Annotated in this window: 107 protein-coding genes, 1 other RNA gene and 1 pseudogene (2 of these 109 cut by a window edge); 65 read left to right on the top strand and 44 right to left on the bottom strand. The window is 63.2% G+C overall.

Annotated features, from left to right (window positions below):
* The 10 genes from aqpZ to AC070A_RS02570 all read left to right on the top strand — a co-directional run.
* On the top strand, positions 1–204 hold the 3' portion of the coding sequence (gene aqpZ, locus AC070A_RS02615; protein ID WP_057253478.1) for an aquaporin Z. It extends 483 nt beyond the left edge of the window; 204 of the gene's 687 nt are visible here — the last part of the coding sequence; its start codon lies off the left edge, out of view; its stop codon occupies positions 202–204.
* Positions 205–511: 307 nt separating this feature from the next.
* A complete protein-coding gene (locus AC070A_RS02610) occupies positions 512–1,438 on the top strand; it encodes a D-alanine--D-alanine ligase (RefSeq protein WP_057253480.1) in 927 nt (308 codons plus the stop codon).
* Complete coding sequence (gene ftsQ / locus AC070A_RS02605; protein WP_057253483.1) at positions 1,426–2,376, top strand: cell division protein FtsQ; 951 nt, start codon at positions 1,426–1,428, stop codon at positions 2,374–2,376. The genes AC070A_RS02610 and ftsQ overlap by 13 nt, the downstream gene beginning before the upstream one ends.
* On the top strand, positions 2,373–3,704 hold the full coding sequence (gene ftsA, locus AC070A_RS02600) for a cell division protein FtsA (protein WP_057253485.1): 1,332 nt from the start codon (positions 2,373–2,375) through the stop codon (positions 3,702–3,704). The genes ftsQ and ftsA overlap by 4 nt, the downstream gene beginning before the upstream one ends.
* Before the next feature lie 106 nt (positions 3,705–3,810).
* A complete protein-coding gene (gene ftsZ, locus AC070A_RS02595; protein ID WP_057253487.1) occupies positions 3,811–5,601 on the top strand; it encodes a cell division protein FtsZ in 1,791 nt (596 codons plus the stop codon).
* A gap of 334 nt (positions 5,602–5,935) precedes the next feature.
* Positions 5,936–6,889 (top strand): UDP-3-O-acyl-N-acetylglucosamine deacetylase, encoded by a 954-nt coding sequence (gene lpxC, locus AC070A_RS02590; RefSeq protein ID WP_113737691.1) that lies wholly within the window; start codon positions 5,936–5,938, stop codon positions 6,887–6,889.
* 174 nt (positions 6,890–7,063) lie between these two features.
* On the top strand, positions 7,064–7,930 hold the full coding sequence (locus AC070A_RS02585; RefSeq protein ID WP_057253491.1) for an outer membrane protein assembly factor BamD: 867 nt from the start codon (positions 7,064–7,066) through the stop codon (positions 7,928–7,930).
* Between the two features lie 37 nt (positions 7,931–7,967).
* Positions 7,968–9,641 carry a DNA repair protein RecN gene (gene recN, locus AC070A_RS02580; RefSeq protein ID WP_057253493.1) on the top strand — a complete coding sequence of 558 codons (1,674 nt, stop codon included), beginning with the start codon at positions 7,968–7,970 and terminating at the stop codon, positions 9,639–9,641.
* A 65-nt stretch (positions 9,642–9,706) separates the two neighbouring features.
* Positions 9,707–11,860: an NAD-dependent DNA ligase LigA gene (ligA, locus tag AC070A_RS02575; RefSeq protein ID WP_057253495.1), complete on the top strand. Its 2,154-nt coding sequence runs from the start codon at positions 9,707–9,709 to the stop codon at positions 11,858–11,860.
* Positions 11,861–11,894: 34 nt separating this feature from the next.
* Complete coding sequence (locus AC070A_RS02570; protein WP_113737692.1) at positions 11,895–12,263, top strand: hypothetical protein; 369 nt, start codon at positions 11,895–11,897, stop codon at positions 12,261–12,263.
* A gap of 93 nt (positions 12,264–12,356) precedes the next feature.
* Here the strand turns inward: AC070A_RS02570 and AC070A_RS02565 are convergent, their stop codons facing one another.
* Together AC070A_RS02565 and AC070A_RS02560 are read right to left on the bottom strand one after the other, a co-directional pair.
* On the bottom strand, positions 12,357–12,764 hold the full coding sequence (locus AC070A_RS02565; protein ID WP_057253499.1) for a VOC family protein: 408 nt from the start codon (positions 12,762–12,764) through the stop codon (positions 12,357–12,359).
* 165 nt (positions 12,765–12,929) lie between these two features.
* Positions 12,930–13,823: a LysR family transcriptional regulator gene (locus AC070A_RS02560; protein WP_057253500.1), complete on the bottom strand. Its 894-nt coding sequence runs from the start codon at positions 13,821–13,823 to the stop codon at positions 12,930–12,932.
* 124 nt (positions 13,824–13,947) lie between these two features.
* Between AC070A_RS02560 and AC070A_RS02555 the strand changes: the two genes are divergently transcribed.
* From AC070A_RS02555 to AC070A_RS02540, 4 genes are all read left to right on the top strand, one after another.
* Positions 13,948–14,355, top strand: a complete 408-nt coding sequence (locus AC070A_RS02555) for a (R)-mandelonitrile lyase (RefSeq protein WP_113737693.1) — start codon at positions 13,948–13,950, stop codon at positions 14,353–14,355.
* A gap of 23 nt (positions 14,356–14,378) precedes the next feature.
* Positions 14,379–15,836: an MFS transporter gene (locus AC070A_RS02550; RefSeq protein ID WP_218372996.1), complete on the top strand. Its 1,458-nt coding sequence runs from the start codon at positions 14,379–14,381 to the stop codon at positions 15,834–15,836.
* Between the two features lie 15 nt (positions 15,837–15,851).
* Positions 15,852–16,829, top strand: coding sequence for an aldo/keto reductase (locus AC070A_RS02545; protein WP_057253505.1), 978 nt, complete (start codon positions 15,852–15,854; stop codon positions 16,827–16,829).
* Positions 16,830–17,047: 218 nt separating this feature from the next.
* A complete protein-coding gene (locus tag AC070A_RS02540) occupies positions 17,048–17,419 on the top strand; it encodes a VOC family protein (RefSeq protein ID WP_057253507.1) in 372 nt (123 codons plus the stop codon).
* Positions 17,420–17,472: 53 nt separating this feature from the next.
* Here AC070A_RS02540 and AC070A_RS02535 read toward each other — a convergent pair whose 3' ends face one another.
* Positions 17,473–17,772: a hypothetical protein gene (locus tag AC070A_RS02535; protein WP_200964198.1), complete on the bottom strand. Its 300-nt coding sequence runs from the start codon at positions 17,770–17,772 to the stop codon at positions 17,473–17,475.
* A 249-nt stretch (positions 17,773–18,021) separates the two neighbouring features.
* Between AC070A_RS02535 and panC the strand changes: the two genes are divergently transcribed.
* From panC to AC070A_RS02510, 5 genes are all read left to right on the top strand, one after another.
* On the top strand, positions 18,022–18,897 hold the full coding sequence (gene panC, locus AC070A_RS02530) for a pantoate--beta-alanine ligase (protein ID WP_057253509.1): 876 nt from the start codon (positions 18,022–18,024) through the stop codon (positions 18,895–18,897).
* A gap of 1 nt (position 18,898) precedes the next feature.
* On the top strand, positions 18,899–19,720 hold the full coding sequence (gene panB, locus AC070A_RS02525) for a 3-methyl-2-oxobutanoate hydroxymethyltransferase (protein ID WP_057253510.1): 822 nt from the start codon (positions 18,899–18,901) through the stop codon (positions 19,718–19,720).
* A 211-nt stretch (positions 19,721–19,931) separates the two neighbouring features.
* The gene (locus AC070A_RS02520; protein WP_057253512.1) at positions 19,932–20,648 is read left to right on the top strand and encodes an AzlC family ABC transporter permease; all 717 of its coding nucleotides are present in this window, start codon (positions 19,932–19,934) and stop codon (positions 20,646–20,648) included.
* Between the two features lie 2 nt (positions 20,649–20,650).
* The gene (locus AC070A_RS02515) at positions 20,651–20,965 is read left to right on the top strand and encodes an AzlD family protein (RefSeq protein WP_057253515.1); all 315 of its coding nucleotides are present in this window, start codon (positions 20,651–20,653) and stop codon (positions 20,963–20,965) included.
* A 146-nt stretch (positions 20,966–21,111) separates the two neighbouring features.
* Positions 21,112–21,351 (top strand): PA2433 domain-containing protein, encoded by a 240-nt coding sequence (locus tag AC070A_RS02510; protein WP_057253516.1) that lies wholly within the window; start codon positions 21,112–21,114, stop codon positions 21,349–21,351.
* 122 nt (positions 21,352–21,473) lie between these two features.
* On the opposite strand, the gene AC070A_RS02505 is transcribed toward AC070A_RS02510, so the two are convergent.
* From AC070A_RS02505 to AC070A_RS02490, 4 genes are all read right to left on the bottom strand, one after another.
* Positions 21,474–23,309, bottom strand: a complete 1,836-nt coding sequence (locus AC070A_RS02505; protein WP_113737695.1) for an aminopeptidase P family protein — start codon at positions 23,307–23,309, stop codon at positions 21,474–21,476.
* A gap of 808 nt (positions 23,310–24,117) precedes the next feature.
* Positions 24,118–24,993, bottom strand: coding sequence for a 50S ribosomal protein L11 methyltransferase (locus AC070A_RS02500; protein ID WP_057253521.1), 876 nt, complete (start codon positions 24,991–24,993; stop codon positions 24,118–24,120).
* Positions 24,994–25,151: 158 nt separating this feature from the next.
* On the bottom strand, positions 25,152–25,751 hold the full coding sequence (locus AC070A_RS02495; protein WP_057253523.1) for an SCO family protein: 600 nt from the start codon (positions 25,749–25,751) through the stop codon (positions 25,152–25,154).
* A gap of 329 nt (positions 25,752–26,080) precedes the next feature.
* On the bottom strand, positions 26,081–26,239 hold the full coding sequence (locus AC070A_RS02490) for a hypothetical protein (protein WP_197417268.1): 159 nt from the start codon (positions 26,237–26,239) through the stop codon (positions 26,081–26,083).
* Positions 26,240–26,607: 368 nt separating this feature from the next.
* Here AC070A_RS02490 and AC070A_RS02485 point away from each other — a divergent pair, with 368 nt between their 5' ends.
* The 3 genes from AC070A_RS02485 (at position 26,608) to AC070A_RS02475 (ending at position 29,720) form a co-directional block, all read left to right on the top strand.
* Positions 26,608–28,710: a methyl-accepting chemotaxis protein gene (locus tag AC070A_RS02485; RefSeq protein ID WP_218372995.1), complete on the top strand. Its 2,103-nt coding sequence runs from the start codon at positions 26,608–26,610 to the stop codon at positions 28,708–28,710.
* 2 nt (positions 28,711–28,712) lie between these two features.
* A complete protein-coding gene (locus tag AC070A_RS02480; RefSeq protein WP_057253527.1) occupies positions 28,713–29,177 on the top strand; it encodes a chemotaxis protein CheW in 465 nt (154 codons plus the stop codon).
* 240 nt (positions 29,178–29,417) lie between these two features.
* Positions 29,418–29,720, top strand: coding sequence for a hypothetical protein (locus AC070A_RS02475; protein ID WP_082616023.1), 303 nt, complete (start codon positions 29,418–29,420; stop codon positions 29,718–29,720).
* A gap of 143 nt (positions 29,721–29,863) precedes the next feature.
* Here the strand turns inward: AC070A_RS02475 and AC070A_RS02470 are convergent, their stop codons facing one another.
* On the bottom strand, positions 29,864–30,361 hold the full coding sequence (locus AC070A_RS02470; protein WP_057253531.1) for a CreA family protein: 498 nt from the start codon (positions 30,359–30,361) through the stop codon (positions 29,864–29,866).
* Between the two features lie 164 nt (positions 30,362–30,525).
* Positions 30,526–31,770, bottom strand: coding sequence for a GGDEF domain-containing protein (locus AC070A_RS02465; RefSeq protein ID WP_255571042.1), 1,245 nt, complete (start codon positions 31,768–31,770; stop codon positions 30,526–30,528).
* Between the two features lie 403 nt (positions 31,771–32,173).
* On the opposite strand from AC070A_RS02465, the gene AC070A_RS02460 reads away from it, so the two are divergent.
* The 3 genes and pseudogenes from AC070A_RS02460 (at position 32,174) to AC070A_RS02450 (ending at position 34,171) form a co-directional block, all read left to right on the top strand.
* Complete coding sequence (locus AC070A_RS02460; protein ID WP_112994804.1) at positions 32,174–32,842, top strand: phosphoribosyltransferase; 669 nt, start codon at positions 32,174–32,176, stop codon at positions 32,840–32,842.
* Positions 32,843–33,006: 164 nt separating this feature from the next.
* The gene (locus tag AC070A_RS02455) at positions 33,007–33,645 is read left to right on the top strand and encodes a cysteine hydrolase family protein (RefSeq protein WP_113737444.1); all 639 of its coding nucleotides are present in this window, start codon (positions 33,007–33,009) and stop codon (positions 33,643–33,645) included.
* A gap of 65 nt (positions 33,646–33,710) precedes the next feature.
* Positions 33,711–34,171, top strand: a pseudogene (locus AC070A_RS02450) (GNAT family N-acetyltransferase).
* A gap of 84 nt (positions 34,172–34,255) precedes the next feature.
* On the opposite strand, the gene AC070A_RS02445 reads toward AC070A_RS02450, so the two are convergent.
* From AC070A_RS02445 to AC070A_RS02430, 4 genes are all read right to left on the bottom strand, one after another.
* Positions 34,256–35,506: an adenylate/guanylate cyclase domain-containing protein gene (locus AC070A_RS02445; protein WP_113737443.1), complete on the bottom strand. Its 1,251-nt coding sequence runs from the start codon at positions 35,504–35,506 to the stop codon at positions 34,256–34,258.
* Positions 35,507–35,662: 156 nt separating this feature from the next.
* Positions 35,663–38,242, bottom strand: coding sequence for an ATP-dependent helicase (locus tag AC070A_RS02440; protein WP_057253539.1), 2,580 nt, complete (start codon positions 38,240–38,242; stop codon positions 35,663–35,665).
* A gap of 188 nt (positions 38,243–38,430) precedes the next feature.
* Positions 38,431–38,838, bottom strand: coding sequence for a carboxymuconolactone decarboxylase family protein (locus tag AC070A_RS02435; RefSeq protein ID WP_093233690.1), 408 nt, complete (start codon positions 38,836–38,838; stop codon positions 38,431–38,433).
* 58 nt (positions 38,839–38,896) lie between these two features.
* Positions 38,897–39,718 (bottom strand): cyclase family protein, encoded by an 822-nt coding sequence (locus AC070A_RS02430; protein ID WP_113737442.1) that lies wholly within the window; start codon positions 39,716–39,718, stop codon positions 38,897–38,899.
* A gap of 318 nt (positions 39,719–40,036) precedes the next feature.
* Between AC070A_RS02430 and AC070A_RS02425 the strand changes: the two genes are divergently transcribed.
* Together AC070A_RS02425 and AC070A_RS02420 are read left to right on the top strand one after the other, a co-directional pair.
* Positions 40,037–41,221, top strand: coding sequence for an efflux RND transporter periplasmic adaptor subunit (locus AC070A_RS02425; RefSeq protein WP_112994809.1), 1,185 nt, complete (start codon positions 40,037–40,039; stop codon positions 41,219–41,221).
* Positions 41,218–44,355 carry an efflux RND transporter permease subunit gene (locus tag AC070A_RS02420; RefSeq protein ID WP_057253545.1) on the top strand — a complete coding sequence of 1,046 codons (3,138 nt, stop codon included), beginning with the start codon at positions 41,218–41,220 and terminating at the stop codon, positions 44,353–44,355. The genes AC070A_RS02425 and AC070A_RS02420 overlap by 4 nt, the downstream gene beginning before the upstream one ends.
* Positions 44,356–44,381: 26 nt before the next feature.
* On the opposite strand, the gene AC070A_RS02415 is transcribed toward AC070A_RS02420, so the two are convergent.
* Positions 44,382–44,816 (bottom strand): anthrone oxygenase family protein, encoded by a 435-nt coding sequence (locus AC070A_RS02415; RefSeq protein ID WP_057253547.1) that lies wholly within the window; start codon positions 44,814–44,816, stop codon positions 44,382–44,384.
* A 324-nt stretch (positions 44,817–45,140) separates the two neighbouring features.
* Here AC070A_RS02415 and AC070A_RS02410 point away from each other — a divergent pair, with 324 nt between their 5' ends.
* Complete coding sequence (locus tag AC070A_RS02410; protein WP_057253550.1) at positions 45,141–46,547, top strand: FAD-binding oxidoreductase; 1,407 nt, start codon at positions 45,141–45,143, stop codon at positions 46,545–46,547.
* 243 nt (positions 46,548–46,790) lie between these two features.
* A complete protein-coding gene (locus AC070A_RS02405; protein WP_244495709.1) occupies positions 46,791–50,528 on the top strand; it encodes an AsmA family protein in 3,738 nt (1,245 codons plus the stop codon).
* 223 nt (positions 50,529–50,751) lie between these two features.
* On the opposite strand, the gene AC070A_RS02400 is transcribed toward AC070A_RS02405, so the two are convergent.
* Positions 50,752–51,333 (bottom strand): cation efflux transmembrane domain-containing protein, encoded by a 582-nt coding sequence (locus AC070A_RS02400; protein ID WP_057253552.1) that lies wholly within the window; start codon positions 51,331–51,333, stop codon positions 50,752–50,754.
* A gap of 102 nt (positions 51,334–51,435) precedes the next feature.
* Between AC070A_RS02400 and AC070A_RS02395 the strand changes: the two genes are divergently transcribed.
* Positions 51,436–52,248 carry a sulfite exporter TauE/SafE family protein gene (locus tag AC070A_RS02395; RefSeq protein ID WP_113737441.1) on the top strand — a complete coding sequence of 271 codons (813 nt, stop codon included), beginning with the start codon at positions 51,436–51,438 and terminating at the stop codon, positions 52,246–52,248.
* 287 nt (positions 52,249–52,535) lie between these two features.
* The gene (locus AC070A_RS02390) at positions 52,536–53,870 is read left to right on the top strand and encodes a TadE/TadG family type IV pilus assembly protein (RefSeq protein ID WP_057253554.1); all 1,335 of its coding nucleotides are present in this window, start codon (positions 52,536–52,538) and stop codon (positions 53,868–53,870) included.
* A gap of 114 nt (positions 53,871–53,984) precedes the next feature.
* Here AC070A_RS02390 and AC070A_RS02385 read toward each other — a convergent pair whose 3' ends face one another.
* From AC070A_RS02385 to ssrA, 5 genes are all read right to left on the bottom strand, one after another.
* Positions 53,985–54,773, bottom strand: coding sequence for a hypothetical protein (locus AC070A_RS02385; RefSeq protein ID WP_057253556.1), 789 nt, complete (start codon positions 54,771–54,773; stop codon positions 53,985–53,987).
* Between the two features lie 288 nt (positions 54,774–55,061).
* Positions 55,062–55,298, bottom strand: a complete 237-nt coding sequence (locus AC070A_RS02380) for a ribbon-helix-helix domain-containing protein (protein ID WP_057253558.1) — start codon at positions 55,296–55,298, stop codon at positions 55,062–55,064.
* Between the two features lie 193 nt (positions 55,299–55,491).
* Complete coding sequence (locus AC070A_RS02375; RefSeq protein WP_057253560.1) at positions 55,492–55,704, bottom strand: DUF4169 family protein; 213 nt, start codon at positions 55,702–55,704, stop codon at positions 55,492–55,494.
* Positions 55,705–55,828: 124 nt separating this feature from the next.
* Positions 55,829–56,341, bottom strand: coding sequence for an SspB family protein (locus AC070A_RS02370; protein ID WP_113737440.1), 513 nt, complete (start codon positions 56,339–56,341; stop codon positions 55,829–55,831).
* Between the two features lie 132 nt (positions 56,342–56,473).
* Positions 56,474–56,833: a transfer-messenger RNA gene (ssrA, locus tag AC070A_RS02365) on the bottom strand.
* Positions 56,834–56,979: 146 nt separating this feature from the next.
* Between ssrA and AC070A_RS02360 the strand changes: the two genes are divergently transcribed.
* The 11 genes from AC070A_RS02360 to AC070A_RS02310 all read left to right on the top strand — a co-directional run bounded on the left by AC070A_RS02360 (position 56,980) and on the right by AC070A_RS02310 (position 66,417).
* Complete coding sequence (locus tag AC070A_RS02360; protein ID WP_057253564.1) at positions 56,980–57,288, top strand: DUF2853 family protein; 309 nt, start codon at positions 56,980–56,982, stop codon at positions 57,286–57,288.
* Between the two features lie 203 nt (positions 57,289–57,491).
* A complete protein-coding gene (locus tag AC070A_RS02355; protein ID WP_113737439.1) occupies positions 57,492–58,286 on the top strand; it encodes a thymidylate synthase in 795 nt (264 codons plus the stop codon).
* A 161-nt stretch (positions 58,287–58,447) separates the two neighbouring features.
* Positions 58,448–59,053: a glutathione S-transferase gene (locus tag AC070A_RS02350; RefSeq protein ID WP_113737447.1), complete on the top strand. Its 606-nt coding sequence runs from the start codon at positions 58,448–58,450 to the stop codon at positions 59,051–59,053.
* Positions 59,046–59,582, top strand: a complete 537-nt coding sequence (locus AC070A_RS02345) for a dihydrofolate reductase (RefSeq protein ID WP_057253568.1) — start codon at positions 59,046–59,048, stop codon at positions 59,580–59,582. Before AC070A_RS02350 ends, AC070A_RS02345 begins: the two co-directional genes overlap by 8 nt.
* Before the next feature lie 155 nt (positions 59,583–59,737).
* A complete protein-coding gene (gene hflK / locus AC070A_RS02340) occupies positions 59,738–60,847 on the top strand; it encodes an FtsH protease activity modulator HflK (RefSeq protein ID WP_058321274.1) in 1,110 nt (369 codons plus the stop codon).
* Positions 60,844–61,767, top strand: coding sequence for a protease modulator HflC (hflC, locus tag AC070A_RS02335; RefSeq protein WP_057253572.1), 924 nt, complete (start codon positions 60,844–60,846; stop codon positions 61,765–61,767). Before hflK ends, hflC begins: the two co-directional genes overlap by 4 nt.
* A gap of 7 nt (positions 61,768–61,774) precedes the next feature.
* On the top strand, positions 61,775–61,960 hold the full coding sequence (locus tag AC070A_RS02330) for a DUF2065 domain-containing protein (RefSeq protein ID WP_057253574.1): 186 nt from the start codon (positions 61,775–61,777) through the stop codon (positions 61,958–61,960).
* Positions 61,961–61,966: 6 nt separating this feature from the next.
* Complete coding sequence (locus tag AC070A_RS02325; protein ID WP_057253576.1) at positions 61,967–62,353, top strand: ACT domain-containing protein; 387 nt, start codon at positions 61,967–61,969, stop codon at positions 62,351–62,353.
* A 350-nt stretch (positions 62,354–62,703) separates the two neighbouring features.
* Positions 62,704–64,185: a DegQ family serine endoprotease gene (locus AC070A_RS02320; RefSeq protein ID WP_113737438.1), complete on the top strand. Its 1,482-nt coding sequence runs from the start codon at positions 62,704–62,706 to the stop codon at positions 64,183–64,185.
* A 335-nt stretch (positions 64,186–64,520) separates the two neighbouring features.
* Positions 64,521–65,300, top strand: a complete 780-nt coding sequence (locus tag AC070A_RS02315) for an RDD family protein (protein ID WP_057253580.1) — start codon at positions 64,521–64,523, stop codon at positions 65,298–65,300.
* Between the two features lie 214 nt (positions 65,301–65,514).
* The gene (locus tag AC070A_RS02310) at positions 65,515–66,417 is read left to right on the top strand and encodes a LysR substrate-binding domain-containing protein (protein ID WP_057253582.1); all 903 of its coding nucleotides are present in this window, start codon (positions 65,515–65,517) and stop codon (positions 66,415–66,417) included.
* Positions 66,418–66,503: 86 nt separating this feature from the next.
* Here AC070A_RS02310 and AC070A_RS02305 read toward each other — a convergent pair whose 3' ends face one another.
* The gene (locus AC070A_RS02305; protein ID WP_057253584.1) at positions 66,504–67,070 is read right to left on the bottom strand and encodes a GNAT family N-acetyltransferase; all 567 of its coding nucleotides are present in this window, start codon (positions 67,068–67,070) and stop codon (positions 66,504–66,506) included.
* Complete coding sequence (gene serB / locus AC070A_RS02300) at positions 67,067–67,954, bottom strand: phosphoserine phosphatase SerB (protein WP_057253586.1); 888 nt, start codon at positions 67,952–67,954, stop codon at positions 67,067–67,069. Before serB ends, AC070A_RS02305 begins: the two co-directional genes overlap by 4 nt.
* Between serB and miaA the strand changes: the two genes are divergently transcribed.
* Positions 67,953–68,891 (top strand): tRNA (adenosine(37)-N6)-dimethylallyltransferase MiaA, encoded by a 939-nt coding sequence (gene miaA / locus AC070A_RS02295; RefSeq protein WP_057253588.1) that lies wholly within the window; start codon positions 67,953–67,955, stop codon positions 68,889–68,891. The genes serB and miaA overlap by 2 nt on opposite strands.
* Positions 68,888–69,175, top strand: a complete 288-nt coding sequence (locus AC070A_RS02290) for a hypothetical protein (protein ID WP_057253590.1) — start codon at positions 68,888–68,890, stop codon at positions 69,173–69,175. Before miaA ends, AC070A_RS02290 begins: the two co-directional genes overlap by 4 nt.
* A gap of 29 nt (positions 69,176–69,204) precedes the next feature.
* Here the strand turns inward: AC070A_RS02290 and AC070A_RS02285 are convergent, their stop codons facing one another.
* From AC070A_RS02285 to AC070A_RS02275, 3 genes are all read right to left on the bottom strand, one after another.
* Complete coding sequence (locus AC070A_RS02285) at positions 69,205–69,606, bottom strand: VOC family protein (protein WP_057253593.1); 402 nt, start codon at positions 69,604–69,606, stop codon at positions 69,205–69,207.
* Positions 69,607–69,842: 236 nt separating this feature from the next.
* Positions 69,843–71,918: an ATP-binding protein gene (locus AC070A_RS02280; RefSeq protein WP_113398934.1), complete on the bottom strand. Its 2,076-nt coding sequence runs from the start codon at positions 71,916–71,918 to the stop codon at positions 69,843–69,845.
* Between the two features lie 48 nt (positions 71,919–71,966).
* The gene (locus AC070A_RS02275) at positions 71,967–72,101 is read right to left on the bottom strand and encodes a hypothetical protein (protein ID WP_255571041.1); all 135 of its coding nucleotides are present in this window, start codon (positions 72,099–72,101) and stop codon (positions 71,967–71,969) included.
* 101 nt (positions 72,102–72,202) lie between these two features.
* Here AC070A_RS02275 and cax point away from each other — a divergent pair, with 101 nt between their 5' ends.
* On the top strand, positions 72,203–73,300 hold the full coding sequence (gene cax / locus AC070A_RS02270; RefSeq protein ID WP_057253595.1) for a calcium/proton exchanger: 1,098 nt from the start codon (positions 72,203–72,205) through the stop codon (positions 73,298–73,300).
* Positions 73,301–73,710: 410 nt separating this feature from the next.
* Positions 73,711–74,079, top strand: a complete 369-nt coding sequence (locus tag AC070A_RS02265) for a hypothetical protein (protein ID WP_112946552.1) — start codon at positions 73,711–73,713, stop codon at positions 74,077–74,079.
* 48 nt (positions 74,080–74,127) lie between these two features.
* Here the strand turns inward: AC070A_RS02265 and AC070A_RS02260 are convergent, their stop codons facing one another.
* On the bottom strand, positions 74,128–75,861 hold the full coding sequence (locus AC070A_RS02260; RefSeq protein ID WP_113737437.1) for an adenylate/guanylate cyclase domain-containing protein: 1,734 nt from the start codon (positions 75,859–75,861) through the stop codon (positions 74,128–74,130).
* Positions 75,862–76,031: 170 nt separating this feature from the next.
* Complete coding sequence (locus AC070A_RS02255; RefSeq protein ID WP_113737436.1) at positions 76,032–76,910, bottom strand: LysR family transcriptional regulator; 879 nt, start codon at positions 76,908–76,910, stop codon at positions 76,032–76,034.
* A 109-nt stretch (positions 76,911–77,019) separates the two neighbouring features.
* On the opposite strand from AC070A_RS02255, the gene AC070A_RS02250 reads away from it, so the two are divergent.
* Positions 77,020–78,087, top strand: coding sequence for an alkene reductase (locus tag AC070A_RS02250; protein WP_113737435.1), 1,068 nt, complete (start codon positions 77,020–77,022; stop codon positions 78,085–78,087).
* A gap of 117 nt (positions 78,088–78,204) precedes the next feature.
* On the opposite strand, the gene AC070A_RS02245 is transcribed toward AC070A_RS02250, so the two are convergent.
* Complete coding sequence (locus tag AC070A_RS02245; protein ID WP_113737434.1) at positions 78,205–78,417, bottom strand: hypothetical protein; 213 nt, start codon at positions 78,415–78,417, stop codon at positions 78,205–78,207.
* On the bottom strand, positions 78,414–79,223 hold the full coding sequence (locus AC070A_RS02240; RefSeq protein ID WP_113737433.1) for a DUF2092 domain-containing protein: 810 nt from the start codon (positions 79,221–79,223) through the stop codon (positions 78,414–78,416). The genes AC070A_RS02245 and AC070A_RS02240 overlap by 4 nt, the downstream gene beginning before the upstream one ends.
* A 583-nt stretch (positions 79,224–79,806) precedes the next feature.
* Between AC070A_RS02240 and AC070A_RS02235 the strand changes: the two genes are divergently transcribed.
* The 3 genes from AC070A_RS02235 to AC070A_RS02225 all read left to right on the top strand — a co-directional run bounded on the left by AC070A_RS02235 (position 79,807) and on the right by AC070A_RS02225 (position 83,592).
* Positions 79,807–81,585 carry an acetolactate synthase 3 large subunit gene (locus AC070A_RS02235; RefSeq protein ID WP_110878477.1) on the top strand — a complete coding sequence of 593 codons (1,779 nt, stop codon included), beginning with the start codon at positions 79,807–79,809 and terminating at the stop codon, positions 81,583–81,585.
* A 23-nt stretch (positions 81,586–81,608) separates the two neighbouring features.
* Positions 81,609–82,181: an acetolactate synthase small subunit gene (gene ilvN, locus AC070A_RS02230; RefSeq protein WP_034792687.1), complete on the top strand. Its 573-nt coding sequence runs from the start codon at positions 81,609–81,611 to the stop codon at positions 82,179–82,181.
* Positions 82,182–82,575: 394 nt separating this feature from the next.
* Positions 82,576–83,592 (top strand): NADP-dependent oxidoreductase, encoded by a 1,017-nt coding sequence (locus AC070A_RS02225; protein WP_057254393.1) that lies wholly within the window; start codon positions 82,576–82,578, stop codon positions 83,590–83,592.
* 275 nt (positions 83,593–83,867) lie between these two features.
* On the opposite strand, the gene AC070A_RS02220 is transcribed toward AC070A_RS02225, so the two are convergent.
* Positions 83,868–84,212 (bottom strand): metalloregulator ArsR/SmtB family transcription factor, encoded by a 345-nt coding sequence (locus AC070A_RS02220; protein WP_057253609.1) that lies wholly within the window; start codon positions 84,210–84,212, stop codon positions 83,868–83,870.
* A gap of 179 nt (positions 84,213–84,391) precedes the next feature.
* Here AC070A_RS02220 and AC070A_RS02215 point away from each other — a divergent pair, with 179 nt between their 5' ends.
* The gene (locus AC070A_RS02215; protein ID WP_492384655.1) at positions 84,392–85,354 is read left to right on the top strand and encodes an acyl-CoA desaturase; all 963 of its coding nucleotides are present in this window, start codon (positions 84,392–84,394) and stop codon (positions 85,352–85,354) included.
* A 20-nt stretch (positions 85,355–85,374) separates the two neighbouring features.
* Here AC070A_RS02215 and AC070A_RS02210 read toward each other — a convergent pair whose 3' ends face one another.
* Positions 85,375–86,220 carry an aldo/keto reductase gene (locus AC070A_RS02210; protein ID WP_057253614.1) on the bottom strand — a complete coding sequence of 282 codons (846 nt, stop codon included), beginning with the start codon at positions 86,218–86,220 and terminating at the stop codon, positions 85,375–85,377.
* Between the two features lie 239 nt (positions 86,221–86,459).
* On the opposite strand from AC070A_RS02210, the gene AC070A_RS02205 reads away from it, so the two are divergent.
* Positions 86,460–87,053, top strand: a complete 594-nt coding sequence (locus AC070A_RS02205) for a LysE family translocator (protein ID WP_057253616.1) — start codon at positions 86,460–86,462, stop codon at positions 87,051–87,053.
* Here the strand turns inward: AC070A_RS02205 and AC070A_RS02200 are convergent.
* From AC070A_RS02200 to AC070A_RS02190, 3 genes are all read right to left on the bottom strand, one after another.
* The gene (locus AC070A_RS02200; RefSeq protein ID WP_057254395.1) at positions 87,045–87,521 is read right to left on the bottom strand and encodes a DUF2269 family protein; all 477 of its coding nucleotides are present in this window, start codon (positions 87,519–87,521) and stop codon (positions 87,045–87,047) included. The two genes, AC070A_RS02205 and AC070A_RS02200, sit on opposite strands and share 9 nt — an antisense overlap.
* Before the next feature lie 2 nt (positions 87,522–87,523).
* Complete coding sequence (locus tag AC070A_RS02195; RefSeq protein WP_112994832.1) at positions 87,524–88,819, bottom strand: SDR family oxidoreductase; 1,296 nt, start codon at positions 88,817–88,819, stop codon at positions 87,524–87,526.
* Positions 88,820–89,143: 324 nt separating this feature from the next.
* The gene (locus tag AC070A_RS02190; RefSeq protein ID WP_197423424.1) at positions 89,144–90,778 is read right to left on the bottom strand and encodes a DUF1254 domain-containing protein; all 1,635 of its coding nucleotides are present in this window, start codon (positions 90,776–90,778) and stop codon (positions 89,144–89,146) included.
* A 458-nt stretch (positions 90,779–91,236) separates the two neighbouring features.
* Here AC070A_RS02190 and nthA point away from each other — a divergent pair, with 458 nt between their 5' ends.
* The 5 genes from nthA to AC070A_RS02165 all read left to right on the top strand — a co-directional run bounded on the left by nthA (position 91,237) and on the right by AC070A_RS02165 (position 94,905).
* On the top strand, positions 91,237–91,875 hold the full coding sequence (nthA, locus tag AC070A_RS02185; protein ID WP_113737432.1) for a nitrile hydratase subunit alpha: 639 nt from the start codon (positions 91,237–91,239) through the stop codon (positions 91,873–91,875).
* Positions 91,872–92,531: a nitrile hydratase subunit beta gene (nthB, locus tag AC070A_RS02180; RefSeq protein WP_057253623.1), complete on the top strand. Its 660-nt coding sequence runs from the start codon at positions 91,872–91,874 to the stop codon at positions 92,529–92,531. Before nthA ends, nthB begins: the two co-directional genes overlap by 4 nt.
* Positions 92,518–92,892 (top strand): nitrile hydratase accessory protein, encoded by a 375-nt coding sequence (locus tag AC070A_RS02175; protein ID WP_057253624.1) that lies wholly within the window; start codon positions 92,518–92,520, stop codon positions 92,890–92,892. The genes nthB and AC070A_RS02175 overlap by 14 nt, the downstream gene beginning before the upstream one ends.
* Positions 92,893–93,125: 233 nt before the next feature.
* The gene (locus tag AC070A_RS02170) at positions 93,126–94,028 is read left to right on the top strand and encodes a glycosyltransferase family 2 protein (protein ID WP_375374104.1); all 903 of its coding nucleotides are present in this window, start codon (positions 93,126–93,128) and stop codon (positions 94,026–94,028) included.
* Positions 94,029–94,059: 31 nt separating this feature from the next.
* Positions 94,060–94,905, top strand: a complete 846-nt coding sequence (locus AC070A_RS02165; RefSeq protein WP_112994819.1) for a glycosyltransferase family 2 protein — start codon at positions 94,060–94,062, stop codon at positions 94,903–94,905.
* Between the two features lie 37 nt (positions 94,906–94,942).
* Here AC070A_RS02165 and AC070A_RS02160 read toward each other — a convergent pair whose 3' ends face one another.
* The 4 genes from AC070A_RS02160 to AC070A_RS02145 all read right to left on the bottom strand — a co-directional run bounded on the left by AC070A_RS02160 (position 94,943) and on the right by AC070A_RS02145 (position 97,925).
* Positions 94,943–95,776 carry an anti-sigma factor family protein gene (locus AC070A_RS02160; RefSeq protein ID WP_492384654.1) on the bottom strand — a complete coding sequence of 278 codons (834 nt, stop codon included), beginning with the start codon at positions 95,774–95,776 and terminating at the stop codon, positions 94,943–94,945.
* Positions 95,773–96,327, bottom strand: a complete 555-nt coding sequence (locus tag AC070A_RS02155) for an RNA polymerase sigma factor (RefSeq protein WP_057253630.1) — start codon at positions 96,325–96,327, stop codon at positions 95,773–95,775. The genes AC070A_RS02160 and AC070A_RS02155 overlap by 4 nt, the downstream gene beginning before the upstream one ends.
* Entirely contained in the window at positions 96,311–96,685 is a 375-nt protein-coding gene (locus AC070A_RS02150) for a COG4315 family predicted lipoprotein (RefSeq protein ID WP_057253632.1), read from the bottom strand. Before AC070A_RS02150 ends, AC070A_RS02155 begins: the two co-directional genes overlap by 17 nt.
* A 256-nt stretch (positions 96,686–96,941) precedes the next feature.
* Positions 96,942–97,925: a quinone oxidoreductase family protein gene (locus AC070A_RS02145; protein WP_112994821.1), complete on the bottom strand. Its 984-nt coding sequence runs from the start codon at positions 97,923–97,925 to the stop codon at positions 96,942–96,944.
* Positions 97,926–98,021: 96 nt separating this feature from the next.
* Here AC070A_RS02145 and AC070A_RS02140 point away from each other — a divergent pair, with 96 nt between their 5' ends.
* Positions 98,022–98,906 carry a LysR family transcriptional regulator gene (locus tag AC070A_RS02140; protein ID WP_112994822.1) on the top strand — a complete coding sequence of 295 codons (885 nt, stop codon included), beginning with the start codon at positions 98,022–98,024 and terminating at the stop codon, positions 98,904–98,906.
* A 12-nt stretch (positions 98,907–98,918) separates the two neighbouring features.
* Here the strand turns inward: AC070A_RS02140 and AC070A_RS02135 are convergent, their stop codons facing one another.
* Positions 98,919–100,007: an AbrB family transcriptional regulator gene (locus AC070A_RS02135; protein ID WP_244495689.1), complete on the bottom strand. Its 1,089-nt coding sequence runs from the start codon at positions 100,005–100,007 to the stop codon at positions 98,919–98,921.
* Between the two features lie 539 nt (positions 100,008–100,546).
* On the opposite strand from AC070A_RS02135, the gene AC070A_RS02130 reads away from it, so the two are divergent.
* Together AC070A_RS02130 and AC070A_RS02125 are read left to right on the top strand one after the other, a co-directional pair.
* Positions 100,547–101,674, top strand: a complete 1,128-nt coding sequence (locus tag AC070A_RS02130) for an ATP-dependent DNA helicase (protein WP_057253637.1) — start codon at positions 100,547–100,549, stop codon at positions 101,672–101,674.
* Between the two features lie 325 nt (positions 101,675–101,999).
* Complete coding sequence (locus AC070A_RS02125) at positions 102,000–102,224, top strand: hypothetical protein (protein WP_162727998.1); 225 nt, start codon at positions 102,000–102,002, stop codon at positions 102,222–102,224.
* Positions 102,225–102,391: 167 nt separating this feature from the next.
* Here the strand turns inward: AC070A_RS02125 and AC070A_RS02120 are convergent, their stop codons facing one another.
* From AC070A_RS02120 to AC070A_RS02110, 3 genes are all read right to left on the bottom strand, one after another.
* Positions 102,392–103,066 (bottom strand): spermine/spermidine synthase domain-containing protein, encoded by a 675-nt coding sequence (locus tag AC070A_RS02120; RefSeq protein WP_113737431.1) that lies wholly within the window; start codon positions 103,064–103,066, stop codon positions 102,392–102,394.
* 308 nt (positions 103,067–103,374) lie between these two features.
* The gene (locus tag AC070A_RS02115) at positions 103,375–104,052 is read right to left on the bottom strand and encodes a MerR family transcriptional regulator (protein ID WP_057253643.1); all 678 of its coding nucleotides are present in this window, start codon (positions 104,050–104,052) and stop codon (positions 103,375–103,377) included.
* Positions 104,053–104,642: 590 nt separating this feature from the next.
* Positions 104,643–105,755 (bottom strand): hypothetical protein, encoded by a 1,113-nt coding sequence (locus AC070A_RS02110; protein WP_058321296.1) that lies wholly within the window; start codon positions 105,753–105,755, stop codon positions 104,643–104,645.
* Between the two features lie 450 nt (positions 105,756–106,205).
* Here AC070A_RS02110 and AC070A_RS02105 point away from each other — a divergent pair, with 450 nt between their 5' ends.
* The 3 genes from AC070A_RS02105 to AC070A_RS02095 all read left to right on the top strand — a co-directional run bounded on the left by AC070A_RS02105 (position 106,206) and on the right by AC070A_RS02095 (position 108,986).
* Positions 106,206–106,958, top strand: a complete 753-nt coding sequence (locus AC070A_RS02105; protein ID WP_057253646.1) for a pyridoxine 5'-phosphate synthase — start codon at positions 106,206–106,208, stop codon at positions 106,956–106,958.
* A gap of 62 nt (positions 106,959–107,020) precedes the next feature.
* Positions 107,021–107,644, top strand: coding sequence for a histidine phosphatase family protein (locus AC070A_RS02100; RefSeq protein ID WP_112994514.1), 624 nt, complete (start codon positions 107,021–107,023; stop codon positions 107,642–107,644).
* Between the two features lie 127 nt (positions 107,645–107,771).
* On the top strand, positions 107,772–108,986 hold the full coding sequence (locus AC070A_RS02095) for a multidrug effflux MFS transporter (protein WP_112994513.1): 1,215 nt from the start codon (positions 107,772–107,774) through the stop codon (positions 108,984–108,986).
* Between the two features lie 168 nt (positions 108,987–109,154).
* On the opposite strand, the gene AC070A_RS02090 is transcribed toward AC070A_RS02095, so the two are convergent.
* Entirely contained in the window at positions 109,155–109,538 is a 384-nt protein-coding gene (locus AC070A_RS02090) for a VOC family protein (RefSeq protein ID WP_112994512.1), read from the bottom strand.
* A 197-nt stretch (positions 109,539–109,735) separates the two neighbouring features.
* Positions 109,736–110,620 (bottom strand): NmrA family NAD(P)-binding protein, encoded by an 885-nt coding sequence (locus AC070A_RS02085; RefSeq protein WP_112994511.1) that lies wholly within the window; start codon positions 110,618–110,620, stop codon positions 109,736–109,738.
* Positions 110,621–110,820: 200 nt separating this feature from the next.
* Between AC070A_RS02085 and AC070A_RS02080 the strand changes: the two genes are divergently transcribed.
* Positions 110,821–111,225, top strand: a complete 405-nt coding sequence (locus AC070A_RS02080) for a winged helix-turn-helix transcriptional regulator (RefSeq protein WP_058321302.1) — start codon at positions 110,821–110,823, stop codon at positions 111,223–111,225.
* A gap of 370 nt (positions 111,226–111,595) precedes the next feature.
* Positions 111,596–112,192, top strand: partial view of an FAD-dependent oxidoreductase gene (locus AC070A_RS02075; protein ID WP_113479406.1) — the 5' end (the start) only. 684 nt of this gene lie beyond the right edge of the window; 597 of the gene's 1,281 nt are visible here — the first part of the coding sequence; the start codon lies at positions 111,596–111,598; the stop codon falls past the right edge of the window.

Below are 112,192 nucleotides of genomic sequence, written 5' to 3'. Positions count from 1 at the left end.
ATCGCCATCGGCCTGGCGCTCACCCTTATTCACCTGGTCTCGATCCCGGTGACGAACACTTCGGTCAACCCGGCCCGCTCGACGGGGCAGGCGCTCTTCGTCGGCGATTGGGCGCTGGCACAGCTATGGCTGTTCTGGGTGGCGCCGATCGTCGGCGCGGCAATCGCCGGCATCGTCTGGAAGATCGTCGGCGACGACGACTAATCCCTCATCGCATCGTCAGATTGGAGCCCGCCGCCTCGTTTGCGGCGGGTTTTTCATTTTTTTCGCTTGTTACGCATTCGATTCAGGATTGCTCCGCAACCCTTTGATCTCCCGCCAAAATGCCTTGTCGACTACGCGCGTGCACGCACGGCGCGTGTTTCGTTTCCCGACTAAGGTTAACGAAAGTAAACGGTTCGTTAACCATAATGCCGTTCTAGTGACCCAATGGCACCGGTGACTCGCGGGGACCGGAATCAGCCAGACGCAAGGAAACCTTGCGATAGTGGCGTATTGTTTGGGGGTTTGAATGAGCGGCAAGCATGTGGCTGTCCTGATGGGCGGATTTTCTTCGGAGCGACCGGTTAGCCTGTCGTCCGGGGCTGCCTGCGCGGATGCCCTTGAGGCTGCCGGCTACCGCGTCACCCGAATCGACGTCGATCGCAACGTTGCCGAGGTGCTCGCGGCACTCCGGCCGGACGTCGCCTTCAATGCTCTTCACGGTCCGTTCGGCGAGGACGGCACGATCCAGGGCATCCTCGAATATCTGGAAATTCCCTACACCCATTCCGGCGTACTCGCCTCGGCGCTCGCCATGGACAAGGCGCAGGCCAAGCACGTTGCGGCCGCCTCCGGCATTCCGGTTGCGGACGCGCAGGTGATGGATCGCCATGCCTTCGGTCCGAAGCACCCGATGAAGCCGCCCTATGTCGTCAAGCCGGTCCGCGAGGGCTCGAGCTTCGGCGTCGTCATCGTCAAGGAAGATCAGTCGCATCCGCCGCAGGTGGTGACCTCGAGCGAATGGCGCTACGGCGACCGAATCATGGTCGAGCGTTATGTCGCTGGCCGCGAATTGACCTGTGGCGTCATGGGCGACAAGGCCCTTGGCGTGACCGAAATCATCCCGCAGGGCCATGCCTTCTACGATTATGACTCCAAGTACGTAAAAGGTGGTTCTCGCCACGTCATTCCGGCACAGATTTCACCAAATATTTACCAAAAAATACAAACACTCGCTCTGAAGGCGCATCAGGCAATCGGTTGCCGGGGCGTCAGCCGATCCGACTTTCGTTTCGATGACAGTTCCTCCGGTGAGGGCGAGCTGATCTGGCTGGAAATCAACACCCAGCCCGGCATGACGCCAACCTCCCTGGTGCCCGAGATGGCCGCGCATGCCGGCTATAGTTTCGGTGAGTTTTTGAGTTGGATGGTGGAGGAAGCGTCGTGTTTGCGTTGAGGGGCAGAAGGGGCAAGAGGGTTCGTCACCTCGATGGCGCTGCAGCCGTCGATGTGGATGGCGGCCGTGTGCTGCCGCGTCCGCTCCGTCGTGTCGTGCGCTTCTTCGTCAGTCTTGGTGCCGGCCGCGTTCGCTTTCCGGCCCATACCGGCACGATCTCGGCGCTCGCCTTTTTTGCTGCGACGGGCTTCTACGGCATGTCGCTCGGCGGTCATACGCAGAACTTCGCGCAAGCTTCGACCACCGCCGCGGGATTTGCGATCGAAGACGTCAAGGTTTCCGGCAACGACCAGACCTCGGAGATCGATATCCTCCAGCAGCTCGGCCTGGACGGCACGACGTCGCTGGTGGCGCTCGATATCGCCGAGGCCCGCAAGCTGATCGCGGAAATGCCCTGGGTTCAGGGCGTGACGGTGCGCAAGGTCTATCCCGGCACGATCGAGGTCAACCTTACCGAGCGCAAGGCCTTTGGCATCTGGCAGCACGGCTCCGATCTTTCGCTGATCGAAAGAAGCGGCAGCGTGATTGCGCCGCTGCGCGACAACAAGTTTGCGGCGCTGCCGCTGTTCGTTGGCCGCGATGCCGAAACGGCGGCCGCCGATTTCTACGACGAGTTTTCCCGCTGGCCGGAGATCCGCTCGCGGGTGAGGGCCTTCGTTCGCGTCGCCGGTCGCCGTTGGGACCTGCGCCTCGATAACGGCATCATCGTCAAGTTGCCGGAGCACGACGTCGCCCAGGCGATGCAAGTGCTCTCCGACATGGAAAGCCAGCACCAGCTCCTGGAGCGCGACATCGCGGCCGTGGATCTGAGGCTGCAGGATCGAACCACAGTTCAGTTGACTCCGGGTGCAGTCACCCGGCGCGAAGTTGCCTTGAAGGCGAGGGACAAAATGCTGAAGGCGCAGGAGACCGAAAAGAAGAAAGAGGGGCGGATATGAGTTTGTTCGGTTCCTCCAGCTTTGGCTTGCCGCGCCTGAAGCCGCTTTCTTCGAAGCGGTCTCACGTTGTCTCGGTGCTGGATATCGGTTCGACCAAGGTGGTCTGCATGATCGGCCGGCTGACGCCGCGCGCCGAGAGCCAGATCCTGCCGAACCGCACCCACAACGTCGAAATCATCGGCATCGGCCATCAGAAGTCGCGGGGCGTCAAGAACGGCGTCGTCGCCGATCTCGATGCGGTCGAAAGCGTCGTGCGGCTCGCGGTCGACGCGGCCGAGCGTATGGCCGGGCTTACCATCGACAGCATGATCGTCAACGTTTCGGCCGGCCGGCTGCAGAGCGACGTCTACACCGCGACGATCGATCTCGGCGGCCAGGAAGTCGACGCCAACGATCTGCGCAAGGTTCTGTCGGCCGCCGGCCAGCAGTCGCTGCGCTCCGACCGCGCCATCCTACACTCGCTGCCCACGGGCTTCTCGCTCGATGGTGAGCGCGGCATCCGTGATCCGCTCGCCATGTTCGGCGACGTTCTCGGCGTCGACATGCATGTGCTGACGGCCGAGCGTGCAGCGCTCAAGAATCTGGAACTCTGCGTCAACCGCGCTCACCTCTCGGTCGAGGGCATGGTGGCGACCCCCTATGCTAGCGGTCTTGCAGCGCTCGTCGACGACGAAGTCGAGCTCGGCTGTGCCGCGATCGACATGGGCGGCGGCACGACGACGATCTCGGTCTTTGCCGAAGGCAAGCTCGTTCATGCGGACGCTGTCAGCCTCGGCGGCCACCACGTGACGACGGACCTGGCGCGCGGTCTTTCGACCCGCATCGAAGACGCCGAGCGGCTGAAGGTCGTGCACGGTTCGGCACTGCCCAACAGCGCCGACGAACGCGACATCGTCTCGGTTCCGCCGATCGGCGAGGACGACCGCGATCAGCCGACGCATGTGCCGCGCGCGCTCGTCTCGCGCATCGTGCGCGCCCGCATCGAAGAGACGCTCGAATTGATCCGCGACCGCATCCAGCGCTCGGGCTTCAGCCCGATCGTCGGCAAGCGCATCGTTCTGACGGGCGGCGCAAGCCAGCTCACAGGCCTGCCGGAAGCGGCGCGCCGCATCCTCGCCCGCAATGTTCGCATCGGCCGTCCGCTCGGAGTTTCCGGGCTGCCCGCGGCTGCCAAGGGGCCGGCCTTCTCCACGGCGGTCGGCCTGATGATCTATCCGCAGGTCGCCGACCTCGAGACCCATGCCGCCCACGGCGGCATGTTCTCGGCGCTCGGCGCCGGCAACGGTCGCATCGCCCGAATGGGGCAGTGGCTGAAAGAGAGCTTTTGAGTGACGTTCGGCGCCGACAGGGACGGCGTCGGATGAAGGAAATGTTGGACTTTGAGAGATTTGGCCGGCTCGGCAAGGCGGCCAGAAAACAGAAGGAACGGGTACAATGACTATCAACTTGCAGAAGCCGGATATCACGGAGCTGAAGCCGCGCATCACCGTCTTTGGCGTGGGTGGTGGCGGTGGCAACGCCGTCAACAACATGATCACTGCAGGCCTCCAGGGCGTCGATTTCGTCGTCGCCAACACCGATGCCCAGGCACTGACCATGACCAAGGCCGAGCGCATCATCCAGATGGGCGTCGCCGTCACCGAAGGTCTCGGCGCCGGTTCGCAGCCGGAAGTCGGCCGCGCGGCCGCCGAAGAGTGCATCGATGAGATCATCGACCACCTGAACGGCACCCACATGTGCTTCGTCACCGCCGGCATGGGCGGCGGCACCGGCACGGGTGCAGCCCCGATCGTTGCCCAGGCCGCCCGCAACAAGGGCATCCTGACGGTCGGCGTCGTCACCAAGCCGTTCCATTTCGAAGGCGCGCGCCGCATGCGCCTCGCTGACCAGGGCATTGCCGAACTGCAGAAGTCGGTCGACACCCTGATCGTCATCCCGAACCAGAACCTCTTCCGCATCGCCAACGACCGCACCACCTTTGCGGACGCCTTCGCGATGGCCGACCAGGTTCTCTATTCGGGCGTTGCCTGCATCACAGACCTCATGGTCAAGGAAGGCCTCATCAACCTCGACTTCGCCGACGTCCGCTCGGTGATGCGTGAAATGGGCCGCGCCATGATGGGTACCGGCGAAGCTTCGGGCGAAGGCCGCGCACTGGCCGCTGCCGAAGCCGCGATCGCCAACCCGCTGCTCGACGAGACCTCGATGAAGGGCGCCCAGGGCCTCCTGATCTCGATCACCGGTGGCCGCGACCTGACGCTGTTCGAACTCGACGAAGCTGCAACCCGTATTCGCGAAGAAGTCGACCCGGATGCCAACATCATCCTCGGCGCGACGTTCGACGAAGAACTCGAAGGCCTGATCCGCGTCTCGGTCGTCGCCACCGGCATCGACCGCACGGCCGCGGAGGTAGCGGGTCGTTCCGCTGACTTTCGTCCGGTAGCAGCCAAGCCGGTCGTCCGTCCCTCGGCCGCCATTCCTGCCCAGCAGTCGCAGCCGGTCGCCCAGCACCAGCCGGCCCCGGTTCACCAGCCGGTGATGCAGCAGCCGGTCGCCCAGCCGGTGCAGCAGCCGGTCCAGCAGCAGCCGTCTGTCGATCACATCGCGGCTGCGATCCGCGAAGCCGAAATGGAGCGCGAGCTCGATATCGCGACCCGCACCGCCCAGGCACAGGTCCAGGCTCCGGCTCAGCCGGCGCATGACGAGAACTTCCGTCCCCAGAGCAAGCTTTTCGCCGGTGCAGCACCGGTAGAGGCCGCTCCGGTGATGCGCCAGCCGCAGCCGCAGATGCAGCCGGTTCAGGCCCAGCCTCAGCCGCAGCCGGTCATGCGCCAGGAGCCCGTTGCTCCGGTCATGCGCCAGCAGCCGGAACAGGTTCGCATGCCGAAGGTCGAAGACTTTCCGCCAGTTGTGAAGGCCGAGATGGACCGCCGCGCCCAGCCGGCAGCCCCGATCGCGGAAGAGCGTGGCCCGATGGGTCTCCTCAACCGCATCACCAGCTCGCTTGGCCTGCGTGAGCGCGAACAGACCCCAGCGGCCGCCGACATGACGGCTTCCGCACCGACCGCTGCTTCCCAGCAGCGCCGGCCGCTCTCGCCGGAAGCGAGCCTCTATGCGCCGCGTCGCGGCCAGCTTGACGATCACGGTCGCGTTTCGCAGCAGACGCGCCCGCAAGAAGATGATCAGCTCGAAATCCCGGCGTTCCTGCGCCGTCAGTCGAACTGATTGGAAGGCCCGTTCCTTCACCTTGCCGAATGCCCGGGCAACTGCCCGGGCATTTTTGCATTTTCTTCATCATTTCAGATGTTTGATTCGATGTTGCGGACCGTCGCAAATACGTAACAAAGCGAAACGAACAGTGATTTGGAATGGTGCCTCCAAACTCCTATTTTCAGACTCGGAATTGGGGACGCATGCGATTCGATCAAGCGCTGTCTGTTCGAAACGCAGAGGATCGGATTTTGCTCCGAGACTCTCGGGCGCCTTGTTTGTGCCCTGAAGTTCGCTGCGTCCGCCAGCAGGTTTTGGCCATCGGCCACAGGTATTGAAAGTGACGAGAATGGGAATCGAATTGCTCGGGTTTCAGACGACGATTGCAAACCCGGTAACGCTGAAGGGAAATGGCGTTCACTCGGGTGTAGAAGTGTCGATCACCTTCCATCCGGCGGAAGCCGATGCGGGCATCGTTTTCCAGCGCGTTCTCGCCAATGGCCGGATCAGCGAATACAAGGCGGTTTCCTCGCAGGTCGGCAACACCGATCTCTGCACCGTTCTCGGCATGTCGCCGGCGACGTCGATTGCCACGATCGAACATGTGATGGCCGCGATCTATGCGCTCGGCCTCGACAACCTGACGGTCGAAGTTCACGGCGCCGAAATGCCGATCATGGACGGCAGCTCCGAACCCTTCATCGACGCGATCGAGCAGGTGGGCGTTCGCGCCCTTGCGGTCAAGCGTCGCTACATCCGCATCGTCAAGCCGGTGCGCATCGAATCGGGCGCGTCCTGGTCGGAGTTCACGCCCTATGACGGCATGCGCTTCGAGGTCGAGATCGACTTCGATTGCCCGCTGATCGGTCGCCAGTCCTGGAAGGGCGACATGACGCCGTCCGTCTTCAAGCGCGAACTGTCGCGCGCCCGCACCTTCGGCTTCATGCGTGATGTCGAGCGGCTCTGGGCTGCCGGCTTTGCGCTCGGCTCCTCGCTCGAAAACTCGGTCGTCATCTCCGACGACAACACCGTCATCAACGTCGAGGGCCTGCGCTACACGGACGAGTTCGTTCGTCACAAGACGCTCGATGCGGTCGGCGATCTCTCGCTCGCCGGCGCGCCGTTCATCGGCTGCTACCGTTCCTACCGCGGCGGTCACAAGATGAACGCCAACGCACTGAAGGCGCTTCTCAGCGATCCGACGGCCTACGAAGTCGTCGAAACGGCGACCCCGCGTCAGCGCACCCGCGCCCGCGACATGGTTGCAGTTGCAGTTCCGGGCTTTGCGCCCTGGTCCGCATAAACAAAAAAAGTCATCATCTCCTCCAGTCGCCGGCCGAAAGGCCGGCATTTTCATGATAGGGCCGCCACAAATTTGCATGAATCACCGATCATGACGTTGCGGTCTCAAGGTAACTTGCTCTAAAAGCGCATGTCTGGCGGGGTCCAAGCCCGCAGCGTGGAACGGGAATATCCGATGGTTCTTGCAGTTTCTGTTGATCTGAGAAAGTCAGCGCGCGTCGCCGCCGTGATCGTCGCGGCCATTGCCGGCAGCGCCCTGATTACCGCCTGCCAGAACGATCCCGATATCGACATCACCAAGTTGACGGCGGAGACGGATCCGCCGGAAGTGCTCTACAATCAGGGCCTTGCCAACCTCAACGCCGGCAAGACGACGGAAGCGTCGCGCAAGTTCGAAGCGCTCGACCGCCAGCATCCGTTCTCGGAATATGCCCGCAAGGCGCTGGTGATGAACGCCTTCGTTTCCTACCGAAACGGGCAGTACCAGGAGGCGATCAACGCCACCGGTCGTTACCTCAATCTCTATCCGCAGTCGGAAGACGCGGCCTATGCGCAGTACATCCAGGGGCTGGCCTATACCAAGCAGATCCCCGCGGTGACGCAGGACCAGAAGCCGGCGATGAGAGCGATCGAGGCCATGCAGGCCGTCGTCGATCGCTATCCGGACTCCGAATATGTCGACGACGCCAAGTCGAAGATCCGCTTTGCCCGCGACCAACTCGCCGGCAAGGAAATGCAGGTCGGTCGCTACTATCTCGAGCGCAAGGAATATCTCGCGGCCGTATCGCGCTTCCGCGTCGTCATCGAGCAGTATCCGAACACCAACCAGGTGGAGGAAGCGCTGGCGCGCCTCACCGAGGCCTATTACGCGATGGGCGTGACCCAGGAGGCGCAGACCGCTGCTGCCGTTCTCGGCCACAACTATCCGGACAGCCAGTGGTACTCCGATTCCTTCAAGCTGCTGCAGTCTGGCGGCCTGGAGCCGCGTGAAAGCGGCAACTCCTGGATATCGCGCGCTGCCAAGAACCTCATCGGCGCCTGATCCTTATCAGCGCCCGTCAAGGAAGATACGAACCCGGATGCTCGCCCAGCTTTCGATCCGCGATATCGTCCTGATTGAACGGCTTGATCTGGCTTTCGACGCCGGGCTCTCGGTGCTGACCGGTGAAACCGGCGCCGGTAAGTCCATCCTGCTCGACAGCCTGTCGCTGGCCCTTGGCGGCCGTGGCGACGGCTCGCTGGTGCGCCATGGCTCCGACAAGGGGCAGGTGACAGCGGTCTTCGACGTGCCCGTCGGTCATTCGGCGCGGCTGATGCTGCACGAAAACGGCATCGACGATGATGGCGACCTGATCTTCCGCCGCGTGCAATCCGCTGACGGCCGCACCAAGGCCTATGTCAACGACCAGCCGATCAGCGTCCAGCTGATGCGCCAGCTCGGACAGACGCTCGTCGAGATCCACGGACAGCACGACGATCGCGCGCTTGTCGACATCGACGCGCACCGCACCTTGCTCGATGCCTTCGGCGGCACCTCCGACGAGGCGCAACATGTCGGCAATCTCTATCGCGCCTGGAAGGACGCCGAGCGCGGTCTGAAGAAGCATCGCGAACGCGTCGAAGCTGCCGCGCGTGAGGCGGATTTCCTGCGTTCTTCGGTCGAGGAACTGGAAAAGCTCAGCCCGCGCGACGGCGAAGAGGACGAGCTAGCCGAGAAGCGGGCGCGAATGATGAAGTCCGAGCGCATCGCCGGCGACATCAACGAAGCCTCCGAATTCTTGAATGGCAATGGTTCGCCGGTTCCGCTGATCGCCTCGCTTGTGCGCCGGCTCGAGCGCAAGAGCCATGAGGCGCCGGGTCTGCTGGAGGAAACCGTCGAGCTTCTCGACGGGGCGCTGAACCAGCTCTCGGACGCGCAGATGGCGGTCGAGCGGGCGCTGCGCAACACCGAGTTCGACCCGAAGGAGCTGGAGCGGGTGGAAGAACGGCTGTTTGCGCTTCGTGGTGCCAGCCGCAAATATTCCGTCCCGGTCGCCGAGCTTCCGGCGCTCGCCGTGCGCATGATCTCCGATCTTGCCGATCTCGATGCCGGCGAGGAAAGACTGAAGCAGCTCGAAGGCCAGGTCGGTGTTGCCAAGGCAGCCTTCGACGCGTCGGCGCGCTCGCTCTCGGAAAAGCGGCAGCGCACGGCGTCGGCACTCTCCGCCGCCGTCATGGACGAATTGCCAGCGCTGAAGCTCGAACGTGCACGCTTCATGGTGGAAGTTCAAAGCGATGCGACGCAGGCGACGGCCGACGGCATCGATCTCGTCGAATTTCATGTCCAGACCAATCCCGGCACGCGGCCGGGGCCGATCATGAAGGTCGCCTCGGGCGGCGAGCTCTCGCGCTTTCTCTTGGCGCTGAAGGTGGCGCTTGCTGATCGCGGCTCGGCGCCGACGCTCGTCTTCGACGAAATCGACACCGGTGTCGGTGGTGCCGTGGCGGATGCCATCGGCCAGCGGCTGAAGCGGCTTTCCGGCACCGTCCAGGTGCTTTCCGTCACGCACGCGCCGCAGGTGGCGGCGCGGGCCGCAACGCATCTCCTGATCTCCAAGGGTCCCTCGGCCGAGAAGGCCGAGACGATCGCAACCCGCGTCGCCCGCATGGACGACAAGGCGCGCACCGAGGAAATCGCCCGCATGCTCGCCGGCGCCTCGATCACCGAAGAGGCGAGGGCGGCAGCGGCACGGTTGCTGGCGGGTAACGGCTAGCCACAGGCTCTTTTCTTTCGCGATGGTTGCTCTACAAAACGACTCCGAATCCGGAGTCGTCGCGCATGTCCAATGAATTGAAACCCGTCGAGAATCTCAACGAAACGGAAGCGGCCGCGGAGCTGGCCTTTCTCGCCGCCGAGCTTGCCCGTCACGATTCGCTCTATCACGGCCAGGACGCGCCGGAGATTTCGGATGCGGACTATGACGCGCTGAAACGGCGCAACGACGCGATCGAGGCGCAGTTTCCGGCGCTCATCCGCGAGGACAGCCCGTCGAGGAAGGTTGGGGCGGCACCCTCCGTCACCTTCCAGCCGGTCGTCCACGCCCGGCCGATGCTGTCGCTCGACAACACATTCTCAGACGAAGACGCCCGCGATTTCGTCGCATCGGTCTATCGCTTCCTCGGGCAGCTTCCGGACAATTCGATCGCGTTCACGGCGGAGCCGAAGATCGACGGTCTGTCGATGTCGCTGCGCTACGAGAACCGCCGTCTGGTGACGGCTGCCACGCGCGGCGACGGCACGACCGGCGAAAACGTCACTGCCAACATCCGCACTATCGGCATGATCCCGCAGACGCTGCCGGCGGGCGCGCCCGATGTGGTCGAGGTGCGCGGCGAAATCTACATGGCGAAATCGGACTTTACCGCGCTCAACGCCGAAATGGCGGCGCAGGGCAAGCCGCTCTACGTCAACCCGCGCAACACCGCTTCCGGCTCGCTGCGGCAGCTCGATGCCAAGGTGACGGCCAGCCGCAAGCTGCGCTTCTTCGCCTATGCCTGGGGCGAGATTTCGGAAATGCCGGCCGAGACGCAGATGGGCATGGTCGAGGTGTTCAAGTCCTGGGGCTTCCCGGTCAACCCGCTGATGCAGCGGCTGATCTCGGCCGACGCGCTGCTCGAACACTACCATCACATCGAGCGCGAGCGGCCGGATCTCGACTACGATATCGACGGCGTCGTCTACAAGGTTGACCGGCTCGACCTGCAGGCCCGCCTCGGCTTCCGCTCGCGTTCGCCGCGCTGGGCAACTGCGCACAAGTTCCCGGCCGAGCAGGCGTTTACGCGGCTGACGGCGATCGACATCCAGGTGGGCCGCACCGGTGCGCTGACGCCGGTGGCGCGGCTGGAGCCGATCACCGTCGGCGGCGTCGTCGTCACCAACGCGACGCTGCACAACGAGGACTACATCAAGGGGCTCGGCAATTCAGGCGAGCCGATCCGCGAGGGCCGCGATATCCGCATCGGCGACATGGTGATCGTGCAGCGCGCCGGCGACGTCATTCCGCAGATCGTCGACGTCGTCATGGACGAACGCAAGGAAGGCGCCGAGCCCTATCGCTTCCCGACCACATGCCCGGTCTGCGGCAGCCATGCGGTGCGTGACATCAACGAGAAGACCGGCAAGGTGGATGCGGTGCGCCGCTGCACCGGCGGTTTCGTCTGCCGCGCCCAGGCCGTCGAGCACTTGAAGCATTTCGTCTCGCGCAACGCCTACGACATCGAAGGCCTCGGCTCCAAGCAGATCGAGTTCTTCTTCGAAAGCGAAGACCCGACGCTCATGATCCGCACGGCGCCCGATATCTTCACGCTGGAAAAGCGCCAGGAGACGTCGCTGACCAAGCTCGAAAATATCGACGGCTTCGGCAAGGTCAGCGTGCGCAAGCTCTATGAGGCGATCAACACACGCCGCTCGATTGCACTTCATCGCTTCATCTATGCGCTCGGCATCCGCCATGTGGGCGAGACGACGGCGAAGCTGCTCGCGCGCTCCTATGGCAGCTACGAGCACTTTGGCACGGCGATGGGCGAAGCGTCGGCCTTCTCGGGCGACGCCTGGAACGAACTCAACAGCATCGACGGCATCGGCGAGGTCGTCGCCCGCGCCATCGTCGAGTTCTACAAGGAGCCGCGTAACCTCGAAGTGGTCACGCGTCTGCTGTCCGAGGTGACGCCGGAGGCGGCGGAAGCACCGGTTGCAAGCGACAGCCCGGTCGCCGGCAAGACGGTGGTCTTCACCGGTTCGCTCGAAAAGATGACGCGCGACGAGGCCAAGGCCAAGGCGGAAAGCCTCGGCGCCAAGGTGGCAGGCTCCGTGTCGAAGAAGACCGATATCGTCGTTGCGGGTCCGGGTGCCGGCTCCAAGCTCGACAAGGCCCGCGAACTCGGCGTCGAGACCATGGACGAGGACGAGTGGCTGGCGCTGATCGGCGGGTAGGGGCTTTCTTGGTGTTCGGGGGGAAAGCAGAGAGATGTCTGACTTCCTAGAGTTCGTTCTGGCCAAGGGGCCGGAAGGCCGCATCACACAGGATGATGTGGTTCGGTGGGCAGGCGCTTTGGACAACTGGGAGTTCTACAACGCCGCTGCTGTCGAAATCGCAAGGAAATACCATCACGGCGCGCTGACCTATAGCTTCTGCGACGGCGTCATGAACGATCTCTGGCGCGCGGTGCAGGCGGGCTTCACAGCCGGCCGCAATGCGCTGCCTGAGCCTTTTTACGTCGTTTATGAAGCGTTCGATGCCGGGGAGTACCACCGGGCAGAAGACGGGAGCGATGACCCGATTGCCGACCTTACCGATCCGCTCATCGCGGAGTTGGTGGCGCGCCTCGGCCCCTAGCAGCAGGGTATGGTTGGCTATCGACACAAAGCAATCGGCCCGGGCTTGGGAAGGCTCGGGCCGATTGTCTTAACGTTCTCTTGAATTGGGCCATCAGCCCTGCTGCTGCGCCGCTTCCTGGTCCATCCACATGAACTCCCAGACGTGGCCGTCGAGGTCCTGGAAGGAGATGCCGTACATGAAGCCGTAGTCGATCGCCGGCTTCCAGGGCTTGGCGCCAGCGGCGAGCGCCTTGGCGAGCATGTCGTCGACTTCGGCGCGGCTCCCGGCCGAAAGGGCGGTGATGACTTCGGTTCCCTTCCGGGCGTCGCTGATCTCGCCGGTGATGAAGTCACGGAACTTCGGCTCGGTCAAAAGCATGACGAAGATATTGTCCGAGATCACCGTGCAGGCGGCGGTGTCATCGGAGAACTGCTCGTTGAAGGTGAAGCCGAGGGCAGCGAAGAACGCGCGCGAGGCCTTCAGATCCTTGACCGGCAGGTTTACGAAAATCATGCGCATGAAATGCTCCTTGGGAATGGATTTTGTGTCTACGGACTAAGGACGAATGCCGATCGACGATTCCGACACCGGCTCAAACATTTTTTTAGCTGGAGAGATGTGGGGCGCAACCCCGGGTTTTCAACAGCAATTGCGGGTCGTGCGGAGGAGCCGGTCTTGCCGCCATTACCCCCGATACCGCAGCGCCTCCACCAGCACAGCAAAGGCCGGTGAGGACTGGCGGCGGCTGGGGTAATAGAGGTGGTAGCCGGGGAACGGGTCGCACCAGTCTTCGAGCACGCGGATGAGGCGACCTTCGGCGATGTGGGTGAGGGCCGATTCCTCCGGGACGAAGGCAAGGCCGAAGCCGGCGAGGCAGGCGGTAAGCCGGTGCGCCAGCCGGCTGAAGACGAGCTGTCCGTCGACGCGGACTTTTAGCTCGCGGCCGTCCTTTTCGAACTCCCAGGCATAGATGCCGCCGTAGGTCGGAAGCCTCAGGTTGATGCAGCGGTGCTGGGTCAGGTCCTGAGGGACGACGGGCTTCGGATGCTTTTCGAAATAGCTGGGCGCGCCGACGACCGCCATGCGCATGTCCGGCCCGATGCGCACGGCGATCATGTCCTTGGCGACCTGCTCGCCAAGCCGGACACCGGCTTCGTAGCGTTCGGCGACGATATCGGTGAGGCCGTAGTCGATGACGATCTCGACCTTGATATCGGGATAATCGGGCAGAAGCTTTTCGAGCTTCGGCCAGAGCACGGTCTCTGCCGCGTGCTCGGCAGTGGTGATGCGCACCGTGCCTGCGGGTTTGTCCCTCACGTCGCTCAAGGCGGTGAGCTCGGTTTCCAACTGCTCGAAGTGCGGGACGAGGGTGGCAAGCAGCCGCTCGCCGGCCTCGGTCGGGGAGACGCTGCGCGTGGTGCGGGTGAGCAGGCGCACGCCAAGCCGTGCTTCGAGCGCCCGCATGGTGTGGCTGAGCGCCGATTGCGAAACGCCGAGCTGGGCGGCGGCCCTTGTGAAGCTGCGCTCGCGCGCCACCGCCGCGAAGGCGATCAGGTCATTGATGTTCTCGCGCAGCATTCATGAATCTCTCTCATAGGTCCATGCCGTTTATACCATCTAATTGTTGGCGGCGGCCATCGCTAGATTGTGCACAGCAACAGAACGGGCGGCGGGTCGTCCGGTTCGCCAAGGAGAAGACCTCATGGAGATCAAGAGAAGCGGTTCGCAGCCTTCGGCCCGGGGGACAGAGGACTGGTTCAGCGGCACCGTGCGCATCGACCCGTTGTTTGCCGTGCGCGAGCCGGCGCGCACTGCCGGCAATGCCGTCACCTTCGAGCCCGGCGCCCGCACGGCCTGGCATACGCATCCGCTCGGCCAGGTCCTGATCGTCGTTTCCGGCTGCGGCCGGGTGCAGCGGGAGGGCGGGCCAATCGAGGAGATCCGGCCGGGCGATGTCGTCTGGTTCGAGCCCGGCGAGAAGCACTGGCACGGGGCGGCACCGACGACCGCCCTGACCCATATCGCCATCCAGGAGACGCTCGACGGCAAGGCGGTCGACTGGATGGAAAAGGTGACGGACGCGCAATACGGCGCTGCGCAGGCGGAGTAGGCACGACGATGGACGTCACGTCGATGAAACACCTTTCAGCCCGCAAGACGGCGGTGCTGGCGATCGTCATCGTCAGCTACCTGATGATCGTGCTCGATATCTCGATCGTGATCACCGGCCTGCCGAAGATTCGCGACGAGCTGCAGTTCAGCGACGCCGGGCTTTCCTGGGTGCACAGCGCCTATACGCTCGCCTTTGGCGGCTTCCTGCTGCTGGGCGCGCGGGCGGGCGACATTCTCGGCCGGCGTCGGCTGTTCATTGCCGGGCTTGCCATCTTCACAGCGGCCTCCGTCGTGATCGGGCTGGCACCGTCGCCGGAATGGCTGCTTGGCGCGCGCGCCGTGCAAGGCTTCGGCTCGGCGATCCTGGCGCCGGCGACGTTGGCGCTGATCCAGACGCATTTTTCCGAGGGACCTGAACGCACGCGGGCGGTCGCCTATTACAGTTCGGTCGCCGGCATCGGCGCGAGCTTCGGCATGGTGCTCGGCGGTCTGCTTGCCGGTTGGCTCAGCTGGCGGGTCGGCTTCTTCATCAACCTGCCGATCGGCATCGCCCTGATGCTCGCGGCGCACAAGTACGTCGGCGAAACGGAACGGCGCACGGGTGAATTCGACCTTGCGGGCGCCGTAAGCTCGACGCTCGGCATGACGGCGCTGGTCTATGGCATCGTCCGTTCGGCGGAGGAGGGGGCGTACGATCCGCTGACGCTCGCAGCGCTTGCCATGGGTCTTCTGCTTCTTGCGCTCTTCGTGGTCAACGAGCATCGCGCCCGGCAGCCGATCATGCCGCTCCGGCTCTTTGCCAACCGCGAGAGGGTCGGCGCCTATCTGGCGCGTGTCCTGTTCCTCGCCGCGATGATCGGGTTCTTTTTCTTCTTCACCCAGTATCTGCAAGGTGTTCGGCACTTCGACCCGCTTGCCTCCGGCCTTGCCTTCATTCCGGCAACATCAGTCAATTTCGTTGCGGCGATCTTGGTTCCAAGGCTTAGCCCACGTTTCGGCAACCGCCGCCTGCTTGCCTTTGGCCTGATCTCCGCGCTGATCGGCATGGTCTCTATCAGCCAGATCTCGGCCGACACGTCCTTTCTCTTCGGCATGGCGCCGCCCTTGATGCTGATCGGGCTTGGCCAGGGCTTCACTCTGAGCCCGCTGACGGTCGCCGGCATTGCCGGTATCGCTCCCGGTGACGCGGGGGCGGCGGGCGGTGTGGTCAATGTCGCCCACCAGCTCGGCAACTCGCTCGGTCTCAGCGTGCTGGTCGCTGTCGCAGCACTCGGTGCCGATGGGCTTGATGGCAGCGCTCTGCTTGCCCATCGGGTCGATAATGTTCTCATCGGTTGCACGGTCCTGCTGGCGCTGGCGCTTGCCGTCGTCGCGCTGATCGTGCGGCCGCACAATGCAAAGCGGGTGGAGCGTCCGGCGATCGGACGGTTCGTTGCCTGCCAGAATTGCCGCTCGGTTTCCCCAGACCTCGCGGCCTGATCAAGGAGCAAGACAATGCAGAAACGTAGGCTAGGAAAAAGCGATCTCGAAGTCTCGGCCATCGGCTTTGGCTGCATGGGCCTCAGCTACGGTTATGGCCCGGCAACGGAGCGCAGTGAGGCGATCAGGCTGATCCGCGCGGCGCACGAACGCGGCGTGACCTTCTTCGACAGCGCCGAAGCCTATACCGGTAACGAGGATCTGGTCGGTGAGGCGCTGGCCCCGTTCCGCGGTGAGGTGGTGATCGCCACCAAGTTCGGCTTCGTCAACGGCGATGTCAGCCAGGGCATGGACAGCCGGCCGCAGCGCATCCGCGAGGTCGCCGAGACGGCATTGAAGCGTTTACGGACCGACCGCATCGACCTCTTCTACCAGCACCGCGTCGATCCCAATGTGCCGATTGAGGACGTCGCAGGCACGGTGAAAAAGCTGATCGCGGAAGGCAAGGTCGGCCATTTCGGCCTGTCGGAGGCGGGCGCCGATTCGGTCCGCCGGGCGCATGCGGTTCAGCCGGTGACGGCGCTGCAGAGCGAATATTCGCTCTGGTGGCGGGAGCCGGAAACCGAAATCCTGCCGCTCCTCGAAGAGCTCGGCATCGGCTTTGTGCCCTTCAGTCCGCTTGGCAAGGGATTTTTGACAGGCGCGATCAACCAGAACACGACCTTCGACCAAAGCGATTTTCGCACGATCGTGCCGCGATTTTCGCCGGAGGCGCGCAGAGCCAATCAGGCGCTGGTTGATCTCTTGGGCGTGATTGCCGAGGCCAAGGGTGTGACGAAAGCGCAGATCGCGCTTTCCTGGCTGCTAGCGCAAAAGCCATGGATCGCGCCCATTCCCGGCACGACAAAGCTGCATCGGCTCGAGGAAAACCTCGGCGCTGCCGATGTCATTCTGACGGCCGAAGAGCTTGGCGACATCCAGGCGGCGCTCTCCGCCGTCGAGGTGCAGGGCGCGCGCTATCCGCAGCATCTGCAGCAGCGCGTTGGGAAGTAGGCGAACTCGACAGATATCCTTCCATCAGGCGCGTACTCTAGAGCGCCGCGCGTCTTCTCAGACACGCAAAGGCCGCTGTAGCACTTTGATTTTCTGTATGTTTTTGTCCTTTCGTCGACCGCGGCTAAGGGAAACATGCAGTAGCCTGCGCGCCTGATAGGCTTTCCGTTGACTGCAGCTTCCGGCACGATCGGGGAATCGAATGGCGGGAGGAACGCATGCGCTTGAACCAGGTGACTGTCACCATGCCGGACCTCGATGCCGGCTGGGATTTCTATCGCCGCCTCGGGCTCACGCCTATCGTCGACGCCCGGCCGCATTATGTTCGGTTTCTCTGCCCGGTTGGGGAGGCAACCTTTTCCCTGCACGAGGGAAACGCGACCGGCGGTGGCACGACCGTCTATTTCGAATGCGACGATCTGGATGTGACCGTCAACCGGCTGACCGAGGCCGGCATCGTCTTTGCGCGTGCGCCTGAGGACAAGAGCTGGCGGTGGCGAGAAGCCGAGCTTTTCGATCCTGGTGGCAATCGCATCGTGCTCTATTTCGCAGGCACGAACCGGATCGATCCGCCCTGGCGATTGCCGTAAGACGCAGCGGTCAGATGACGGCGTCCTCAAAAAAGCGCTTCGCGCGTTGCCGGTTAGCTCAGCGTGCACACACCATTGGCGCCGCCCTTGCCGGTGTAGGAGACGCTGGGTGAGCCGTCGGGATTGATGCTGAGTGAGATGGTGACGCCGGCACCGTGCGCCTCGTAATAGTTCTCGTTGAACACCTTGAGCTTGGCTTCCTTGCCATTGATGTAGACCGGGCCGCCTTCATCGGCATGGACCTCGATCTTGTCGGGGCAGGTGGCGTTGACGAGCGGGATCTTCGCTTCCGCCGCACCGGCGAAGGCCAGCGTCGGGAGAGCAATACCAAGAATGCGCAAGCCGGCTTTCATGTCGCTCTCCAGCGTGGGTTGCAGTGGCGTCGATGGCCAACCGTGACGGGCTGCCGATGGAAGTCAAGCGCGGCCGAGCGTCATCAACCTGTCATCAATCCGATTGTTTTTTTGCGCTGCACAAGATAGAGGATTGCAGCCGAATTTTGTGCAAATGCCTTTTCGCGGAGCAGGGTCGTCGCCAGTCCCGAAGGCAGCGCGCCAGCACCCTTAAGGGCAGGGCGCCGGCGCGGATTGGAGGGTCCGGACATGAAGACTTTCACCACGATTGCCGAACTGCGTGCAGCAATTGCCGAACATCGCCGGGCAGGCAAATCGGTCGGTTTCGTGCCGACCATGGGCTACCTGCATGTCGGCCATATGGAGCTGATGCGCCGCGCGCGTGAGGAAAACGACATCGTCGTCGCCAGCATCTTCGTCAATCCGCTGCAGTTCGGTGCGAATGAGGACCTTTCCAAGTACCCGCGCGATCTCGCCCGCGATCAGGCGATGCTGGACGAAGGCAAGGTCGACTATCTCTTTGCGCCCGGTGTTGCCGACATGTATCCGCGGCCGATGGAAACCGTCGTCGATGTGCCGACGCTTGGCAGCGAGCTTGAGGGCTCGGTTCGTCCCGGCCATTTCGCCGGCGTTGCCACCGTCGTCACCAAGCTCTTCAACATCGTCCAGCCGGACCGCGCCTATTTCGGCGAGAAGGATTTCCAGCAGCTGCAGATCATCCGCCGCATGGTCGCTGATCTCGCCCAGCCGGTGACCGTCATCGGCGTGCCGACAGTGCGCGAGGCCGACGGGCTCGCCTGTTCGTCGCGCAATGTCTATCTGTCGGCCGAGGAGCGCCGCGCCGCGGCGATCGTGCCGAAGGCGCTGGACGAGGCGCAGCGCCTGGTGGCGTCGGGCGTCAGCGACGTGGCGGCGCTCGAAAATGCCGTCACCGAATTTCTGTCGAGCGAGCCGCTGGCCAGGCCAGAGGTCGTGGCGGTGCGGGATCCGGAGACGCTGGAGACGATCGAAACGATCGGCGACAAGCCGGTGCTGCTTTTGCTCTTCGTTCGCTTCGGCACGACGAAGCTGCTCGACAACCGCGTGATCGCCCTGAAATCCGCGTCATTTGCAAAGGTTGCCTGACATGAGCGTCCAGACCGCCAAGCGCCGGCTCAGCCCCGCCAACATCGAAGCGCTGAAAGGCGAGCGTCCGATCGTCAGCCTCACGGCCTATACGACGCCGATCGCAAGGCTGCTCGATCCGCATGTGGATTTCCTCCTGGTCGGCGATTCCGTCGGCATGGTGCTTTACGGCCTCGACACCACGGTTGGCGTAACGCTGGAGATGATGATCGCTCATGGCCAGGCGGTCATGCGTGGCTCGGAGCGCGCCTGCGTCGTTATCGACATGCCCTTCGGCTCCTATCAGGAATCGAAGGAGCAGGCGTTCCGCAGTGCGGCGCGCATCCTGAAGGAAACCGGCTGCAGCGCGGTGAAGCTCGAAGGCGGCGCCGAGATGGCCGAGACGGTCGAGTTCCTCGTCAGCCGCGGTATTCCGGTGCTCGGCCATGTCGGGTTGATGCCGCAGCTCGTCAACACGACGGGCGGCTATCGCTCGGTCGGCCGCAACGACAAGGAAGTGGCGAAGATCCGCCGCGACGCCAAGGCGATCGACGATGCCGGCGCCTTTGGCATCGTGATCGAGGGCACGGTCGAGCCGGTGGCGCGCGACATCACCGCGGAACTGCGCTCGCCGACGATCGGCATCGGCGCATCGCCCGCCTGCGACGGCCAGATCCTCGTCTCCGACGACATGCTCGGCCTTTTCAACGATTTCAAGCCGCGCTTCGTCAAACACTTCGCCGAGCTCGCGCCGGCGATCTCTAGGGCTGCCGAGGATTACGCGGCCGAGGTGAAGGCGCGCACCTTCCCGGGCATCGAGCACACGTTCCAGGTCAAGAAGTAGGACGCCCGTCCGGCACGGGCCCGTGAAACTGATAGACAAGATGCACCGGTTTTCCCGATCGGTGCGCCTTTTGTTCAAGCCTCGTTCGCCAAGGCATCATAAAATTCAATCAATGTATCAGCGCATTTGAATTGTTGCCGGGGGCGCAAGCGCCTATCAGTCCGGCACCGGCCGCATGGCGCTTTCATCGCCTTGGCCGGCGGAGGTTTCCATGACAAAAGACGAATTCTGGGAAGGCGTGCGTGGCGGCTTTCCCATCATGCTGGCGGCGTCGCCCTTCGGCGCACTGTTCGGGGCGCTTGCGGTCGACAACGGCTTTACCATTGCCGATGCGGTGTTCATGAGCGCGACCGTTTATGCCGGCGCCAGCCAGATGGTCGGCATCGAGCTTTTCGGCAATCACGTCCAGCCCTGGTTGGTCGTGCTCTCGGTCTTTGCGGTCAACTTCCGCCACGTGCTCTATTCGGCCTCGATCGCCAAATATGTCCGGCACTTCACCTTCGGGCAGAAATTCCTGGCCTTCTTCCTGCTGGTCGATCCGCAATATGCCGAGACGGAGAAGCGCGGCGAGCGCGGCCTGCCGATCAGCTTTTCCTGGTATCTCGGCTTCGGCCTGGTGATCTACATTCCCTGGATCATCAACACGCTGGTCGGGGCGATCTTCGGGCAGATGATCGGTGATCCCAAGGCGATCGGCCTCGATGTGCTGCTGCCGGTCTACTTCATGGGGCTGGTCATGGGCTTCCGTAAGCGCGACCGGTTCCTGCCGATCGTCACCGTCTCGGCGCTTGCCTCGGTTGCGGGCATGCATTTCGTCGGCTCGCCCTGGCATGTGAGCATCGGGGCGCTCGCCGGCATCGTGCTTGCCGCCTGCCTGCCGCCGAGCGGGACGGCTGCCGCACCGACCGGCGTCGAGAAGGAGGCCTGAGCATGGACCCGCAACACCTCAACCTCATCTACCTGATCATTGCGGCTGCGGTCGCGACCTTCCTGACACGTGTCGGCGGCTACATCCTCATCACCCAGATGAAGCAGATCCCGCCACGGCTGGAAGCGGCGCTCAACGCCGTCCCGGCGGCGGTCCTGACGACGCTGGTGGCGCCGGCCTTCGTCTATGGCGGGCTCGACGTGACGATCGCCATGTTCGTCGCCTTCGCCATCGCGCTCGGCCTCAACCTGTCGACCCTGCGCATGCTCGTCATCGGCTGGGTGGTGGTGATGCTGATCCGGCATGTGGTGATGTAGGTCAGCCGTCCGCGACACCCGTTTTAATTGGCGGCGAAGGGCAGCTGGATTATCATTCTTCGGTTGCCGGAGAGGCACGACAAAGCCGCACGCGCCATCTGCGCTGCCTCTGCAAGGCGCGGCCTCCCGGCGGTGGAGGAGCGACCATGTTAACCAGGATCTCGATTGCCCTTTTGCTGGCGCTCGCGCCGGCAACCGCCTTAGCCAATCAATGCCCGACCATGATGGCTGCGATCGATGCGGCGATGCCGACTGCGAACCTATCCGAGGCCGACATGGCCAAGGTCAAAGAGTTGCGTGCCAAGGGCGAGGAACAACACAAGGCCGGTGATCACCCTGCCTCGGAGGCGACGCTCGGCGAAGCGAAGAAGCTGTTGGGAATCTAAGTGCAGAGGCCGGGTTCTCCGGCCCATTGCCGCCCCTTGAGCCTCGTAGCAAACAAGCGGCTGCGGGCGCGCAATGCCTGTTGCCTGGGCTCCCATTCAGGAGCCCAGGCGGAACGCCTGACTCAGCGTGAAAGCGCTTCCGTTGCGGCCTTCAGCCAGTCGCGGGTCTCGTCGCTGGTCAGCAGCGGCATCAGCTTTTCCCGCGTCTCGGCGTGATAGGCGTTCAGCCAATCCAGCTCCTCGTCGGTGAGCAGCGCCGGCAGCACCAGGCGGCGGTCGATCGGGCAGTAGGTGATGGTGTCGAAGCCGAGCATCGGCAGGTCGCCGCCTTCCACCATGGTCGCCGGCTGCACCACAATCAGGTTTTCGATGCGGATGCCGAAGGCGCCGGGGCGGTAGTAACCGGGCTCGTTGGAAAGGATCATGCCGGGCAGCAGCTCCTGGGTGGAAAGCCGGGCGATGCGCTGCGGACCTTCATGCACCGAGAGATAGGAGCCGACGCCGTGGCCGGTGCCGTGGGCGTAATCGGCGCCCGCCTTCCAGAGCGCGATGCGGGCCAAGGGGTCGAGATCGACGCCGCGCGACCCCTTGGGGAAACGGGCTATGCTGATCGCGATCATGCCCTTCAGCACCAGGGTGAAGAAGCGCTTCTGCTCTTCGGGAACCGCACCGATCGCCACCGTGCGGGTGATGTCGGTGGTGCCGTTGATGTATTGCGCGCCGGAATCGATCAGGAACATGGTGCCCGCTTCGATCGGCTGGTCGGTGGCGGTGGTGACGCGGTAGTGCATGATCGCCGCATGCGCGCCGGCGCCGGAGATCGTGTCGAAGGAGATGTCCTTGAGCGGGTTCTGCATGCGCTCGCCGACGGTGGCGCGGGCCGCTTCCAGCTGGTTGGTGGCGGCGATCTCGGTGACGGTTCCCGGCTGCTGGCTGTCGAGCCATGCCAGGAACTCGACCATGGCGGCGCCGTCCTGCAGGTGGGCGCGGGTCGACCCGTCGATCTCGGCCTTGTTCTTCTGGGCACGTGGCAGGCGGGCGGGATCGACCGCTTCGACCACCTTGCCGCCCTTGGAGCGGATCAGCTCGGAAATGGCGAAGGAGGCGAGGTCCGGGTCGATCATGACAGCGGCGCCGGCAGCACCGAGCGCTGCCAGGCTATCGTCGAAAGTCGAGGGCGCGACAATGTCGGCGATCTGGGTGAGGTAGGCTTCCTGCTCGATGCCAGTCTTGCGCTTGTCGAGGAAGAGCTCGGCGCGGCCGTCGGCGTGGATGATGGCGCGGGCCAGCGGATGCGGCGTATGCGGCACGTCGCTGCCGCGGATGTTGAAGGTCCAGGCGACGGAGGAGGGGTCCGTCAAGACCACGGCGCTGGCATCGGCCTTGGAAAGGCCCGCCGCGATTCTTGCGATCTTGTCCTTGGCGAGTTCGCCGGCATGCTCGATCGGCTGGATGCTGACCTTGCCGAGCGGTGCCGCGGGGCGGTTCGTCCAGATCTTGTCGAGCGGGTTGTGATCGAGGAAAACGAGCGAGCCACTGATGACGGCGAGCGCCTTTTCCAGCCGGCGGACTTCCGCGCCGGTGTGCAGCCAGGGATCGATGCCAAGCTTGAAGCCCTTGGCTCCGTGGTTTTCCAGCCAGAGATGCGGCGGCTCGCCGATGAGGTCGCCGCCAGTGAAAACGCTGCCGTCGACCTGTTCTTTCAGCTGCGTGACGTAACGTCCGTCGACGAAGACAACCGCTTCACGCCGCGTGACGAGGGCAACGCCGGCGGAGCCGGTGAAGCCGGTCAGCCAGGACAGACGCTCCGACGAGGCGGGTACGTATTCGCCCTGGAACTCGTCGGCGCGGGGCACGAGAAAGCCGTCGATGCCGAGGGCCGCGAAGGACGCGCGCAGGGCTTCGGTGCGCTCCTTGCCGAATTGCGGCGTGGAGGTGACTTCAAAAGACTGAAACATGGGGGAATTCCGGTAGATTGAGCGGTAAACCGCGGGAAAGATGTGCAGCCATGTTAGCGGAAATCGCCCTTGCCGGGAAAGAGGCGATATCCTGCGATCCAGCACACAGCGACTCTTCTGGTTGCAGTTTGATGAGAGAGCAATTGCTCATTTATAATACATATGCGCTCAGCGCATGGCACCCATGCTAAGAAGCCCCTTTCTCTATCGGAATGATAGTTTATAAGCCGCCTCAACGAACACGGACGAACATCCGGTGGTTCAAAAGACTGCGGTTCCGAGAATAGTTGGTCATTCTGTTCTCCTCCTCCCTCAAGGGTGGCCAGCTTCGGAACGGTAGACGCCCGCTCGAGCACTCCTCCTCCTCAGGCTCGCGGGCATGGTTGGCCACAAGCCAACCAGCAGGCGATGCCCCTGGCATCGCCTTTGTTTCGAAAGGCCGCCCGTCATGATAGACGAGGCGGCCTTTTCGTTTTTTCCTGGCTTGCTTCTGTCGCTGTCACGCCGATGCTCGCGGCATTTCTCGTGAAGCTTCTTGCATAGGCGCTGCGGCCAACAGCCGGCGCGGCAATCCGCATTTGCCCCTCACCCTAACCCTCTCCCCGCAGGCGGGGCGAGGGGACGTGCCCGATAGCGGCCGTCATGCGCTGGGGCTTTCGCTGCCTGTCGGGGCGCGGCTGAAAGCAGCCGCAACGAGTCGGAAGTTAACCGGTGGATGAAGCGGTGCGGCAGGTCCCTTCGCCCCGCATGCGGGGAGAAGGTTCCGGCAGGCGGATGAGGGGCAGCTTCAAGCGTCCGCGCCTACGCCTCACTTCTCCAAATGAATCGTCACCCAGCCGTTCCGCCAGATGGTGCGCACGTGGCGCAGGTGCTGGCCGTTGTAATGGGCAAGCACCTTCCAGCGCTGTTCGGCGAGAATGCCGGACAGGATCACCGAGCCGCCGGGGGCGAGATTGGCGACGAGCTGCGGCGCCATCTTCATCAGCGGGCGCGCGAGGATGTTGGCGATGATCAGATCGAACGGGCCGTTGGTGCTGAAGGCGGTCGAGTGGAAGCCGGGGGCCGTGGCAAAGGTCATGCCGGTGACGACGCCGTTGACCCGGGCGTTTTCTTCCGCGACGCGGGTGGCGATCGGGTCGATGTCGGTGGCAAGCACCGGCACGTGCATGAGCTTCCAGGCGGCGATTGCGAGCACGCCGCTGCCGGTACCAAGGTCGAGCACGTTGCGCACGGTGCGGGTGCGGGCAACCGTGGCGATCACTTCGAGGCAGCCGGCGGTGGTGCCGTGATGGCCGGTGCCGAAGGCCTGGCCGGCATCGATCTCGATGGCGATCTCGCCGGTCTTCACCTTGTCGCGGTCATGCGAGCCGTGCACGACGAAGCGGCCGGCGCGCACGGGCGCCAGCCCCTCGAGCGACTTGGCGATCCAGTCGATATCCGGCAGCACTTCGCGCTCGATCGGGAGATGGGCGAAGTCTTCGGCCAGTGCGTCAGTGAGGCGTTCGTTCACGCTCTCCTCGTCGACTGCCATCATGTAGATCGAGGCTTCCCAGACGTCGCGCTTTTCATCGACCTCCGTCGTGCCGATGGCAAAGTCCTCTTCGCCGAAGACTTCGCTCAGGCGGTCGAGCACGGCTTCCGCCTGCTTCTCGGTGGTGGTGACGAAAAGTCTGATCTCGCTCAAGGCCCTGTCCTTCGGCTGGGAAATCCGCCGCCCGCATCAAACCGTTGAGGGGTGCGCTAAGCGTCGGCAATCGTGCGCTGTGCGCTATCACGATTGCCCCGCAAACGCAAAGCGCCGGGCAGGGCCGGCGCTTGCAATCGATCGGTCAAGGGCGCGTGTTAGCCCTTGGTCAGATTTTCCAGCTTCTTGACCGCTGTTTCCGGGTTTTCCTCATAGGCGATGGTGCCGGAGAAATGGCCGTTGGCGTCGAGCAGGAACACGGAGGCCGTGTGGTCCATCGTGTAGTCGCCGTTGGGCTGGGCAGCGTCGACCGGCACCTTCTTGGCGTAGACGCGGAAACCCTTGACCATCTCCATCACCTTGTCGGCCGGGCCGGAAATGCCGGTGATGCGCTTGGAAACGTTGGAGACGTACTGGCCGAGGATTTCGGGCGTGTCGCGCTCGGGATCGACGGTGATGAAATAGGCCTGCAGCTTGTTGCCTTCCGGGTCGACCTTTTCCAGCCAGCCGTTCAGTTCGAACAGCGTCGTCGGGCAGACTTCCGGGCAATGGGTGAAGCCGAAGAAAAGCGCGGTCGGCTTGCCGGTAAACGCCTTCTCGGTAATCTCCTTGCCGTCCTGCGAGACCAGCGTGAAGGGAACGCCGAAGGGGCCGGTGGCGGCCTCCTGCTTCGACTGGGTCATTTCATAGGTCAGCCACCCCAAGATGCCCGCCATGACGACGACGGCGGCCCAGAGGACGATGCGGATGGTTTTCATGCGTGCTACCGATTTTGTTGGGGCCGAAGACGGCCATGTCCGGTTGATAGGCCCTTGATACCGCCTTCACCGGGGCCGCGCAAATGGGACAATTGCCGCAGGTTGTGGCCGCGGAGGTGCTCTCAGCCCCTCATCCGGCCTGCCGGCCACCTTCTCCCCGCAGGCGGGGCGAAGGAACCTCGCCGGACCGTCTCGTTCCAATCGCTGCACTAACATTCGAGGCGAAGAACCGTGCGGTTGCGCCGCTGATGCTCCCGTCCCCTCTCCCCGCAAGCGGGGAGAGGGTTAGGGTGAGGGGCGGAGGCGGGCCTCGAAGCTGTCGGGCCGTCCTAGAAGCACCAGGAAAGGCCGGATTGGGCGAGCGCCAGGAAGATATCGGCGCCATTTTCGATCCAGCCGCGGAAGGCGAGCAGGAGCACAACCGCAATCGCAGCCGCAAGGCTTGCGGCAAGGGGAAGGCGGATCGAGCGCTGGGTCTTCGTGTTCATGGCGTCATCATAACAGCTCGCGCGGCAAGGGGAAGCCGGGCGATTTGCCGGGTGCGGCCGGAGGCGCGTTCCGGTCGGTGCAGGAAACGGTGGAAAACCGCGCCTGAGGTTCCATTCGATTGTGCCCGCAAATGCCGGGAAACCAGAGCTTGCAGCGCATATGCGCAAACATTGAAATAGCCGATTTCGCTGGGGATTGGGCGACCGCCTTAGCGAATGCTTAAGGTCTGTTTGACACTGTTTTTCCACGCGGTCGGAGTGTTCGTGCTCCGATATGACATGAGGTCAGCCAGCTTTATCGGCCCCGGTTTTCCGTATCGATCGTAGGAGGACTCCGCTTCACGCGGATCCGTGACCATGGACTCCCTATGACTGCCACATCTCCTTCCCTGAAACGCAATCTTTCCGTGAGCCAGCGGCTGGCGACGCTTGCCGGCGCCGCTTTTGTCGGCTTCGGCTCCGTGCTCGGGGTGGGCTGGTACCAGGGCGGCCAAGCCAATAACGCCTTGCAGGGCGCTGTCGCGGCGCAGAACGGGCTGACGACCGTCGATGAGGTCCATCTGGCGACGACCAATCTCGTGCTCAACGCGATGGATAGCATCATCGACAGAGAAGAGGGCGCGATCCAGCCGGCGCGCGCCGCCAGCATTGCCGAGATCCTGAAGCTGCTCGAAACGAAGTCCGTTGAGATCCAGGCGCTTGCCAAGCTCTTGGGCCGGAGCGAGGTGCTTTCGACCTTCGACGCCGATGTCGCGGAACTGCGCAAGGCGATCGGCACCGACCTGAAGACGCTGATCGAAGGCAAGGCTTCGGCCGACGACTTCGGCAAGATCGACGATGCGATCGACGGCGCCGGCGAACGGGTCGCCACGGCTTTGACCGGACTTTCCGAAGCGGCGACCGAGTTGGTGCAGACGCGCGTTGCCGAGGCGCGCACTGTGTCCGACCAGGCGTTCCAGCTTCAGGTGGCGGCTGGGCTGCTGGCGATGGCGACGCTGCTTTATCTGCTCTGGTTCCACGGCAGCACGCTCCGCGCCGGCATCCTCGGCCTGCGCAACGGCATGCAGCGGATCCAGAACGGCGATCTTTCAACCAAGATCGAGGCGCTCGACCGCGGCGACGAAATCGGCGCGATGGCGCGCTCGGTCGATCTCTTCCGTCTTTCGGCCATCGAGAAGCAATCGCTCGAACAGAGCGCCGCACTCAGCCGGCGGGAAATCGAGAAGGAACGCGAAGATCAGCAGAGCGAGCGCGAGGAAGCGGTGCGCCGTATCCAGGCGGCGATCGACAATCTCGGCCGTGCCCTGACCCAGCTTGCCGATGGCGATCTTGCCGTGGCGATCGAGCGGCCCTTCGACGGCAATCTCGATCAGCTCCGCCAGAACTTCAACCAGACGGTCGAGCGGCTGCGCGTGGTGCTTTCGAGCGTCAAGGAGAATGCGCTCTCGATCGAATCGAACGGTCGCCAGATGCGCACGGCCGCCGACGATCTCGCGCGCCGCACCGAACGACAGGCGGCCTCGCTGGAACAGACGTCGGCTGCCCTCGACGAAATCACCGTCACGGTCCGCACCGCGACCCAGCGCGCCGAAGAGGCAAGCCGCATGGTCGGCGAGACGCGCACCAATGCGGAGGAATCCGGCCGCATCGTCGGTGAGGCGATCGCCGCCATGGCGCGGATCGAAAGCGCCTCGAACGAGATCGGCAAGATCATCAACGTCATCGACGAGATTGCCTTCCAGACCAACCTTCTGGCGCTGAATGCCGGCGTTGAGGCGGCCCGCGCCGGTGAGGCCGGCAAGGGCTTTGCGGTCGTGGCGCAGGAAGTGCGCGAACTGGCGCAGCGCGCCGCCGGTGCCGCCAAGGATATCAAGGCGCTGGTCAGCCGCTCCGGCAACGAGGTCGGCAGCGGCGTCAAGCTCGTCCAGGCGACGGGCGAAGCGCTCGGCCGGATCGGTGCCGATGTCGCACGCATCAACGAACACATGACCTCGATCGTCATGGCTGCGCGCGAACAGTCGATCGGCCTCAACGAGATCAGCACCGCCGTCGGCCAGCTCGACCAGATGACGCAGCAGAATGCCGCGATGGTCGAGCAGACCAACGCGTCGAGCCACACGCTGGCGCAGGACGCCGAGCGTCTGACCGGCCTCGTCGGCCAGTTCCGCGAAGGCCACACGATGCAGCGCGCCATGCCCACCTTGGCGCCGGCCCCGGTGGCGCCGCCGGCAAGGGCGGCAATTGCTTCGGTGCAGACGAAAGCCCCTTCGGCTTCTGCCGTTCAACGGCCGGCCGCCAAGGGCACCGGCGAACCGGTGCCGCTGCGCAAGATCGGCACCGCCAAAATGGCCTCGTTTCCAACTCCATCTCCCGCAAAGGCCCTGATGGGCAAGCTGGCGGGCGCATTCGGCAACAAACCGGGCTCTGTGCCGTCGACGACGGCTTCCGGTGAAAACTGGGAAGAATTCTGATCATGACCAACGCACTCAAGCAGTCCGGTGCCTATCTCGAAATCGTGTCGTTCCATCTCGGCGACCAGGAATTCTGCATCGATATCATGGCGATCCGCGAAATCCGCGGCTGGGCGCCGGTGACGCCGATGCCGCACACGCCGCCTTACGTGCTCGGCCTCATCAACCTGCGCGGCGCGGTGATCCCGGTGATCGACATGGCCGCCCGCCTCGGCATGAAAATGACGGAGCCGTCGGAACGCTCGGCGATCATCGTCACCGACATCGCCGGCAAGCTCGTCGGCCTGCTGGTCGAGCAGGTCTCCGACATGATGACGATCAAGAGCGAAGCCCTGCAGCCCGCGCCGGAGATCATTCCGGAAGCGCAGCGTGCCTTCTGCCGCGGCATCGTCGCTCTCGAAAAGACGATGGTCTGCTTCCTCAACCTCGACACGGTCATTGCCGACGAGCTGGCCCAGGCCGCCTGAGTTCGACACCTGGCAGAGTTGACGGGCACCCCGGCGGGATCTCCGCCGGGGTGTTTTTCGTTTCGGCAGGTAGTGGATCGCGCCGGTCAAATTAAACTTCGGCAATGATCTTCACGCTTGGGCGATACCATTGTGACAAATCGTCATGTGGCGAGCTGGAATACTTGTACTAACTTACCGTTGTTGCTGGGTGCCCGAACGGAGGCCGGGTGCTCGGTCCCGACAACAGGAGTTGGACTCATGACAATCTCTGTAAGGAAACTTGTAGCCGCGCTCTCCGTAACGATGTTGATGGCTGGCCCGGCTCTGGCTGATAGTTACTATCAGGGCATCGACGCCAACAATCCTCCCGGAACGCGGAACACGCAAAAGGCCATGCCGCTGATGAAGCGGCCCTCTGCCACGGTTGACACGATGTCGACGGGCAGCATCAACAGAACCTCCACACCGACCCCCGTCTATCGCGATCGTCAGCCTTTCGGCGGCTATCAGGGCGGTGACGGCGAATATTATCAGGGCATCGTCCCGCCGAACTCCTACTAGGGCAGCGGAAGTGGAATGGGGTGCTCCCAGACACTTCGCCCTGTTCCGCCCTGATGAGGTTTCGCGAGCGCCCGTGAAGGGGCGGGCGCTTCGCACTCTTGAGACGGATATCCTTGCAGGCTGACGCAGGCGGCAGGGGACCCTTACTGCGGCTTTCCGTTTTGCCAGGTCACCGTCTGGCCGTAGAGCGGAATGGTGCTGATCGACATCTTGGCCGAGCCGTCGGTCAATTCACGCGAATGCGCGAGATAGATCAGCGTATCGTTCTTCCGGTCGTAAATCCTTGTGACCAGCAGGTTCTTCCAGACAAGCGAAAGCCCTGAGCGAAACACTTCCTCGCCTTCCTTCGATAGCTCGATGTCGCCGATTTCGATCGGGCCGGTCTGCCGGCAGGCGATCGAGTTGTTCGATGGGTCCTCGAACCAGTTGCCGTTCTTCAGCCTGTCGATGACGCTGCGGTCGAAATAGGTGACGTGGCAGGTGACGCCCTTGATCTTCGGGTCGGTGACGGCATCGATCATGATATCGTTTCCGAGCCAGTCGACGCCGACCTCGCCGACCGTTTCGGCGCGGGCGGGCAGGGCGGTTACCGTAAAGGCGGCGAGACCGGCAACGAAGAGAGCGCGAACAGCACGCAACATGGATGTCCTCCTGCAGCGACGCGCGTCACTGAGACGCGTGAGAGGTCGCCGTAGCGTTTCGATGGCTGCATGTTTCGTCCGCGAATCGGTTGCGGTCCAAGGAGACATGCATTGGCCAAGCTCACATAGGTTCGGGAAGCGGCATTACAAGCCGCGGGGGTCAGTCAGCCGGTATCGCGCAGCAGCCGCGGCTCGAAGCTTCGGCTATCGGCGGCACGCATCTGTGCGGCTGCGGCCGCCAGCGCCCGCGCGCTCGCGTCCGGCTGGAAGCGGCCGGCAATCGTGCAGCGGTCGCGCCCGTCGGCCTTGGCGTCATAGAGCGCCATGTCGGCGCGGATCATGATGTCACTGATCGTGTCGCCCGGCACAGCCTCGGCAAGACCGATGCTCACCGTCAGCCGGATCGGCCGATCGAAGCGGCCGATCGGCGTGTCGCGCACCACGCGGCCGATCTCCTCGGCAAGCGTAAAGGCGGCATCTTCCGTGCAATTGGGCAGGACGATGCCGAACTCTTCGCCGCCGATGCGCCCCAGCGTGCCGCGGCCGGTGAGACAGGTGGCGACGGTGCCGGCAAAATGGCCGAGGGCGGCATCGCCAACCGCATGGCCATAGCGATCGTTGATCTGCTTGAAATAATCGAGATCGAGCAGCAGGAAGGATACCGGCTGTTGCCGCGCGAGACTGGTGGTGAGGGCGCGCTGGCCGAGATCGAGCAGGGCACGCCGTGACAGAGCGCCCGTCAGCTCGTCGCGGGCGATCGTGGTCTTGAGCTCGGTGATTACCCGGTTCTGGATCATCAGGATCACGCCCAGGAACAGTGCAGGCAGGTAGAAGTAACGCATGACGGCGCAGGCGAAATCCCAGCTGACGGGTGCAGGCGAAACCGATGCGGTCGCGTGGACGGCGGGCGAAAACACGGTGACCGCGAGCAGCGTCGAGCAGCCGGTTGCCACGCAGGCGATGACGCAGAGCCGCTCTATCGGCCCGGGCGCCTGGCGCCGGTGCTGCGAACAGACGGCGATGATCAGCACGAAGGCGGCGGCAATGCCGATGACGGAGAGCGCATGCAAGGTGGTGCTCATGGCACCGAATGCGGCGATCAACAGCGCGACGAACGCCATCGACGCGGCCGCGACGAGGGACGTCGAGGTGCGTCTCTGAACGCCGAGTGCGTGGTGAAAGCCGCAGAGCACGAGCAGGCAGGCGCCGGCCAGGAACACGAAGCCGATCAGGGACAGAGGCTGCAGCGTCGGAAACGCGGAGAGCATCATGAACAGGGTCGCGGCACTGGCCACCGCACAGGCCGCGGCGAAGTCCGTGCCGCCCTCGATCATCGAGGCCCGCAGCGAAATCAGGACCGGGAGCATCGCCAGGAGGGCAATGATCGATATGGCAGGGAGAAAGCTCATTTCGAAACGGCCTGTCGTGCTAAAGTCAACAAAGGCGGCTTGCGTCTCAGCCAGATATGCAAGGCCAATTGGTAGCGAGGGCGCCTTAACGAAACCCGGTGGAATCCGTTGCAATTTTACCGATTGGTCGGGATTGGCACGGTTGTTCACATGCGCACCCCGGCAACCGATAGATGGTGGATTGTCCCGGCCTTCAGGCGCGCCAGGATAAGAGACCCGTGGATGTCCTTTGGCCGATGCGAGGACCGCGCGAGACGACCTGGAAACCGGGCCTGACAGCAAACGCCGGACGCGGGGGAACCCGAGCGGGTTTTCCTCATTTCGCGTCTGCGGGCCAAGTTCCTCCTCGTCCACTGGACGGGGATCCGACCCGCGGCGGCGGTGGAAACCTGGGAGAGATGAGGTGTTTACGGGAACATGGCTCTTCGAAGACAGGGCGGATGCCGGACGGCAGCTCGCTGAGACGATCGCGGGCGAGACGCTGATCGATCCGCTGCTGGTGGCGCTGCCGCGCGGCGGCGTGCCGGTTGCCTATGAGATCGCGGTTCGCATCGGCGCGCCGCTCGACATCTTGATCGTCCGCAAGATCGGCGCGCCGGGGCACGCGGAATTCGGGCTCGGCGCGCTGGTCGACGGCGAGGAGCCTGAACTGGTTCTCAACCGCCAGGCGATCCGGCTAGTGCGTCCGGCAAAGGGCTATCTGGAGGCGGAAACCCAACGCCAGCATGCCGAAATCCTGCGGCGCCGTATCCTTTACTTCGGCGATCGCACGCCAATCTCACCCAGGGATCGCGACGTGATCCTCGTCGACGACGGAATTGCCACCGGCGGGACCGTGCGCGCGGCGATCAGGGCGTTGCGGCGGGCAAGCCCACGCCGCCTGATCCTTGCGGTTCCGGTGGCGCCGAAAAGCGAAATCGCCGAGCTGCGCAGCTCCGTCGACCTCGTCATCTGCCTCGCCACCCCCTTTGCCTTCCGCGCCGTCGGCCTGCACTACCGCGACTTCGAGCAGACGAGCGATGAGGAAGTGATCGCGTTGATGAAGAAGGCACGGCGGGAAGACGAGAGTTGAATGCGTCGACGCTGGCGCCTCGGTTGCCGTGAACGCCGAAACCCGTCCGAATAGTTGCATGAAGCGCGCTCACCCGTATTGCAACGGCAGGCCTCACGCGCCACATTCCCGGCGCGTGATGTTGGCGGAGTGGGCGCCGGAGGAGGCGACCCCGAGGAGAGATTATGGCCGCGAAGCTGGAAATTGGAAAGACGCTCGAGGATTTCTGTCGTCCGGAGCGCATGGCGCTGGTCGTCTACGACATGCAGGTGGGTATCACCAGGCAGATGAAGAATGGCGCCGAGATTACCGGCCAGGTGCTGAAGGTGCTGGATGCAGCGCGGGCAGGCGGCTTTCCGGTGATCTTCCTTCGGCACCTCTCAATGCCGAAGCCGCTGATGGGCGCCTTCCAGATGCGCCAGGCGATGGCGTGGCAGCGGACGGACGATCCGGATGCGGTGCATCCCTGGTTCCTGCGCGGCACGCCGGGCTTCGAGCTCGTGCCGGAGCTTGCGCCCCGCGAGGACGAGGCGATCCTCGACAAGATCACGTTCTCCGCCTTCGAGGGCACGCCGCTTGCCATGATCCTGCGTGATCTCGGGCTCACCTCCTTTGCGATTTGCGGCATCGCCACCGAAATCGGCATCGACCCGACCGTGCGCCACGCCACCGACCTTGGTCTCGTGCCGGTGGTGGTGCGCGACGCTTGCGGTGCAGGGCATCATGAGGCCGGCGAACGCTCGATGGAAAACATCGTCTTCATGGGCGATGCGATCATGACCGACGTTCAGGCGATCACGGCGGCGATGACCATGGGGCGATGACCAGAGGGTAGGGCGGCAGTGCCGCTGCCGCCGCCTGTTCTATTCAACCCACTACGGAACCGGCAATGACCGAAAACCTCCGCATCCGCCCGATAACCAGAGCTGACTATGAGCAATGGCTGCCGCTCTGGGATGGCTACAACGCCTTTTACGGCCGATCCGGCGAAACGCGCTCGACCCCGCGATCACTGCCATGACCTGGTCGCGCTTCTTCGATGCCTATGAGCCTGTTCATGCGCTGGTGGCCGAGAGCGAGGGGCGGCTGATTGGGCTCACCCATTACCTCTTTCACCGCAGCACGACGGCGATCCAGCCGAATTGTTATCTGCAGGACCTCTTCACCAACACGCAGGCACGCGGAAAGGGCGTCGGGCGGGCACTGATCGAGGGCGTCTACGAGGCGGCGCGGGCGGCCGGCTCGCCACGGGTCTATTGGCAGACGCACGAGACCAACGAGACGGCGATGGCGCTCTACGACAAGGTGGCGGAGAAGTCGGGATTTATCGTCTATCGCAAGATGGTTTGAGGCGCTTACGGCGCGTCGCGATCTTTTCGCACGACGTTATCGCAAAACTGCTGCGCACGGCGCGGCAAAGCGGTGTGCGGCACCTCACATATCCGCCTTTGCGAGGTTGCCGACTTCGTTTGTACCGGCGCTCGGCAACTGCATGGTCCAGATTTCGGTCAAGCCGAAGCCCTTGATGTCTTCATGGCCCGAGCATTCGAATTGGAAGTGCTCGTTCAGGCGCCGCCTGATCTCCGCGGTCGTCGTGATGCAACCGGGCTTGCCGATCGCTTCCAGGCGCGCGGCAAGGTTCACCGGCGCCCCCCAGACGTCGTAGGCGTATTTCGTTCGCCCAAGCACGCCGGCCGTTACCGATCCCGACGCCATGCCGGCGCGAAGCCTCAGCACGACATCGTAGCGTTCGCCGATCTCGCGGGCAGCGGCGATGGCGCCGAAGCCGAACGCGGCGGCCGCCTTCTCGGGGGCAGGGTGTCGGGCGGGCACGCCGGCCACGGCAAGATAGGCATCGCCAATGGCCTTGATCTTCTCAACACCGACCGCCGCCGCCAGCCGATCGAATTCGCTGAAGAGTTCGTTGAGCAGGCTCACGGTCCTTTCCGGTCCCAGGCTGTTTGACAGGCTCACGAACTGGACGATGTCGGTCAGGACTACGGTCGCGTGCTCGAATTCGTCGATGATCGTTTCCCGCTCATTCCTAAGCAGGCGCGCCACGATCTCGTCCGGCATGATCGACGCCATGAGGCGGGCCAGCCGCCCTTGTGCTTCTCTCGCCAGGTGGAAGGCATAGTAGATCGTGGCGAAGCACATGAGGGTGAGGGTGACGATCGACGAGGAATAGATGAGCTGCAGGAAGCCGCTGGCGTCATAGACGCCTGACCGCGCCTCCGGGAACGCGATGGATGCCGCGATGACCGTGATCGTGGCCGTGGCGCTCAAGACCGCCACCAGGGCGACGTTCTGGAACCCAAGGATCGCGAAGGCGACCGGCGTTGCGCCGAGCAGCGTCAAAAGCACGCCGGAGTCTCTGCCGACATAGGAGGCGATCCACACGAGGATCACGACGCAGATCCCGAATTCCCAAAGCCCTGATGCCACGCGCCCGAACCGATGAAAGAGGGGCGTCAGCGCGGCGGCCGCCGCCAGAGCGAGATTGGCATAGACGAGCGGGACCAGACTTGGTTCGCCGTGGAGTGCGTAGATGAGAGCAAAGCCCGTGGTGGTGACGACGATCACGCACGCCGCGACATTCGCAACGAGAATGCCTTCGCGGTCATCCTCGGCAGCATTTGAAGCGCCTACCTCCAGCAGGCCGCGAACAGCGCTCGTCCAGGACATGTCTCCATCCACTTCGCGTCGAGGGAGATCGGTACAAGGTTTCGTTCAAACGCGAGAATTGTGCCTGCAATTATTAGTGCACTTCGCCGGTCGACGCCATGAGATCGACGGTTGCGCGGTCACTGGGGAATGCACGCGAGGAGGGCTCTGACCTCCTCACACCTTCTCGACAAACCCATCCAGCACGCGCTTCTGGCCGGCGCGGTCGAAGTCGATGGTGAGCTTGTTGCCTTCGATCGCGGCGATGTTGCCGTTGCCGAACTTGATGTGGAAGACGCGGTCGCCGACCGAGAAGCGCGAGGGTTCCGTGGCTGTCGATTTTGCCACCAGCTCGCCGTCGATCGTGCGGCCGCGCGGGCCGCTTTCGCCGTAGCCGATGCGTTCGACCGCGTGGCCGGAGCGGGTGCCCCAGTTGTCGCGGGTGGCGTCGGAACGGTGCTGCTGGGCGCGCTTCCAGCCCGGTGTCGAATAGGTGTTCTGGAAGGGATCGGCCTTGTCGAAGCGTGACTGGCCGTAACCGCCGCGGCCATAGCCGCCATAGGATTGCTCGCTCTCGGCCACGTCGACATGGGCGAGCGGCAGCTCTTCGAGGAAGCGCGAGGGCAGCGTCGATTGCCAAAGGCCGTGGATGCGACGGTTGGAGACGAACCAGATGTGGCAGCGGTGCTTGGCGCGGGTGATGCCGACATAGGCAAGGCGCCGTTCTTCTTCCAGGCCGGAGCGGCCGCCTTCGTCGAGCGCGCGCTGGTGCGGGAAAAGGCCTTCCTCCCAGCCGGGCAGGAAAACGGTGTCGAACTCCAGCCCCTTGGCCGAGTGCAGCGTCATGATCGACACGGCGTCGAGGTTTTCGTTCTGCTCGGCATCCATGACGAGGGCGACGTGTTCGAGGAAGCCGCGCAGGCTCTCGAAGGCTTCCATCGAGCGGATGAGTTCCTTGAGGTTTTCCAGCCGTCCGGGGGCCTCGGCCGACTTGTCGTTCTGCCACATGGCGGTATAGCCGCTCTCGTCGAGGATCTGCTCGGCAAGCTCGGTGTGCACGGTGGTTTCCAGCAGGCTCTGCCAGCGGCGGAAATCGGTGACGACGTCGAAGAGGGCTTTCCGCGCCCTCGGCTTCAACTCGTCGGTCTCGATGATGTCACTGGCGGCAGCCAGCATCGGGATATCGCGAGCGCGGGCATAGTCGTGCAGGGTGCGCACGGTGGTGTCACCGAGGCCACGCTTCGGCGTGTTGACGATGCGCTCGAAGGCGAGGTCGTCGGCCGGCTGGCAGACGAGGCGGAAATAGGCCATCGCATCGCGGATTTCGAGGCGCTCGTAGAAGCGCGGGCCGCCGATGACGCGGTAGTTGAGGCCAAGCGTGACGAAGCGGTCTTCGAACTCGCGCATCTGGAACGATGCGCGCACCAGGATCGCCATGTCGTTGAGCTTGTGGCTCTTGCGCTGCAGCTGTTCGATTTCCTCGCCGACGGCGCGGGCCTCCTCTTCGGAATCCCAGGCGGCGTGCACCTGCACCTTCTCATCATCCGGATCGGTGCGGTCGGTAAAGAGCGTCTTGCCGAGACGGCCCTCATTGTGGGCGATCAGGTGGCCGGCGGCACCGAGGATGTGCTCGGTCGAGCGATAGTTGCGCTCGAGCTTGATGACCTTGGCGCCCGGGAAATCCTTCTCGAAGCGCAGGATGTTGTCCACTTCCGCGCCGCGCCAACCATAGATCGACTGGTCGTCGTCGCCGACGCAGCAGATGTTGATCTGCTGCTGTTTGTTCGCGCTCACGCTGTCGCCGCTGCGCGGCTCGCTCCGCGGGCGCGCGCCATCAGGCGCGGCGGCCGCTTGGCCTTGCCGGGCTGCACCCGGATTCGCGGTGTTTGATTGCCGGGGCCGCTGGGCCAAGAGCCGTAGCCACATGTACTGCGCCGTGTTGGTATCCTGGTACTCGTCTACGAGGATGTAGCGGAACTTGTCGTGATAATCCTTCAGCACGTCCGCATGGTTACGGAAGATGCGGATCGGGTGCAGGAGCAGGTCGCCGAAGTCGCAGGCGTTCAGCGTCAAGAGCCGGTTCTGATAGGCGGCGTAGAGTTCGCGGCCCTTGCCATTGGCAAAGGCGCGGGCGTCGCCCTCGGGGATCTGGGCGGGATCGAGGCCCTTGTTCTTCCAGCCGTCGATCATGCCGGCGAACTGCTTGGCCGGCCAGCGCTTGTCGTCGATGCCTTCGGCCTGGATGAGCTGCTTGATCAGCCGCACCACGTCATCGGTGTCGAGAATGGTGAAATCGGAGCGCAGGCCGACGAGCTCGGCATGGCGACGGAGCAGCTTGACGCCGATCGAGTGGAAGGTGCCGAGCCAGGGCATGCCTTCGACCGCATGGCCGACGAGCACGCCGATGCGCTCCTTCATCTCGCGCGCCGCCTTGTTGGTGAAGGTCACCGCAAGGATTTGCGAAGGGAAGGCGCGGTTGGTCGAAAGGATGTGGGCGATGCGGGTCGTCAGCACGCGGGTCTTGCCGGTGCCGGCGCCGGCAAGCACAAGCACGGGACCGTCAAGCGTTTCGACCGCCTCGGCCTGTTCCGGGTTGAGGCCGGAGAGATAATCCGGGCGCGGCTGGGCGCGATCGCGCGCCGCCATGGCGCGCGCGGCAATACCGCCGGCGGCGGGGATACCTCCGGGGGCTGGCGGCTGCTTGCGCGGCGCCGGCTCCTCGTCGAAGAAAGGAATGTCGTCGAAACCACTCATCATGCGGCTCAATGTAGTGATTCGGTGGGGAAAGGCCAGAAAGGATGTTCTTCTTTTATTCCGTTTTCTGCGCCAGCCGCACCAAGCCTGTGGAAAGACAGGCGATTTCGAGACCGCTTATTCTTGGTCGCACGTTTTGATTTGTCGCATGTCGTATCGCAAAACCGCTGCGCACTTTTGCGCGACATGCTTTATCCCGCCGTCTTATCAAAGACGGTATCGACCGGGACCTGCAGCGCTGTGGCAAGCTGGTTGGTGCGGGCGGCGAGCGAGATCACCCGCAAGAGGTCCGCGTGCTCGGCATCGCTCAGGCCCTTCGCCCTTGCCGCGGCCGTATGGGAATGGGCGCAGTAGCCGCAGCCATTGGTGACGGACACGGCGATATAGAGCATCTCTTTCACCAGCGGATCGAGCGCAGAAGGCGTTGCCATCACCGCCTTGACGTCGCCCCAGGTCTGCTCCAGCAGGCCCGGGTCGAAGGCGAGCCACAGCCACATATTGTTGATGAAATCGGATTTGCGCGTGGCGCGGATATCGTCGAACACGGCTTTGACGCGCGGGTCGGCTTCCGGGTTCTTCGGCGGCGTAACGGTGCTCATGGGCTCTCCTGCATGGTGCTGCCGGCGGCCCTGCGCCGCCGGATTTGAAGAGTATGGATCAAGCAAGGGCGAAGACGCGCGCCGGGCCGCCGGTGCCGCCGCGATGCTTCGGCGCGCCGAGAATGAGCGTCGCGCCCTTCACCGGCAGCTTGTCGAGGTTGGCGGCGGCCTCCAGCCCCCAGCGGCCCTCGGGCAGCCAGGCATAATGCGTGGCGAAATCCGGCGAGGGGCCATGGTCTAGCGAAAGCGTGTCGACGGCGATGCCGGCGGCCTTGCTCTCTTCGAGCAGGTATTTCGCCGCTTCGACATGGAAGCCGGGGAAGTGCAGTTTGCCGCCGCCATCGGCATTGCGGAACTTTTCCGTGCCCATATGCGCGGCCCAGCCCGAAAGCATGGCGACGCAGGCGTTTTCCGGGATCTCGCCATTGGCGGCGACCCAGGCCTTGAGGTCGTCGGGCGTCACCTGCGCATCGGCGTCGGCCGTTGCCTTCTCGCGGATATCGACGATGCAGAGCGGCACGACGAGCTTTTCCACCGGCAGCTCGGCGACCGACAGGCCATCGGCGGAGAAGTGCAGGGGCGCATCGACATGGGTGCCGGTGTGTTCGTTTATGCGCAGTTCGAACAGATTGAACTTTTCTTTGGCGTAGCTGAACTTTTGCTCGCGGAAGAACTGCTGCTGGCCGAAGAAGGTCGGGAAATCCTCGTGCAGTTCGTGGGTCAAGTCCGTGACGCTACTATGTCCCTGAGCCAATGCCGGGGGTGCTGCACCGACGCTCGCGGCGGCGAGGCTGGCGGTTCCAACTGCAGCGGCTTTGAAGAAGCTGCGGCGCGACAGCATGCGCGCCTTCACCGTTTCCATCACACAGGCATCGCACATCGTTCTTGCTCTCCTTCAAGAAACTTGAAAACCAGACGGCGAAACCGCTCGAAAAAGCGGCCGGCGGTTGCAGGATAGCGCGGCCGACGCCGCTGTAAATGCCGGCCTATGCAGCAAAGTGCGGTTCACGCTGAAAGCTGCGCTGGAATTGCTCTGCACGTCATCATGCCGCCACCAAATTCGCTTTTATTACAATTGCGTAATGATGGCATTCCGTCATTGCCCCGACGCGCGCGAACGGGGATACTCCGCCCAATCGGAACGAACCGCCGGCCGCGCCGCGCTGGGGCGTGTTTTATGCTTAATCTGGAGACTTGAATGCGGGTTTGGAAACAGCTTGCGGTGAGCGCCGCTGTGCTTCTCGTGGGCGCAACCGTCTGGCTGCGGTTCGTACCCGGCGCAGGTGAGACGCTCGCCGCCATCGGCGTTTCGCACCCGCTGATCGATGCCCTGTCCAAGCCCGGCGCCGGTGGCGGTGAGGGTGGCGAGCGCGGCAATGGCCGCGGCCAGGGTGGCAACAATGCCATCCTCGTCATGGTCCGGCCTTCGGCGACCGCTGTCGTCAACGACCGGCTGAACGCGATCGGCAACGGCGAAGCGATCCACTCGGTCACCGTGACGCCGACGGCAACCGGCAACCTCACCGAAATTCTCGTCCGCTCCGGCGAAAAGGTGGCCCAGGGCCAGGTGATCGCCAAGCTCGACAGCGACGACCAGAAGATCGCCGCCGACCAGGCGCGGCTGAACCGCGACAGCGCCCGCGAAAAGGTCGAGCGCTACCGCAATCTCAGCAACGCACGCGCTATGACCGCCGTCGAAGTGCGCGACGCCGAAATCGCCATGCAGACAGCGGAGCTGGCGCTGAAGACTGCCGAACTCGACCTCAAGCGCCGCGATATCGTCGCACCGTCCAAGGGTGTGGTCGGCATCATCACCGTCAATGTCGGCGACTATGTCACGACCACGACGCCGATCGCCGTTGTCGACGACCGCTCGGAAATCCTCGTCGATTTCTGGGTACCGGAGCGCTTCGCCAACAAGATCACCGTCGGCCAGCCGGTCACCGCCTTTGCGATCGCCCAGCCGGGCAGCCAGCTCGATGGCGCAATCCACGCGATCGACAACCGCCTCGATCAGGCAAGCCGCACGCTGCGTGTGCGCGCACGGCTCGAAAACCCTGACGACATGCTGAGGGCGGGCATGTCCTTTTCCGTTACCGTCGCGTTTGACGGCGACACCTATCCGACGGTCGATCCGCTGGCGATCCAGTGGAGCTCGGAAGGCTCCTACATCTGGCGCGTTGCCGGCGATAAGAGCGAAAAGGTGCCGGTGAAGATCATCCAGCGCAATCCGGACAAGGTGCTTGTCGACGCGGCCCTTAACGAAGGCGACGAGATCGTGACCGAAGGCGTGCAGCGCCTGCGCGACGGCGGCGAAGTGCGCATCGCCGGTCGCGAGCGCAAGCAAGAACCTGCGCAGAAGGTCGCGGAGGAAACCAAGTGAGCGGCGGCGAAGCGCACAGCAAGACGTCCGCCCGCGAGCGCGGCAAGACCGGCTTTACCGCACTCTTCATCCGCCGGCCGATTTTCGCGCTGGTGGTCAACACGCTGATCGTCGTTGCCGGTCTTGCCGCCTGGAACGGCATCGAGATCCGCGAGCTGCCGCAGGTCGACCAGCCTGTCATCTCGGTGACCACCACGCTCGATGGCGCCGCCCCCGAGACGATGGACCGCGAGGTGACCTCGGTCGTCGAAGGTGCGGTCTCACGCGTGCAGGGCATCCGCGACATCTCGTCGACCTCGTCCTTCGGCCGCAGCCGCGTGACGCTGCAGTTCTCCGACACCACCGATATCGGCCAGGCCTCCAACGACATCCGCGACGCGCTCGGCCGGGTGCGCAACCAGCTGCCCGACAATGTCGACGAGCCGAGCATCGTGAAAGCCGATGCCGATAGCCAGCCGATCATGCGGCTGGCGCTCACCTCCGACACCATGTCGATGGAAGACATGACGCTGCTCGTCGAAAACGAGATCAGCGACCGGCTGGCTGCCGTCGAAGGCGTGGCCGACGTCGCCGTCTATGGCGACCAGGAGAAGATCTTCCGCATCGACCTCGACCAGGCAAAGCTCGCCGGGCGCGGGGTGACGGTCGCAAACCTCAGGACCGCGCTCGCCAACGCCTCCTATGACGTGCCGGCCGGCAAGCTGACCAGCGCCAGCCAGGACATCTCGGTGCGCGCCACGGCCGACCTGCAGACGCCGGAGCAGTTTGAAAACCTGATCCTCGTCAACAATGTGCGCCTGCGTGACGTGGCCACCGTGACGCTCGGTCCCGATACCGGCACGACGGCGCTGCGCTCCAACGGCCGCCAGGGCATTGGCCTCGGGATCGTGCGCCAGGCGCAGTCCAACACCGTCGATATTTCCGAGGGCGTGCGCAAGGTCGTCGATACGATCCAGACGCAGATCCTGCCCGAGGGCACGCAGCTCAGGATCACCAGCGACGATGCCGTCTTCATCAACGGCGCCATCCATGAGGTCGAGATCGCGCTGATCGTCGCCGTCTTCATCGTAACGCTGGTCATCTACATGTTCCTGCTCGACTGGCGGGCGACGCTGATCCCGACGATCAGCATGCCGATCGCGCTGATCGGCACGGTGGCGGCGATCTATCTCGCCGGCTTTTCCATCAACATCCTGACGCTGCTGGCGATCGTGCTTGCGACCGGGCTCGTCGTCGACGATGCCATCGTGGTGCTCGAAAACATCGTGCGGCGGCGCGCCGAGGGGCTTGGGCCACGGGCGGCCGCCGTGCACGGCACGCTCGAAGTGTTCTTCGCGGTGCTGGCAACGACGGCGACACTTGCTGCCGTCTTCGTGCCGCTGTCGTTCCTGCCGGGGCAGACCGGCGGTCTGTTCCGCGAGTTCGGCTTCGTGCTCGCCTTCTCGATCCTGCTTTCCTCCTTCGTGTCGCTGACGCTCTGCCCGATGCTGGCCTCGCGCATGCTGACGAAGGAGCAGCATACGGTGCCGGGGCCGATGGCGCGGTTCGGCGCGCGGGCGGCCGGTTTTTATCGGGTGACACTTCGCGCCTGCCTCAACTCGCCGCTGATCGTCTTCGCCGTTGCCGCTTTCTTCACGGTGATGGGGGCCGCCGGCTTCCTGACGCTGAAATCGGAGCTGACACCGACAGAAGACCGCTCGCAGGTGATGATGCGCATCAACGCGCCGCAGGGTGTCTCGCTCGATTATGCCCAGGCGCAGATGCGCCGCATCGAGGACGGGCTGCAGCCGCTCGTCAAATCCGGCGAGATCGACAACATCTTCTCGATCTCGGGGCAGGGCGGCTCGGTCAACAGCGGCTTCATGGTGTTGACGCTCGCCTCCTGGGAGAAGCGCGACCGCAGCCAGCAGGAGATCGTCGCCGAGATCAACAGGGTGACGGCGCGCATTCCATCGGTCCGCGTCTTTGCGATGCAGCCCAACAGTCTCGGCATTCGCGGCGCCGGCAGCGGCCTGCAGGTGGCGCTTGTCGGCAACGACTACAACAAGCTCGGCGATGCGGCGGCGAAGCTGGTGCGCCAGATGGAAGACACCGGCCGCTTCGAGAACGTCCGGCTCAACTACGAGGCCAACCAGGCGCAGCTTTCGATCACCATCGACCGCGAGCGCGCCTCCGACATGGGGGTCGATATTGGCGGCCTTGCCTGGGCGCTGCAGGCGATGCTCGACGGCAACAGCGTCGTCGATGTCTATGTCGACGGCGAATCCTACCCGGTGAAGCTGCTCTCCTCCACCAATCCGGTCAACGACCCGACCGATCTGCAGAACATCTTCCTGAAGGCCGGCGACGGCAAGATCGTGCCGATGTCGACCATCGCCAGCGTCGAGGAGATGGCGGTGGCGCCGCAGCTCTCGCGGGAATCGCAGCTTCGCGCCGTCTCGCTCTCCGCGGGCCTCAAGTCGGACCTTGCGCTTGGCGAAGCGCTGACCATGGTCGAGCAGATGGCCGAGCCGCTGCTGCCGCCGGGTTCGCGCATCATGCCGCTCGCCGAAGCCGCGACGCTCAACGAAAACGCCAATGGCCTCTTCGTCACCTTCGGCTTTGCGCTCGTCATCATCTTCCTGGTGCTGGCCGCCCAGTTCGAAAGCTTCGTCAGCGGGCTCATCATCATGTCGACGGTGCCGCTCGGCCTTGCCTGCGCGGTCTTCGCGATGATCATGACCGGCAATACGCTCAACATCTACAGCCAGATCGGTCTGGTCATGCTCGTCGGCATCATGGCGAAGAACGGCATCCTGATCGTCGAATTCGCCAACCAGTTGCGCGATCGCGGCCAGGACGTGCGCTCGGCGATCGAGAACGCGGCCAATATCCGCCTGCGCCCTGTGATGATGACGATGATCGCCACCATCGTCGGCGCGGTGCCGCTGGTGCTGGCAAGCGGCGCGGGTGCGGAAGCACGCATCGCGCTCGGCTGGGTGCTGGTCGGCGGTCTCGGGCTGGCGGTGATCGTCACGCTCTACCTGACGCCGGTCGCCTACCTCGTCATTGCCCGCTTCACCAAGCCGCATGCGGACGAGGAGCGCAAGCTGCACGAAGAGATGGATGCAGCGGCGGCGCTGGAGGCGCATTGAGCCGGTAACTGGCGGACATTCCTACGCTACATTTCGAGCCAGGCGGCAATGAGAAAGATCGTTGCCGCCAGCCCGCCGAGTGCGGTTCGCCCGGCATGGAGCCTGCCCCAGCGCTTGAGCAGGCTGCGGCTTTCTTCGCCAGTTTCCTCCGGCCGCGTTGCCTCCAGCTTGCGATTGACCGGCATGACGAAGAGCAGCGTATAGGGCCAGTTCAGGATGATGATGGCGGCACCCATGCCCCAGAGCACATGGCCAGTCCTTCCCCAGGCGGCAGCGCCGAGCAGGCCCGAGATGAGGGCGAGCGTCGCCTGCATTTCGAAAGCGCGGCGGTAGGAAGGAACCCACTGCGCCAGTGCGGCGCGATCGTCGAGATGGAGCCTTGCCGGCTGTTCGGCCAGATTGATGTAGATGGCGGCGCCGAAAAAGATCGACGCGGTGAGCAAAGCGGTGAGACCCAGCATTGCCTCTCTCCCTTCACGCCAACATGATAATCCAATGCCCGCAATTGAGTAGGTGTTTTCTGCGGCTTTTGCCCTCATACGTGGCATTGCCGAAAGGATCTTCAGTGGTTCGCCCGCCGTCAGATGACGCATCGAGATGGCGCGACGCAGCCTCTTGTGACAGTCCGGTCTCACGTCAGGCGTTTTCCTGCGCTACGTTCCCCAAGAAGTGCGCGAGCGTCTGGACAAAGTGATTCCGATTTGCACAGTAGCGCCTTGAAATGACTGCGCTTCCCGGGCATCTGCAAAGGGGATGCCGCAGATGCAAGAGGAAGGACGTTTTCCGTGGCATTGAAGGCGATCAGAGCTGGCGTGAGAAACGAGGCCGGCATCACGGCGGCGAAGGAAGAACTGGGCATCCGCTTCGGCGACCGGTTCCAGACGGGCGAGGCGATCCGCGCCCAGCACGCCCACACCACCACCTACATTCCGGCGCAGCTTCCCGATGCGGTGGTGTTTGCCGAAAGCGCCGAAGACGTTCGTGAGATCGTTCAGATCGCGGCCCGGCACAAGGTGCCGCTGATCCCCTTCGGTACCGGCTCCTCGCTCGAAGGCCATGTCAATGCGCCGCACGGGGGCATCTCGGTCGATCTTCAGCGTATGAACCGGGTGCTGGAGGTCAATGCCGAGGATCTCGACTGCCGGGTGGAGCCGGGCATTACCCGCGAAGAGCTCAACACCTATCTGCGCGACACCGGTCTCTTCTTCCCGATCGATCCCGGTGCCAATGCCTCGATCGGCGGAATGGCCTCGACGCGGGCTTCGGGCACCAATGCGGTGCGCTACGGCACGATGAAGGACAATGTGCTGGCGCTGACGGTGGTGACGGCTGAGGGGCGCGAGATCCGCACCGCGCACCGGGCCCGCAAGTCTTCGGCCGGTTACGATCTGACGCGGCTTTTCGTCGGCGCGGAAGGCACGCTCGGCATCATCACCTCGATCACGCTGAGGCTGCAGGGCATCCCGGAGGTCATTTCCGGCGGCGTCTGCCCGTTCCCGACGATCGAAGACGCCTGCAACGCGGTGATCCTCACCATCCAGTCGGGCATTCCGGTGGCGCGCATCGAGCTTCTCGATGCGCTGCAGATGAAGGCCTGCAATGGCTATTCCGGCCTTTCCTATGCCGAAACGCCGACGCTCTTCGTCGAGTTTCACGGCAGCGCCGAGAGTGTCGAGCTGCAATCGCGCCAGTTTGGCGAAATCGCTTCGGAGTTCGGTTCGTCAGGCTTCCAGTGGACGACCAATCCGGAAGAGCGAGCGCGGCTCTGGAAAGCGCGGCACAATGCCTATTGGGCGCAGAAAAGCCTGATCCCGGGTGCGGCAATCCTGTCGACAGACGTCTGCGTGCCGATCTCGCGGCTGGCCGATTGCGTCGTCGCTACCCAGGAGGACAGCGCCGCCCACGGGCTGACGGCGCCGATCGTCGGGCATGCAGGTGACGGGAACTTCCATGTCGGCCTGCTGTTCGACGACAAGGACGCAGCCGACGTGGCGCGGGCCGAGGCTTTTGTAGAGCGGCTGAACGCCCGGGCGCTTGCAATGGATGGAACCTGTACCGGCGAACACGGCATCGGCCAGGGAAAGATGCCGTTTCTCGAAGCCGAGCTTGGTGACGCGCTGGACCTGATGCGGCAGGTCAAGCGTTCGCTCGATCCGGACAATATCTTCAACCCAGGCAAGATCTTCGCCTGAGGCGGAACCCCGCGCGGGGGCGTCTGGTTTTGGCCCAATTTTTCGGGCAATGCGCCGGCGCCAAAGTGTGGTACTGCATAGTTCCGAAGTCGGAATCGACCTTGACCGAATTATGCGGCAAATCAGAGCGTCAGGGCGCGAGCCTCTGGCGGTCAAGTGATGCGCGGCGCGCAACGCGCCGATGAATTGAATGGGAATGTAGGCACGGTGCTTTCGCGAATTCTGCTTGCCGTCGGTGGACTTGTGGTCGTTGCGCTCTTCGCGGCGCTGATCGCTCCGTGGTTCATTGACTGGACGGATTTTCGCAAGGAGTTCGAGCGCGAGGCGAGCCGCATCATGGGCAAGCCGGTCGTCGTACATGGCAGCGTCGATGCGCGGCTGATCCCGTTCCCGACCGTGACGCTGAACGACGTGCGCGTCGGCGCCAGCGAAGACGGTGAGCCACTGATCCGGGTGGCGCAGTTTTCCATGAGCGCGGAACTGGCGCCTTTCTTAAGCGGCGAGGCGCTGATCTTCGACATGCGGCTCGACCGGCCGAAGGCCAAGGTAAGGCTGTTGCCGGATGGTACGCTCGACTGGGCGCGCGGTCGCCGCACCTCGATCCCGGCTAAGACCGTCGTGCTCGAAAACGTCGAGATCACCAATGGCCAGATCGAATTTGTCGACGAGCAGACCGGCCGAACCCGTCGCGTGAGCGGGCTTGCTGCCGATGTTTCCGCCCGCTCGCTTACCGGTCCCTGGAAAGTGGAGGGGCGTGCGGCGCTCGACGGCGAAGTGGGCAGCTTCTCCTTTACCAGCAACGAGGTGGACGCAGCGGGGGCGCTCAGCCTCAAGGCAAGGGTGACGCCCGACAAGCGCCCCTTCGGCGTCGAGACCGATGGCGCGCTGAAGATCGTCGATTTCAAGCCCGTTTACAGCGGCCGCTTCACCCTGACGGAAAACCGGCAGGGCGAGGAGAAGGATGACGCGCGGGCGCCGTTGCGCATCAACGGTGATTTCCAGCTTACCAACGAGAGCATCCGCGTTCCGGATTATCGCTTCGAGGTCGGTTCGACGGATGATCCCTATGTGGTCACCGGCGAGGCGACGCTCGATACCGGCAAGGACCAAAAGTTCCTGCTGATCGCCGACGGCCAGCAGATCGACGTCAGCCGCATCGGTCCCAGCCGCAATGCCAAGACCGGCCGCGACCCGGCGATCTCCATGCGCCAGCGACTGGAGGCGATGCTCGCTATTGCTGCCGAGATTCCCATTCCGCAGGTGCCAGGCCGGGCCAGCCTGAAGCTGCCGGCGATCGTCGTCGGCGACACGACGGTGCGCGACGTGCGCATCGACGTCCAGCCCGATGGCGCCGGCTGGGTGATCGACAATGTCGTGGCCCTCTTGCCGGGGCGCACGCAACTCGAAGCGAAGGGGCGGCTGAACCTTAAGGGACAGCGCAGCTTCCGCGGCGACCTGCTGCTCGCCTCCAACCAGCCCTCTGGTCTTGCGAACTGGCTGGCGGGCTCGGTCGACCCGGCGATCCGCAAGCTGAAGACCGCCGGCTTTTCGGCCAAGGTGAACCTGACCGATACGCTGCAGCAGTTCGAAAACCTCGAATTGGCCGCAGGTGAGGCGAGCCTGAAGGGCCGGCTCGAACGGCAGTCCTTTGCCGAGCAGCAGCCGAACCTCTCGCTGCAGCTCAAGGGCAACCGCATCGATTTCGAGGCGCTTCAGGCGCTGACTGGACTGGTGGCGGGCGATGCCTCCACGCAGACGCTGCTTCAGCATGCGATCGCCGCCGACCTCTCGGCCGACGAGTTCTCCGCCTTCGGTGAAGAAGCCAAGGACGTGCAGGCGGTGTTGACGCTGAAGAACGGCCAGCTTCAGGCCGAACGCTTGGCGATCGGCGCGCTCGCCGGCGCTCAGCTGGCTTTCTCCGGTCGGGCTAGCGGCGATCTGGACAAGCCCGTCGTCTCGGCCAAGATGAAACTTGCCGCCAAGAACCTGACGCCATTCCTGGAAATGATCGGCCGGCACGCGGTCAACCATCCGGCGCTGCGGCAGCTGATCAAGGCCGGACCCTATTATAGCGACGCGGCTTTCGACGTGACGCTGACGGCCGGCAACAAGGAAGGCAATGCGCCGGCGACCTTCGGCATCTTCGGCACGGCGAACGGCACCAAGATTGCGGCCAGCTACCAGGCGCCGGATATGGTGCAGGCGCTGACCGGCAAGGCGATGCTGCTCGAAGCGACGCTTGAAAACCCTGAAACCCGCCTGCTTCTCGGGCAGACCGGTTTTGATCCCTTGCCCTTCGATGCGGACGCCAACGGCATCCTCTCGGTCAAGCTGCAAAGCACCGAAGGGTCGAAGGCCAACGGCACGGTGACCTTCACCACCGAGAAGTCGTCGCTGGCAGCCAAGGGCAATGTCGATCTTTCCCGCGACCACTTCCTCGAAGGCCAGGCAAAAGTCACGCTCCAGACCCGGGACGTCGAGCCCTATCTGCTGCTGCAGGGGGTCGCGCTGCCGCAGATGGGGAGCGGCCTGCCACTGACGATCTCGGCCGATGTCGCCGCAAGCCCGGAGGCGATCGCGCTGACGGCGGTCGAGGGCAAGGCAGACAACAACGCCTTTACCGGCACCTTGACCGTGGACCGCAAATCGCCGGGCGCCGCCACCGGCCAGCTCACCGTCGATACGCTCGATCTTGCCTGGCTGGGCGAGGGCATCCTGGGCGCGGTCGAGGATGCGAACGGCGCGTTCTCGAAGAGCGCCCTGGCGCAGCCGGCCTGGACCGGCCTCAACGTCGCGCTCGACGTGCAGGCAGGAAAATTCTGGCCGGGCGTCTATGGCGCGATCACGAGCTTTGCCGGCAAGATGGAGTGGAAGGGCGACGAGCTTTCCCTGACCGATGCCACCGGCGACTGGCTGGGTGGCAAGCTTGCCGGGCGGGTGCAGGTCGGGAACGCCAACGGCTCCGGGTTCCTGCGCTCGCGCCTGGACGTCAAGGGCGGTGACCTGACCCAGGCGGGCTGGACCCATGCCGGCGCACCGGTGGCGACCGGGACATTCGATCTTTCCGTCGCGCTGGAAGCATCCGGCGCAACACCGGAGGCGATGGCCCATGCGGCAAGCGGTTCCGGCACCGCGACCTTCAACGGCATGACGCTGAACGGCATCAACAGTGCGGCTTTGCCGCAGTTGATTGCTGCCGCGGATGGCCAAAAGAGGCAGATTTCGGCGGACAGCATCCGCAGCGCGGCGGAAGCGGCCGTGTTCTCCGGCCAATCGGTGGTCGGCGTCGTCAAGGCTCCCTTCAGCGTCGCCGGCGGCGTGCTGAGGGTGCAGAACGTTACGGCTGGCGATGGCAGTGCCGCCTTCATGGGCGCAGCGGCGCTTGACCTTGCGGCCGGCCGGATCGATGGCGGCATCGACCTGACCTTCCGGCCCGGCGAGGAAGCGCTTGCCGGTACCGAACCACGCGTGCGGATCGGCTATGCCGGCCTGCTGGAGGCGCCGGGCGTCAGCCTCGACGTGGCCGATCTGGCCAATTTCCTGTCGCTGCGCGCCTTCGAACGCGAGCGCCGCCGGGTCGAGATCCTGCAGGCGAACGTGCTGGAGAAGCAGCGGCTGCGCCGCGAAGTGGCGCTTTACAAGGCGAAGGTGGAAGGACGCGAACTCGAACGGCGACGTGCCATTGCCGACGAGCGCCGGCGTGCTGCCGGGGCTGCGGAAGCGGCCCGCGTCAAGGCTGAAGTGGAAGCGCGCGCCGAGGCCGAGCGCAAGGCCGAAGCGGAGCGCAGGGCCGAAGCCGAACGGCAGGCCGAAGCTGTGCGCCGGGCACAACAGGGGCCATCGCGCGTGCGCGGTGCCGGCCAGGAACAGCAGCCGATCCCGCCGCAGAGCGGCTCCGACGATGTCCAGGGCGGCAGTACCGGGCGGGCACCCGGCCAGAAGCTGGACTTCGACGTGCTGCCCGACGTCACGGTGCAATAACCAGCGCTCGAATCTGAAACGATAGGCCCGCCTCCTGAGGTGGTTTTCCGTGCGTTGCGCCCGTGCAGGTCCGGCGGGCCTTGCAGGCCTATCGAGAGCCACAAGAGGCTCCAGATGAACTAAAGCGCGTCGCGATCTTTCAAATTCGCTCCTTGCGCTTTAAGTTCTTGATATTTCGCATGTCGTTATCGCAAAAACGCTGCGCACTTTTGCGCGACAGGCTTTAGACCGCGACGTCGTGTTCCTCGCGCGCAGCTTCCCAGACTTCCCGCGCGGCATCCAGGTTCATCAGTGCAATCCCCAGGCCAACGATCAAATCCGGCCAAGCTGATTGCCACAGGTAAGCTGTCGCCAGACCCGCGCCGATGATCGCGACATTGGCGAAAGCATCGTTGCGGGCAGACAGGAACGCAGCCCGTGTGAGGCTGCCGCTCGTATGACGGTAAGCGACAAGAAGGTACGCGCAGAACAGGTTGGTCAGGAGAGCGCCAAAGCCAGCCAGGGACAGGGCAAAGGGCTCAGGCGGGATTGGATCCATGAACTTCGCCCACGCCGTCCATAAAAAAGCCAGCGCAGGGACAAGCAGAATGAATGCCATTGCCATGCCGACCCGAGCGCGGCTCCGCGCCGTCCATGCCAGCGCAAAGAAAATCAGAAGGCTCACGGACGCATCTTCGAGAAAGTCAACGCTGTCGGCCAGGAGGGACACCGAGCCGATGGCCAACGCAACGACGAATTCAACCGCAAAGTAGCCCAGGTTCAACAAGGCGACGAAGAACACGACGCGACGGAGATTGTTATCCACTGAAGGGTTCCTTCGCTGACGAGATAGACCATCGGCAATTTGACACACTTGCTGGCATCAGATTGCTATCCATAGCGTTGCGTTTCGACATATCTATCGTTCATGGAAAATTCTGCACATACGTCCCCGGCTGCCCGCAATACGCTGGCTGCATTTTTTGGAGGCGCAACTATCGGCGCACTCGGTGGCTTGATCGGCCTTGGGGGCGCCGAGTTCCGATTGCCGCTGCTCATTGGGATGTTCAACTTTGCCGCTCTGGAAGCCGTCATCCTCAACAAGGCGATGAGCCTGGTCGTCGTTGCGACGGCGCTTCCGTTTCGAACGGCAACTGTCCCGTTTGGCGCGATCACGGAAAATTGGGGCATTGTGGCCAACCTGCTCGCTGGCAGCCTAATGGGCGCATGGTACGGGGCGGGATGGGCCACACGTCTCAAATCCGAAACCCTCTACAAGGTCATCGCCGCTTTGCTCGTTGCGATCGCGGTCGTTCTGGTCATGGGGCATGACGCGACGACGACGGGGCAGCCAGCCTTGGCTGGATCCGCACAGCTCATCGCAGGTGTGGTGGCCGGCTTCGCCATTGGAATTGTCGCGTCGCTCCTTGGTGTGGCGGGTGGCGAGTTGCTTATTCCTACGCTGGTGCTCCTATTTGGTGCGGACATTAAACTTGCCGGTAGTCTCTCACTCGCCGTGAGCCTGCCGACGATGCTTGTCGGGTTTACCCGCTACAGTCGCGATCAAAGCTTCGCCGTTCTTGGAAAGAACAAGCGCTTTCTGCTGGTCATGGCGTCGGGCTCAGTTCTGGGTACATTCATTGGCGGATTGCTCTTAGGCGTCGTGCCCAATGCGGTCCTGCTGCCTGTGCTCGCCGTGATTATGGTGATCTCTGCCGTGAAGGTCTGGCGACATACCTAGGCAGACTTGCCACGTTTCTGCAGATGCGCTCGTCGCCGGATAGTGGCAATGCTCCATTTTCCGCTGGGGATTACCTCCGCGCAGTACCGATTTCGACAAAGTTTAACAATTTCTGAAGTCATTTCTCCACGATTGATAACTAAATTAGCAATCTGTTTTGGAGCGCAGGGAGGGGCGCGGCCAGCTGGCCGCATCTAGCTCCAACTCATTGGAATCGATGACGCCTTTTTGCTTTGGGGCCACCTGGCTCTGAAGTCGTCGTGATCTGCCGAGGGGGCAACAAACAGATGCCAAGCGATCTGAAGAACAAGCTCGTCCGCTTCCTTAAGGACGAAAACGGCAACTTTGCCGTCATGACTGCTCTGGTGATGCTACCGTTGTTCACGGGTGCTTCCATCGCCATCAATCTCGCCCGCATCAATCTCGAATCCGCCAAGATGCAGGCCGCGCTCGATGCGGCCGCCTTTTCCGCGGTCAAGTCCTATGGCGAAGGGGAGGATGAAGCCAAAGCGAAAGATCTGGCGAACACCACCTTCTTCGCCAATTTCGGTGTGCCGGAGATCGTCGACGAAATCGGATCGGGGAGTTCGACGCCGGTGGCGACCCAGGCGATCAAGGTTGTTTTCGGCGCTCTTGGCGTCGAAAGCACGGCGACGACCACCTATGCGCTCAAATACGCTCCGCTGTTCTGGGGCCTTCAACCCTATACGATCACTCGCGAAAGTGTCGCCGCGCGCATGCCGGGTAGGGAAGCGTGCATTCTGGCACTGCACCCGACCGCATCCCGGGCGTTCGAAGTGAGCGGCAGTGCCACTGTCGATACGTCGGGCTGTACAATCACGTCGGATTCGAGCGATGCGCAGTCGATCTATCTCAGCGGTTCGGCCACGCTGAAGGCCGAATGTCTTTATGCAACGGGCAAGGTCTCGGCGACGCTTGCCCATCTCGAACTCGCCTGCGGCAAGGCAGTGGAAGATGTTCCGCCAATCCCGGACCCCTTCTGGTCCAAGAAAATGCCGACGACGGGAAGCTGGGTGAACCTATCCGGATGTGGACAGAACTTCGTGGCCGGCGGTGGCGGCAATGGCGACTGCAACGGCACGAGCAAGACGCCGAACAACGCGCCTGCCGGCTATACCGTCGAACTGAAGCCCGGCACCTATGGCGGCTTGGAGATCAAGGGCAAGGTTCTTTTGCGGCCGGGCTCCTACATCATCGATGGAGGCACCTTGAAACTCGCCAGCCAGTCGGTGCTCACGGGTGAGGGCATCACCTTCTTCCTGCTGAACGGTGCCCAACTCGATATTCACGGCGGCGCGACCTTCAACGTCACGCCATTCCTGACGGGTGACTGGGCAGGCTTCTCGATCGTTGCCGCCAGGAACAATACGGCGACGGCGACGATCAACGGCAACAGCGCCTCGTCGCTTGCGGGCATCATCTACATGCCGGCCTCGCGTGAGATCCAGTATGCTGGCAATGGCTCCACTGGCGGCGAATGCGTGCGCATCGTCGCGCAGGAGATCACCATGATCGGCAACAGCAGCTTCAAGCTGGATTGCAAGGCGGCGCTTGCGAACAACACCATCAACAATCCGGGTGCAATTCGCCTGGTCAGATAGTCTGCGTGCGACGTCTGCTACGGCGGTCGGGAGACGCGCGGACAAACGTGACGGTTGGGTCACCACCTCTTAAACCCGGTTGCATGGCAACCGGGTTCTTTCCCATGCGAATGCTCAGAAGCGTATGGAAACGCCGAGGATCGGGCCCTGCTGCACCGTATCGAAGATGAAGCCGTCGTTGTCGTAATCGACGCCGACCGCACGATAGCCGGCGACAGCCGAGATGGTGTCGCTGAAGCGGTAGCCGAGGCCGAGCCCTACATCCCAATCGATATCGGCGCCGCCAGCACCGACGATCCCCCAGCCGGTCAGGTAGATTTCCGGCGTCATGTAGTAGGCTCCCCGCAAGCCCACCATGCCGTCGACCCAGGTTTCGCCGTCTTCACGGCTGACGCCGTCGAGCGGCCCGCCCTGGAAGGAGATGGTGGTATCGACCGACCAGACCTTGGCGCCGCCGACAACGTCAAGGTGCGATTGCTGATCCTCGAACACCGTATAGCCGACGGCGAAGAGGCCGGCGAAGGTTTCGGACTTCACGTCCACCGTGTCGGTGAAGATGCCACGCGCCTTACCGTCGCCGGAAAGCTTGGAATAGATCAAGTCGGAGAAGATGCTGAAGCGGTCCTTGCGGGCTTCAATTATGCCCATGGCCGCAAAATCCAGATTGTCCCAGATGTCGCCGAAGTCAGAGTCGATATGGACGGTGGGAAGACCGAATTGCGCCGTGTCGCCGGAAATGCCTGCGATCCAGAAATAGGGGGCGACGGTAAACTGCCAGCCGCTCTCGGTTTCTTCCACCGGCGCCGTCGGCGCCATCAGCGGCGTGATATCGGCCGCATTGGCCGAAAGGCAGGACACCAAGCTCAAGCAGGCCGTAAGGCCGATACGCGTAGAGATTCTCATGATACGCCTCCCGCAGTGGTGGCGACTCAGACTTGCCACCCTCGATACGCACATCTTTATATAAGTTGCTGCGAAAACAACCGAATTCGGCGGCGAACGGGAGCGGATGCGGGCAAAACCGGTGCTGCTGTTGCAAGGGCCACACAGTGGCGAACTGCATGTCTCCTTGAATCGACCTCGATTTAAGGACAAAGACATGCAGCAAATCAAAGTGCTACAGCGCCGCGCGTCTGATAAGACGCGCGGCGCTGTAGGTGATTTCTTGTTGTTGGCGCAATGGGTTGCGCGTCAGTTCGCGTCAGGCGACGGCAGCGCAAGTTTCGATTTCAGCCATTCCAGCACGTAGACCCGTAGCGCCGAGGAAAGGTTGCTATCGGGCGTGCGCTGGTCGTCGATTTCGGCGATGAGTTGCGCGAGCGGCATCGCCCTTGTCTCGGCGATCGCCTTCAGTTCCTGCCAGAACGCGTCTTCGAGCGAGAAGCTGGTGCGGTGGCCGTGCAGGGTCGCGGAGTGCTTACGGATCATTGTCCGGTCTCTGGATCAAAATGACTTTGGGGCGGATCGCCCCGTAAACGGGATCGATTGTAATAAGTTGGAGCGTGCTGCGGCGGAAAGTTGCCGCACGCGGGCTGCGGGATCGATTCAACTGCTTGGCAATTCGATTCGAAAAGCGGTCGCAAGTCCTTGCTCCGGAAGCCTTTTCTTCGGGAAGGGCGGCTCAGTCCTTGCTGTCGCCGCCTTCGTCCTTGGCCGGCCGCTCGATGCGGCCCTGGTCAAGGCGGGTCTCCGCCTTGTCGTTCAGCGCCTTTGTCAGGGATTTTTCAGCCTTGGTGCGGCCGAAGGAGATGCGGTTCTGTTCGGCCTGTTTTTCCTTTTCCGTGCGCTGCTGGCGCTTGCGGAACTGGCGCAGATTGACGACGTCGCCGGTCATGATCCGATGCTCCTTCAGCGCTGCGCGTCCTCAACGCGCAAAGGCCGCTGTAGCACTTCGCGTGGCTGCATGATCCTGGCCGCCCAATCGGCTGCGACTGGAGGCGGCTTGCAGCCGGTGGTGATCAGTTCTTCTTGCGGAAGGAATCGAGCGAAACGACGGAGCCGCCGCCGTTCTTCGGTTCGGTAGGCTTGTCTTCCTTGGCCGTGACTTCGCCGTTTTCTTCCGGGACCGGATAGGCGGTGATTTCGGCCGATTCCACTTCCTCTTCCTCGCCGGCGGCGACATCGAACTCCAGCTCGAAATTGACCGAGGGGTCGTAGAAGCCGCGGATGGCGTTGAACGGGATCACCAGGCGTTCCGGCGTGTCGGAGAAGGAAAGCCCGATCTCGAAGCCGACGTCAGTGACCTTCAGTTCCCAGAACTGGTGCTGGACGACGATGGTCATCTGCTCGGGATACTTCGCCTTGAGGTGCTGCGAGATGCGCACGCCCGGCGCGCCGGTCAGGAAGGTGATGAAGAAGTGGTGTTCGCCGGGCAGATGGCCTGTCGTGGCGACTTCGGTCAGGACCTTGCGGATGACGCTGCGGAGCGCGTCCTGTGCCAGAATGTCGTAGCGGATGTGGTCCTGGCCCATGAGTGTCCCGTCTTTCCTCGAACTCAATCTTACTGCTTGCTGCCGGCTAGCCGCCGTCACGCTTCATTGCCCATCCACAAGGGACGAGTCAATTATTTGAGCATCTATAGACCATTTCGAGGCGGGGGAGAAGGTGAAGGCTTCTGTTGCCAGGTGCCTTCGGACCCCGCCTTACGGTGCTACCCGGAAGGACTTGATTTGAAGTGTCGCACCGCGATTAAGCAGCGAGACGTGCTTCAGCATAGTTGTCGTTTGCAACTATAAGTTTAGCCCGATAACGGTGGTACAATGCCGAGCAAAAAGTCGATCTTTACGCCCTTGTCGATCCTATTTCGCCCCCATCAAAAGCCGATCCTCAGGAGATCGGTTTTTGGTGGAGGCGCCGGGTACCGCCCCCGGGTCCAATGGGTTTATTTCATCGCCCGTTTATTGCCATAGCCGCCCGAAGACGGCACCGTTCATATAGGTCTTTCCTGTCTCCAAGAAAAGGGGGATGTGTCGGATATATGACTTTGTCCCGGACTGTGCCGGCCCCGAACCGCCTTGACTTGACCGGCATCCATGAAAAACTCCCGCTGCTGCATGCGGCAGGCATTGTCCGGCCGCAGTTTCGAGAAACAAAGCAACCTGGAGGCCTCATGACGGACTACCTCGCAGATGTGCAGAAATACGACAGCGGCGCCGACGAGGCGATCGTGAACAAGATCGTGCGTCACCTTGGGATTGCGCTTCGCAACAAGGATTCTTCGCTCGTGTCGGCGACCGATCCGAAGGAGCTCGAGCGGGTCAAGGAGAAATGGTGCGAGAAGAAGCTCGGCATCAGCGGCGGCGATGCGGATACGGCGATCGCCGCCACGGTCAAGGAGATGTCTGCCGATCGCTCCAAGTCGCGCGTTACCTTCTATTACCTGGTGGCGAAGAACCTCGGGAAGCTGCAAGCGCTGTAGATCACGATGGTTTTGGGTCGATTGACCCAAAACCATAAACGTGATCGCCTCTCATAGTTAGAGCGGGATGAGGAAAAGCGCGTGCACTTTTCCTCATCCCGCTCTAAGGCAGCCGAATTATCCGGGATAATCGCCCGGAGGTCATTGGTTCGCCGCCGGCTTCGTCCTAAATTCAGGGCAATACGAATCGGCGGCGCCAGACCATGCAGCAATATCTCGACCTTCTCGACCATGTGATGACCAACGGAACCGACCGGGGCGACCGGACGGGTACGGGCACGCGCTCGGTCTTCGGCCACCAGATGCGCTTCGACCTCGCCGAAGGTTTCCCGGTGCTGACGACAAAGAAGCTGCATCTGCGCTCGATCATCCATGAACTGCTCTGGTTCCTGAAGGGCGATACCAACGTTCGCTACCTCAAGGAAAACGGCGTCACCATCTGGAACGAATGGGCCGACGAAAACGGCGATCTCGGCCCGGTCTACGGTTATCAGTGGCGCTCCTGGCCCGCGCCGGATGGGCGTCACATCGACCAGATCGAAGGCCTCGTCGAGAGCCTCAAGACCAACCCGAACTCGCGCCGCCACATCGTTTCGGCCTGGAACCCGGCACTGGTAGACGAGATGGCGCTGCCGCCATGCCACTGCCTGTTCCAGTTCTACGTGGCGGACGGCAAGCTCTCCTGCCAGCTCTATCAGCGCTCCGCCGACATCTTCCTCGGCGTGCCGTTCAACATCGCGTCCTACGCGCTTTTGACGATGATGGTGGCGCAGGTGACCGGCCTGAAGCTCGGCGATTTCGTGCACACGCTCGGCGATGCGCATATCTACCACAACCATTTCGAACAGGCCCGGCTGCAGCTGACCCGCACGCCGAAGGCGTTGCCGCGGATGGAAATCAATCCTGACGTGAAGGACCTGTTTTCTTTCTGCTTCGAAGACTTTACGCTCGTCGGCTACGAAGCTGATTCAACGATCAAGGCGCCGATCGCGGTCTAAGGCACCTGGGCGGGGCGGACCCGCCTGCGCGCCAGCGACGACCCGGCGTGTGCGGGTGGGCCTCGCTGCCATGCATGACAATACGGGCGTGGCCATGGAGCCGATTGGCGAGGGCTGCAGCGGAGAGTGGCCGGGGAGGGCTGGCCCTCAAGGGAGGTATGATGCTCACACTGATCCATGCGCCCCTGTCGCGGTCGTCGCGCATCGTCTGGCTGCTTGAGGAACTGGGTGCCGAATACGAGATCAGCTACGTCTCGATCCGCCGCTGGGATGGCTCCGGCGCGCCGGACGATAACAATCCGCATCCGCACAAGCAGGTGCCGGCGCTCATTCACAACGGCGCAGTGATCTGGGAATCGGCGGCGGTCGTGCAATACCTGACCGACCTCCATCCCGATTGCAGCCTCGGTCGGCCGCCCGGTCACAAGGAGCGCGGCGCCTATCTCTCCTGGCTCGCCTATTATGCCGGGGTGATCGAGCCGACGGCGCTCGCCCATATCTCCGGTGCGACCATCAACAATCCGGCGCAGGCGCGGCTCTACAACGAAATGTGCGCTCATGTGATCGACGTGCTCACCCGCCGGACCTATCTGCTCGGCGAAACGATGAGTGCGGCCGACCTGCTGCTCGCAAGCGCGCTGCAATGGATGCGCAAGATCCTGCCGGAAAGCACGGTGGTCGACCGCTACATCCGCGTGGTGACGGACCGGGCGGCCTACGACCGGGCAAGGGAAATCGACAGCAAACCGAACGGGTTCCATGACTGAAACGAAGAGCATCCATCCGAAGATATCGATCGTCGTCGCCGTTGCCGCCAACGGCGTCATCGGGCGAGACGGCGATCTGCCCTGGCGGCTTTCGACTGACCTCAAGCGCTTCAAGGCGCTGACGATCGGCAAGCCGGTGATCATGGGGCGCAAGACCTGGGCTTCGCTGAACCGTCCGCTACCTGGCCGAGCCAATATCGTCATCACCCGCAACACGGATTTTGTCGCCGAAGGCGCTGATGTCGTGCCATCGCTCGATGCCGCGATCGCGGTCGCGAACCGCGAGGCTCAGGCGGCGGGCGTCGATGAGATCTGCGTTATCGGCGGCGGCGAGATCTATCGCCAGTCGATCGGCATGGCGGATATCCTGCACGTGACCGAGGTCCAGGCCGAGGTCGATGGTGACACGCGCTTTCCTGATATCGACGCGCAAGTGTTCGAGAAGGTGTTCGAAGAAGACCTGCCGCAGGGCGAAAAGGACAGTCACGCCATGCATTTCGTTACCTGGAAGCGGCGTGCGACAGCCTGACGCGCCGGATCGTCAACTATTTTGAACCATTTACGGTGAACTCGGGCCTATCGCGTTGAAAGCGGTGCGGGTGATACCTATAACGGTTTCACATCGTAAACGACCGCGCGGTGGCGCGGCCGTTTGGCGTGGGAAGTGTCAATAGAGAGGTTTTGATGCCCTGGAGCAATCAGAATGGCGGCGGCGGCCCATGGGGCGGCGGCGGCGGCGGCAATCAGGGCCCATGGGGCCAGGGGCCCAATCGGCCGCGTGGCGGCAAGGGTGGCCCGCCGGATCTGGAAGAGATCATTCGCCGTGGTCAGGACCAGCTTAAGAATGTCGTTCCCGGCGGTTTCAACGGCGGTGTCTTCGCCATCGTCGGCCTGCTGATCGTCGGCTTCATCCTGATCAATTCGATCTACACGGTGCAGCCAGACGAGCGCGGCGTCGAAATGCGCTTCGGCAAGCCGAAGGAAGAAATTTCGATGCCGGGCCTGCACTATCACTTCTGGCCGCTCGAAACGGTCGAGATCGTCAAGGTGACGGAGCAGCAGCAAAACATTGGCGGGCGCACTGGTGGTCAGTCCAATTCGGGTCTGATGCTCTCCGGCGACCAGAACATCGTCAACGTGCAGTTCTCGGTGCTCTACTCGGTCACCGACCCGAAGGCCTATCTGTTCAACGTCGAGAACCCGTCCGACACGCTGCAGCGGGTCGCAGAAAGCGCCATGCGCGAAGTCGTCGGCCGCCGTCCGGCCCAGGACATCTTCCGCGACAACCGTCAGGCAATCGCCGCCGACGTGAAGAGCACGATCCAGGCGACGATGGACACCTATGGTGCCGGCGTCTCCGTCAACACCGTCGCGATCGAGGATGCGGCGCCGCCGCGCGAAGTGGCCGACGCCTTCGACGAAGTGCAGCGTGCCGAACAGGACGAAGACCGCTTCGTCGAAGAAGCCAACCAGTACGCCAACCAGGTGCTCGGCAAGGCCCGCGGTCAGGGCGCGCAGATCCGTGAAGAGGCGGCCGCCTACAAGGACCGCGTCGTCAAGGAATCACAGGGTGAGGCGCAACGCTTTATCTCGGTCTATGACGAATATTCCAAGGCGCCCGAAGTCACCCGCAAACGTCTCTATCTCGAAACGATGCAGGGCGTTCTCGGCAAGTCGAAGAAGGTCATCATCGACGAGAAGAACGGGCAGGGCGTTCTGCCCTATCTGCCGCTGAATGAAATTGGCCGGCCTGCCCAGTCGGGTGCAGCAGCAGCAGCGGGAGCAGCACAGTGATCAACAATCGTACCTCAGTCATCCTGATCCTGCTCGCCGTCGTCTTCGTCGGTCTCTATTCGTCGATCTTCGTGGTCAACGAACGCCAGCAGGCGATCGTCGTCCGCTTCGGTCAGATCCAGGACGTCAAGGCCGAGCCGGGCCTCTACTTCAAGCTGCCCTTCGCCTTCATGGATGCCGACCGCGTGCAATATGTCGAAGACCAGGCGCTGCGCTTCGACCTCGACAACATCCGCGTCCAGGTCTCGGGCGGCAAGTTCTATGAAGTCGATGCCTTCGTCGTCTACAAGATCGCCGATCCCCGCCGCTTCCGCGAAACCGTTTCGGGCGACCGCGATTCGGCCGAGGCACGTCTGCGCACCCGTCTCGACGCATCGCTGCGCCGCGTCTACGGTCTGCGTGGCTTCGAAGCGGCACTGTCGGACGAGCGTGCATCGATGATGCGCGAAGTTCGCGCCGACCTCAAAACCGATGCCGAATCGCTCGGCCTCAACATCGAGGACGTTCGCATCCGTCGCACCGACCTGACGCAGGAAGTCTCGCAGCAGACCTTCGACCGCATGAAGGCCGAGCGCCTGGCCGAAGCCGAACTGATCCGCGCCCGCGGTAACGAAGCCGGCCAGCGTCGTCGCGCCATCGCCGACCGTCAGGTCGTCGAGATCGTCGCCGAGGCGCAGCGCGATTCGGAAATTCTGCGCGGTGAGGGCGAAGCCGAACGGACGAGGACCTTTGCCGACGCCTTTGCGCGCGATCCGAAGTTCTTCGAATTCTACCGCTCGATGGCGGCCTATACCCAGTCGATCGGTAGCCCGGACACGACGCTTGTGCTTTCGCCGCATTCGGAATTCTTCCGTTACTTCAACGACTCCGAAGGCACTGCACCGGCTGCCGCGGCGCCGCCAGCAACCACCGGGAACTAAGCGGACGATGTCAGATTTCCTGACGGGAATCGCTTTCTTCCTGATCATCGAGGGGCTGGTGTACGCACTGGCCCCTTTGGTTTTGGTGGAAATGGCGAAGCGTTTGCCGTATGTCCCCGAACATCAGCTTCGACTGGCGGGGCTCTTTTCCGTGGCTGCCGGGGTCGGACTTGTATGGTTGCTTCGAGGATAATGCGAAATGCCACATAAACTGCTGATCCGGCTGGTCGATGCCGAATACGCGATCACCCGCCTCACTATCGGCTCCAGCATACCGGAATGGTTGCCGGGGCCGGGCTTCTGGACGGTGTCGAGCTCCCGCGAGGAGATGACGCTGGTCTGCCGAGCCGCCCGCGTGCCTTCCAGCGTCCAGAGCTCGCTCGGCTGGCGCTGCTTCCGCGTCGAACAGCACTTTGCCTTTGACGTTCCCGGCGTGCTCTCGTCCGTGCTCAGGCCGCTTTCGGCCGCCGGCGTCGGCGTCTTCGCCAATTCGACCTTCAGCACCGACTATGTCTTCGTCGCCGGTTCCGATCTCGACAAGGCCGTGCAGGCCCTGAAAGACCACGGGCACGACCTGACGACCTGACACGTCGCGCCTCCTTCCAAGAAGACGCAGCCGGTACCCTCCAGCCTTTCGCAGTCCTCTGCGCGGGGATCAGGAAATCGTGTGTGGACGCTTCCGAATTCCGCCTTATCTTCAGGTGAAAATCGAAAGTCGCGCGGTTTGCGGATTGCGTCGACGGTTCCTACCGCATAGGCGCTCTTGCCGGTTCCGGTCGACGCAAAATTGTGCGAAGAATCAAAGTGCTATGGCGCTCGGCGCCGTAGGCAGGAGAGGTGGCGGCCAAGAGAAGCGGTCGACCATCGAACAGCCAGAGGAGCTTAAGCGACTTGTCCACGCGAACGAAATTCCGAGCTCACTCGCTTGGCGCCACCTTGGGCGTTCTGGCGCTGACAAGCGCGCTTGCCTTCAGCAGCACGGCGCTCGCCCAGAACACGGCCATTCGCCCGCCGACCAACGGTCCCGCTTCCGTTGCCGATCTCGCCGCCGGGCTGCTGGACGCGGTCGTCAACATCGCGACCTCGCAAAAGGTCAAGAACGATGACGATGCGCCGGCACCGCAGGTGCCGGAGGGCTCGCCCTACCAGCCCTATTTCGACGAGTTCTTCAAAGGGCAGGGTGGCCAGGGCGGCAACCGTCAGCGCACCGTTGATTCGCTCGGCTCCGGCTTCGTCATCGACCCCTCAGGCTTCATCGTTACCAACAACCACGTGATCGAAGGCGCCGACGATATCGAGATCAACTTTGCCAATGGCAGCAAGCTCAAGGCCAAGCTCGTCGGCAAGGACACCAAGACCGATCTCGCGGTCTTGAAGGTGGAGCCGAAGACGCCGCTGAAGGCGGTGCCTTTCGGCGATTCCCGCAAGATGCGCATCGGTGACTGGGTGATGGCGATCGGCAATCCGTTCGGCCTCGGCGGCTCGGTTTCCGTCGGCATCATCTCGGCGCGCGGCCGCAACATCAATGCCGGTCCCTACGACAACTTCATCCAGACGGACGCGGCGATCAACCGCGGCAACTCCGGCGGGCCGCTCTTCAACATGGCCGGCGAAGTGATCGGCATCAACACCGCGATCATCTCGCCGTCGGGTGGCTCGATCGGCATCGGCTTCTCGGTACCGACGGAGCTTGCCGCCAACGTCGTGCTGCAGCTCAAGGATTTCGGTGAGACCCGGCGCGGCTGGCTCGGCGTCCGTATCCAGCCGGTGACCGACGATATCGCCGAGAGCCTGAAGATGGCGACGCCGCATGGCGCGCTCGTCTCCGGCATCATCGAGGGCGGGCCGATTGCCCATGGCGAGATCAAGGCCGGCGACGTCATCGTCAAGTTCGACGGCCGTGACGTCACGGAGATGCGCGATCTGCCGCGTGCCGTTGCCGAAAGCCCTGTCGGCAAGGCGGTCGACGTGGTGGTCGTCCGTGACGGCAAGGAGCAGACGGTCAAGGTGACGCTCGGTCGCCTCGAAGATGGCGATGAGGTCGCTGCCGCGCCGGCGGCGACAACCAACGACGAGACGCAAAAGCCGGACAAGCCCGAAGCAGCCCCGCTGCCCGCGACCGATGTCGTGCTCGGCATGAAGCTTGCGACGCTGAACGAGGAGACGCGGAAGAAATACGGCATTGCCGAAGACGTGGACGGCGTTGTCATCACCGAGGTCTCGCCGAATTCGGCGGCGGCGGAACGCCGTGTCGAGCCAGGCGACGTGATCGTCGAGGTCGGCCAGGAGGCGATGGATACGCCCGGCGACGTTGCCGATCGCGTCGAGGAGCTGAAGTCGAACGGCCGCCGCAACGCGCTCCTGATGCTCTCCAGCAAGACCGGCGAACTGCGCTTCGTCACGGTGCGGGTGGAGTAGGCGAGCCCGCCACGATGGCCAGCCGCCGCCGCGTGTTTTGCTGCGGTCATGCCGCCGATTGTCGAGTCTTTTCAGTGCGATCGGCGGACAGGCTTGAAGATAGAATCCACCTGTTCAGTTTTTGATTCAGATCTCTTCAGTGGTTTGCTGCCGCCCCTCATCCTGCGTCCGCGACCAGAAAAGGGCGTGCGGTTGTCCGCGTTTCTTTCGGAGTTGGATGCGATTGTGGCGACGAGCGGCTGGCGCGGGTAGGGCAGGTATTGATTTCCCCGCAAGGTTGTCTTTACACCTAGCGAACTGGGGTCGAACAGATCCCATTTCGCCGGGGGAATCTGATGACGTACAGCGTTGAGAATGTCGTATCGCGCGCAGGCTTCTGGCGACGAGCCATAGCATTCCTCATAGACTTTATGCTTGTCGCCCTGCCGATGCAGGCTGTGGTCGTCGTTCTGTTCATGCTAACCGGCGGAGCCGTGCAGGCCAGTTTTGGTTTCCATAGTACGGTTTGCGAAGATATCGGTGATCTTCCGATAGCGCCTACGCCACCGCCACCAGCCGATTACAATAGCGTCGTTGAATGCCGGGTTACGTTGGCTGGGTTCGACCTGAAAAGAACTTTGACGGTCAGCAAGATTACCGTTGAAGCTGGGACCACGACCCGGATTTCGCAAACCTATTATCTGGGAGCAGACGGGAAACAACGCGACGTCTGGCCCGTCGATTTCTTCGGCATTATCGTATTCCTGGCGTATCTCGTGGTGCTGGAAAGCCGCCGCGGCGCGACGCTCGGTAAGCAGTTGCTTTCTATCAGAACGGCGAGCCATCGGGATGCCTTCGCCGTTGGCGTACCTGTCCGTTCGGCTTTGCTGCGTTACGCCGTGATGTTTGCTGCGGTCGTTCCCGGCATGCTGGTGACGTTGGGATTTGAACTCGCTGTGGCACGTGGGGCCTGGGACCCGTTTGTTCTGCTCACCCACCCTTTCTTCGTCGGCGCCAATATTCTCGCAGGGCTCATATTCGTCGGATGGTTTGCTTGGATTACCGTGAGTGTCATCCGAAAGCGGGACCCCGTTTACGATCGTGCTGCCGGAACCTCGGTCTGGGTGCGGAGTTGAAGCGCCGCAGACTAACAGTCGCCACGCTCTGCCGCTCGAGGGTGCATGCAGGACTTCCTGCGGGCCGGCTGGAAGGTCATCCGCCGCAGGGCTTCGAACAGGATGTCGATGATCGCGAGCATGGCCGCACCTCCTTTCTGACCTTTATTTCACCGCACTTGCCCCTGTCCCTCAAACGAGTTTACTGTCGGCTTCGGATAACTTGAGGTTATGCATGAAGCGCGGACGATTGCCCCTGACGGCGCTGCGGAGTTTCGAGGCGGCGGGACGGCTGGAGAGCTTCACGCTGGCCGCCGCCGAGCTTTTCGTTTCGCAGGCGGCGATCAGCCGTCAGGTGCGCGAGCTCGAGGATCTGATCGGCCGACCGCTGTTTGAGCGTCATCATCGCAGCGTCCGGCTGACGGCCGATGGCCGCGTGCTGCTTGGCGTGCTGACGTCGGCATTCGACATGGTCGGAGAGAGCCTCGATATGCTTTCGGGGCGGCGGCTCTCGCACACGCTGAAGGTCAGCGCCGAGCCTTCCTTTGCCGGGTGCTGGCTGGTGCCGCATCTGCAGGAGTTTCAGGAGGCGCACCCGGAGATCGACCTGGTGATCGATGCGGAATCCCGGCTCGCCGAGTTTCGCAGTGGCGACGCCGACATCGCCATCCGCCACAGCTTGACCGCCGTTTCATGGCCGCGGGTGGAGGCGCGACCGCTCGCGAAAGTCGAGATGATCCCGGTGATCGCGCCGGCGCTCGCCGGCGCCGGGCAGCCGCTCGATCGCCCCGACGACCTGCTGCAGCACGCGCTTCTGCATGAGGACAACCGGCTTCTCTGGGAACAATGGTTCACGACCGCCGGTGCCGCGCCGGTGAAGCTCGAGCGCGGCGCCATCTTTGCCGATGGTTCGATGGTGCTGCAGGCGACGCTCCGTGGCAGCGGCGCAGGGCTGATCGACCGCGACCATGCGCGCGATGATGTGATCGCCGGGCGGTTGATCCAGCCTTTCGAGGTATCTGTGCCCTATGGCGCGTTCTTTCTCGTGGCGCGGCGCTTCGATGCACTGTCGGATGCGGCGAAGGCGTTTGTTGAATGGATCGAGCGGAGCTACCCGGGCGCCGGGCGGGAGAGGTGAGGCGCGCCAAGAGTCAAGAGTGTTGTGATCGGCCCCTCTCTGTCCGGCAGGATAGTGAGGGGCAATCCTGTCGAAAGAAGGCCTGGCTACTTCGCGTTCCGCTTCCGCCACTCGGCGGCGCTGATGGCGTAGAGCACGTGGCGCACGAGTGCCGGCTGGTCGGCGGGGACGCGGGGGTGGTCGAAGTCGCGGGAGGCGTCGCGGTGCATGCCGAGCCGTTGCATGACCGCCGTCGAGCGGCTGTTGGCGGCGATCGCGAAGGAGACGACCTCGTCGAGCCCCTTTTCCTCGAAGGCGTAGCGCAGGAGCTCGCAGGCGGCTTCCGTGACAAAGCCCTTGCCCCAATAGGACGGCGCCAGTCGCCAGCCGATCTCGACCGTTCCCTTGGGCAGGTGCGGCTCCAGGTCGGTCAAGGCGAGGCCGCAGAAGCCGAGCGGCCGGTCGTCGGCCTTCAGCGCTATCGCGAAGAAGCCCAGACCGGTCTCGGCGATGCCGCGACCGACACGATCGAAGAGCGCGTCGGCTTCCGCTCGGTTGCGGCGGAAGGGGAAGAATTCCATGACCTTGGGGTCGCTGTTGATGGCGAAGAAGAGATCGCGGTCGCTTTCCTTCCAGGCCCGAATGCGCAGCCGCTCGGTCTCGGTGATGATCATCCGACGAAATCCGTCTTGCGATAGCCCTGGAGATAGAGAAGGGCGGTCAGGTCGCCGTGGTCGATGCGCACCTTGGCCTGTTCGGCGACCACGGGCTTGGCATGCAGCGCCACGCCGGTGCCGGCAAGCTGGATCATGCCGAGATCGTTGGCACCATCGCCGACGGCAAGCGCTTCGTCCGTCGAGATGCCGAGGCGGCCGGCGATGTCGATGAGGGCATCGACCTTGGCCTGCTTGCCGAGGATGGGGGAGGCGACCTCGCCGGTCAGCACGCCATCTTCGGCGATCAGCGTGTTGGCGCGGTTCTCGTCGAAGCCGAGCATCTCGGCGATCGGTCCGGTGAAGACGGTGAAGCCGCCGGAGACGAGCGCGGTGTAATGCCCCTTGCTCTTCATCGTCGCGATCAGGGTGCGTCCACCCGGCGTCAGAGTGATGCGTTTGGCGATCACCTCGTCGACGACGCTGAGTGGCAGGCCCTTCAAAAGCGCGACGCGCTCGATCAGCGCCGGCTCGAAGGCGATCTCGCCGTTCATGGCGCGGGCGGTGATGGCCGCCACCTTGTCCTTGAGGCCGACTTCGGCGGCCAGTTCGTCGATACATTCCTGGCCGATCATTGTCGAATCCATGTCGGCGATCAAAAGCCGCTTGCGGCGGCTCTCGGCGTCCTGCACGGCGACATCGATCGGCGCGCCGCCGATTGCATCGCGCAGCAGGGTTTCGGCCGCATCCGGGTCGGTGCCGTCGGCGAGCGCGATATCGCAGGCGACGCCATCGGCCAGCCAATAGAGGCCGGACGCCTTGACGGCATCGGCGGCGGTTTCCGCGAGTGCTGGCGTCAGAACAGGATTTGACGGATTGGCGATAAGCGTGGCAACGAGAGCCATGGACAATAACCTTGAAACCGAGAGCGACGCGATCCTGATAACCGGGCCGACCGCCAGCGGCAAGTCTGCGCTTGCGGTCGAACTGGCGCGCCGGCACGGCGGCGTGGTCGTCAATGCCGACAGCATGCAGGTCTATGACACGCTGCGATTGCTGACGGCGCGGCCCGACGAAGCGGATATGGGCGGCGTGGAGCACTGTCTCTATGGCCATGTGCCGGCCGCCGCAGCCTATTCCACCGGCGCCTGGGTGCGTGAGGCGCAGGCGCTGGTCGCGCGGCTCAAGCAGGAGGTGCGGATGCCGGTCTTCGTCGGCGGCACCGGGCTCTATTTCAAGGCGCTGACCGGCGGTCTCTCAGACATGCCCGAAATCCCGGCCGCGATCCGCGAGCGGCTGCGCGAACGGCTGAAGGCGGAAGGGCCCGAAGCCCTGCATCGCGTGCTCGAGGCCAAGGACCCGGAGACGGCGGCGACCTTGAACGTCGGCGACGGCCAGCGGATCGTCCGGGCGCTCGAAGTGGTGGAGGCGACCGGCAAGCCGATCCGCTTCTTCCAAAAGCAGAACGGCCCCATGATCGTCGATCCGGACCGGGCGGAGAAATACGTGGTGCTGCCGGAGCGAAAGCTCCTGCACGACCGCATCAATCGCCGTTTCGAGTTGATGCTTTCGGGCGGCGCGATCGACGAAGTGCGGACGCTGCTTTCGCTCGACCTGCCGCCGGAAATGCCCCTCATGAAGGCGATCGGCGTCAGCCAGATTGCGGCACTCTTGAGGGGCGAACTCGACGAGGCCGAGGTGATCGAGATGGGTGCTGCGGCAACGCGGCAATATGCCAAGCGCCAGATGACCTGGTTCCGCAATCAGCTCGACGAGAGCTGGCGGCGGATCGAGCGCGCCGAGGCCGTGTTGTCGAGCGGAGGGGCCAACTCCCGACCATGAAAAACGAGCAGAAATCACTTCCCGACAGCGCGGAAATCCGCCTTTCTCCCGATGAAGCCCTCGTATTTTTCGACCTTCTTTCCCGTTGGTGCGAGGAGAATGATGCTCCCACGCCGGCCGCGGAGTGCTTCGAAAGCACCGCTGAATGCGCTGTGCTGCACGGGTTGCTTGCGGATCTGGAAAAGCAACTGGTCGCACCTTTTCGGGCAGACTACGCCGACGTCGTCAAAGAGGCCCGTCTCCGGCTTGAGGCATCGTGGGACTATGCCGATTTGAGGGGCTGACACGTCAGTCTCGCTCGGCAGAGTTGCGCTCAGGCCGCCAAATTCAGCTGCCAGGAAACGCCGAAGCGGTCGTTGACCCAACTGAAGCGCTGGCTGAAACCGTAATTGTCGAGCGGCATCAGCACGGCACCGTCCTCGGCCAGCATGGTTGCGAGCGTGATGATCTCGTCCTCGCTCTGGCATTCGACGAAGAAGGAGAAGGAGGGGGTAAAATCGAAGGCGTGTTTGACCGGGCTGTCGATGCACTTGACCCTCTGTGCGCCGAGCCGGAAGAGCGCAACCTTGATGCTGCCTTCAGGACCCTGCTCGCCCGGGCCATAGTGCTCGATCTCCAGCACCTCGGCATTCGGGAACAGCGAGATGTAGAAGGCCATGGCTGCCTCCGCGACGCCATCCTGGAACATCAAGAAAGGGGTTACGCTTGCGACCATGGCGGCCTCCTGACTTCGTTTTCGTTGAGTGCTTGAAGATCCGCTGTCTGTTCGCGCTACAGGATTGCGCAGACCAACGACGGGGCGCTGCAAAGGTTCCGTGGCATTCCAGAAGCCTTGCGACCGCACCTTTGGATGAGCGCCCGGATCACGAGACAATTATGATCCGTATTCTATCGGAGGCCCAATTTCCCTGGCAAGGCCAGGGGTCGCGCAAGGAGCGACGGGAATTTGCGCTAGGTCTTGCGGATGATGCTGCCGAGCGGCCGCTTCAGCAGGCTTTCCCGGAGCGACCCTTCGCGCGGTCGATCGCCCGCGGTGGGCGGCGAATCGTGTGCTGTGGGCGGCGGCGCCGCGAAGCGAGGCGCGGGCTGCTCGGCCGCGGGCTTTTCGTTCAGAAGCTGTTGGCGGATCTGGTTGAAGCGCTCCAGCTCGGGATTGGGGGAAATGGTGCTGCGTGGAAGCATGTCCGGGCGGTAGGGCTCGGCAGAGAGGGCCTCGTCGGCGAAGCCATGCTCCGCCTCGCTTGCGGATGTGGCGCCGAGTTCGCTGTCCCAGCGCTGCTCTTCGCTGCCGGTCGTCGCCGCGATGTAGCTCTGCTGGAAGCCGGAAATATCCGGCCCGTTGATCGCCCGCATGCGGCTGACGATCGAGCGCAGGTCGACAGTCGGAGGTGCGTCTTCGTCGATCCGGTCGACGATGCCGTGGGCGCGCGGCAGGCGCTCTTCGGCAATCCGGTTGAAACGCATGCGCATCGGCACCGCGACGGCCTCGCCGAAGGCGATCGCTTCGCCGTTGCCGATCGAGGAGATGAAGCTGGTGGTCGAGGTCGAGGAGTTCGGGATGGCCGAACGGATGATCTCCTGGTCGCGGTCGTTGGCAAGCCGCATGGCAAAGACCGTCGAGCACTGGGAAAGGATCGTCGGGTCGAGCTCGCCGGGGCGCTGGGTGATGACGCCGAGCGAGACGCCGTATTTGCGGCCCTCCTTGGCGATGCGGGCAATCGCCTGGCGGGTCGGCAGGAAGCCGAGCGAGGGATCGGCCGGCACGTAGCGGTGCGCCTCTTCGCAGACGACAAGCATGTGAATGCCGCCATTGCTCCACAGGCCGATTTCGAAAGCCATGCGGCAGAGCACCGAAGCGACGGAATTGACGACTTCCGAGGGAATGCCGGCAAGTTCGAAGGTGGCGATCGGCTTTCCATCGCCGGGAATGCGGAAAATCTTGGCGATTGTGTCCTGGATCGTGTCGGTGATGGTGTTCGAGGAGAACATGAAATGGTAGCGCGGATCGTTGATCGCCGAGACGATCTTGACCTTCAGCGAGCGCAGATGCGGCTTGTCGTTGCGCCCCTCGAGCCGACCGATGCGCTCGTCGATCAGCGCCAAGAGGTCTGCTATGCGGTAGGGCACCGGCGTATCCGCGGTGATCGAGCTTTTCTCGGTCTGGCGCCGCATGAGGCCGGATTCGCCACCCCGGAAAGCCTTCTTCGCTTCCGGAATGATGTCGCGCAGCATGTCGAGCTCGTCCGGCGGCGCCGGGCGGCCGCGGAAGATCACCTCGGCGAATTCCTCGAGGCGGAAGAACCAGAAGGGCAGGTCGAGCGTGTCGGTGTCGATGACGACCGCAAGCTCCGGGAAGGCGGCGGCGAACTCGTTGTGCGGGTCGAGGATCAGCACGCGCAGCTTCGGATCCGAGGCGATCGCCTTGTTGAGGAGCAGCGTGACCGCGGTCGATTTGCCGACACCGGTCGTGCCGACGATGGCGAAGTGCTTGGCGAGCATCGAGGGAACGTGGATCGTCGCGTCGAGGCTCTCATCCTGAGTGAGCTTGCCGATGATGCAGCTGTCGTTGCGGCCGGAATCGTAGATGCGGGCAAGGTCGGCCGCGCGAATGCGGTGCACGATGGCGCCGAGATAGGGATATTGGCTGATGCCGGCGGAAAACGCCTCGCGCCCATCGGCCCCCTTGTGGACCTCGCCCATCAGCTCGACTTCGATGCGGAAGGTGTTGTTGGCTTCCTCGCCCCATTCGGCAGAGGCGGTCTGCATGGAATAAACCAGCGCCACGACGCGGTTTCTGCCGACGGAGATCGAGATCAGCCGCCCGACCGACCAGAGTTCGGTCAGCGACGTTTCGCCGTTTTCGGCGACGGCAGCGATGGTGGCGCGCGCGCCGCTGCACGCGACGACACGCCCCAGGAACCGGTTGCCGGGCTTCAGGCCGTCACGGCGATCCTGCTCTCCCGCGCGGATTGAGGAATGAAGATCATTGTTCAGCAACGCAAAAACCCCGGCATCACGATCGCTCATGTTAGCCGGGGGGATTTAACAAGTGGTTTCGCGGATTTTGCGCGACGCTCAGCCCAGGATGTGGCGCAGGACGCCGGCCGAAGCGACGCCGATCAGCACGGTCGGCAGCGCCTGCTCGGCGATCTCGTGGCGCGGCTGGTCGACGGGTAGGGCGGTGGCGGGTGTCGACTTGATAAAAGTCAATGCGCCTTTGCCTGAAGCAGAATAATCCTATGCCCTGACCAACAGCATCCAGCCGGAGATGGCATCCGGTTAGGCTTGCGGGTTGGCGTGGGGAGGCGGCCATGGGCAGTGCATTTGATTACGTGCGCCGGACACCCATTCTCTGGCTTCTCGTTTTCGTCCCCCTGGCGATCGCGGGAGAGCACATCTGGCCAGGGGCACACACTTTGCTCTTCCTCCTTTCGGTGGCTGCCATTGTGCCGCTTGCGGCCCTGCTCAGCCAGGCGACGGAGTCCGTCGCGGCACGAACCGGCGATACGATCGGCGCGCTCCTCAATGCGACGCTCGGCAACCTGACGGAACTCGTCATCGCGCTGATGGCGCTCGCCGCCGGTCAGTACCTGCTGGTCAAGGCCTCGATCGCCGGCGCCATCGTCACCAATACGCTCTTCATGCTCGGAGGCTCGTTCCTCTTCGGCGGACTGCGCTATCACCTGCAGGAGTTCAACCGGGTGAATGCGCGCTTCCTGGCGAGTCTTCTGTTCATGGCGACGGTCGCGGTTCTCGTGCCGTCGCTCATCGGCGCAGCCGACGGACAGCCGCAAACGCCCTTCACCCAGCAATTGAGCGCCGGCCTGTCTGTTGTCCTGATCGTCGTCTACGGGCTCTGGATGCTGTTTTCGCTCAGGACCCATCGCGAACTTTTCATTTCCGCCGGCTCCGGGCATGGCGGAGAGGAGGCGCATTGGCCGCTGGCGACCGGTATCGGCGTGCTTTTGGCGGTGACGGTGCTGGTAGCGCTCGTCAGCGAAGTTTTCGTCGGCTCGGTGCAGGTGGCGGCGGAAGAGCTTGGCATGACGCCGGCCTTCGTCGGCTTCGTCGTCGTGGCGCTGGTCGGGGCCGCCGCCGAGATGGCGACCGCCTTTTCCGCCGCGCGCAAGGACCGGCTCGACCTGAGCGTCGGCATCGCGCTCGGCAGCGCGGTGCAGATCGCTCTCTTTGTCGCGCCGCTGCTGGTGCTCTTGAGCTATGTGCTCGGGCCGCAGCCGATGGACCTGCAGTTCTGGCCGGGGGCCATCGTGATGATGCTGGTCGCGACGATGGCGGCGACGCTGCTGTCGAATGCCGGCCGTTCTGCCTGGTACATGGGCGTGCTGGCGCTGACGGTCTACGTGATCTTCGGCATGACCCTGTTCCTGCTGCCACCACAACAGCCGTGAGACGCGGCTTCCGTCTGGTCGACGATATCAAGGGATCTTCGGGCGGGATGGCGGGGATCGAGGTGGCGCGCGGCTGCCGGCTATTTGGGGGAGTTCATGTCGAATACGACCCAGCGGAAGAACAGGTAGATCGCAGCAAAGCTGATGACGAGCGGCATCAACACAGGGAGGTCAAGCATATCATTGCCCTTGGTTTGAAGCTGCATCATGCAGCAATGCGAATCTTCCACGGCAAGTGTTAATGCGGGGTGCACGAACAGCGTTCGCCCCTAAAACTTTGTCGTTTTATCAGGCTTGACCTCAACTATAGTTGAGCTCCTACAAACCCTTCCATGACAACGCGTCGGAGCGTCATTCCCGGTTGCAGCCCGGCCCGGGAAGCCAAGCGAAAAGCGACATGGAGGACGGGCATGACCGAGCAATTGCTTTTTCGAAACCTGATGAGGATCACCCCCGGCCATCTCGATCCGTTCCGCGAGGCGGTGCTGGGCGCAATCGCATTTGTTGAAAGGCACGCACCGCAGCTGATGGTGCAGACCTTCATCGACGAGAAGGCGATGCAGGCGGTGAGCATACAGCTCTATCGTAATTCGCAGGACGTGCTCCGGCACTGGCAGATGTCCGACGCGCAAATCCAGGATGTGTCTGCCCATTGCACGGTGGAGCGGCTCGAAGTTTACGGCAATCCGAGCGAGGCGGTGGCCAAGGGGCTTGCGCCCTTCATCGGTGATGGGCGCGGTTTCATCATGCCGCCGCTCACGGGCTTTTCGCGGTTCTGAAACCAATTCCGGTGCGAAACGGTTCCATGATCGGGCCAGCCGATTGCGTCACGCCGGCAGTCCTGCCTTCAGCAGGCCCTGGCGGAACAGGTCGCGGTGTTCGTCCAGCTCAAGCAGGAGGCCGCGCCGGATGAAGTCTTCCGTGGAGAAGTCCGGGCGCACCTGCAGAAGGCGGGCCTTCGTCTCCTCGGCGGCGGCGCTGCTGCCGGCCTGCGCATGGCAGGCGACAAGGCGCGCGAGCGTGAAGGGGCCGGGATTGGGCAACTCCTTGAGCGCCGCGGCCGCCTCTTCATAGCGGCCGAGGATATAAAGGGCGTTGCCGAGTGCAGCGCTATACCAGGGCGGCGGAAATGGGTTCAACCGGAAGCCTTCGTTGATCCACTCCATTGCTTCATCAAGCTTGCCGCGTCGCGCAAAGAGGCCTCCCATCTGCACCAGCGTACTGGCATCATTGGGGTTCAGCAGATAGGCGCGCCGATAGTGCCGTTCGGCCAACTCGAATTCGCGGCGATTGACGTGAATGAGCGCCAGCAGCCGCTGGCAACCGCCTTCGGTCTCGTCGAGCGAGACCGCCTTGCGCGCCATGGCCAGGGCACTGTCGAGAACGTCCTGCGGGGCATTGGCGTAGCCTTGCGCGGCGGTGGTCGCGAGTGCCAGATGGGCGTAAGCCAAGGCAAAATGCGGGTCGCGGTCGACGGCCGCCTGGAACATGGCGCATGCCTGCCGGTTGTCTTCCGGCTCGTAGCCGCGAATATGCGCGAGCCCACGCAGGTAGAATTCATAGGCCGCAAGGCTCGTCGGCGGCTTGCGGAGCGCCTGCCGCATGCCGGCGCTCTCGATCTGCCCGACGAGGGTGGAGACGATCGTCCGGGTCACCTCGTCCTGCACCGCGAAAATATCCGTCAGGTTTCGGTCGTAATGCTCCGACCAGAGGTGTGCGCCGCTCGCTGCCTCGACCAGCTGCGCGGTGACGCGGATCCGCTCGCCGGCGCGGCGGACGCTGCCCTCGACGAGGTAGGTGACGCCGAGCCGGCGGCCGATCTCCCTTCTATCGACATTTCGATCGCGGAAGCTGAAGGATGAACTGGCTGATGTGACGGAAAGCGAGCGGAACCGCGCGAGCCCGCCGATGACGTCCTCGCTGATGCCGTCGCTGAAGAAGGTCTGCTCCGTCGCGCCGCCGAGGTTCTCGAACGGCAGGACCGCGATCGACGTGTGCGCGCAGGCTTGCGAGGCCGCCGGCCCCATTGTCGGTGCGTCCGTCCAGTGCCAGACGCGGATGGGGCGCGTGATGTTCTTCAGCGCGATCTCGCCGCCGTCGAGGAAGGCCGATCGGTTCTTGGCGCTGAGTTGCCGATGGACGACATCGGCGATGCATATGCCACCGGGGGACGCCGAGGCCTGCAGGCGCGCGGCGACGTTGACGCCGTCGCCAAGGAGATCGTCTCCTTCAATGACGACGTCGGCGAGATTGATGCCGATCCTGACGAGGATGCGGTCGTCGGGAGGCTGCTCCAGCTGATCGGAAGCGAGCGCCTCCTGCAGCGATAGGGCGCAATCCACCGCGTTGACGGCGGAGTCGAAGACGACCAGCGTGCCGTCACCCATCAGCTTGACGATCCGCCCGCCGCAGGCGGCGATGCTGGGAGCAAGGATGGACGTCTGCAGCCGCTTCATAGTGCCGAGCGTGCGAATTTCGTCGGCCTCCGTCAGACGGGAGTAGCCGACAATGTCGGTGGCCATGATGACCGCAAGTCGCCGCTCGACGCGCCCGTTTGCCATCCCGCTCTCCGCATGCTGTCTATATTTTAGCGTGTTCTCACTAGGGCCGGAAGATGAAGGCCTTCGCGGTCAAAGCGCGTTGCGATCTTTCAGATTCGCTCCTTGCGTTTTTTCGATTTTTTTTCGAATGTCGTTTCGCAAAACCGCTGCCTACTTCTGCGCGACTTACTCTAGCTGCGTCCCATCTGTTCCTGCAGAAACTCGATGAAGCGTTGGGTCTTGGCCGGCAGCAGCCGTGTTTCGGTGATGGCGTGGATTGCGACGGAGGTGCCTTCCCAGGCGGGCAGCACACGCTTCAACCGGCCCTCGGCGAAATCGTCACCGGCGATGCGTTCGGCCAGCAAGGCGATGCCCTGACTGTTGACGGCAAGTGCGCGCATCATGCCGACATTGTTGACCGTGAAGCGGCCGCCGACCGAAACCTCGATCTTGTGGTTGCTGCCATCATGCAGCGTCCAGTCCGTTGCCCTCGGCATGGAGATGCAGTCGTGGCGGGCCAGATCTGCCGGATCCTGTGGCTCCCCAGACGCCGCCAGATAGGCAGGGGAAGCGTAGAGATAGCGTGCGTGGCGGCCGAGCAGCCGCGCGATCAGGCGTGAATCCTGCAATTCGCCGGCACGGATCACCACGTCGAAGGGCTCCGCCACCAGATCGACGCGCCGCGGCGTCAGGTCGAAGTCGAAGGTAATGCCGGGATAGCGCCGGGCGAATTCCGCGATCAGCGGCGTCATGTAGATGGTTGCGAAATCGACCGGCATCGACACGCGCAGGAGGCCGCTCGGCTGCTCCAGCATGGCGCCGAGCTGTTCGTGGGCCAGGCGCGCTTCGTCGACGATGCGCTTGCTGCGCTCGAAATAGAGTTGGCCCGCTTCGGTGAGCTCGATCTTTCGCGTCGTGCGGTGAAGCAACCGCAGCCCGATCGCCTTCTCCAGCTCGCTGATCCGCCGCGACAGGGTGGAGTTGGGCATGCCGACGATTTCGGCGGCTTTGCGAAAGCTTCTGGCTTTCGCCACTTCGACGAACAGTGCCATGTCGTTCAAATGGGTCATCGTATTGCTCCATCAATGGAACAGTAAATTCAATATGGCTATATTTATCCCGGAAGCGGAATAGTGGACAAGGACTCCAACTTAAGGACGAGCCTCGAAGGAGATCCTGATGAGCACGCTATTCAACCCTGTCCGCATCGGTCGCTACACGCTTGCCAACCGGTTGGCCATGGCGCCCATGACCCGCAACCGCGCCGAACTCGATGGTACGCCCGGCGCGCTTGCCGCCGAATATTACGCCCAGCGCGCCAGCGTCGGCCTGATCGTGACCGAGGGCACCCAGCCTTCGGACGATGGCCAGGGCTATCTCACCACGCCCGGCATCTACACCGATGCGCATGTCGCCGGCTGGAGGAAGATTACTGCTGCCGTGCACGAGAGGGGCGGTCATATCTTCGTCCAGCTCATGCATGCCGGGCGCATGTCGCACCCCGACAACACGCCGCATCATCGCCAGGGCGTTGCGCCGTCGGCGATTGCGCCGGGAAGTGGCATGTTTACGGCAACGGGCATGCAGGACATCCCGACGCCGCGGGCGCTGACGTCAGAGGAAGTGCGCCGGACCGTTGCCGACTTCCGCCATGCGGCCCGTCGCGCGGTAGAGGCCGGTGCCGATGGCGTCGAGATCCATGGCGCCAACGCCTATCTGGTCCATCAGTTCCTGGCGCCGAGCGCCAACACTCGCACCGACGAATATGGCGGATCAATCGAGAACCGGGCGCGGTTTGCGATCGAGGTAGCCGCGGCCATCGCCGAGGAGATCGGCGCGGACCGCACCGCCATCCGGCTTTCTCCCGGCCTTGCGATGTGGGGCATCGACGAGGGCGCCGAAGGGCCTGATCTTTATCGTTATCTGGTTGCCGAACTCGACAGGCTGGGCCTTGCCTATCTGCACATCATGCATGCGGGCGACGAGCCATTGCTCGCCTCGATCCGCAAGCTCTGGACGCAGCCCTTGATCCTGAACAGGCCCGGCCGCGGACGCGACGAGATCGGTTCCGATCTGACATCGGGGCTCGCCGATCTGGAGGCTTATGGCCAGATGGTGCTGGCCAATCCGGATTTCGTTCACCGGCTGAAGGCCGACGCGCCTATGAACGATGCTGACCGCATGACCTATTTCGGCGGCACCGCGAAGGGTTACGTCGACTATCCGGCGCTCGCCGCTACCGCCTGAAGCGGGAGCCTACTGCATGTTTTTGTCCTTTAACCGGCTACGATTAAAGGAAACATGCAGTAGCTGCACGTCTTGATCACCCGACCATAGGAGCGCATTGAGCTTCTCGGCTGCGATTTAGCAGTAGTAGACGCCAACTGCGCAGCGGCGCACGGTGCGCCGCGCCGCTCCGGCCACGCTGACCGGCGTAAGTGGACGCCCGACCCTGGCCTCGGCTGTCGAGACGAAACTGTACGAACTCAACGCTGGAATGCGCTCCGCCGCTTGCAGTCCTGGAAAGCCGACGATGCCGGCGAGCAGCACAATTCTCAATTTCTTTGACACGGTCATTGGCCGCCTCCTATGGCCAGATGGCCGGGCAGTTCATCAATATCGATGAGTTCCTTCGGATCGACCTTCTTTGCGTTGGTCTCGTTCTTGAAGCCGAAATCGTCTGCAGCAACCTCACTGCCGGTCTTCCAGTCCCTGGTCTGGACGCTGTATTGCGGTGCCTGGTCAAGCTGATTGCTGGTAATGACATACCGGCAGGGATAGGGGCGCTCGCCCTGAGCGATCCAGATCTGCCAATCGATCTCCTTGGTGCGAAATGCCAGATGATCGCATTCGGTGCCGCCGATTACGCCGCTGCCGAGGTCCTTTACGTCAACAACGTCGGTCATCAGCACATCGTAGACATTCGACAGAAGCAAATCGGCGCCAGGCATGGGCTTCTGGAGCTTTTCCCGCAACTCGTCGACGAGCTGGTCCAGCGTGCCGGTCTTCTCGACCTCGGTGTAGAGATTGGCGTCCTTGCCGAGAACCGTGAGAGTCTTGCCGTCGAAGATCATCTCGACATTGGCGAAGCCGCCAGTGCGCGTCGCACGAATCTTGTCGGGCCGGGTGAGATCGATCGTTCCAGAACTCGCCAGTTGGAGCTTCTGGTGATCCTTGGTAACAACCTCGAGATTAGTATCATAACCAAAAGATATGGTCTTCTGCGCCGCCAAATAGTCGGACATGGCCTTGAGCAGGCTCTTGGCCTCAGCATCCCCGGCCTTCGCGCCTGAAGGTGTTCCCATGCCAACGATTAATGCCAATACCGCAGCCGACACCGTCGCGGTGGAACGCACCACCGCTTTCTGCACAAGCTTCACCATCTGATTGTTCTCCCTCTATGCCGCACTTGGCTTACATGAGGTCGCCTCCCGGCAGCGAGCGCTCCGAGGGTGGCGATCAATGGCAGACAAATGATCGCACGGAAATCCACCTCGCGCGATTGAGATGGATACCTCGCGCCGAAACGTACGCTTGCAATCGGAAGTCACGGATACTAGCAGGTTAATCAAATAGTGTCGACGCGATTGCAGGGCCGCTGCGCCGGCGTTCTGATCGGCACGCGACAGGCTGACATGATCTGGTGCCGGAATGAGCCGCTTCGGCACCTTGCCGCCCGGTTTTCTCAACCGGCCACGGGTCGGGCGCCCCTGCTTGCGCAACAATGTTCCGCGCGGAAGCCCGATCGTGTAACTAAAAGCCGTTGACGCCTTGGGCTTTTGTGGTTATCAACTCGGCCCATGAAAAATTTCGCGGTTATTCTTGTGGTGGGACGGCGCATGGGCAGGATGGTGTAACCATCCGGCGGTAGCCACCCATGCGCTGAACGAGGCTCCTGACGGGGCCTTTTTTTATGCCTTCAAACAAGCTAAGCACCCAACTGGGAAAAGGGACGGAAGCAAGTCAATGAGCGGTACAGAAAACCAGATGACAGGCGCGGAGATCGTTCTCCAGGCACTGAGAGACAACGGCGTCGAGCATATCTTCGGCTATCCGGGCGGCGCCGTGCTTCCGATCTACGACGAGATCCACCAGCAGGACGATATCCAGCACATCCTCGTTCGCCACGAGCAGGGCGCCGGCCACATGGCCGAAGGCTATGCCCGCTCGACCGGCAAGGTCGGTGTCATGCTGGTCACCTCCGGTCCCGGCGCCACCAATGCGGTGACGCCGCTGCAGGACGCGCTGATGGATTCCATCCCGCTCGTCTGCATCTCCGGCCAGGTTCCGACCTCGCTGATCGGTTCCGACGCCTTTCAGGAATGCGACACCGTCGGCATCACCCGGCCGTGCACCAAGCACAACTGGCTGGTCAAGGACGTCAACGATCTCGCCCGCATCATCCATGAGGCTTTCCGCGTTGCCCAGTCCGGCCGCCCGGGTCCCGTCGTCGTCGATATCCCGAAGGACATCCAGTTTGCGACCGGCACCTACACGCCTCCATCAGCCGTTCCGACCCAGAAAAGCTACCAGCCGAAGAAGCAGGGCGATCTGAAGAAGATCGAGGAAGCGGTCGAACTGATGCGCAATGCGCGCCAGCCGATCATCTATTCCGGCGGCGGCGTCATCAATTCCGGTCCGGAAGCCTCGCATCTCCTGCGCGAGCTGGTCGAATTGACGGGCTTCCCGATCACCTCGACGCTGATGGGCCTCGGCGCCTATCCGGCCTCCGGCAAGGCCTGGCTCGGCATGCTCGGCATGCATGGCACCTACGAAGCCAACATGGCGATGCATGACTGCGACGTCATGATCTGCATCGGCGCCCGCTTCGACGACCGCATCACCGGCCGCCTCAACGCGTTCTCGCCGAACTCGAAGAAGATCCACATCGACATCGACCCGTCGTCGATCAACAAGAACGTGCGCGTCGACGTGCCGATCCTCGGCGATGTCGGCACGGTTCTGGAAGACATGGTTCGCCTGTGGCGCGCCGCGTCCAAGAGCGCCGACAAGGCGCGGCTTTCCGACTGGTGGGAGATGATCACCAAGTGGCGCGCCCGCAACTCGCTCGCCTATGCGCCGAACGACGACGTCATCATGCCGCAATATGCGATCCAGCGACTCTATGAGCTGAGCAAGGGCCGCGACACCTACATCACCACGGAAGTCGGCCAGCACCAGATGTGGGCAGCGCAGTTCTTCGGCTTCGAGCAGCCGAACCGCTGGATGACCTCGGGCGGTCTCGGCACCATGGGCTACGGCTTCCCGGCCGCCATCGGCGTCCAGGTCGCGCATCCGAACAGCCTCGTCGTCGATATCGCCGGCGACGCCTCGATCCAGATGTGCATCCAGGAAATGTCCTGCGCGGTCCAGTACGGCCTGCCGGTCAAGATCTTCATCCTCAACAACCAGTACATGGGCATGGTTCGCCAGTGGCAGCAGCTCTTGCACGGCAACCGCCTGTCGCACTCCTACACCGAGGCGATGCCTGATTTCGTCAAGCTGGCGGAAGCCTATGGCGGCGTCGGCATCCGTTGCGACAAGCCCGGCGAACTCGACGATGCGATCCGCCGCATGATCGACACGCCGGCGCCCGTCATCTTCGATTGCCGCGTTGCCAATCTCGCCAACTGCTTCCCGATGATCCCCTCGGGTAAGGCTCATAACGAGATGCTGTTGCCCGACGAAGCCACGGACGAAGCGGTCGCCAACGCGATCGACGCCAAGGGCCGTCAGCTCGTCTGAGATAGGTAGAGGAACCAACTGACATGAACGCACACCTTCAACCGACCGGCTCCGCCTACTTCATCGCCAAGGAGACCGAGGTCGCCGAAACCCACACGCTTTCGGTTCTCGTCGACAACGAGCCGGGCGTCCTTGCCCGCGTCATCGGCCTGTTCTCCGGCCGCGGCTACAACATCGAAAGCCTCACGGTTTCGGAAACGGAACACGAGGCGCACCTGTCGCGCATCACCATCGTGACGCGCGGCACGCCGCATGTGCTCGACCAGATCAAGAACCAGCTCGAGCGGCTGGTGCCGGTCCACCGCGTCGTCGACCTGACGGTCCGCGCCGCAAGCCTCGGCCACGACCGGCCGATCGAGCGGGAACTGGCGCTCGTCAAGGTGCATGGCTCGGGCGACCACCGCGTCGAGGCGCTGCGGCTGGCCGACGCCTTCCGCGCCTCGGTCATCGACGCCAACATCGATCACTTCGTCTTCGAGATCACCGGCAAGCCGTCGAAGATCGAGCAATTCATCGCCATCATGAAGCCACTCGGCCTCATCGAAGTCTGCCGCACGGGTATTGCGGCGATGAACCGCGGCCCGCAGGGCATGTGATTTTTGCGCGGGCGAGGGGCCGCTCATGCGATCTTGGCGCCCGTCGCTGCCCTCAAGCTGGATTTGCGCTCACGCTCTTGGGCTGGGAATGCCCCTCACCCTAGCCCTCTCCCCGCAGGCGGGGAGAGGGGACTGGCGCCGTTCGTGCCTCTCCCTTCCAGACTTTCCAAAAAACCAGCGTCTCTACAATCGACGTGGTGCGCTTGTGCCCGACGGTCGCCACGCGTGTCCTTCTCCCCGCAGGCGGGGAGAAGGTGGCCGGCAGGCCGGATGAGGGGCAGGCTGAACCTCGATGGAACCTGCCGGACGCCACTCTGTTGACTTCGCCGGCATTTCTCGCCGACTAATCCCGGACAGGAAATCCGAAGATATCAGGTGCCGGATGAGCTCCACGATGCAGGCATTGGTACTCACACGATACGGCGGCCCTGATGCTGCCGAGCTGCGTGACGTGCCGCGTCCGCGAGCCGCGCGCGGCGAGGTGCTCGTGCGGGTGCACGCCGCAGGTCTCAATCCCGTCGACTACAAGACGCGGGAAGGCATGCTCAAGGTCGTCCAGCGCTACTCGCTGCCAACCGTCATGGGCAACGAACTTGCCGGCGTCGTCGAGGCGCTGGGAGAAGACGTCACGTCCTTCACGCCGGGAGATCGTGTCTTTGCGCGTATGCCCAAGGAGGCCATGGGCGGCTTGGCCGAGTATGCGGTCGTGCCTGAACAGTTTCTGGCAAAGATGCCCGCATCGATCGATTTCAACACGGCAGCCGGCGTGCCGCTTGCCGGCCTCACGGCCTTACAGGCGCTGCGCGACGAGCTTCATGTGAGCCAAGGCAGCCGGATCTTCATACCCGGCGGCGCCGGCGGCGTCGGCACCTTCGCGATCCAGCTGGCGAAATGGCTGGGGGCGGAGGTGACGACCACGGCGTCGACGCGTGGCCGTGCGCTTGTCGAAGAGCTCGGCGCGCACGTGGTGATCGACTACACGACAGAACGGTTCGAGGAGCAGTTGCGCGACATGGACGGCGCCTTCGATCTGGTTGGCGGCGAAACGCTCATGAAGTCGTTCGGCGTGGTCAAGCGCGGCGGCAAAGTGGTTTCCATCGCCGGCATGCCCGAGCCTGAAACCGCGCGAAAGGACCTCGGCCGTGGCCTGTTCCTGAGGGCGCTTTTCTGGCTTGCATCCTACCGGATCCGCGCCGTCGCCAGGAAACATGGCGTCGCCTACCGCTACCTTTTCATGCATCCTGATGGTGCCGAGCTTGCCGAACTTGCCGATCTCATCGAGACCAAGGCGATCAGGCCCGTCATCGACCGCGTGTTTCCGCTCAAGGATGTAGCGCAAGCCTTTGCCTATCTGGAATCCGGCCACGCCAAGGGCAAGGTGGTGGTGGAGATCGGGAGTCGCTCCGGCTGACCCAAGTCTGCCGCAACGGCATCGCCGCCATGAACCGCGGCCCGTAGGGACTATGATTTCCAGCGTGGGTTACGCGGGCTGCCGCCCCCTGACAGCCCCTCACCCTAGCCCTCTCCCCGCAGGCGGGGAGAGGGGACGCGGTTGTGCGCTGACCGCCCGGAGTTCTTTCAGGGACGAGCAGGACGCCAACGGTTTTGTTGGGGCGAGCGGGCGCGGCGATTTCCTTCTCCCCGCAGGCGGGGAGAAGGTGGCCGTCAGGCCGGATGAGGGCTGTCCTACTTTGACTTCGCCTTGGCTTCGCTCTCCCGCTTGAGAGGACGGCTGACCGGGCAGACCTCCTGGGCAAAGCCGTTCAGCGTGTTGATCAGATTGTTGGTCACAATGGTGTAGTGAACGAACTGGCCGCGCTTTTCCTTGGCAATCAAGCCGGCGTTCTCCAGCACGGTCAGATGTTGCGACACCGAGGGCTTGCTCATGTTGAAGCGCTCGGCGATCTCGCCCGCCGTCAGGCTGGAGGCTGAGAGATAGGCCAGAATCTTGCGCCGATGCAGCGACGATAGTGCGTTGAACACCCGTTGCGCCGATCCGCCTGCATCAGGGTTGAGCGTGTCGTCGTTCACAAAATCTCCTTTGTCGCCGGCAGGTCGATCAATAGGTAATTAGGATATTGCCTAAATACCTATTCGCGGGTAAATATGTAATTAGTTTATTTCCTAAATAACTTCTGCGCCGGTTGTTTTCAATCGGGTCCTTCAGTGTTGCCTGAAAAACTGGTCAGGGTTTTGTCGTGGAGGGTGCCATGGATGTCGTGTCGACTGGCAGAATGATAGCGCTGCGCGATAGCGAACCGGTGAACGGCCGGGTCGTCTGGGTTCCGGGCAAGTCGCTCTGGATCTCCGGAATGACGCTCGTGGCCGTTATCGGTGCGCCAATGACGTTTTCGGTGGACGCCCTTGTGATCTTCATCGTTCTGACGGCCCTTACGATCTGCCTCGGCCATTCGGTTGGCATGCACCGGCTACTGATCCATCGCTCTTTTGAGGCGCCGCTCTGGCTCGAGCGCATCCTCGTCACCTTCGGTGTGCTTGTCGGCATGGCCGGGCCGTTCGGCATGATCTACGCCCATGACATTCGCGATTGGGCGCAGCGCCAGCAGGCCTGCCACGATCTCTTCGCGCACCGCCGACCTTTCCTTCAGGACGCCTTCTGGCAGATGCATTGCGTGGTCGCGCTCGATCATCCGCCGCGATTTATCATTGAAGACCGTGTCGCGCAGGATCGGTTCTATCGCTTCCTTGAAGTGACATGGATGCTGCAGCAGGCGCCGCTGGCGCTGGTGCTTTTCGTCTTCGGTGGCATTTCCTGGGTGATCTGGGGCGTGGCGGTCCGTGTTTCCGTCTCGCTCACCGGTCATTGGCTGGTCGGTCACTTCGCCCATCGCGGCGGCGAGCAGGGGTGGCGCGTCGATGGCGTCGCGGTGCAGGGCTACAACCTGCCGCGTTTCGGTCTGGTGACCTTCGGTGAAGCCTATCACGGCAACCACCACGCCTTTCCGGAATCCGCCAGGCTCGGGATCGAGGACGGGCAGATCGATCTGGGCTGGTGGTTCATCCGCCTGCTTTCGCGCCTGGGGCTGGCTTCGGCGATCAAGCTGCCGTCCAATACGCGACGACGCGCCGGTCTCAGACGCATCGTTGCAAGTCCGGAAGGACTGACCGGCCAGAGAGGGGCCTGTCCGGTCCTGCGCGCGTTGCTGCGGTAATGCTTAAGCTGGCGGCTGGTTTAGATCATCTCCAATGATCGCTTGCGCTTCGGCGGCGGGAAGGCGCGGTCGAGGTCGCCGAGGTCTTCCGCCGTCAGGTGAATGTCCATCGCGTCGAGGTTTTCTCGGGCGCGGTCCGCCGAACCGGTCTTGGGGATCGAGATCACGCCGGGACGGGTTTTGAGGAAGGCAAGCGCGATCTGCGATGGCGTCGCCTGATGCGCCTTGGCGATGTGGATGAGATCCGGATGGCGGAGCAGCCGGCCTTCGTCGAGCGGCGAATAGGCCATGATCGCGATGCCACGCTTTTGACACCAGGGCAAAAGGTCGAATTCGATGCCGCGGCGTGAGAGGTTGTAGAGCACCTGGTTGACTGCGACGTTCTTTCCGTCCGGCACCGCAAGCAATTCCTCCATGTCGTCGACGTCGAAATTCGACACACCCCAGGCGCCGATCTTGCCGGCCTTTTTCAGCGCCTCGAAGGCGGCGACGGTTTCGGCGAGCGGATAGCCGCCGCGCCAGTGCAGGAGATAGAGGTCGATATGGTCGATACCGAGATGCTTCAGGCTGCGTTCGCATGCGGCTTCGGTGCCGATCCGACTGGCATTCGATGGCAGCACCTTACTGACGATGAAGGCTTCGTCGCGCCGGCCGCTGACCGCTTCGCCAACGACCCGCTCCGAGGCGCCATTGCCGTACATCTCCGCGGTGTCGATCAGCGTCATGCCTAGATCGAGGCCAAGCTGCAGGCTCTTCACTTCATCGTTCTTGCGCGACGGCGCGTCGCCCATGCGCCAGGTGCCTTGCCCGAGCACGGGCACGCGGCGGCCATCGGGTAGCGTGGTTGTCGGGATCGGATCATGCATCGGGCTCTCCTCGCAGGCGTATGTGTTGGACGGGCGGTTGTTCTGTCCGATCGGCAATCTAGCGCAAAGCATCGCGCTTTCGAGCCCACGCCGTCGGGCAAAGCAGTATCGCGCTGCGGCCGGCTAATTTCGCGTAAAGGTCGATGAGATGGCCGTCGTCAATTTGTCATGGTGACAAGTTCGCGACTGGTGCCGGTCAATAGGTCAATTATGTTGACCCAATTGAGCCGGAGGAAACCATGCAGGCCGATACGCTTCTGGCGTTGTTTTTGTTTGCGTTCACCACATCGATCACGCCGGGACCGAACAACATGATGCTGTTCGCATCGGGCGTGAACTTCGGCTTCGTGCGTACCGTTCCGCATATGCTGGGCATCGGTGCCGGCTTCTTCCTGCTCTTGATCGCCGTCGGCTTCGGTCTCGGCGCGCTGCTCCACTCCGTGCCGCTGCTCTACACGGCGTTGAAATTCGCAGGCGGCGCCTATCTCGTCTGGATCGCCTGGAAGATCGGCACCTCGCGTTCGCTCGGCGAAGGCAAGGCCGGCGCCAAGCCGATGACCTTCCTTTCTGCTGCCGCCTTCCAATGGGTCAACCCCAAGGCCTGGGTCATGGCGGTCTCGGCGATGGCGACCTATACCAGCAGCGACAGCTACCTCTTCAGCGTGCTGGTCGTCGGTCTGGTCTTCGCGCTGGTCAATGTGCCGAGCGTTTCCACCTGGGCAGGCTTCGGCTCGGCGCTCCGCCAATGGCTGTCGGAGCCGTCGCGGCTCAAGTGGTTCAACATCACCATGGCGGTACTGCTCGTCGTCAGCCTCTGGCCGATGCTAAAATAGTGCGAATTGCGGCTTGGTGAGCATCAGCCAGAAGATGCCGGTCACGGCCAGGAAGGCCGGGAAACCGCAGGCAAACCAGATGGCGTAGAGCCGGTCGAATTCCTGTGGCAGCGACGCACCGTTTGCCGTTGCAAGACGGGCAAGATCGCGCAGCCGCAACTGGATCCAGACGACCGGGAGCCAGAAGAGACCGGTGACCACATAGAGGATCAGCGACAACACGATCCAGCCTTCCGTCAGCGACCAGCCGATGCTCGTCGCCAGCAGATAGCCGGTGATTGGCTGTGTCAGCACGGCCGTGGCGGTGAAGACCGTATCGGCGATGACCACCGTTCCGGCGACATGGGCGATCAATCGTGCATCGCGGGTGCGCCGGGCCATCAGCATGAAGAAGGCGATGCCTGCGCCGGTGCCGAAGAGCACGGCGGCGCCGATCACATGGGCAAGGCGCAGTACATCTTCGAGCAGCATCAGCGTTCATCCAGAATGGCAAGCGTCGCAAGTGTGGCGAGGATCGAAGGCAGGACCTTGACGAGCGGTCCGAGCGGTTCGGCCCAGAGTGCGGGTTCGACGAGGCTTGCTGTGGCGAGATAACCGAAAGTCAGCGCGAGCATGCCCAGCAGCGCACGCTTCGCCAAGGGGCGGACGAGGACGGAAATGCCAAGGGCGATATCGGCAAGGCAGGTTGCAAACGTCATCGCCGTGGCCGGGCCATCGGTGAGAAACCGCAGGAAATGCTGCCGAGCAGCGTCGAAGGCAAAAAGCGGTATCAGTCCGGACAGCAGCCAGAAGAGCGAAAGCCCGACGACCATCAGCGGCTTCAGCAGGTAGAGCCGGGCGAACCAGAGATCCTGAGCGCCCGATGGATTGGCTGAAAGGCTCTGGCGGGCGGACAGGAACGGGCCGGGGGCTCGGGGCCAACCCGCGGCAGAAACGCCGCCGGCCATCACCGAAAGTGCTGTCGAGCGCAGCGGCGAACGCCAGCCAAGCCCGCCGGCGATATCGGCAAGGAAACCGACAGGTGCAGCAAGTGCTGCGGGCAACGAGACGGTTCTGGCGGCGGGCAGGCCAAGCCACTCACGGTGCAATGCCACGAGTTCGCCAAGCGTCGGCGGTGTCTCGTCGCCAAGCACGAGATCGCTTCCTTCGGGCATCAACCCGGCAACGGCCGCGCTGACGGCCTCCGCAACATCGCTCATGGCGACCGTTTCGACGCGTGACCCCACGTGCACGAGCGGGATGGCGAAGGGCAGGGCGGCAAGGGCACGGAGCAGGGCCGAACCGCCATGGGCGTTGCGGCCAAGCACCAGCGCCGGCCGAAGGATGACATGCGCCACGCCGCTTGCCGCAAGCGCCTTGTCGGCACGGAACTTGGTGGCGAGGAAGGCGCTGTCGCTGCCGGCGCCGCCCAATGACGCTGAGATCTGGGGTGCGGAGATCTGGACGATCCGCAGCGGCGATGCCTTCGCAGCCGCATAAAGCGCCAGCATCGCCGTCTCCTGGGTCGCACCGACATCATCGGCCAAACCATCCTGCAACGCGCCGGCGCAGTTGACGATGACGTCATGGGCCTCGACCAACCGTCGCCAGTCGCTGGCAGCGCGCATGTCGGCGAGGTCGGCGGCGAACCATTGCGCCTGCGGCCGTTTCAGCCGCGCGCTCGCGACATGGCGGCCGAGGCCGGTTACCATGTGTCCGTCGCTGACAAGACGATCGAGTAGGGTCGAGCCGATGAAGCCGGTGGCGCCGAGAATCAGAACCTTCATGCGGCTAGAATAGCGGAGGCGGTTGCGCGCGAAAGCATCATGTATCGTCAAAGTTTAGTCGCGGCCGGACTTGTTACAGTGACAATTCTGGTTGCCGGTCGCTGATGAAATCGATTTCGAATGCGGATTTCATCAGCTACCACTATCGCCCGAGTGAGGAGGCAGCGCCGTCTGCGCCCGAGGGGTGCGCCGGTGCCGAAAAGCACGGCGGCGCCGATCACATGGGCAAGGCGCAGCGGTGGTGTGAATTCTCGCGATCACGTCGCACCTCGCGGGAGGCTACTTCCCCCGCGATTTGTCAGCATTGCTCCCACATTCCCACCATCAGGGCACGAGTTCGATCTCGCTCGGCCGCCATTCCTTCGTGAAGAACGATTCCAGCGGACTGTAGAGACGCAGGAGCGTAAACCAGCCTTTGCCGGGCATGGTCTGGATCCAGTTGCCGCGTTTCACCCCCTCGGGTTGGGTTGGGCCGAAATAGATCGTCGTCGAGCCATCCGGTTCCGCTTCCGCGGCAGGCGATGGATAGCTCTGGCTGCCGGCGCGCGGGTAGCCTTGCGGCGTCTGTAGCATCGAGCGCGACTGGTTGTCGTAGAGCGTGAAGGACCAGAACGCTGCCGCCGGAATGTCCTTCGGCAGCGTGACCTTGTAGGTCTTGCCGCCGTCGAGGTCGTTCTTGTTGGCGTCCAGGAAACCCATGAGATATTGCGACCCGACCTTGGGGAGCCGCATGATCATGCCGGGCGAGTCGAGCGTGTAGCCGAAGTAGAAGGCCGTCTTGGAATCGAGGGTACGCGCGCCAGTCGGCGGTAGCGGGTCGAACAGGCCATCCTTTGTGATCATCGGCGGCGGCGTTTCGAAATTTGCGCCACCCTGCCACAGCATGTTTCCCCACATTGAGTCTGGATAGTACGACCAATCAGGATGGGGCCCGCTGAAACGCCAGTTCAACACACGGCTGGCCGCGTTTCCCACCGCTGCTGCATCGGTCAGAATCTTCTTCATCCGGTCGTCCGGGTTGAATTCCTTGCCCTTGACGATACCGATGGCTGCCAACTGGCCTGCAAGTTCCGGATCGTAGGAATCGGCCGGCTCGGCCTGAACATTGGCGTTGATCATCTCGAAGAACGAATAGTCGCTTGGGGGGATCGTATTGAACGCCTTGCCGCTCGCCTCGAGGAACTTGGTTTCAGGAACCGGCGGATTCACTTCAAGCCTGACTTTGCCTTCGAGCGCCGTTGCGATGCTCGTGCCGACACCGCCCGGCGTGTAGGGATAGATCTTCATATTTTTCTTGATGTTCTCGACGGTCGGCTTCGGATCGTTGTCTACAAGGTAACCGCGAGATGCATAGATGACCCGGTTCGTCTTCGACCGCGCAACATAGAAACCACCTTCCGGAACCGGACCGTCATAACCTGGTGGCAGCAGCAGGTATCTTCCGCCTTCGCCGCGGTCGGGACCGGGGAACCCGACATCGATGATCCAGCCAAACCACATGTCGTTGATCGTGCCTACCCCCATAGGAGGCTGCTCGACCACGGTTGGCCCCTTCGTCAGATCCACGATGCTGAAATAGTAGACGGTATCGGCATTGGCCGTGAGGAACAGCGACTTCGAATCCATCAGTTCAGGGTAAAGGGTGACCGTGTTGTCCTCTGCGCCGATGCTGAGAAGACCCTTGCGGATCGCATAGGCCGATGCGCCGCCATAGCTGTTGAGGAACGCGTCAAGGGCGCGAGTGAAATCAAGCGTGTCATAAACCTTGTCGACGGTGTCTGCACTCGGCGCGCCATCCTTGAAATTGAGCGTACCGATGCGAGACTCTACTTTATCCGGGGTAACCAGAATCGGTGGGATTTCGGTCGCCGTCTGGCCAAAAGCTGGATTTCCGCCGTTGACGATGGTTGCGGCGACAAGAGCTGCAAATAGTGGAAGCTTGCTTCTAATAGGTTTCATGCTGCCCTCCATTTGTTGAGTAAGACTCTGGATTGGCGCGGACAACACCACGTTGCCGGATGTCTATGGCGCGATGCACGTTTCCCGACTCCCGAGCATGCTCCGCGAGTACCTTTTGGACAAGTTTGTCTTCATGAGAGTTTGAGTCAGCGGGTCTGCAAATCGGACAGCGTGAACCCTTTCACGAGGCCGTGAAATAGCAATTACGTTACTGCAACATACGTGGAAAACGGCGCTCTTGCTGGCTTTAGCCTCGCGCGTTGGTGGATCCTACATAATAGCGCATTTTTCAATGCTGCCGGTTCGCATGGAACCGGACTTGTTACGGTGACAATTCTGGTCGCCGGTCGCTGATGAATTCGATTTCGAATCCGGATCTCATCAGCTACCACTATCGCGCGAGTGAGGAGGCAGCGCCGTCTGCGCCCGAGGGGTGCGCCGTTGCGAGGAGCCAGGCAATGTCCGAACACCATCATGGTCACGATCACGACCATCATCACCATGACAACCATTTCACCGACATGGAAGCGCGGGTGAAGGCGCTGGAAACGGTGCTGACCGAGAAGGGGCTGATCGATCCGGCGGCGATCGACGCGATCGTCGAGACCTATGAGACGAAGATCGGCCCGCGCAACGGTGCCCGCGTGGTGGCCAAGGCCTGGGTCGATCCCGATTTTGCCGAGTGGCTGAAGCGCGATGCGACCGAAGCGATCGCCAGCCTCGGCTATACCGGCCGGCAGGGCGAGCATATGCGCGCCGTGTTCAATACGGCCGAGACCCATAACCTCGTCGTCTGCACGCTCTGCTCCTGTTATCCCTGGTCCGTGCTCGGCCTGCCGCCGGTCTGGTACAAGGCGCCGCCCTATCGCTCGCGCGCGGTCATCGATCCGCGCGGGGTGCTCCAGGAGTTCGGTCTGATCTTGCCGGAGACAACGCGCATCCACGTCTGGGACTCGACGGCGGAGCTGCGCTATCTGGTGATCCCAGAGCGTCCGGCCGATACCGACGGTTTCAGCGAGGAGGAACTCGCGGGGCTGGTGACGCGCGATGCCATGATCGGCACGGGGCTCGCGCTTTCCGGGGAGACGCTTCGATGAACGGTCCGCACGATCTCGGCGGCGCGCACGGCCTCGGCCCCGTGGCGCCGGAAAAGGACGAGCCCTATTTCCACGGCGAATGGGAGAAGCGGGCGCTCGGCGTCACGCTCTCCTGCGGCGCCTTCGGCGCCTGGACGATCGACGAAAGCCGGCATGCGCGCGAAAGCCTGCCGCCGGCGACCTATCTTTCGGCGAGCTATTACGAGATCTGGACCCGCGCGCTGGAGACCCTGCTCAAACGCCATGGTTTTGTAAGTCAGGCCGAGCTCGATGGCGGCCACAGGCTGGAGCCGTGTGCGAGCCCGAAGCGGGTGCTGAAGGCCGACATGGTGGCCGGCGTGCTGGCGAAGGGCGCGCCTTGCGACCGCCCGGCCGAAGGATTGCCGCGCTTTGCTGCCGGCGACCCGGTGAAGACGAAGAATTTCAATCCGGAGACCCACACGCGGCTGCCGCGCTACGCTCGCGCCAAGCTCGGCCGGGTAGAGGCGGTGCAGGGCTTCTTCGTCTTTCCTGACGATAACGCCCATGGCCGCGGCGAAAATCCGCAATGGGTGTATACGGTCGTCTTCGATGGGCCCGAGATTTGGGGCGAGGGCGCCGATCCGACGCTGACGGTCTCGATCGATGCCTGGGAGAGCTACCTTGAACACGTGTAAGGTGACATCGCCGCTCATTGCCTCGGCCGAACTGCCGAAATCGCCGGAGGGCGATCCTGTCTTTGCCGAGCCCTGGCAGGCGAACGCCTTCGCCATGACCGTACGCCTGCATGAAAAGGGCGTGTTCTCCTGGCCGGAATGGGCCGAGGCGCTTTCGGCCGAGCTCTACAAGCCTGGTCGCAAGGCGGATGCCAGCGACTACTACGATTGCTGGGTAGCCGCGCTCTCGCGCCTCGTCACCGAGCTCTCGATCGCGTCTGGCCGTGAGTTGGAGCACCTGACGCAGAGCTGGCAGCGGGCGGCGGAAGCGACGCCGCACGGGCACCCGATCGTGCTCGCCAACGACCCTGAGCGGCCCTGATTTCGAAGGCTCCGATCGGCAGGATTTTCGCAAGTTGATCGCAGACGGTTTTTCACGTAGAGGCTGCTAATCTAAACGATCTGGAGCTTGCCGTGGGCGAAACGCGATATCCTTTTTCCTCCATGGAGGCGGCGGCGGAGATGTTCAAAAGAACGCCGCTCGAACGCCTCAGCACATGGTTGGAAACCAAAAGGATGGCCCGGCGGGAGAGAAAAAAGAGACGCCGGCACGCGTTGACGTGCCTGAACGCGCGCGGGCCGGCGACCTTGTCGCCCGACGATATCCCGTTGATGTTCATCACCCACAACGACCTCAAGCTGATGCCGTCGTTCCTGGCGCATTACCGCAAGCTCGGGGTGACGCGCTTCATCTGCATCGACGACGTCTCGTCCGACGGCACGCGCGAATATCTGGTGGCGCAGCCGGACGTCGATGTCTGGTCGTCCATCGTCCGCTTCAAGGAGGCGCGGCGCGGGCGCGAGTGGCGGGAAACGCTGTTCGAGCGCTACGGCACCGGCCGATGGTACGTCAATGTCGATTCCGACGAGTATCTCGTCTATGACGGCTATGAGGAACGCGGACTGAAGTGGCTCATTCCGGCGCTGGAGCGCATGGGCGCCCGCCGCATGCTCGCCCCCATGCTCGACATGTATCCGGTGGATCTCGAGCGCGCCGACGTTGAAAAGCTGGAGCAACAGGCCCCCTGGGAAATTGCCGATCATTTCGATGCCACCGGCTACGCCATGCAGGCGATGAAGCGGGCCTTCAGCGTCAAGGGCGGACCGCGCTATCGCAAGTTCGGAACCGACCTGGAGATGGTCAAGTATCCGCTGCTGTTCTGGGACGGCGAGTGCTGTTTCGGGCCCAGCATCCATCAGCCCTTGCCCTATGACCGGAATTTTCCAGCCGCCATGGGCGTGCTGCTGCATTTCAAGTTCTTCGCCGATTATGCCGAGGTCGTCGATGCGGCGGCGGCAGGCGGGCAGTATTTCGATGCCTCCGCCGTCTATGTGAAGATCAAGGAGAACATCGCAAACGCCGGCGGTCTGCAATTGACGTCGGATGTTTCGGTGCGCTTCACCGGATCGAGGCAATTGCTGGATCTCGGATTTATAACGCGGCTTGAGCGCGCCTGAAGCGCGGCTCGGCGAATAGCTTGGAGTGAGAATGGAGAAGGCGAAACTCGTCGTTCTGTTTCCGGTCTTCAATGGTGCGAAGACCCTGGAAAAGTGCCTGCAGTGCATCGCAGATCAGGATTTCAGGGATTTTCGCGCCATCATCGTCGAGAACAGGTCGACCGACGGTTCGCTGGAGATCGCCAAGGCTTTCGCGGCGAAGGATCCTCGTTTCGAGGTTCTCGAAAACGAGGTCCATCTCAAGGCTGACGAAAACTTCCTCAAGTGCTTCCACCTTGGCACTGAGCTCGGCGAATATTTTTGCCTCAGGGCCTGCGACGACTTTTCGACGCTCGACTACCTGTCGCGCCTCGTCGCCGCCCTGGACGCGGATAAGACCAAGCTGCTCGGGGTTTCGGACGTCAGGCGCTTCAACAACGGCAAGGGACGCCTTGCCAGCCCCAACCGCGACGTCTTCAATTTTGCCCAGCGCGTGCGCGACGGCAACATCCCGCGCAATCTGAGCTATCCTTCCGAATGGGTCTACGGCATCTATCGGTCGCAAGGCAGCCTGGAGATCCTGCTCCGGCGCTATGCGGAGTTCAGCTATCCCTGGACCGGCGCCTCCTACATCGTCACGGAGTTCGTGGTGCGCGATCTCGTCGCCTATGTGGAGGGCCCCGAGTTCCATTTCATCGAGGGTTCGGGATCGGTTCAGCGCTATGGCGCCAAGACCTTCCGGCAGAAGTTTGCCCAGCGCTGGGACTACACCGTCGGCTGCTACCGGCTGAAGGACAAGCTGCCGCCGATGTCGCCGTGGACAAAGTTCCTGCTGTTCCGGATGTTCTGGAACGACGCGCGTCGCAAGACCCGCTACAAGCTGCTCGGCTTCTTCTGATCGGGCGGAGGCGCGCCGGAGAGGGCGCGCCGCGACCTTAACTTCCCGTCGCCTCGCTCTTGTCGAACTGGCGGTAGCATTCGTCGGCCACCTGCTGCAGCAGGCTGCGCGGCACCTCGCCGGTGACGGCGTAGCCGATCGGGCCGTCGATCCAGTAGAAGGTCTCGACGCCGTCGACGCTGTCGATACGGAAACTGGTCTCGCGGTTGTCGTCGTTGCGGCCGAGAAGCACGGTGAGCCTGCGTCCGGTGCCGTCCTCATACATGAACATCGCACCCGCCTTGCCATTGACCGGCAGCAGCCGGCCGCCGACCAGCGAGAAGCCGAGCGAGGAGAGATCGGGGATCGACAGCGGATGGTCGAGGCGTTTTCCGAGCCAGGTGGCGAGATGGCTCTGCTCGTCGGCGCCCACTTCGACGGCGTGGCGCACTTCGCTGGCATAGACCAGGAAGGCTGATTGCGCCTGCCGCGGAAAGCTGTCGGCGGTCTCGATCGTTTGGTTGCCGCCATCGGCGGAAAACAGAGATGGCGCGTAGAGGCCGGTCAGCGCGCCCACGGCAAAGAGGGCGAGACCGGCGGCGATGGCGCGCAGATGGCCGGTGGCGGATCGCTTGCCCTTGTCCGGGTCCGATTGCGGAAGATCGTTGCGGCGTTTCGATAGCAGGGCGCGGTCGTTTGTGTCGCTGTGGGCGTAGCCGGCGAAGAGCGCACGAAGGTCCACCGCCTGCGCCTGCCATTGCCTGACTTCTTCGGCGCGGGCGGGGTTGCTCTCCAGCCATTGCTCGATCCGTTCGCGTTCCCGTGGGGTCACGAAACCGTCGACATAGGCGTGCAGGTCGTCTTCGGAGACGGTGTTGAGATCTTCCGTCATTTCGGTCTCCGCATGCTGATCACATTGTCGTCCTTCATGGCTTCGGCAAGCTGGCGCCGGGCGCGTGAGAGCCGCGACATCACGGTGCCGATTGGAATGGCCATCATCTCGGCCACGTCCTGGTAGCGGTATCCCTCGATCACCACGAGCATCAGCACCGAGCGGTTTTCCGAGGAAAGGCCGTTCAGCGCCCGTTCGAGCTTGGAGCGTTCGAGCGGGTCGCTTTCGCGGTTCTCCGCCTCGAGCCCCAGATCCTCCTCCAGCGCCACCTGCGGGTGCATGGAGAGGTAGCGGTGCCGGTTGCGGCCGAGATTGGTCATGATGGTGAAGGCCCAGGCGCGCAGGTTGACGCCGCGCCATTGCGCGCGGCGCGAAAGCACCTTCTCCACGCAATCCTGCAACAGGTCCTCGCCATCCGGATCCGAGCGCACGAGGCTGCGGGCATAGCGCCTCAGCGCCGGCACCAGCGCCAGCACGTCCTCTTCGAACCGGTCGGATGCGGGGTTTTCGGCCCCCGCATCCGCATTGCCGCCATTACGGCTTTGCGACATCCCATTCGCCCTTCACGCCATCACCGGTAATGTCACCCATCTTCTTGTCCTTGACGAAGAAATAGAGCGGCATGCCGTCCTTGGCCCACTGTTTCTTGCCGTCCTTGCGCTCGACCAGCGTATAGGCGCCTTCGGCCTTGGCGCTGGCTTCCGCCAGGAAGGGCGGCCAGTTCTTGGCGCAATTGTCGTAGCAGCTGGACACGCCGCCATGGTCGTCCTTGTAGGTATAGAGCGTCATACCGTTTTCCCCGGCCAGTACCTTGCCTTTGGCCGATTCGACTTCCTTGACCGGCGGCGCGGCGAAGGCCGTGACGCTGGCGGCAAGGAGCATGGCGATCGTCAATGGAAACGTTCTCATGGCAATTGTCCTTCCTCAAGATGATTTTCCTATCCGGAAACGGGCGGATGCCTCCTCGTCCCGTTCCGCAAGAGCCGCATGCTTGCAGATCCAACCGTGAGACACGGTGCGCGGGGGATTTATTCCCGGAAAACTGGTGGCTGTTTCGGTTCCGCCATTTCGCTGCCGGAACCGAAGCAAACGGAGCGACCGGCCGCGCGATCGGCAATCGCGCGGCCGGCAAAAGGACGGTGATTTGCTGGAAGCAGCCCGCTGTTCAGGGCAGCAGAACCACGGACCCGGTCGTGCGACGGGCCTCCAGGTCCTCATGCGCCTTGCGCGCTTCAGACAGCGGATAGGTGGTGATGGCGGAGGCGCGAACGATCCCTGCCTGGATCGCGCCAAACAGGTCTCGCGCCGCCGTCTCGTATTCCCTTCGGTCTGCGGTGTAATGCGCGATCGAGGGGCGGGTAACATAGAGCGAACCCTTGGCCGCAAGTAAGGAGACGTCAAGCGGCGGCACCGGGCCGGAGGAGGCGCCGAACGAAACCAGCGTGCCGCGCGGGCGCAGGCAATCGAGCGATTTGGCGAAGGTTTCGGCGCCGACAGAATCATAAACAACATCGACGCCCTTGCCGCCGGTGATCTCGGCGACACGCGCCCGAAAATCCTCCTCGGTATAGAGGATCACATGATCGCAGCCGTTGGCGCGGGCGATCTCGGCCTTTTCGGCGGAGCTGACCGTGCCGATGGTGGTTGCTCCGAGGTGCTTCAGCCACTGGCAGGCGATCGAGCCGACGCCGCCGGCCGCCGCATGAAACAGCACCGTGTCGCCGCGTTTCACCGGAAAACAGCGGCGGATCAGATACTCGACCGTCAGCCCCTTGAAGACGAGTGCTGCGACCTCAAGGCTGTCGAGCGCGTCGGGCAGCGCCAGCGCCCGGGCGGCGGGCAAGTTGCGGTGGGTGGCATAGGCGCCGGGCGGACCGCCGACATAGGCGATGCGTTGGCCGACAGCAAAGCCCGCCACCCCTTCGCCAAGTGCCGTGACGACCCCGACGCCTTCGACGCCGAGGCCGCTTGGCAGCGGGAGGGGGGCGGTGCCGCGGCGATGATAGATGTCGATGTAATTGACGCCGATCGCGAGGTGGCGGATCTGGATCTGGCCGGGCGCGGGGTCGGCCAGTGTCTCGGCTTTGAAAGCGAGCACCTCTGGCGCGCCAAATTCGGAAAATCGGAAGGCTTCAGTCTCGATCGCCATGCTGCTCTCTCCAAGGGATTTCGCGGAATCTGCTTGATTTTTCAGCGTCAGTCGAGAAACCTTTGCGCAAACCGATTTTCCAAAAATGGAAAGCAAATGGACTGGAATGATCTGAAGTTCTTTCTGGCCGTGGCCAATGCGCGGTCGTTGAGTGCCGCGTCGGCCAGGCTCGGTGTGAGCGCATCGACCGTGTCGCGCCGGGTCGAGGCACTGGAAGCGGCGTTGCAGGTCAAGCTTTTCCGGTCCCATCGCGACGGTTACGACCTGACGCCCGCCGGCGAAGACTTGCTGGCGCCGGCTGAGCGCGCCGAGGCGCAGATGCGCGTCTTCGAGCGCACGGCGCGCGAGAAGGACAGCGATCTCGCCGGGCCGGTCCGTATCGACGTGCCGGAACTGCTCGGGCAGGAGGTGCTGTTGCCCGGGCTGGCGGGGCTCCTGCGAAGCCATCCGGAGATCCGCCTTGAGATGCATTCGAGCGTCCGGCCGGTGCGGCTGATCGGTGAGGAGGCGGATATCGTGCTGCGCCTCGTCCGGCCGCAGCAGGGCAATTATCGTCAGCGCAAGATCGGCTCTCTCGCCTTCGGCCTCTATGCAGCACCCAGCTACCTTGAACGCCACGGTACGCCAGGTACGCCGGCTGACCTCTACCGCCACCGGGTGATCGGCTGGAGCGAGGAGTTGAGTTACCTGATCATGGTGGCCTGGGTCGAAACGCTCTGCCCCGGTCTCCAGCCGTCGATGCGTCTCACCTCCCTCGGTGCGCAGATGGCGGCGGTGAAAAACGGGCTAGGGCTTGCCGTGTTGCCCGCCTTTGCGGTCCAGTCGGCAGGGTTCGTGCCTCTGCTGCCGGAGGTGACGCCCTTGGCCCCCGATCTCTGGATGCTGGTCCATGAACAGGCGGCGGAACTGCCGCGGGTGCAACTGGTCAAGGAGGCGGTCATCACGGCGCTGGCGCGCTTCAAGGTGCGGTCGGGCGTGTAGATGCCAAGCGGCTCAAGCCCGGTCGGCGACGAAGCGGGCGAGGGCTGGACCGATCATGGTGATGATCAGAAGGCGGGCGGTCTGCAGCGCCATGACGAAGGAAAGATCGACATTGCTCGATGCGGCAATGACCGCGATCGAATCGAGCCCGCCGGGGCTGGTGGCGAGATAGGCGGTCAGCGGATCGATGCCGACGACCTTGATCAGGAGCACCGCGAGCAGACCCGAGAAGGAGATCAGCACGATAATCGAGATGACCGTCGGCACCAGCGCGCGGCGCGCGTGGATGAGGATCTGGCGGGTAAAGCCCAGGCCGATGTTCCAGCCGAGAGCCGCAAAACAGAGCGCCAGCAGCCATTGCGGCAGCACGGTGGTCATGACGCCGCTGACGTTGAGCACGGCGCCGACGAGGAAGGGCAGCAGGAAGGCGCCGGCCGGCACGCGCAGGAAGCGGCCGGCAAGGGCGGCGCCGAGCCCGACGGCCATGGTCTCGAGGAAGAGCAAGCCGTCGATCGGCGCGAACCAGTGCGTGGTCTGCTCGGCTTCAGCCCCGGTGACCCACATATGCGCCACGACCGTTGCGGTGCTGGCGACGAAGATCACGCGCAGATATTGCATGAAGGCGACGAGGCGGGCGTCGGCGCCGTAGGCATCGGCCATCAAGAGCATGGTCGAGGCGGCACCGGCCGACGAGCCCCAGATCGCCGTCGTGCCCGGCAGGATGCGCATGCGGGTGATCACCCAGCCGCAGAGCGTGCTGACGGCGATGACCGAGAGGATGACGGCGAGGAACAGCGGCCAGTTGCCGGAGAAGGTCACGAGCATGCCCGGCGTCATAGCGCCGGCGATCATCATCGCCAGGATGAACTGCACGCAGAAGAAGAGCTGCCGCGGCAGCCGGATCGTGCCGCCGTTCATGCCGACGAGAACGGCGCCGAGCATCGGGCCCATCAACAGCCCGGCCGGAAGGCCGATGAATTCGAAGAACGAGGCGAGCACAATGGAGATTGCCGAGAGCAGGCACCATTGCAGCCACGGGGCCAGCCGTCCGATGCCGACCTTTTCCGGAGAGGACGCGGCTTTGGGCTTGTCGGTCGTCACGGGCATTCTCCGGCATGACCCCGTAAAGGCGGAGCGGCCATTCGTGGCCGGCCTCGACGGGCTTCGAGCGATGGTCGTCACTACAGCGCCGCGCGTCTTATGGGACGCGCAAAGGTCGCTGTAGCACTTTGAATTACTGCATGTTTGGTCCTTAAATCAGATAGGATTTAAGGAAACATGCAGCGGCGGGATCGCGGCGCCATCAATGTCCCGCTCGTTAGCAACAATGCGGCGTTGCATTCAAGGGGCACGGCAAGAAAGTGCCACTGCTGCCGTCGGCCGGAAACAAGGGGAGCGGTGTCGCCACACTTGCCGGGAAGGCTTGCAGCTGTGTGACGAACGCGCGTTGTGAGAAAAAAACGTGAACAAAAGATCTCTGGCTCGGGTAGCGCGACAGATGCGGTCAGGCAAAAAGATATTGATTTTGCGTGGCAATTTCGTGAATTGCCGCGGAGTGCTCGCCAACCTGCCGTCACAGGGGCCGTGCAGCCCATAAATCCGGGCTTGCGTGTGCCGCCCGAATCCTGACACTCAAGCCCATGCAGTTCGCACCGCAACAGGATGAGGCCCTCAAGGCCGTTTCGCAGTGGCTGAAAGAGGGCCGCTCGCCGCTCTTCCGTCTGTTCGGCTATGCCGGCACCGGCAAGACGACGCTGGCCCGGCACTTCGCCGAACATGTCGATGGCGACGTGCTGTTTGCCGCCTTCACCGGCAAGGCCGCGCAGGTGCTGCGCTCCAAGGGTGCCAGCAACGCCAAGACCATCCACTCGCTGATCTATCGTCCGCGCGGCGAGGAGGAGGTTTCCGATGAGGAAACCGGCAAGACCTCGATCGCGCCGATGTTTGCGATCAACCGCCAGAGCCCGGTCGCCAAGGCCGCGCTGATCATCGTCGACGAATGCTCGATGGTGGACGAGGCGCTCGGCAAGGACCTGATGAGCTTCGGCACGCCGATCCTCGTGCTCGGCGATCCCGGGCAGCTGCCGCCGGTATCCGGCGGCGGCTACTTCACCAACCAGGAGCCGGACTATCTGCTGACCGACATCCATCGTCAGGCGCGCGACAATCCGATCATCCAGCTCGCCATGCAGGTGCGCGAAGGCAACGAGATCATGCATGGCGACTACGGCACCACGCAGGTGATCGGTCGCGGGCAGGTGAACCAGGAGCTGGTGCTGGAGGCGGACCAGGTGCTTGTCGGCACCAACAAGACCCGCCGGCGCTACAACCAGCGTCTGCGCGAACTCAAGGGCTTCACCAGCGACTATCCGCAGTCCGGCGACAAGCTGGTCTGCCTCAGGAACGATCCGGCCAAGGGCTTGCTCAACGGTTCGCTGTGGCAGGTGATGAGCTCGTCGAAGGAAACGGTGAAGCCCGGCATCAACCTGATGATCCGGCCTGAAGACGACGACATGGATCGCGGTGCGGCCAAGATCAAGCTGTTGAAGGCAGCCTTCGAGGACGTCGAGGGCGAGATCCCCTGGACGACGCGCAAACGCTACGACGAGTTCGACTACGGCTATGCTCTGACGGTGCACAAGGCGCAGGGCTCGCAGTGGAACAATGTCGTGCTGTTCGACGAGAGCTGGGCCTTCCGCGATACCCGCGAGCGCTGGCTCTACACCGCGATTACCCGTGCTGCCGAGCGGCTGACGATCGTTCGCTAAGGGCGGCTACGGAAGGGGTGCGACGTTGCCGATCAACAGGATCATCGTGTCGAGGCCTTTTGTCAGCATAGTGGACGCGATTTCGGCTGGCGGATACAACCCGTTTCTCTGCCAAGCGACACGTGGATTCCGCACCGCCCTGTTTGCTGCTAATATCATAGCTTCACCACCGGTTGTGGAGGGCAAAATGTCTCGGGCTCGCTTCCTTTCCGTCGCCGCATTCTCAATAGGCTTTGCAACGACGATCCACGCAGCGCCTATCAACATGACAAACAGTCCGTCCTGGACCAGCCCCACCGCTGCAAATCCATAGGACCTGGCTCTGGTGGCAGAGACCAAGAAGCCGCTGGTGAAATCGCCGTCGGTCAAGGCTGGAGCAACCGGCCCACAGACCACGGTCGGCTCTGCTGAACTGACTGCCCAGGAATGTGAGCGCGTTGGCGGTGTCGTGACGGGCAACGGTGACCCTAACTGCAAATCGAACCAGCGGTGCAAGACGACGCTGAGCAATGGCGACATCCGCTCGGTATGTATCGACGAAGCAAATTAGGCTCACCAGTCCGGGCTTTTGACCTACTGCATGTCTCCTTAAATCGAGCTCGATTTAAGGACAAAGACATGCAGAAAATCAAAGTGCTACAGCGACCTTTGCGCGTCTGATAAGACGCGCGGCGCTGTAGGCGGCAAGCTGGATAAGGCCGGCCGCATAACGGACGATTATCGCTTGGTCGCCATCCACAGCACGTGGCGCGCACCGCCACGCTTGCCATTGGCGCGCACATTGACCTCGTCGGTGGCAAAGCCGACCTCACGCAATCGCCGCGTAAAAGCGCTGTCCGGCGCCGAGGACCAGACGGCAAGCACGCCGCTGGGCCGCAGCGCCGCCTGGGCGGCGCGAAGCCCGGTATGGCTGTAAAGGCTGTCGTTGGAGGGGCGCGTCAATCCGTCCGGGCCATTGTCGACATCGAGCAGGATGGCATCGTAGGCGGCCTTCTTCGAGCGGATCAGCGCGCCGACATCGCCGACATGGATATCGACGCGGGGATCGTCGAGCGTGCCCTTGTGAAGATCAGCCATGGGGCCGCGCGCCCATTCGACGACGGCCGGCACGAGCTCTGCGACGACGACGTTGGCATCGTCCGGCAGCACGGCGAGGGCCGCTCGCAATGTGAACCCCATGCCGAGGCCGCCGATCAGCATGCTCATGTTTTTCCGGCCGGCGATCCGCTCGTGGGCGAGCGTCGCCAGCGCCTCTTCCGAGCCGCTCAGCCGGCTGTTCATCAGTTCGGTCGAGCCGAGCATGATGGAAAATTCCTGGCCACGCTGCTTCAGGCGCAACTCGTCATCGTCTCCGGGAATGGTGGCTCGGTCTAGCTGGATCCAGGGAAGCATCGGGGTATCTCACTTGCGTCGTTTAGAGCATTTCACTGTTTCATTGAAACAGCGAATTGCTCCAACTGTTTGAAATTGCGCAATTCCGGACGGAAAACCGTTTCACACTTTTCCTGGAATTGCTCATAAGCGCCTCGTAACATGAGCGCGGCGTCGAAGACATCCCATTGTCGACGATCCCGAGAGAAACGCGCCCAAACCGGCGGCGCGACGGGCCACCGAACGGGCTCTGGCGGTTCCGCATCCAGACGCAGCGGCGCTGCGCCACGCGTCCAGGCGAAGACGAAAACCGCCGTAAGGTGCTTCGGTTACTCCGCCGAGATCATTCCGGCGAGTACGGCCTTGGCGATTGCCTGGAAGCGGTTGTTGGCGCCGAACTTGCGGATGATGCCGGCTTCGAGCGTGAGCGCCGCGGCGACGTCCATCTCCATCAGGCCGGCGATGCGCGGGGCCGGATAACCGTCGGCCATGAAGGTCAGACACTCGCTCTCGATCGGGGAAAGGTGGACATGGTCATCTTCATCGGTCGCGGTACCGCTGCCATCGCTGCTTTCGAGCAGCTCGGTGATGCGCTGCATCTGGCGGCGCAGGTTCGCCTGCTGGGCGGCAAGTTCCCGGCGCCGCGCCAGCAGCGCCTCGCGAAACAACTGGTCGGCGTCTGCCTGTTCTTCGGTGCCGGCAAGGCCGGTCAGAAGCTCCAGGATGGCGGCGATCGGCATGTCGATCTCCCGACAGGCGTTGATGACAGCCATGCGGCGGATGTGTTCTTCATTGTAAACCCGCATCGGCCCCATGCGCGCGGCGGTCAGCAGGCCTTTCTCCTCGTAGAAATGCAGGGTGCGGTGGGTGACGCCGAAGGCATCGGCCATATCGGCGATCGCCAGCGGGGCCGTCGGATCATGATGGGGAAGGGGAAGGATGGGCAGGAAGCCGACGCGTTCGGGCGCGGCGAGCATGCCTTCGTATTTCCAGTGGTCTCGCGGCATATCGATTGTCCCCGGTCTACAGGCCGCGTCTATCCGGCGCGTTGTCTCTGTAACGTTTGATTTTCCGCATATTTGACCTGAATCGAGGCCGACCCAGGGTGTAACAGTCCGCGTCCGGAAGCGGCGGCGATCACCGGGTCTCATAGGTGCGGACCGCGTCCGCGTGCTGAGGCACTCGTTGACCGACAACGACAATGCCTGCTGCTCGGCTGGGGCACCCCGCGTGGACCACGCGGTTCTACTCAGGACTTCGATGCTTGCCTGACGAGCAACCAGGCATCCATTCCCAACGCATGCGTGCACCGTATACGCGAATCAAATATATGACCAGTCTTTAATATTGGTAGGCTGACGACCGTTTTCCCCGCCTGGTGGTGCCGCTGCCGCTGCACGGCTCCCTACTGCCTGTCTCCTTAAATCGATCTCGATTTAAGGGCCAAGACATGCAGAAAATCAAAGTGCTACAGCGATCTTTGCGCGTCTGATAAGACGCGCGGCGCTGCAGGCCGCTCCAGGAAAACATGCAGTGATTCAAAGCGTTACGGTGAGCTTGCCGCGTCCTCGAAGATGCGGCGCATGCGGTCACGAGGTCAGTGGCCGATAACCTTGAGCGGGCTGTTGGAGCTCAGGATGAACAGCGGTTCGTCCCCGCGCAACGGCGACAGCTTCTGCTGGCAGGACCAGGCTTCCTCGAAGGCACCCCGGGTCAGGTGCTTGCGATAGCGCTGGGTAGCGGCCATGCAGCCCATGAGGGGGCTTTCGATCTGCTCCTGGCGGGCGTGCTCGTAGATCTCGCCGTCGAGCGAAAACAGTTCCGACGCCAGCGACATGCTCTCGTAAAGCAGGTCCGGCTCGGACGCGAGCCGCTTCCAGGTAATGAAGTCCTGGCGCAGCGGCACGTTCTCGCCATCATGCGAGAGGGTGACGCGGATGCCCTGCGCCGGCGCATCGTACCAGGTCACCTGCACGGTGAACGACAGGGCGGAATTGCGCGAAACGGGTCGACCGGTGTCGCCGTCGGTGGCGCGGGCCAGCGTCTTGTGGCGCTGGGCCGCAAGGCGAAGCGCCGTGGCAAACGCTTTTGCATCTTCGTTTTCGGCGCCGGCCATCTTCACCTGAACCGAGGGCAGTACCCGCTCGGTCGCGTGGCGCGCGTTGAAGAGTTTTGCCTGCGCGTCGATGTCCAGCGTCATTTCCTGCGAGGGCATCGGCGCGAAAAGGAGCAGCGGCAGCACGGTCAGCACCGAGAGCGGCGACGAGAAGGGCGCCGGCGGCCAGGCGGGCCGGTGCCCGGCAAAGCGCCGCTTCGTCAGTTTCGGCTGGCGGGGCGAGGCTGCCGCTTGATGCTCTTCCTCGTTGCGGGCGCGCTGGTACTCCGGAACATAGGTTCCCTTCGGAATGGCGATCCGCCATTCGTCATCGGCACCGTCGCCCTCGTAGAAAGCCTTGAGCAGCTTGCGCAATTTGCCGGCGTGCACCCGCACAAGCGGGTCGCTGTCGGCGTTGAAGGCCTGGGGCCGCTCGAAGACGTCGATCGCGATCGAGTAACCCTTGAGCTGATGGCCTTCGCCGGCCATCTCCTTCTCGACCACATAGGTGAGGAAGGCCCTGAGGCGCTCTGAACGCGCGAAAGCCTTGCTTTCGAGGATACGACGGAGGGCCCGTCGAATCGTCTCGTCGCAGGGTCTTTCGACCGTCGTCATCCGTTCTTGCTCCAGTGTCATGTGAACTAAAATCTATGAAATGCGATCGCGGCGCGGGCTGGGCCATTCGATCTGATTCGGAAAGTTAAGCCCTAAAAAGGTGGTTGTCAGGGGTGTAGACGCCAAATTTGAGTTTTTTCTGAAATAAACGTAAAAATTGCGCCGGTTCTCCCTGTGGCAGATGGTAGCGGAAGTCCAGTCGGCCATTTTCGCCGCTCGTGATTGAGCCTTCCCGCATATTAGAGACGTCGATTGTCAAGACTTGGTCAAGACAAGGCGGGCAAACGAACCGCGCGCAAACGCCGCATCGCTCCCCTGCGACCCCGTTGGAATTGCTGCATAATCGGACCTCAAACTGTTTTCGGTTTCAGCAATTATGCAGTAGAACATTGCAACCACATTGCCTGCGTCTGGGTCCGCCTTGGGGCCCGCTTTCTGGAAAGTTCAGACATGCCTGCAAAACTGTCCGTGAATCTGAATGCCGTCGCAATGCTCCGCAACCGGCGCGATCTGCCGTGGCCTTCCGTCACCGCGCTTGGCCGCATCGCGCTCGAAGCGGGGGCTGCCGGTCTCACCGTGCACCCGCGTCCCGACCAGCGCCACGTCCGCTTCAGCGATCTGCAGCCGATCCGCGACCTGATCGACCAGGCGTTTCCGGAGACGGAATTCAACATGGAAGGCTATCCGAACGAGGAATTCCTCGGCCTCGTGGAGATGCATCGGCCGGAGCAGGTGACACTGGTGCCCGACGATCCGGCGCAGGCGACCTCGGACCACGGCTGGGATTTCCGCAAGAACCACAACCTGCTCGGCAATGTCGTCGGCCGGCTGAAGAAGAAGGGTTTTCGCGTTTCGCTGTTTGCCGATGGCGACGAGGATACGGAGGCCTTGCGGATTGCCAAGGAAACCGGCGCCGATCGCATCGAACTCTACACCGGCCCCTATGGCGGTTGCTATGACGACCCGGACAAGGCCGAGAAGATCGCCGCCGAACTTGGCCGCACGGCTGCGATTGCCGCAAGCCTCGGGCTCGACGTCAATGCGGGCCACGACCTGACGGTGGCCAACCTGCCGTTGCTCGCCCGGCACATCCCCGATCTTGCCGAAGTCTCGATCGGTCACGGCCTGACGGCCGATGCGCTGGAATACGGTATGGCCGAGACGGTGCGCCGCTTCCGTCGCGCCTGCGGGCAGGAGGTCTGAGGCGACATTTGCGCCCTAGTTCTTGCGCGGCAGCAGCGCCTTGCGGAAACCCGAGCGATGCCATGAAGGATCTCTTCGTCGTCACCCACACGGAATCCGTCCATCACCTGGAAGGCAAGGTGGGTGGCTGGTACGACACGGATCTGACAGCGCGCGGCATGAGGGATGCGCAGGCGACGGCCGAACGGCTGGTGGCTTTGGTTGGCGGAAGGGACGTGGAAATCCATAGCTCCGATCTGCGCCGCGCCACCCAGACGGCCGATGCGATAGCAAGGCGCTTTCAACGGCCGGTGATGGAAACCGCCGATCTCCGGGAAATCAGCTATGGCGTTGCCGGTGGCAGGCCCCAGGCCTGGCTCGATGCGCGCTACACCCCGGCGTCGGATGACAATCGGCTCGATGATCCCTGCGGGATCGATGGCGCAGAAACCCGGCGCGAGGTGGCGCTGCGCGTCTTCCCTTGCGTCGACGCCATCGTCGCGCGGCCCTGCCAAACGCAGATCATCGTCACCCACGGCTTCACGCTGACGCTGGTGCTTGCCGCCTGGATGAAGATCCCGATCGGCGCCACTGGCTTCCTGAGTTTTCCGGCAAAATCGGGAAGCATCACGCATCTGCGCCAGGACGATTTCTTCCGAAACCGGGCGGTTGTCGGTCTTGCGGATGCGTCACACCTCAATTCATAAGCCTCGCCGATCCGAAAATATCATCTGCAGAAACCGGCGTTTTTTTCGGTTGATGTTGCGACTGGTGCGCGCAGGCCTGCGGCAAGACTGCTATAGGTCGAGTCTTTCCTTCCCTTGTGTGCAGCCAATGACATTTCAGACCAGTTTCCGCGAGCGCATCGTTCTCTATGCGCTTCTGACGTCGCTGACCTCGATCAGCATCGATGCGCTTTTGCCGGGCCTGCGCCAGATCGGGGTCGATCTTGGCGTTCGGCCGCCACTTTCGACCCAGCACATCATCTCGCTTTTCATCCTCGGCATGGCGTTTGGCGAGCTGCTGCTGGGGCCGCTCTCCGATGCGATGGGGCGGAAGAGGGCGCTTGTTCTGGGGCTTGGCGTCTATGCGCTCGGAACGATCATCGCCATGGCGGCCGGCTCGCTCGAGATGGTGATTCTCGGCCGCTTCCTTCAGGGCGTCGGGGTCTCGGGGCCGAAGATTGCGACGCGGGCGATGATCCGCGACCAGTTCGAAGGTGACGCCATGGCGCGTGTGATGTCGTTCATGTTCACGCTGTTCATTCTCGTGCCGATGCTGGCCCCGACGCTCGCGCAAGGGATCATCACCGTCGGTGGCTGGCGTAGCGTCTTTGCGGTCTATCTAGCGGCGGCGGGACTTCTCGGCATGTGGCTGGTGGTGCGCCAGCCGGAAACGTTGCCGCTAGAGAAACGCATTCCCTTTCGCCCGCGGCTCCTCGTGTCGAACGGGCGGCGTATCCTCTCAAACCGGCGCGTGACACTGCTGATCCTGGCGACTGGGCTCGTCTTCGGCGCGCAGCTCCTCTATCTCAGCACAGCGGCGGACCTGTTCTTCGACGCCTACGGGATCGGGCAGACCTTTCCCCTCTATTTTGCCATGCTGGCGACCGGCATCGGGCTTGCATCGTTCCTCAATGCCAAGCTCGTGCAGCGCTTCGGTTCGGAGGCGATGGCGCGATATGGCTTCATCGGCCTGGCGGTGGCGGGGCTCGCGATGCTGGCTGCTTCGACCTTCTGGGCAGGCAGGCCGCCTCTTGCCGTGCTGCTGGTACTCGGCTTTGCGGCCTTCTTTGCGATCGGGGTGCTCTTCGGCAACCTGAACGCCATGGCCATGCGCTCGCTGGGGCAGGTGGCGGGCCTCGGGGCGTCGTTGATCGCCTCCGGCTCGAGCCTGATCGCGACCCTGTTCGCGATCGCATTCGGCGCCTTCTACGACGGCACGACGCTCAATCTTTCCGCCGGGTTCTTTGTCGCCGGAACCAGCGCGCTCGTGCTTGCGGAGATCGCGCTGCGGGCAGATGCCTCGCCGGTGGAGGCCGTACGCTAAGCCAGGCAAGATCCGAGCGGACCGTGCGGCAGGCGCGGCCCTGCGCACGGCCCGTCCAGCCCCTTGGGAAATGGGAAACAAGCCCAGGGGAACCCGCAAAGCATGGTCGCGATCCGTCCGTGCACGTCGTTTTCGCAATGCCGTCCCGTATTGTCCGCTACGGCAACCCTAGCCGTTGTAGACGACTGAAATCTTGTTTCCGGATGGATCGCGCATGTAGGCGGAGTACCAGTCGGGCCCATAGTGCGGACGCGGCCCGGGTGCGCCTTCGTCCGCCCCGCCATTGATGATGGCGGCCTGGTAGAAAGCATCCACCTCCGCGGGCGACTTGGCCATGAACCCGACCATGGAGCCGTTTCCGGCGGTCGCCGGCTCACCGTCAAAAGGTTTGCAGACCCACAGGACAAAGCCTTTGCCGGTTCCGCCTTCGGAATAGGCGCGCCAGTCCGGAAACTCTATGTGCTTGCTCCATCCGATGGTCGCGAGAATTGCGTCATAGAAGGCATTCGAGCGGGCGCAGTCCAAGGCACCCACGGTCAAATAAGCGCTCATAATGTCCCCTTTCTCCGGTGGTGAAGGTGGGGAATGCATAGCGTGTCATACTGAACATAACAAGAACAAATGTGGCGACGGCGACTGACAAGATCCTGCTGCCGGGGCGGAAGACGCAATTGGGCATCTCCCTCGTCGCAATCTGGGAGCCCGGCACGGATGGCCGGGCTCGCGTCGTTTCGGACCGGATTCCTTCCTCAGCCGGCAAGTCTCGCCTTGCTCGCTTCCAGGAAAGCGCCGAGCTTTACCGGCGTTGCACCCGTCAGAGACGTCACGTCGTTCGTGACCATGTTGATATGGCCTTCGCGGGTGTTGGCGTCGAAGGAGACGACGATCGGGATGAGGAAGTCCGGCAGGCCGGCGCCCTTCAGGCCACCCGCGAGCGCCTCGTCCGAGATGTGCACGACATCAAGCCGCTTGCCGGTCGCCTTGGCGACGAGGGCCGCGATCTCGTCGGTCGAGCGCAGCTCGCCGCCGGTCAACGTATAGGTGCGGCTCTCGTTCACAGCTGAGGCAAGCGCAGCGGCGGCTGCCCTGGCGGCATCGGCGCGGGCGATGTGGGCGAGGCGGCCTTCGCCGGACGAGGAATACCATTGCCCGGTCTCAAGCGCGTGCGGCAGGGCCATGAACAGGTTCTCCATGTACCAGCCGTTTCGCAGGATGGTGTAGGGGATGCCGGTCGCCTTGATGGCGTTTTCGGTGCCGAGATGATCGGGCGCGAAGGGGATCACCGATGTCTCGGGGCTGGGCATGGAGGTGTAGAGGATATGCTTGGCGCCGGCCTTCTTCGCAGCTGCCACGGCGGCGAGGTGCTGCTTCAGGCGCTTGCCCGGCTGATCCAGCGCATCGGTCGAGATGATCAGGATCCGGTCGGCGCCGGCAAAGGCCTTGTCGAGCGAGGCCGGGTCGTCGAAATCGGCGACGCGGGCCTGAACGCCCTTGGCCGTGTAGTCGGCAAGCTTGGCCGAGTCACGGCTGGTGGCGATGATCCGGGTCGGCTCGACGCCGGAGCCAAGAAGCTGGTCGAGCACGAGCTTGCCGAGCTGGCCGGTCGCGCCGGTGACGAGCAATGTATCGGACATGGTCTTTCCTTTTCCTCTAAACCTGAGACGGGATGGCAGCGGGAGATCGCCCGCACTTTCCTCGCTCGTCGTTGATGCCGGCGGCCCGGGAGGTCGCGCGGCACATGGTCTCTTTTTGAGACTTGCTCTTATCTCGTAATCTCGGTACAGCTGTAAAGGAGGCAGTTTTTTCTGCTGTGGTTACAGGAAGGGTACCGCCTATGAACAAGCTGACCGGGGATGTGAAGGGCAAGCGCGTGGCCATCGTCTGCGGCGTTCCGATGGACATGGAGAACTGCCCGGTGCGCGACGTCATGGACAATATCGGCGGCAAGTGGAACTCGCTGATGATCCTGTCGCTGGCCGACGGTCCCTTGCGTTTCTCCCAGCTTCGCCGGCTCATCCCCGACATTTCCCAGCGCATGCTGACCCAGACGCTGCGCGACCTGCAGCGCGACGGCTACATCCACCGCACCGTCTACCCGACCCAGCCGCCGAGCGTGGAATATGCACTGACCGATCTCGGCCGCTCCCTGCTTGGCCTGCTCAAGCATTTCGTCGACTGGTCGTTGGAAAACCACGGAGCGATCCGCGCGGCACGCGAGGTGTACGACGCGGAGGCGTAGGGCTGTAGCAGCCGAATCCACCGCAGGGCTAGTCCGTTGCGCATGCGGCGCTCTCGTTGCGGGCCATCGCTAGCGGAGTTTGCCCCTCACCCTAGCCCTCTCCCCGCGGGCGGGGAGAGGGGACGTGGACGACGGCTGCGTTCCCGGCCGGGGCCTGCTGTCGAGAAGGTCGTGACTGAAAATCGTGAGGTGGAGCGAGCAGGTGCCACGGGTCTCCTTCGCCCCGCCTGCGGGGAGAAGGTGGCCGGCAGGCCGGATGAGGGGCGGTTGTGAGGCGCGACGCGCGACGTCGTGTCCTGTCTTGCAGACTTGCGCTAGCGCCTTGAATTTCCCTATAGTTTCGTCGACTTCCTACTCACCTCGGGGACCCATGAAGACACTTGATATCGGCATTGCGGGCGCTGGCCCGGCGGGGCTCGCGGCGGCGCTGATGTTGTCGCGGCAGGGGCATCGGGTGGAAATCCTCGAACGCTTCGACGTGGCCTCGCCGGTCGGTTCCGGCCTGATGCTGCAGCCGACGGGACTGACGGTGCTGAACGCGCTCGGCCTGCTGCCGTCCATGCTTGCCCTCGGCAGCCGGATCGACCGACTCTATGGCGCCGACGCAAAATCCGGCCGCACTGTTCTCGACGTGCGCTACGACGCAATTGCCGGTGGCCGCTTCGGGCTGGCGGTGCAGCGGGCGGCGCTTTTCAACACGCTGCATGATGCCGTGATCGCCGCCGGTTTGCCGGTTCGCACCGGCGTCACGCTCGCTGATGTTCGAATGGCCGGTGGCAAGGCCGTGCTTCTGGATGCAGAGCGGCGGGAGACGGGCGCCTATGATCTGGTGATCGACGCGAGCGGTGCGGGCTCGACGCTATCGGCCGGTTCCACTGTCGCGCCCAAGGTTCGCGAGCTCACCTATGGTGCCTTCTGGGCGACGCTCGACAGCGAAGGGCTCGTCCATGATCCTCACGCCCTGGTG

Source organism: Ensifer sp. GW101-20A05 (assembly GCF_059424735.1).
Note: the sequence above shows the minus strand (reverse complement) of the source record. Positions and strands in the feature narration are given on the sequence as shown.

What these genes read in the sequence shown, in the direction of transcription:
- AC070A_RS02465 (WP_255571042.1), bottom strand. Translation starts at nt 31,770, where the DNA reads ATGAGCTTTCTCCCTGCCATATCGATCATTGCCCTCCTGGCGATGCTC.
- AC070A_RS02570 (WP_113737692.1), top strand. Translation starts at nt 11,895, where the DNA reads ATGTCTGACTTCCTAGAGTTCGTTCTGGCCAAGGGGCCGGAAGGCCGC.
- AC070A_RS02445 (WP_113737443.1), bottom strand. Translation starts at nt 35,506, where the DNA reads ATGTCCTGGACGAGCGCTGTTCGCGGCCTGCTGGAGGTAGGCGCTTCA.
- AC070A_RS02260 (WP_113737437.1), bottom strand. Translation starts at nt 75,861, where the DNA reads ATGGCAAACGGGCGCGTCGAGCGGCGACTTGCGGTCATCATGGCCACC.
- AC070A_RS02195 (WP_112994832.1), bottom strand. Translation starts at nt 88,819, where the DNA reads ATGAAGGTTCTGATTCTCGGCGCCACCGGCTTCATCGGCTCGACCCTA.
- panB (WP_057253510.1), top strand. Translation starts at nt 18,899, where the DNA reads ATGAGCGTCCAGACCGCCAAGCGCCGGCTCAGCCCCGCCAACATCGAA.
- ftsZ (WP_057253487.1), top strand. Translation starts at nt 3,811, where the DNA reads ATGACTATCAACTTGCAGAAGCCGGATATCACGGAGCTGAAGCCGCGC.
- AC070A_RS02535 (WP_200964198.1), bottom strand. Translation starts at nt 17,772, where the DNA reads ATGAAAGCCGGCTTGCGCATTCTTGGTATTGCTCTCCCGACGCTGGCC.
- AC070A_RS02110 (WP_058321296.1), bottom strand. Translation starts at nt 105,755, where the DNA reads ATGACGACGGTCGAAAGACCCTGCGACGAGACGATTCGACGGGCCCTC.
- AC070A_RS02285 (WP_057253593.1), bottom strand. Translation starts at nt 69,606, where the DNA reads ATGGTCGCAAGCGTAACCCCTTTCTTGATGTTCCAGGATGGCGTCGCG.
- AC070A_RS02345 (WP_057253568.1), top strand. Translation starts at nt 59,046, where the DNA reads ATGACTGAAACGAAGAGCATCCATCCGAAGATATCGATCGTCGTCGCC.
- AC070A_RS02150 (WP_057253632.1), bottom strand. Translation starts at nt 96,685, where the DNA reads ATGAGAACGTTTCCATTGACGATCGCCATGCTCCTTGCCGCCAGCGTC.
- AC070A_RS02375 (WP_057253560.1), bottom strand. Translation starts at nt 55,704, where the DNA reads ATGACCGGCGACGTCGTCAATCTGCGCCAGTTCCGCAAGCGCCAGCAG.
- AC070A_RS02485 (WP_218372995.1), top strand. Translation starts at nt 26,608, where the DNA reads ATGACTGCCACATCTCCTTCCCTGAAACGCAATCTTTCCGTGAGCCAG.
- AC070A_RS02140 (WP_112994822.1), top strand. Translation starts at nt 98,022, where the DNA reads ATGGACTGGAATGATCTGAAGTTCTTTCTGGCCGTGGCCAATGCGCGG.
- AC070A_RS02510 (WP_057253516.1), top strand. Translation starts at nt 21,112, where the DNA reads ATGTTAACCAGGATCTCGATTGCCCTTTTGCTGGCGCTCGCGCCGGCA.
- AC070A_RS02585 (WP_057253491.1), top strand. Translation starts at nt 7,064, where the DNA reads ATGGTTCTTGCAGTTTCTGTTGATCTGAGAAAGTCAGCGCGCGTCGCC.
- AC070A_RS02240 (WP_113737433.1), bottom strand. Translation starts at nt 79,223, where the DNA reads ATGGTGAAGCTTGTGCAGAAAGCGGTGGTGCGTTCCACCGCGACGGTG.
- AC070A_RS02480 (WP_057253527.1), top strand. Translation starts at nt 28,713, where the DNA reads ATGACCAACGCACTCAAGCAGTCCGGTGCCTATCTCGAAATCGTGTCG.
- miaA (WP_057253588.1), top strand. Translation starts at nt 67,953, where the DNA reads ATGGACAATAACCTTGAAACCGAGAGCGACGCGATCCTGATAACCGGG.
- AC070A_RS02555 (WP_113737693.1), top strand. Translation starts at nt 13,948, where the DNA reads ATGGAGATCAAGAGAAGCGGTTCGCAGCCTTCGGCCCGGGGGACAGAG.
- AC070A_RS02355 (WP_113737439.1), top strand. Translation starts at nt 57,492, where the DNA reads ATGCAGCAATATCTCGACCTTCTCGACCATGTGATGACCAACGGAACC.
- nthA (WP_113737432.1), top strand. Translation starts at nt 91,237, where the DNA reads ATGTCCGAACACCATCATGGTCACGATCACGACCATCATCACCATGAC.
- AC070A_RS02370 (WP_113737440.1), bottom strand. Translation starts at nt 56,341, where the DNA reads ATGGGCCAGGACCACATCCGCTACGACATTCTGGCACAGGACGCGCTC.
- AC070A_RS02330 (WP_057253574.1), top strand. Translation starts at nt 61,775, where the DNA reads ATGTCAGATTTCCTGACGGGAATCGCTTTCTTCCTGATCATCGAGGGG.
- AC070A_RS02390 (WP_057253554.1), top strand. Translation starts at nt 52,536, where the DNA reads ATGCCAAGCGATCTGAAGAACAAGCTCGTCCGCTTCCTTAAGGACGAA.
- AC070A_RS02155 (WP_057253630.1), bottom strand. Translation starts at nt 96,327, where the DNA reads ATGTCGCAAAGCCGTAATGGCGGCAATGCGGATGCGGGGGCCGAAAAC.
- AC070A_RS02470 (WP_057253531.1), bottom strand. Translation starts at nt 30,361, where the DNA reads ATGTTGCGTGCTGTTCGCGCTCTCTTCGTTGCCGGTCTCGCCGCCTTT.
- AC070A_RS02550 (WP_218372996.1), top strand. Translation starts at nt 14,379, where the DNA reads ATGAAACACCTTTCAGCCCGCAAGACGGCGGTGCTGGCGATCGTCATC.
- AC070A_RS02385 (WP_057253556.1), bottom strand. Translation starts at nt 54,773, where the DNA reads ATGAGAATCTCTACGCGTATCGGCCTTACGGCCTGCTTGAGCTTGGTG.
- AC070A_RS02255 (WP_113737436.1), bottom strand. Translation starts at nt 76,910, where the DNA reads ATGACCCATTTGAACGACATGGCACTGTTCGTCGAAGTGGCGAAAGCC.
- AC070A_RS02245 (WP_113737434.1), bottom strand. Translation starts at nt 78,417, where the DNA reads ATGACCGTGTCAAAGAAATTGAGAATTGTGCTGCTCGCCGGCATCGTC.
- AC070A_RS02235 (WP_110878477.1), top strand. Translation starts at nt 79,807, where the DNA reads ATGAGCGGTACAGAAAACCAGATGACAGGCGCGGAGATCGTTCTCCAG.
- AC070A_RS02415 (WP_057253547.1), bottom strand. Translation starts at nt 44,816, where the DNA reads ATGCTGGGTCTCACCGCTTTGCTCACCGCGTCGATCTTTTTCGGCGCC.
- AC070A_RS02520 (WP_057253512.1), top strand. Translation starts at nt 19,932, where the DNA reads ATGACAAAAGACGAATTCTGGGAAGGCGTGCGTGGCGGCTTTCCCATC.
- lpxC (WP_113737691.1), top strand. Translation starts at nt 5,936, where the DNA reads ATGGGAATCGAATTGCTCGGGTTTCAGACGACGATTGCAAACCCGGTA.
- AC070A_RS02095 (WP_112994513.1), top strand. Translation starts at nt 107,772, where the DNA reads ATGACATTTCAGACCAGTTTCCGCGAGCGCATCGTTCTCTATGCGCTT.
- AC070A_RS02540 (WP_057253507.1), top strand. Translation starts at nt 17,048, where the DNA reads ATGCGCTTGAACCAGGTGACTGTCACCATGCCGGACCTCGATGCCGGC.
- AC070A_RS02145 (WP_112994821.1), bottom strand. Translation starts at nt 97,925, where the DNA reads ATGGCGATCGAGACTGAAGCCTTCCGATTTTCCGAATTTGGCGCGCCA.
- AC070A_RS02225 (WP_057254393.1), top strand. Translation starts at nt 82,576, where the DNA reads ATGCAGGCATTGGTACTCACACGATACGGCGGCCCTGATGCTGCCGAG.
- AC070A_RS02205 (WP_057253616.1), top strand. Translation starts at nt 86,460, where the DNA reads ATGCAGGCCGATACGCTTCTGGCGTTGTTTTTGTTTGCGTTCACCACA.
- AC070A_RS02165 (WP_112994819.1), top strand. Translation starts at nt 94,060, where the DNA reads ATGGAGAAGGCGAAACTCGTCGTTCTGTTTCCGGTCTTCAATGGTGCG.
- serB (WP_057253586.1), bottom strand. Translation starts at nt 67,954, where the DNA reads ATGGCTCTCGTTGCCACGCTTATCGCCAATCCGTCAAATCCTGTTCTG.
- hflK (WP_058321274.1), top strand. Translation starts at nt 59,738, where the DNA reads ATGCCCTGGAGCAATCAGAATGGCGGCGGCGGCCCATGGGGCGGCGGC.
- AC070A_RS02100 (WP_112994514.1), top strand. Translation starts at nt 107,021, where the DNA reads ATGAAGGATCTCTTCGTCGTCACCCACACGGAATCCGTCCATCACCTG.
- AC070A_RS02430 (WP_113737442.1), bottom strand. Translation starts at nt 39,718, where the DNA reads ATGTGCGATGCCTGTGTGATGGAAACGGTGAAGGCGCGCATGCTGTCG.
- ilvN (WP_034792687.1), top strand. Translation starts at nt 81,609, where the DNA reads ATGAACGCACACCTTCAACCGACCGGCTCCGCCTACTTCATCGCCAAG.
- AC070A_RS02090 (WP_112994512.1), bottom strand. Translation starts at nt 109,538, where the DNA reads ATGAGCGCTTATTTGACCGTGGGTGCCTTGGACTGCGCCCGCTCGAAT.
- AC070A_RS02455 (WP_113737444.1), top strand. Translation starts at nt 33,007, where the DNA reads ATGGCCGCGAAGCTGGAAATTGGAAAGACGCTCGAGGATTTCTGTCGT.
- AC070A_RS02120 (WP_113737431.1), bottom strand. Translation starts at nt 103,066, where the DNA reads ATGCTTCCCTGGATCCAGCTAGACCGAGCCACCATTCCCGGAGACGAT.
- AC070A_RS02495 (WP_057253523.1), bottom strand. Translation starts at nt 25,751, where the DNA reads ATGAAAACCATCCGCATCGTCCTCTGGGCCGCCGTCGTCGTCATGGCG.
- AC070A_RS02290 (WP_057253590.1), top strand. Translation starts at nt 68,888, where the DNA reads ATGAAAAACGAGCAGAAATCACTTCCCGACAGCGCGGAAATCCGCCTT.
- AC070A_RS02610 (WP_057253480.1), top strand. Translation starts at nt 512, where the DNA reads ATGAGCGGCAAGCATGTGGCTGTCCTGATGGGCGGATTTTCTTCGGAG.
- AC070A_RS02115 (WP_057253643.1), bottom strand. Translation starts at nt 104,052, where the DNA reads ATGCCGCGAGACCACTGGAAATACGAAGGCATGCTCGCCGCGCCCGAA.
- ligA (WP_057253495.1), top strand. Translation starts at nt 9,707, where the DNA reads ATGTCCAATGAATTGAAACCCGTCGAGAATCTCAACGAAACGGAAGCG.
- AC070A_RS02315 (WP_057253580.1), top strand. Translation starts at nt 64,521, where the DNA reads ATGACGTACAGCGTTGAGAATGTCGTATCGCGCGCAGGCTTCTGGCGA.
- AC070A_RS02310 (WP_057253582.1), top strand. Translation starts at nt 65,515, where the DNA reads ATGAAGCGCGGACGATTGCCCCTGACGGCGCTGCGGAGTTTCGAGGCG.
- AC070A_RS02215 (WP_492384655.1), top strand. Translation starts at nt 84,392, where the DNA reads ATGGATGTCGTGTCGACTGGCAGAATGATAGCGCTGCGCGATAGCGAA.
- AC070A_RS02490 (WP_197417268.1), bottom strand. Translation starts at nt 26,239, where the DNA reads ATGAACACGAAGACCCAGCGCTCGATCCGCCTTCCCCTTGCCGCAAGC.
- AC070A_RS02435 (WP_093233690.1), bottom strand. Translation starts at nt 38,838, where the DNA reads ATGAGCACCGTTACGCCGCCGAAGAACCCGGAAGCCGACCCGCGCGTC.
- panC (WP_057253509.1), top strand. Translation starts at nt 18,022, where the DNA reads ATGAAGACTTTCACCACGATTGCCGAACTGCGTGCAGCAATTGCCGAA.
- AC070A_RS02350 (WP_113737447.1), top strand. Translation starts at nt 58,448, where the DNA reads ATGCTCACACTGATCCATGCGCCCCTGTCGCGGTCGTCGCGCATCGTC.
- AC070A_RS02265 (WP_112946552.1), top strand. Translation starts at nt 73,711, where the DNA reads ATGACCGAGCAATTGCTTTTTCGAAACCTGATGAGGATCACCCCCGGC.
- AC070A_RS02565 (WP_057253499.1), bottom strand. Translation starts at nt 12,764, where the DNA reads ATGCGCATGATTTTCGTAAACCTGCCGGTCAAGGATCTGAAGGCCTCG.
- AC070A_RS02250 (WP_113737435.1), top strand. Translation starts at nt 77,020, where the DNA reads ATGAGCACGCTATTCAACCCTGTCCGCATCGGTCGCTACACGCTTGCC.
- AC070A_RS02560 (WP_057253500.1), bottom strand. Translation starts at nt 13,823, where the DNA reads ATGCTGCGCGAGAACATCAATGACCTGATCGCCTTCGCGGCGGTGGCG.
- AC070A_RS02395 (WP_113737441.1), top strand. Translation starts at nt 51,436, where the DNA reads ATGGAAAATTCTGCACATACGTCCCCGGCTGCCCGCAATACGCTGGCT.
- AC070A_RS02130 (WP_057253637.1), top strand. Translation starts at nt 100,547, where the DNA reads ATGCAGTTCGCACCGCAACAGGATGAGGCCCTCAAGGCCGTTTCGCAG.
- nthB (WP_057253623.1), top strand. Translation starts at nt 91,872, where the DNA reads ATGAACGGTCCGCACGATCTCGGCGGCGCGCACGGCCTCGGCCCCGTG.
- AC070A_RS02380 (WP_057253558.1), bottom strand. Translation starts at nt 55,298, where the DNA reads ATGATCCGTAAGCACTCCGCGACCCTGCACGGCCACCGCACCAGCTTC.
- AC070A_RS02515 (WP_057253515.1), top strand. Translation starts at nt 20,651, where the DNA reads ATGGACCCGCAACACCTCAACCTCATCTACCTGATCATTGCGGCTGCG.
- recN (WP_057253493.1), top strand. Translation starts at nt 7,968, where the DNA reads ATGCTCGCCCAGCTTTCGATCCGCGATATCGTCCTGATTGAACGGCTT.
- AC070A_RS02190 (WP_197423424.1), bottom strand. Translation starts at nt 90,778, where the DNA reads ATGAAACCTATTAGAAGCAAGCTTCCACTATTTGCAGCTCTTGTCGCC.
- AC070A_RS02105 (WP_057253646.1), top strand. Translation starts at nt 106,206, where the DNA reads ATGCCTGCAAAACTGTCCGTGAATCTGAATGCCGTCGCAATGCTCCGC.
- AC070A_RS02085 (WP_112994511.1), bottom strand. Translation starts at nt 110,620, where the DNA reads ATGTCCGATACATTGCTCGTCACCGGCGCGACCGGCCAGCTCGGCAAG.
- ftsA (WP_057253485.1), top strand. Translation starts at nt 2,373, where the DNA reads ATGAGTTTGTTCGGTTCCTCCAGCTTTGGCTTGCCGCGCCTGAAGCCG.
- AC070A_RS02545 (WP_057253505.1), top strand. Translation starts at nt 15,852, where the DNA reads ATGCAGAAACGTAGGCTAGGAAAAAGCGATCTCGAAGTCTCGGCCATC.
- AC070A_RS02325 (WP_057253576.1), top strand. Translation starts at nt 61,967, where the DNA reads ATGCCACATAAACTGCTGATCCGGCTGGTCGATGCCGAATACGCGATC.
- AC070A_RS02425 (WP_112994809.1), top strand. Translation starts at nt 40,037, where the DNA reads ATGCGGGTTTGGAAACAGCTTGCGGTGAGCGCCGCTGTGCTTCTCGTG.
- AC070A_RS02280 (WP_113398934.1), bottom strand. Translation starts at nt 71,918, where the DNA reads ATGAGCGATCGTGATGCCGGGGTTTTTGCGTTGCTGAACAATGATCTT.
- AC070A_RS02360 (WP_057253564.1), top strand. Translation starts at nt 56,980, where the DNA reads ATGACGGACTACCTCGCAGATGTGCAGAAATACGACAGCGGCGCCGAC.
- AC070A_RS02440 (WP_057253539.1), bottom strand. Translation starts at nt 38,242, where the DNA reads ATGATGAGTGGTTTCGACGACATTCCTTTCTTCGACGAGGAGCCGGCG.
- AC070A_RS02210 (WP_057253614.1), bottom strand. Translation starts at nt 86,220, where the DNA reads ATGCATGATCCGATCCCGACAACCACGCTACCCGATGGCCGCCGCGTG.
- cax (WP_057253595.1), top strand. Translation starts at nt 72,203, where the DNA reads ATGGGCAGTGCATTTGATTACGTGCGCCGGACACCCATTCTCTGGCTT.
- AC070A_RS02505 (WP_113737695.1), bottom strand. Translation starts at nt 23,309, where the DNA reads ATGTTTCAGTCTTTTGAAGTCACCTCCACGCCGCAATTCGGCAAGGAG.
- AC070A_RS02475 (WP_082616023.1), top strand. Translation starts at nt 29,418, where the DNA reads ATGACAATCTCTGTAAGGAAACTTGTAGCCGCGCTCTCCGTAACGATG.
- AC070A_RS02305 (WP_057253584.1), bottom strand. Translation starts at nt 67,070, where the DNA reads ATGATCATCACCGAGACCGAGCGGCTGCGCATTCGGGCCTGGAAGGAA.
- AC070A_RS02160 (WP_492384654.1), bottom strand. Translation starts at nt 95,776, where the DNA reads ATGACGGAAGATCTCAACACCGTCTCCGAAGACGACCTGCACGCCTAT.
- AC070A_RS02080 (WP_058321302.1), top strand. Translation starts at nt 110,821, where the DNA reads ATGAACAAGCTGACCGGGGATGTGAAGGGCAAGCGCGTGGCCATCGTC.